General features: G+C 71.0%; 92 protein-coding genes (1 of these 92 only partly in view). 23 read left to right on the top strand and 69 right to left on the bottom strand.

The window, feature by feature from the left end:
• Positions 1-57 precede the first annotated feature (57 nt).
• The 4 genes from H4N64_RS18205 to H4N64_RS18190 all read right to left on the bottom strand — a co-directional run bounded on the left by H4N64_RS18205 (position 58) and on the right by H4N64_RS18190 (position 2,298).
• Positions 58-345 carry a TFIIB-type zinc ribbon-containing protein gene (locus H4N64_RS18205; RefSeq protein WP_186283400.1) on the bottom strand — a complete coding sequence of 96 codons (288 nt, stop codon included), beginning with the start codon at positions 343-345 and terminating at the stop codon, positions 58-60.
• Between the two features lie 80 nt (positions 346-425).
• Positions 426-1,373, bottom strand: a complete 948-nt coding sequence (locus tag H4N64_RS18200) for a phosphotransferase (RefSeq protein ID WP_186283399.1) — start codon at positions 1,371-1,373, stop codon at positions 426-428.
• A gap of 274 nt (positions 1,374-1,647) precedes the next feature.
• Positions 1,648-1,827 carry a hypothetical protein gene (locus H4N64_RS18195; RefSeq protein ID WP_015661746.1) on the bottom strand — a complete coding sequence of 60 codons (180 nt, stop codon included), beginning with the start codon at positions 1,825-1,827 and terminating at the stop codon, positions 1,648-1,650.
• A 195-nt stretch (positions 1,828-2,022) separates the two neighbouring features.
• Positions 2,023-2,298, bottom strand: a complete 276-nt coding sequence (locus tag H4N64_RS18190; RefSeq protein WP_186283398.1) for a hypothetical protein — start codon at positions 2,296-2,298, stop codon at positions 2,023-2,025.
• Positions 2,299-2,493: 195 nt separating this feature from the next.
• Between H4N64_RS18190 and H4N64_RS18185 the strand changes: the two genes are divergently transcribed.
• On the top strand, positions 2,494-3,885 hold the full coding sequence (locus H4N64_RS18185) for a serine/threonine-protein kinase (RefSeq protein ID WP_186283397.1): 1,392 nt from the start codon (positions 2,494-2,496) through the stop codon (positions 3,883-3,885).
• Here the strand turns inward: H4N64_RS18185 and H4N64_RS18180 are convergent, their stop codons facing one another.
• From H4N64_RS18180 to H4N64_RS18140, 9 genes are all read right to left on the bottom strand, one after another.
• Positions 3,886-4,704 carry a TrmH family RNA methyltransferase gene (locus H4N64_RS18180; protein WP_186283396.1) on the bottom strand — a complete coding sequence of 273 codons (819 nt, stop codon included), beginning with the start codon at positions 4,702-4,704 and terminating at the stop codon, positions 3,886-3,888.
• Positions 4,705-4,768: 64 nt separating this feature from the next.
• Positions 4,769-6,001 (bottom strand): uroporphyrinogen-III C-methyltransferase, encoded by a 1,233-nt coding sequence (cobA, locus tag H4N64_RS18175; protein WP_186283395.1) that lies wholly within the window; start codon positions 5,999-6,001, stop codon positions 4,769-4,771.
• 181 nt (positions 6,002-6,182) lie between these two features.
• Entirely contained in the window at positions 6,183-9,635 is a 3,453-nt protein-coding gene (gene cobT / locus H4N64_RS18170; protein WP_186283394.1) for a nicotinate-nucleotide--dimethylbenzimidazole phosphoribosyltransferase, read from the bottom strand.
• 366 nt (positions 9,636-10,001) lie between these two features.
• Positions 10,002-11,213, bottom strand: a complete 1,212-nt coding sequence (gene cbiE / locus H4N64_RS18165; protein ID WP_186283393.1) for a precorrin-6y C5,15-methyltransferase (decarboxylating) subunit CbiE — start codon at positions 11,211-11,213, stop codon at positions 10,002-10,004.
• 68 nt (positions 11,214-11,281) lie between these two features.
• The gene (locus H4N64_RS18160; protein ID WP_186283392.1) at positions 11,282-11,920 is read right to left on the bottom strand and encodes a GNAT family N-acetyltransferase; all 639 of its coding nucleotides are present in this window, start codon (positions 11,918-11,920) and stop codon (positions 11,282-11,284) included.
• Between the two features lie 111 nt (positions 11,921-12,031).
• Entirely contained in the window at positions 12,032-12,865 is an 834-nt protein-coding gene (locus H4N64_RS18155) for a MetQ/NlpA family ABC transporter substrate-binding protein (RefSeq protein WP_186283391.1), read from the bottom strand.
• 56 nt (positions 12,866-12,921) lie between these two features.
• The gene (locus H4N64_RS18150) at positions 12,922-13,647 is read right to left on the bottom strand and encodes a methionine ABC transporter permease MetI (protein WP_186283390.1); all 726 of its coding nucleotides are present in this window, start codon (positions 13,645-13,647) and stop codon (positions 12,922-12,924) included.
• Positions 13,644-14,687, bottom strand: coding sequence for an ATP-binding cassette domain-containing protein (locus H4N64_RS18145; protein ID WP_186283389.1), 1,044 nt, complete (start codon positions 14,685-14,687; stop codon positions 13,644-13,646). Before H4N64_RS18145 ends, H4N64_RS18150 begins: the two co-directional genes overlap by 4 nt.
• 322 nt (positions 14,688-15,009) lie before the next feature.
• On the bottom strand, positions 15,010-15,660 hold the full coding sequence (locus H4N64_RS18140; RefSeq protein ID WP_186283388.1) for an HAD family hydrolase: 651 nt from the start codon (positions 15,658-15,660) through the stop codon (positions 15,010-15,012).
• 69 nt (positions 15,661-15,729) lie between these two features.
• Between H4N64_RS18140 and H4N64_RS18135 the strand changes: the two genes are divergently transcribed.
• Together H4N64_RS18135 and H4N64_RS18130 are read left to right on the top strand one after the other, a co-directional pair.
• Positions 15,730-16,089 (top strand): hypothetical protein, encoded by a 360-nt coding sequence (locus H4N64_RS18135; RefSeq protein ID WP_186283387.1) that lies wholly within the window; start codon positions 15,730-15,732, stop codon positions 16,087-16,089.
• 1 nt (position 16,090) lies between these two features.
• The gene (locus H4N64_RS18130) at positions 16,091-16,507 is read left to right on the top strand and encodes a hypothetical protein (protein WP_260859776.1); all 417 of its coding nucleotides are present in this window, start codon (positions 16,091-16,093) and stop codon (positions 16,505-16,507) included.
• Here H4N64_RS18130 and H4N64_RS18125 read toward each other — a convergent pair.
• The 3 genes from H4N64_RS18125 to H4N64_RS18115 form a co-directional block, all read right to left on the bottom strand.
• Positions 16,497-16,994 carry a GNAT family N-acetyltransferase gene (locus tag H4N64_RS18125; RefSeq protein WP_186283407.1) on the bottom strand — a complete coding sequence of 166 codons (498 nt, stop codon included), beginning with the start codon at positions 16,992-16,994 and terminating at the stop codon, positions 16,497-16,499. The two genes, H4N64_RS18130 and H4N64_RS18125, sit on opposite strands and share 11 nt — an antisense overlap.
• Positions 16,995-17,038: 44 nt before the next feature.
• On the bottom strand, positions 17,039-17,554 hold the full coding sequence (locus H4N64_RS18120; protein WP_186283385.1) for a sigma-70 family RNA polymerase sigma factor: 516 nt from the start codon (positions 17,552-17,554) through the stop codon (positions 17,039-17,041).
• 75 nt (positions 17,555-17,629) lie between these two features.
• Positions 17,630-18,796 (bottom strand): glycerophosphodiester phosphodiesterase, encoded by a 1,167-nt coding sequence (locus H4N64_RS18115; protein WP_186283384.1) that lies wholly within the window; start codon positions 18,794-18,796, stop codon positions 17,630-17,632.
• 368 nt (positions 18,797-19,164) lie between these two features.
• Between H4N64_RS18115 and H4N64_RS18110 the strand changes: the two genes are divergently transcribed.
• Positions 19,165-19,839, top strand: a complete 675-nt coding sequence (locus H4N64_RS18110) for a 1-acyl-sn-glycerol-3-phosphate acyltransferase (RefSeq protein ID WP_186283406.1) — start codon at positions 19,165-19,167, stop codon at positions 19,837-19,839.
• Between the two features lie 82 nt (positions 19,840-19,921).
• Here the strand turns inward: H4N64_RS18110 and H4N64_RS18105 are convergent, their stop codons facing one another.
• The 5 genes from H4N64_RS18105 to H4N64_RS18085 form a co-directional block, all read right to left on the bottom strand.
• The gene (locus H4N64_RS18105) at positions 19,922-21,445 is read right to left on the bottom strand and encodes an MFS transporter (protein WP_186283383.1); all 1,524 of its coding nucleotides are present in this window, start codon (positions 21,443-21,445) and stop codon (positions 19,922-19,924) included.
• Entirely contained in the window at positions 21,442-21,993 is a 552-nt protein-coding gene (locus H4N64_RS18100; RefSeq protein ID WP_222109087.1) for a TetR/AcrR family transcriptional regulator, read from the bottom strand. Before H4N64_RS18100 ends, H4N64_RS18105 begins: the two co-directional genes overlap by 4 nt.
• Positions 21,994-22,074: 81 nt before the next feature.
• Positions 22,075-23,046 (bottom strand): aldo/keto reductase, encoded by a 972-nt coding sequence (locus H4N64_RS18095; RefSeq protein WP_186283381.1) that lies wholly within the window; start codon positions 23,044-23,046, stop codon positions 22,075-22,077.
• A gap of 57 nt (positions 23,047-23,103) precedes the next feature.
• The gene (argH, locus tag H4N64_RS18090; RefSeq protein WP_186283380.1) at positions 23,104-24,531 is read right to left on the bottom strand and encodes an argininosuccinate lyase; all 1,428 of its coding nucleotides are present in this window, start codon (positions 24,529-24,531) and stop codon (positions 23,104-23,106) included.
• Between the two features lie 100 nt (positions 24,532-24,631).
• Entirely contained in the window at positions 24,632-25,825 is a 1,194-nt protein-coding gene (locus H4N64_RS18085) for an argininosuccinate synthase (protein WP_186283379.1), read from the bottom strand.
• A gap of 183 nt (positions 25,826-26,008) precedes the next feature.
• On the opposite strand from H4N64_RS18085, the gene H4N64_RS18080 reads away from it, so the two are divergent.
• The 5 genes from H4N64_RS18080 (at position 26,009) to H4N64_RS18060 (ending at position 30,701) form a co-directional block, all read left to right on the top strand.
• Positions 26,009-26,854: a hypothetical protein gene (locus H4N64_RS18080; protein ID WP_186283378.1), complete on the top strand. Its 846-nt coding sequence runs from the start codon at positions 26,009-26,011 to the stop codon at positions 26,852-26,854.
• Between the two features lie 114 nt (positions 26,855-26,968).
• Entirely contained in the window at positions 26,969-27,556 is a 588-nt protein-coding gene (locus tag H4N64_RS18075) for a pyridoxamine 5'-phosphate oxidase family protein (RefSeq protein ID WP_186283377.1), read from the top strand.
• Between the two features lie 169 nt (positions 27,557-27,725).
• Positions 27,726-29,108: a ferric reductase-like transmembrane domain-containing protein gene (locus tag H4N64_RS18070; RefSeq protein ID WP_186283376.1), complete on the top strand. Its 1,383-nt coding sequence runs from the start codon at positions 27,726-27,728 to the stop codon at positions 29,106-29,108.
• Positions 29,109-29,137: 29 nt separating this feature from the next.
• On the top strand, positions 29,138-29,908 hold the full coding sequence (locus tag H4N64_RS18065) for an FMN-binding protein (RefSeq protein ID WP_186283375.1): 771 nt from the start codon (positions 29,138-29,140) through the stop codon (positions 29,906-29,908).
• 55 nt (positions 29,909-29,963) lie between these two features.
• Complete coding sequence (locus H4N64_RS18060) at positions 29,964-30,701, top strand: FAD:protein FMN transferase (protein WP_222109107.1); 738 nt, start codon at positions 29,964-29,966, stop codon at positions 30,699-30,701.
• Positions 30,702-30,741: 40 nt separating this feature from the next.
• Here the strand turns inward: H4N64_RS18060 and H4N64_RS18055 are convergent, their stop codons facing one another.
• The 7 genes from H4N64_RS18055 to H4N64_RS18025 form a co-directional block, all read right to left on the bottom strand.
• Entirely contained in the window at positions 30,742-31,287 is a 546-nt protein-coding gene (locus H4N64_RS18055) for an arginine repressor (RefSeq protein WP_186283374.1), read from the bottom strand.
• 19 nt (positions 31,288-31,306) lie between these two features.
• Entirely contained in the window at positions 31,307-32,506 is a 1,200-nt protein-coding gene (locus H4N64_RS18050; protein ID WP_186283373.1) for an acetylornithine transaminase, read from the bottom strand.
• Positions 32,503-33,414 (bottom strand): acetylglutamate kinase, encoded by a 912-nt coding sequence (gene argB, locus H4N64_RS18045; RefSeq protein WP_186283372.1) that lies wholly within the window; start codon positions 33,412-33,414, stop codon positions 32,503-32,505. Before argB ends, H4N64_RS18050 begins: the two co-directional genes overlap by 4 nt.
• Entirely contained in the window at positions 33,411-34,562 is a 1,152-nt protein-coding gene (gene argJ, locus H4N64_RS18040) for a bifunctional glutamate N-acetyltransferase/amino-acid acetyltransferase ArgJ (RefSeq protein WP_186283371.1), read from the bottom strand. The genes argB and argJ overlap by 4 nt, the downstream gene beginning before the upstream one ends.
• The gene (argC, locus tag H4N64_RS18035; protein WP_186283370.1) at positions 34,559-35,587 is read right to left on the bottom strand and encodes an N-acetyl-gamma-glutamyl-phosphate reductase; all 1,029 of its coding nucleotides are present in this window, start codon (positions 35,585-35,587) and stop codon (positions 34,559-34,561) included. Before argC ends, argJ begins: the two co-directional genes overlap by 4 nt.
• 55 nt (positions 35,588-35,642) lie before the next feature.
• Complete coding sequence (locus H4N64_RS18030) at positions 35,643-37,049, bottom strand: FG-GAP repeat domain-containing protein (protein ID WP_260859784.1); 1,407 nt, start codon at positions 37,047-37,049, stop codon at positions 35,643-35,645.
• A 127-nt stretch (positions 37,050-37,176) separates the two neighbouring features.
• A complete protein-coding gene (locus tag H4N64_RS18025; RefSeq protein ID WP_186283368.1) occupies positions 37,177-39,660 on the bottom strand; it encodes an alpha-L-arabinofuranosidase C-terminal domain-containing protein in 2,484 nt (827 codons plus the stop codon).
• A gap of 126 nt (positions 39,661-39,786) precedes the next feature.
• Between H4N64_RS18025 and H4N64_RS18020 the strand changes: the two genes are divergently transcribed.
• Positions 39,787-40,230, top strand: coding sequence for a DUF6314 family protein (locus H4N64_RS18020; RefSeq protein ID WP_186283367.1), 444 nt, complete (start codon positions 39,787-39,789; stop codon positions 40,228-40,230).
• On the opposite strand, the gene H4N64_RS18015 is transcribed toward H4N64_RS18020, so the two are convergent.
• The 3 genes from H4N64_RS18015 to H4N64_RS18005 form a co-directional block, all read right to left on the bottom strand.
• Positions 40,212-40,805, bottom strand: a complete 594-nt coding sequence (locus H4N64_RS18015; RefSeq protein ID WP_186283366.1) for a histidine phosphatase family protein — start codon at positions 40,803-40,805, stop codon at positions 40,212-40,214. The genes H4N64_RS18020 and H4N64_RS18015 overlap by 19 nt on opposite strands.
• A gap of 106 nt (positions 40,806-40,911) precedes the next feature.
• Positions 40,912-41,346: a GNAT family N-acetyltransferase gene (locus tag H4N64_RS18010; RefSeq protein ID WP_186283365.1), complete on the bottom strand. Its 435-nt coding sequence runs from the start codon at positions 41,344-41,346 to the stop codon at positions 40,912-40,914.
• A 43-nt stretch (positions 41,347-41,389) separates the two neighbouring features.
• The gene (locus H4N64_RS18005) at positions 41,390-42,826 is read right to left on the bottom strand and encodes an aminotransferase-like domain-containing protein (protein WP_186283364.1); all 1,437 of its coding nucleotides are present in this window, start codon (positions 42,824-42,826) and stop codon (positions 41,390-41,392) included.
• Between H4N64_RS18005 and H4N64_RS18000 the strand changes: the two genes are divergently transcribed.
• Both H4N64_RS18000 and H4N64_RS17995 read left to right on the top strand, forming a co-directional pair.
• Entirely contained in the window at positions 42,825-43,784 is a 960-nt protein-coding gene (locus H4N64_RS18000) for a DMT family transporter (RefSeq protein ID WP_186283363.1), read from the top strand. The genes H4N64_RS18005 and H4N64_RS18000 overlap by 2 nt on opposite strands.
• A gap of 92 nt (positions 43,785-43,876) precedes the next feature.
• Entirely contained in the window at positions 43,877-44,074 is a 198-nt protein-coding gene (locus H4N64_RS17995) for a DUF1918 domain-containing protein (RefSeq protein WP_186283362.1), read from the top strand.
• Position 44,075: 1 nt separating this feature from the next.
• Here the strand turns inward: H4N64_RS17995 and H4N64_RS17990 are convergent, their stop codons facing one another.
• Positions 44,076-45,296, bottom strand: coding sequence for a glycoside hydrolase family 10-like protein (locus H4N64_RS17990; protein ID WP_186283361.1), 1,221 nt, complete (start codon positions 45,294-45,296; stop codon positions 44,076-44,078).
• 171 nt (positions 45,297-45,467) lie between these two features.
• Between H4N64_RS17990 and H4N64_RS17985 the strand changes: the two genes are divergently transcribed.
• Together H4N64_RS17985 and H4N64_RS17980 are read left to right on the top strand one after the other, a co-directional pair.
• The gene (locus H4N64_RS17985; protein ID WP_186283360.1) at positions 45,468-46,343 is read left to right on the top strand and encodes a 3-hydroxybutyryl-CoA dehydrogenase; all 876 of its coding nucleotides are present in this window, start codon (positions 45,468-45,470) and stop codon (positions 46,341-46,343) included.
• A gap of 182 nt (positions 46,344-46,525) precedes the next feature.
• Entirely contained in the window at positions 46,526-46,783 is a 258-nt protein-coding gene (locus H4N64_RS17980; RefSeq protein WP_186283359.1) for a hypothetical protein, read from the top strand.
• Here the strand turns inward: H4N64_RS17980 and H4N64_RS17975 are convergent.
• The 10 genes from H4N64_RS17975 to infC all read right to left on the bottom strand — a co-directional run bounded on the left by H4N64_RS17975 (position 46,780) and on the right by infC (position 57,444).
• Positions 46,780-47,319, bottom strand: coding sequence for an NUDIX domain-containing protein (locus H4N64_RS17975; RefSeq protein WP_186283358.1), 540 nt, complete (start codon positions 47,317-47,319; stop codon positions 46,780-46,782). The two genes, H4N64_RS17980 and H4N64_RS17975, sit on opposite strands and share 4 nt — an antisense overlap.
• 75 nt (positions 47,320-47,394) lie before the next feature.
• On the bottom strand, positions 47,395-48,735 hold the full coding sequence (locus tag H4N64_RS17970; protein WP_186283357.1) for a transcriptional regulator: 1,341 nt from the start codon (positions 48,733-48,735) through the stop codon (positions 47,395-47,397).
• A gap of 230 nt (positions 48,736-48,965) precedes the next feature.
• The gene (locus tag H4N64_RS17965) at positions 48,966-49,949 is read right to left on the bottom strand and encodes a PP2C family protein-serine/threonine phosphatase (protein ID WP_186283356.1); all 984 of its coding nucleotides are present in this window, start codon (positions 49,947-49,949) and stop codon (positions 48,966-48,968) included.
• A gap of 143 nt (positions 49,950-50,092) precedes the next feature.
• Positions 50,093-52,606 carry a phenylalanine--tRNA ligase subunit beta gene (pheT, locus tag H4N64_RS17960; protein ID WP_186283355.1) on the bottom strand — a complete coding sequence of 838 codons (2,514 nt, stop codon included), beginning with the start codon at positions 52,604-52,606 and terminating at the stop codon, positions 50,093-50,095.
• Positions 52,606-53,727, bottom strand: a complete 1,122-nt coding sequence (gene pheS, locus H4N64_RS17955) for a phenylalanine--tRNA ligase subunit alpha (RefSeq protein WP_186283354.1) — start codon at positions 53,725-53,727, stop codon at positions 52,606-52,608. The genes pheT and pheS overlap by 1 nt, the downstream gene beginning before the upstream one ends.
• Before the next feature lie 127 nt (positions 53,728-53,854).
• Entirely contained in the window at positions 53,855-55,000 is a 1,146-nt protein-coding gene (locus H4N64_RS17950; protein ID WP_186283353.1) for a sensor histidine kinase, read from the bottom strand.
• Positions 55,001-55,053: 53 nt separating this feature from the next.
• On the bottom strand, positions 55,054-55,902 hold the full coding sequence (locus H4N64_RS17945; protein ID WP_186283352.1) for a TrmH family RNA methyltransferase: 849 nt from the start codon (positions 55,900-55,902) through the stop codon (positions 55,054-55,056).
• Between the two features lie 87 nt (positions 55,903-55,989).
• The gene (gene rplT, locus H4N64_RS17940; protein ID WP_003977226.1) at positions 55,990-56,373 is read right to left on the bottom strand and encodes a 50S ribosomal protein L20; all 384 of its coding nucleotides are present in this window, start codon (positions 56,371-56,373) and stop codon (positions 55,990-55,992) included.
• 94 nt (positions 56,374-56,467) lie between these two features.
• A complete protein-coding gene (rpmI, locus tag H4N64_RS17935; protein ID WP_004933563.1) occupies positions 56,468-56,662 on the bottom strand; it encodes a 50S ribosomal protein L35 in 195 nt (64 codons plus the stop codon).
• Between the two features lie 110 nt (positions 56,663-56,772).
• Positions 56,773-57,444, bottom strand: coding sequence for a translation initiation factor IF-3 (gene infC, locus H4N64_RS17930; protein WP_186283404.1), 672 nt, complete (start codon positions 57,442-57,444; stop codon positions 56,773-56,775).
• 366 nt (positions 57,445-57,810) lie between these two features.
• Here infC and H4N64_RS17925 point away from each other — a divergent pair, with 366 nt between their 5' ends.
• Entirely contained in the window at positions 57,811-58,179 is a 369-nt protein-coding gene (locus tag H4N64_RS17925) for a DUF1844 domain-containing protein (protein ID WP_186283351.1), read from the top strand.
• Positions 58,180-58,183: 4 nt separating this feature from the next.
• Here the strand turns inward: H4N64_RS17925 and H4N64_RS17920 are convergent, their stop codons facing one another.
• On the bottom strand, positions 58,184-58,912 hold the full coding sequence (locus H4N64_RS17920; RefSeq protein WP_186283350.1) for an SseB family protein: 729 nt from the start codon (positions 58,910-58,912) through the stop codon (positions 58,184-58,186).
• A 150-nt stretch (positions 58,913-59,062) separates the two neighbouring features.
• On the opposite strand from H4N64_RS17920, the gene H4N64_RS17915 reads away from it, so the two are divergent.
• A complete protein-coding gene (locus H4N64_RS17915) occupies positions 59,063-59,998 on the top strand; it encodes a serine hydrolase (protein WP_186283349.1) in 936 nt (311 codons plus the stop codon).
• Here the strand turns inward: H4N64_RS17915 and mycP are convergent.
• Both mycP and H4N64_RS17905 read right to left on the bottom strand, forming a co-directional pair.
• Positions 59,995-61,173 carry a type VII secretion-associated serine protease mycosin gene (mycP, locus tag H4N64_RS17910; protein WP_186283348.1) on the bottom strand — a complete coding sequence of 393 codons (1,179 nt, stop codon included), beginning with the start codon at positions 61,171-61,173 and terminating at the stop codon, positions 59,995-59,997. The genes H4N64_RS17915 and mycP overlap by 4 nt on opposite strands.
• On the bottom strand, positions 61,170-62,204 hold the full coding sequence (locus tag H4N64_RS17905) for a hypothetical protein (protein WP_336246722.1): 1,035 nt from the start codon (positions 62,202-62,204) through the stop codon (positions 61,170-61,172). The genes mycP and H4N64_RS17905 overlap by 4 nt, the downstream gene beginning before the upstream one ends.
• Before the next feature lie 790 nt (positions 62,205-62,994).
• Here H4N64_RS17905 and H4N64_RS17900 point away from each other — a divergent pair.
• Positions 62,995-64,197: an amino acid deaminase/aldolase gene (locus H4N64_RS17900; protein ID WP_186283347.1), complete on the top strand. Its 1,203-nt coding sequence runs from the start codon at positions 62,995-62,997 to the stop codon at positions 64,195-64,197.
• Here H4N64_RS17900 and H4N64_RS17895 read toward each other — a convergent pair.
• From H4N64_RS17895 to H4N64_RS17880, 4 genes are read right to left on the bottom strand one after another with little or no spacing between them, the layout of a single operon-like run.
• Positions 64,194-65,093 (bottom strand): DUF2510 domain-containing protein, encoded by a 900-nt coding sequence (locus tag H4N64_RS17895; RefSeq protein ID WP_186283402.1) that lies wholly within the window; start codon positions 65,091-65,093, stop codon positions 64,194-64,196. The two genes, H4N64_RS17900 and H4N64_RS17895, sit on opposite strands and share 4 nt — an antisense overlap.
• A gap of 27 nt (positions 65,094-65,120) precedes the next feature.
• A complete protein-coding gene (locus H4N64_RS17890) occupies positions 65,121-65,903 on the bottom strand; it encodes a 3-oxoacyl-ACP reductase (RefSeq protein ID WP_186283346.1) in 783 nt (260 codons plus the stop codon).
• Entirely contained in the window at positions 65,900-67,273 is a 1,374-nt protein-coding gene (locus tag H4N64_RS17885) for an aldehyde dehydrogenase family protein (protein ID WP_222109085.1), read from the bottom strand. The genes H4N64_RS17890 and H4N64_RS17885 overlap by 4 nt, the downstream gene beginning before the upstream one ends.
• An 8-nt stretch (positions 67,274-67,281) precedes the next feature.
• Positions 67,282-68,640, bottom strand: a complete 1,359-nt coding sequence (locus H4N64_RS17880; RefSeq protein WP_186283344.1) for a type I glutamate--ammonia ligase — start codon at positions 68,638-68,640, stop codon at positions 67,282-67,284.
• An 85-nt stretch (positions 68,641-68,725) separates the two neighbouring features.
• Here H4N64_RS17880 and H4N64_RS17875 point away from each other — a divergent pair, with 85 nt between their 5' ends.
• Positions 68,726-69,460 (top strand): FadR/GntR family transcriptional regulator, encoded by a 735-nt coding sequence (locus H4N64_RS17875; protein WP_186283343.1) that lies wholly within the window; start codon positions 68,726-68,728, stop codon positions 69,458-69,460.
• Between the two features lie 54 nt (positions 69,461-69,514).
• Positions 69,515-70,204, top strand: coding sequence for a gamma-glutamyl-gamma-aminobutyrate hydrolase family protein (locus H4N64_RS17870; RefSeq protein WP_186283342.1), 690 nt, complete (start codon positions 69,515-69,517; stop codon positions 70,202-70,204).
• A gap of 141 nt (positions 70,205-70,345) precedes the next feature.
• Here the strand turns inward: H4N64_RS17870 and H4N64_RS17865 are convergent, their stop codons facing one another.
• A complete protein-coding gene (locus tag H4N64_RS17865) occupies positions 70,346-71,254 on the bottom strand; it encodes a LysR family transcriptional regulator (RefSeq protein ID WP_186283341.1) in 909 nt (302 codons plus the stop codon).
• A gap of 70 nt (positions 71,255-71,324) precedes the next feature.
• On the opposite strand from H4N64_RS17865, the gene H4N64_RS17860 reads away from it, so the two are divergent.
• A complete protein-coding gene (locus tag H4N64_RS17860) occupies positions 71,325-72,470 on the top strand; it encodes a TDT family transporter (RefSeq protein ID WP_186283340.1) in 1,146 nt (381 codons plus the stop codon).
• Here H4N64_RS17860 and H4N64_RS17855 read toward each other — a convergent pair.
• The 4 genes from H4N64_RS17855 to H4N64_RS17840 form a co-directional block, all read right to left on the bottom strand.
• Positions 72,382-73,101, bottom strand: coding sequence for a helical backbone metal receptor (locus tag H4N64_RS17855; protein WP_186283339.1), 720 nt, complete (start codon positions 73,099-73,101; stop codon positions 72,382-72,384). The genes H4N64_RS17860 and H4N64_RS17855 overlap by 89 nt on opposite strands.
• Positions 73,101-73,667, bottom strand: a complete 567-nt coding sequence (locus tag H4N64_RS17850; protein WP_186283338.1) for a helix-turn-helix domain-containing protein — start codon at positions 73,665-73,667, stop codon at positions 73,101-73,103. Before H4N64_RS17850 ends, H4N64_RS17855 begins: the two co-directional genes overlap by 1 nt.
• Before the next feature lie 343 nt (positions 73,668-74,010).
• Positions 74,011-76,623, bottom strand: coding sequence for a glycine betaine ABC transporter substrate-binding protein (locus H4N64_RS17845; protein ID WP_186283337.1), 2,613 nt, complete (start codon positions 76,621-76,623; stop codon positions 74,011-74,013).
• The gene (locus H4N64_RS17840; RefSeq protein WP_186283336.1) at positions 76,616-77,704 is read right to left on the bottom strand and encodes a betaine/proline/choline family ABC transporter ATP-binding protein; all 1,089 of its coding nucleotides are present in this window, start codon (positions 77,702-77,704) and stop codon (positions 76,616-76,618) included. The genes H4N64_RS17845 and H4N64_RS17840 overlap by 8 nt, the downstream gene beginning before the upstream one ends.
• A gap of 192 nt (positions 77,705-77,896) precedes the next feature.
• On the opposite strand from H4N64_RS17840, the gene H4N64_RS17835 reads away from it, so the two are divergent.
• Both H4N64_RS17835 and H4N64_RS17830 read left to right on the top strand, forming a co-directional pair.
• Complete coding sequence (locus H4N64_RS17835) at positions 77,897-78,826, top strand: 5'-3' exonuclease (protein WP_260859781.1); 930 nt, start codon at positions 77,897-77,899, stop codon at positions 78,824-78,826.
• 144 nt (positions 78,827-78,970) lie between these two features.
• On the top strand, positions 78,971-79,813 hold the full coding sequence (locus H4N64_RS17830; RefSeq protein WP_186283334.1) for a siderophore-interacting protein: 843 nt from the start codon (positions 78,971-78,973) through the stop codon (positions 79,811-79,813).
• Between the two features lie 40 nt (positions 79,814-79,853).
• Here H4N64_RS17830 and H4N64_RS17825 read toward each other — a convergent pair whose 3' ends face one another.
• Entirely contained in the window at positions 79,854-80,201 is a 348-nt protein-coding gene (locus tag H4N64_RS17825; protein ID WP_186283333.1) for a hypothetical protein, read from the bottom strand.
• A 3-nt stretch (positions 80,202-80,204) separates the two neighbouring features.
• Positions 80,205-80,426, bottom strand: coding sequence for a hypothetical protein (locus H4N64_RS17820; RefSeq protein WP_186283332.1), 222 nt, complete (start codon positions 80,424-80,426; stop codon positions 80,205-80,207).
• 83 nt (positions 80,427-80,509) lie between these two features.
• On the opposite strand from H4N64_RS17820, the gene H4N64_RS17815 reads away from it, so the two are divergent.
• Entirely contained in the window at positions 80,510-81,457 is a 948-nt protein-coding gene (locus tag H4N64_RS17815) for an RluA family pseudouridine synthase (RefSeq protein ID WP_186283331.1), read from the top strand.
• On the opposite strand, the gene H4N64_RS17810 is transcribed toward H4N64_RS17815, so the two are convergent.
• The 13 genes from H4N64_RS17810 to H4N64_RS17750 form a co-directional block, all read right to left on the bottom strand.
• Complete coding sequence (locus H4N64_RS17810) at positions 81,451-82,920, bottom strand: cytochrome P450 family protein (RefSeq protein WP_186283330.1); 1,470 nt, start codon at positions 82,918-82,920, stop codon at positions 81,451-81,453. The genes H4N64_RS17815 and H4N64_RS17810 overlap by 7 nt on opposite strands.
• Before the next feature lie 50 nt (positions 82,921-82,970).
• On the bottom strand, positions 82,971-83,591 hold the full coding sequence (locus H4N64_RS17805; RefSeq protein ID WP_186283329.1) for a GTP-binding protein: 621 nt from the start codon (positions 83,589-83,591) through the stop codon (positions 82,971-82,973).
• On the bottom strand, positions 83,572-83,970 hold the full coding sequence (locus H4N64_RS17800; RefSeq protein WP_186283328.1) for a DUF742 domain-containing protein: 399 nt from the start codon (positions 83,968-83,970) through the stop codon (positions 83,572-83,574). The genes H4N64_RS17805 and H4N64_RS17800 overlap by 20 nt, the downstream gene beginning before the upstream one ends.
• Positions 83,967-84,374 carry a roadblock/LC7 domain-containing protein gene (locus H4N64_RS17795; protein WP_186283327.1) on the bottom strand — a complete coding sequence of 136 codons (408 nt, stop codon included), beginning with the start codon at positions 84,372-84,374 and terminating at the stop codon, positions 83,967-83,969. Before H4N64_RS17795 ends, H4N64_RS17800 begins: the two co-directional genes overlap by 4 nt.
• Positions 84,371-85,987, bottom strand: coding sequence for a sensor histidine kinase (locus H4N64_RS17790; protein ID WP_186283326.1), 1,617 nt, complete (start codon positions 85,985-85,987; stop codon positions 84,371-84,373). Before H4N64_RS17790 ends, H4N64_RS17795 begins: the two co-directional genes overlap by 4 nt.
• Positions 85,988-86,343: 356 nt before the next feature.
• Positions 86,344-89,196, bottom strand: a complete 2,853-nt coding sequence (locus tag H4N64_RS17785) for a DEAD/DEAH box helicase (protein ID WP_186283325.1) — start codon at positions 89,194-89,196, stop codon at positions 86,344-86,346.
• 40 nt (positions 89,197-89,236) lie between these two features.
• Positions 89,237-90,127 (bottom strand): diacylglycerol kinase, encoded by an 891-nt coding sequence (locus tag H4N64_RS17780; RefSeq protein WP_186283324.1) that lies wholly within the window; start codon positions 90,125-90,127, stop codon positions 89,237-89,239.
• Positions 90,128-90,158: 31 nt separating this feature from the next.
• A complete protein-coding gene (tatC, locus tag H4N64_RS17775) occupies positions 90,159-91,106 on the bottom strand; it encodes a twin-arginine translocase subunit TatC (RefSeq protein WP_186283323.1) in 948 nt (315 codons plus the stop codon).
• Between the two features lie 47 nt (positions 91,107-91,153).
• Positions 91,154-91,444, bottom strand: coding sequence for a Sec-independent protein translocase subunit TatA (gene tatA, locus H4N64_RS17770; protein ID WP_186283322.1), 291 nt, complete (start codon positions 91,442-91,444; stop codon positions 91,154-91,156).
• 262 nt (positions 91,445-91,706) lie between these two features.
• The gene (locus tag H4N64_RS17765; RefSeq protein ID WP_186283321.1) at positions 91,707-91,901 is read right to left on the bottom strand and encodes a hypothetical protein; all 195 of its coding nucleotides are present in this window, start codon (positions 91,899-91,901) and stop codon (positions 91,707-91,709) included.
• 10 nt (positions 91,902-91,911) lie between these two features.
• Positions 91,912-92,145, bottom strand: coding sequence for a CpXC domain-containing protein (locus tag H4N64_RS17760; protein ID WP_418896273.1), 234 nt, complete (start codon positions 92,143-92,145; stop codon positions 91,912-91,914).
• Between the two features lie 178 nt (positions 92,146-92,323).
• Positions 92,324-93,331, bottom strand: a complete 1,008-nt coding sequence (locus H4N64_RS17755) for a WYL domain-containing protein (protein WP_186283319.1) — start codon at positions 93,329-93,331, stop codon at positions 92,324-92,326.
• A gap of 19 nt (positions 93,332-93,350) precedes the next feature.
• Positions 93,351-94,226, bottom strand: the 3' portion of a protein-coding gene (locus tag H4N64_RS17750) for a helix-turn-helix transcriptional regulator (RefSeq protein ID WP_186283318.1). It continues 78 nt past the right edge of the window; only the last 876 of its 954 coding nucleotides appear in the window; the start codon falls outside the window, past its right edge; the stop codon is at positions 93,351-93,353.

Below are 94,226 nucleotides of genomic sequence, written 5' to 3'. Positions count from 1 at the left end.
TCCACACACCGAAGCCCCCGGCCTTGTGGTCGGGGGCTTCTTCGTGCGCGCTGCGGCTCAGCTGGAGAAGAGCATGTGGCCGAAGCTCTTGTGGCGCTTGTGGCCGTAGTGCCCGTGCTGCGGGGCGCCCCAGGCCGGAGCCGCGGGGGCGGGGGCCGCCGGGTACGCCTGTGGGGCGGGCGGGGCCGGTGGGGCCGCCGGCTGGGACCACTGGGACTCCAGGCGGGTCAGGGCCTCCAGCTCGCCGTAGTCGAGAAATATCCCGCGGCAGCCGCTGCACTGCTCGATCTGGACGCCGTTGCGGTTGTAGGTGTGCATCGGGGCACGACACTTCGGACACTGCATGGTCGGCTCAACTCCTCGCCGGTCGGTCCTGCTTCGTGTATCGCCAGGACAGACTCTGTCCGGCTGCGGTCGGTTGCACCCTACTTGGCTGATTCGTACGTCAACTCGGGCGGGGTGGACGCCATTCGGTCACAGGCGTCGATAACGGACTGCTCGATGTCGTCGAGGGGGCGACCGGCCTCCGTCGCCTTGGCGATCGCGGTGGCGGCGGTCTGTACGGTCAGGGCGCGGGCCGGGATGTCGAGGGTGTGCCAGGGGTCGCCGTGCGCGCTGATCGCGGGGCCGGCCGCCGCGCGGTAGGCGGTGAGGAAGCGGGTCCACTCGTCGGGGGCGAGGAGGCCGCAGGCGTACCAGGCCGCGGGGCGGGCGAGGTCCCAGGCGGGGGCCCCGGTGCCGAGGTCGTCCACGTCTATGAGCCGCCAGGGGCCCTGTTCGGCGGGGTGGCGGACAAGCTGGCCGAGGTGGAAGTCGCCGTGGCAGAGGGTGCGGGTGCCGTTGTCGGGCATCGGGGTCTCGGCTCGGGCCCAGGCGGGGAGGGTGTGCCAGGCGCGCAGGACGGGGGTGGCGGCGCTGGACGTGGGCGCGGTGGCTCTGAGGCGCTCGACTGCTCGCGCGGCCTTGGCGGGGCCGCGCATGGGGGGCGTGTGCGGCAGTGGTGGCCGACCGTGCAGGCGGGCGAGGAGGGTGGCGGCGGCTTCCCAGGGGGCGGTGTCGGGGTCTTGCAGGTCTACGGGGGTGCCGTACGGCCAGCAGGTCACCAGGCGGTCGTGGAGGGGGGCCGGGGATGTGGTGAGCGGGGGCAGGAGGATGTCGGGGAGGGCGGCGGCGGTGGCGAGGCGGACGGTGAGCTCGGTGGGGTCGGTGTTCGGGGGGTGGGCCTTGGCGACGATGTCGGCGTGCCGGACGACGGTGGCGTCTTCGCGGGCGGCGAGCGTCACGGCTTCCCCGCAGGGACAGGCGGAACGGCGTGCGTGGGCGGTGACGGTGGCGGCACGGGTCAGGTCCGGCACGAGGCGGATGACTGTCACGGGGCTCCCAGCGGGGGTGGGTCTGGGGTGAGAGTACGCAGGTGCGGACCGGAGGTGGGGTGTGGGTGGGGCGGGTTTCGCTCGCCCGCGCCGGCGGGGTGCCGTCTCCTTGGTTGCGGGCGCCGCCGCAGCGGCGGGTCGGCGTAAAAGGTAATGCCGGCGCAGCTCCCCAGCTGCGCCGGCATTTCTTGCCGTCCGCCGCACCCCCGTCCCCACGGGGTTTCATGGGTGGATGTCCCCGCCCGGACCGCTCTTCCGGGCCTGGGGTCGCCGCTCAGCGCCCCAGCATCACGCCCACGGACGACGCCTGTGTGGCCACTGTCTCCCAGCCGTCGAAGACGAGGAGGAGCAGGGCCGCCAGGGGAAGGGCCATCAGCGTCGCCACCAGCGGGTGGCGACGGCCGTCGCGGCGGGGGCGGAGCGCCGTGCGAGTCCGCGGTGCCGTGTAGGCCATGGTCCCTCTCCTGACCGTTCGGTTGTCGTGGCAGCGGCGGGTGTCTGACCTCGGGGGACGAGTGCTGCACCCGCCGCTTGACCTCAAATCTACGGGCACGGCCCCCGCCGTACGTCATGCCCTCGTACCGATTGCCGGGCCTCCCGGAGGATGAGCGATGACCTGCCGAGTACTCCCCTGGGTGGAGACGGAGTCCTAGGTCTCGGGGTCTTCCCGGAGGGGGCGCCCGGTGTGCCCCGCTTTCTCCGAGCTGTCCTCGCGCGGCACCGGCTGTTCGACCAGCGCCAGGACCCGGTTCGCCATGAACCGCGCCGTACGGACCACAGATCCGTTGCGGGTGACTTCGCTCACTTCCACCACACCCCGGCGTACCGCCGTCTCCACTCTGCGGCCCGCCCTGCTCGCCACCACCTCGTAGGTGCGGGTCGTGTCCCCCGCGTCCACGACTATCTCCACGCGATCACCCTTCACGGGTTCAATCCCCCTTCTGTGACGGGTGGTTGGGATCACAGGCAACGCGAAGTCGGCCTGTTCTCCAGCTCCCTGACCACCCCTCAAGTCTCCCACCCGGCACTGACAATCCATCGGGCCGAGAGGGCGCGGCCTCTGCGCGCAGGCGGCCGGGGAAACGTAAGCTGTGGCTCGTCACAGGACCGGGCAGCGGGGATGAACATGGCGATGATGCGCCTGAGGCGCGAGGACCCGCGCGTCGTCGGCTCGTTCAGGCTTCACAGGCGGCTCGGCGCGGGCGGGATGGGCGTGGTCTACCTGGGCTCCGACAAGAAGGGGCAGCGGGTCGCGCTGAAGGTGATCCGGCCCGATCTGGCGGAGGACCAGGAGTTCCGGTCGCGGTTCGCGCGTGAGGTCTCCGCCGCCCGTCGGATCCGGGGCGGGTGCACCGCCCGGCTCGTCGCGGCGGATCTGGAGGCCGACCGGCCGTGGTTCGCCACGCAGTACGTGCCCGGGCCCTCCCTGCACGACAAGGTCGCCGACGAGGGCTCGCTCGGCGCTGCGGAGGTCGCCGCGATCGGGGCCGCCCTCTCGGAGGGCCTGGTCGCGGTGCACGAGGCCGGGGTCGTCCACCGGGATCTCAAGCCGTCCAACATCCTGCTGTCCCCCAAGGGACCGCGAATCATCGACTTCGGCATCGCCTGGGCCACGGGCGCCTCGACGCTCACCCACGTCGGTACGGCGGTGGGCTCCCCCGGCTTCCTCGCCCCTGAGCAGGTGCGCGGCGCCGCCGTCACCCCGGCCACGGACGTCTTCTCGCTCGGCGCGACCCTGGCGTACGCCTCGATGGGCGACTCGCCCTTCGGGCACGGCAGTTCCGAGGTGATGCTGTACCGCGTGGTGCACGAGGAGGCGCAGCTCCATGGTGTGCCCGACGCGCTGGCCCCGCTGGTGCGGGCCTGTCTCGCCAAGGCTCCCGAGGAGCGGCCGACCACGCTCCAACTGTCGCTGCGGCTGAAGGAGATCGCGGCCCGCGAGGCGCAGGGCATCGCCGAACTGCGTCCGCCCGCCCCCCGCTCAGGGGAAGCGGACCGACCGACCGGACGGCTCACCGAGAGCTACCCGGAGCGTGCTCAGCGGCGCCCGCAGGGGACGCCCCCGCCGCGCACCACCGGTCCCTCCTCGCGCGGCCCCGCTCCGTCCCGGGGTGGCGGTGCCGCACGCGGTGGTCCGGCGCCCTCGTCGTCCGGCCGGTCCGGGGCACGGCCCACGCCCGTCTCGCGGAACACCGGAAGGACGGGCAACGGCAACCGGCCCGCACCGCGCAGCGGCACCGGCCGTCCGGCGGCGCGGAACACGGGCACCGGCCGTCGGCCCGCCAACCCGCAGCTGCTGCGCCAGCGGCTGTTCGTGTTCGTCGTGGTGACCCTGCTGGTCGCCCTCGGCATCGCCGCCGCCCAGGGCTGCCAGGGCCCGAGCCGGGGCATCGGCGACGAGCGGGACGTCGTACGGCAGGAGCGGTCGGCTCCGCCGACACCGGGCTACGAGCCGTTGGACGTACCGCTCATGTCGCAGCGGTACGAGTCGACGTTCGAGGCGTCCGACTAGTCAGGCTCCCGGGCGGCCCGTCGCCACCGCGTAGAAGGCGACCGCGGCCGCCGCGCCCACGTTGAGGGAGTCGACGCCGTGGGCCATGGGGATGCGGACCCATTCGTCCGCGGCGACCAGGGCCTGGCGGGACAGGCCGTCGCCCTCGGCGCCGAGCATCAGGGCGACCCGGTCCATCCTGTGCGGGGCGGCCTCGTCGAGGGACTTGGCCTTCTCGTCCGGGGTGAGGGCGAGCAGGGTGAAGCCGGCCTCGCGGACCGACTCCAGGCCCTTGGGCCAGGTCTCCAGACGGGCGTACGGGACAGAGAAGACCGCGCCCATCGAGACCTTCACGCTGCGGCGGTACAGCGGGTCCGCGCAGTCCGGGGACAGCAGGACCGCGTCCATGCCGAGCGCCGCCGCCGAGCGGAAGATCGCGCCGATGTTGGTGTGGTCGTTGACCGACTCCATGACCACCACCCGGCGGGCGGTCTGGAGCAGGTCGGCCGCCGTGGGCAGGGGCTTGCGCTGCATGGAGGCCAGTGCGCCTCGGTGCACGTGGTAGCCGGTGACCTGTTCGGCGAGCTCCGGGCTGACCGCGTAGACGGGGGCCGGGAGTTCGTCGATGACGTCGCGCATGACATCGACCCATTTCGCGGACAGCAGCATCGAGCGCATCTCGTAGCCGGCGTCCTTGGCCCTTCTGATGACCTTCTCGCCCTCGGCGATGAAAAGGCCCTCGGCGGGCTCGCGCTTGCGGCGCAGTTCTACGTCGGTCAGGCCCGTGTAGTCGCGCAGGCGCGGGTCGTCGGGGTCCTCGACGGTGATGAGATCGGCCACAGGGTGATACTGCCTTGTCGTGCGTGCGGTGCCAACGGCTCGGGAGAGAGTGAGTTACCTCGGGTTACGCCAAAGTCGTCGGGCCGACCTTGACGACCTCGCCGATGACGATGACCGCCGGCGGCTTGACCTCCTGCGCGACGACGGCCTCGGCGGCCGTCGCGAGGGTCGCGTCCACGCGGCGCTGGGCGGCGGTGGTGCCCTCCTGGATCAGGGCGACGGGCGTGTCCGGGGACTTGCCGTGCGCGATGAGCGTCTCGGCGACCTTTCCGATGGTGCCGACGCCCATGAGGATCACCAGCGTGCCGGTCAGCTTGGCGAGGGACGGCCAGTCGACCAGGGAGCGCGCGTCGTCGGGCGCGATGTGACCGCTGACCACCGTGAACTCGTGGGCCACGCCTCGGTGGGTGACCGGGATGCCCGCGGCGCCCGGCACCGAGATCGAGCTGGAGATGCCGGGCACGACCGTGCACGGGATGCCGGCCTCGGCCAGCGCCTGGAACTCCTCCATGCCGCGGCCGTAGACATAAGGGTCGCCGCCCTTGAGACGTACGACCGACTTGCCCTGCTTGGCGTGCTCGATCAGGGCGTTGTTGATGGCCTCCTGGGCCATGAAACGGCCGTACGGCAGCTTCGCCGCGTCGATGACCTCGACGCTGGACGGCAGTTCCGCGAGGAGGTCGCGCGGGCCCAGGTGGTCGGTGATGACCACGTCGGCCTCGGCGAGCAGACGGCGGCCGCGGACGGTGATCAGGTCCGGGTCGCCGGGGCCGCCGCCGACCAGGGCGACGCCGGGGGTGCGGGTGCGGTGGTGGGGGGCGACGAGGGTGCCGTCGCGCAGGCCCTCGACGACCGCGTCGCGGATGGCGGCGGTGTGGCGGGGGTCGCGGGACTTGGTGTCGGTGGTGAGGATCGCGACGGTGACGCCCTCGCTGGTTCCCGTGGCCGGGGTCCAGGCGGTGGCGGCTTCGGCGTCGTCGGAGCGGACGCACCAGACGCGGTGCCGCTCGGCTTCGGCGGAGGCCTGGGCGTTCGCTTCCGTGTCGCCGGTGGCGATCAGGGCGTACCAGGCGTCCGCGAGGTCGCCGTTCTGGTATCGGCGCCGCTGCCAGGTGATCTCGCCCGCGTCCGCCATGGCTTCGACGGAAGGGGTCACATTCGGGGATACGAGGTGGATGTCGGCGCCGGCCGCGATGAGGGCGGGGAGGCGGCGCTGGGCGACCTGGCCGCCGCCGAGGACGACGACACGGCGGCCGGTGAGGCGGAGGCCTACGGGGTAGGCGGGGTTTTCGGCCATGAGGGTGCGCTCCTCGGACAGGCGGCGGTGCGGCGGGCGTGCTGCGGCATTGAAGCGGCCCTGACGTGCGGATTTTACGGCGCGCGTCCAGTGGGTGGCTCGGGCGGGTGGGGTTTCCTTCCCCCAGCCCGCCCCTTCCCGAAACCGGGGCTCTGCCCCCGGCCCCCCGAACGTGCGCGGCCTACTTCTCGGTGACCCCCGCCGAGTCGAACGTCGCCACTTCGTGCATCGCTCTCGCCGTGCTCTGGACCAGGGGCAGGGCCAGGAGGGCGCCCGTGCCCTCGCCGAGGCGGAGGTCCAGGTCGACCAGGGGGCGCAGGCCGAGCTTGTTCAGGGCTGCCACGTGGCCCGGTTCCGCGCTGCGGTGGCCCGCGATGCAGGCCGCGAGGACCTCGGGGGCGATCGCGCGGGCGACCAGGGCCGCGGCGCCCGCGCTGACGCCGTCCAGGATCACCGGCGTACGCAGGGACGCGCCGCCCAGCAGCAGGCCCACCATCGCGGCGTGTTCGAAGCCGCCGATCGCGGCGAGAACGCCGATGGGGTCGGCCGGGTCCGGCTGATGGAGTTCGAGGGCGCGGCGGACGACCTCGGTCTTGCGGGCCAGGGTCTCGTCGTTGATGCCGGTGCCGCGGCCGGTCACCTCGGCCGGGTCGGCGCCGGTGAAGACCGAGATCAGGGCGGCGGACGCGGTCGTGTTCGCGATGCCCATCTCACCGGTCAGCAGGGCCTTGTTGCCGGCCGCCACCAGGTCGCGGGCCGTCTCGATGCCGACCTCGATGGCCTGCTTGCACTCCTCGCGGGTCATCGCAGCGCCGGTGGTCATGTCGGACGTGCCCGCGCGGACCTTGCGGGGCAGGAGGCCGGGGGTGGCGGGCAGGTCGGCGGCCACGCCCACGTCCACCACGCACACCTCCGCGCCCACCTGGCCGGCGAAGGCGTTGCACACCGCTCCCCCGCCGAGGAAGTTGGCGACCATCTGGGCCGTCACCTCCTGCGGCCAGGGGGTCACGCCCTGGGCGTGCACGCCGTGGTCGCCCGCGAAGATCGCGACGGCCGCGGGCTCCGGGATCGGCGGCGGGCACTGCCGGGACAGGCCGGACAGCTGGGCGGAGATGATCTCCAGCATGCCGAGCGCGCCGGCCGGCTTGGTCATCCGCTTCTGCCGCTCCCAGGCCTCACCTAGCGCCTTGGCGTCCAGCGGGCGGATCTGGGCGACGGTCTCGGCGAGCAGGTCGTGCGGGTCCTCGCCGGGCAGGGCGCGACGGCCGTACGTCTCCTCGTGGACCACCCAGGACAGCGGGCGGCGCTTGGACCAGCCCGCCTGCATCAGCTCGGGCTCATCGGGGAACTCGTCGACGTACCCGACGCACAGGTAGGCCACGACCTCCAGGTGCTCGGGCAGGCCGAGGGTGCGGACCATCTCGCGCTCGTCGAAGAAGCTGACCCAGCCGACGCCGAGGCCCTCGGCGCGGGCGGCGAGCCAGAGGTTCTCGACGGCGAGGGCGGAGGAGTACGGCGCCATCTGCGGCTGCGTGTGGCGGCCGAGGGTGTGGCGGCCGCCGCGGGTCGGGTCGGCGGTGACCACGATGTTCACCGGGGTGTCGAGGATGGCCTCGATCTTCAGTTCCTTGAACTGCTTCGCCCGGCCCTTGGGCAGCGACTTGGCGTAGGCGTCGCGCTGGCGCATCGCCAGCTCGTGCATCGTGCGCCGGGTCTCGGCGGAGCGGATGACGACGAAGTCCCAGGGCTGCGAGTGGCCGACGGACGGGGCGGTGTGAGCCGCTTCCAGGACGCGGAGCAGCACCTCGTGCGGGATGGGGTCGCTGCGGAAGCCGTTGCGGATGTCACGGCGCTCGCGCATGACCTTCAGCACGGCCTCGCGCTCGGCGTCCTCGTAGGCGGGCGCGGCCGGGCCGGTGGGCTGTCGTGCTTCTGCCACGGGGGCCGTGCTCTCCTCCTGGTCGGCGGCCCTGGTGTCCAGGTCCTCCGCGTGCTGTACGAGTTCGGGGTCGCCCGCGCGCGGTGCGGGGACCGCGGGTGCCTCCTCGGTGGGCAGGACGATCGGCTGCGGCGGGGTGGGCGCGAGGTGCGGGGTGGTCGGCACCTGGCCCTCCACCGGCACGAACTGCCCGAGCGGCTGCTCCGGCCGGGGCTCCATCGGCACACCGGCCGCCGGCGTCTGAAGCTGGGGCCCGGCCGGGTCGGCGACGTACGGCTGGGGCGCGGGGGCCTCCGGCTCGACGGCCAGGGGCACGGGCTGCGCCTCGACGGGCTCGGGCTGCGGGGCGGGCTCGGGGGTGATGGCGGGTGCCTCTGCTACGACGGGGGCGGCGGGCTCGGCCGGGGGCTCGGCGGGGGCTTCCACGTAGGCGGTGGATTCCGCGGGCGCGGGCGCCGGTTCGGTCTGCGGGGCCTCGGGCGCGGGCGCCATGGCGGCCTGCGGTTCCTCGGGCGCGGGCGGTTCCTCGGCCACGGCCGCGACCGGCTCGGGCTCGACTGCCACGGGTGCCTCGGCGGGCTCGTGCACGACGGCCTCGGGCACCTCGACGACCTGCGGCGCGTCCGGTACGGCGGGCTCGACGACCACCGCAGCCTCCGGCGCCTCGGCCTCGGGCGCGGGCGGCTCCGGGACCGCGACGGGCTCCGGGACCGTGACGGGCTCCGGCTCGGGTACGACAGCGTCGGGAACGGCGGCTTCTTGTACGACGGCCTCGGGCACCGCTGCCTCATGCACCACGGCCTCGGCAGCAGGGGCCTGAACAGCCTCGGCGGCCTGAACCTCCACAGGCGCAGCCGCCTCGGCGTCCTGCGCGACCTCGGGCACCGCCACCGGTTCGGCGACCGGCACCGCTTCAGCGACCGGCTCCACAACCGGGACGTCCCCGGAACCGACGCCCGAGGCGTCCGCGCCCCCGGACACCGGGAACTGCTGGGCAGGTACGGAAGCCTCCTCCGGCGCGGGCACCGGCGCCGTCTCGTGCCCCTGCGGTTCCTGCGCTACGGCGACCGCCTCCGTGGCGAGCCGAGCCATGGCCGCCTGGGCCGGGTCGGAAGGCTCAGGCGCCGGTGCGATCGGCGGAACAACCGTTTCGGCAGCCGCCACCTCCGCGCTCATCGGCGCGGCAGCGGCGGGAGCGGGCGACGGCATCGGGGTACCCCAGGGCGCCGCCGGCTGGGGCTGCGGGATGTCGAGGTACTCCGGACCTGCCGTGGGCGGACCCGGCTGCCGTACCGGCGGGGCGCCCACCGCGCCGCGGTCGGCCAGGGAGCGGACCGGGCTTGCGGAGGCGTCGGGGGTCGGCGGGCCGAGGTGCAGCGGGCGCCGCGGGGTCGTCGGCGGCACCGGCGCCGGACCCGGCATACGGACCGCGCTCAGGTCGACCGAGCCGCTGTCACGGCCGGACATCTCGTGCGCACCGGGTTCGTGCAGGGCCTCCACGACCGGTTCCGGCGCGGGCGGAGCGACCTCGTTGCCCCAAGCGCTCTGGGCGCCGGGCAGCAGCAACAGGTCTTCGTCCTCGGCGGTGGTCTCGGAGAGGTAGGTGTACGCACCGGGCGCGGGGACGCCCGGCTGCTCCACCATGCCTGCGTTCTCCGGCAGTCCCTCGCCCGGGACCTGGCCGGTGTCGGTCATGCGTACCCCTCGCCCATCGGTTAGTGCTTCTACGACCAGCTCACCCGGAGCGGCGCACCGACCGCTCCACAGTGAAGAACGAGCGTGTGTGCCCAGCGGCACGAACGACCCGCCCACAAAGACGACAAAGCCATTAACTGGCATTGTCGCGGCCGTTCCCCCGTCACGACAGCTTCATCCGCGACGATCCCGCTGTGGACTGCGCCACGTTGCGCGTCCTCCGGTTCTGCCGTACCACACTCCCCCCAAAACGGGCGGGTTTTCCGGACATTGACCGACGAAGCGTCGGGCGTCCGAGTGCGGTGCAACGATCGGCCAGCCTACCGCGACCGGTACGACAACAGGATCACGGGGACGGGATCGGGGTCAGCCCGTCCGGTCCGGCAACAGGCCGCTGAGCAGGAACGCGACGCTCCGTTCCCGCTCCGTCCAGGCCCGCGTGTCGAGTTCGACGGACTGGAGCAGGGCGCACTCGACCCGGTAGCCGTGTTCGGTCAGGTCGCGGCCGATGAGTTCGGCCTCGTCGCGGGTGGCCGCGTGGGTGACGATGCGCTGCGGTCGGCGGTCGGCGACCGCGGAGACGACCGCCGCTCCCCCGCCGCCGACGCGTACGACGTCGGGTTCGGGCAGGTTCTCCAGGACGTGCGGGGCGGTGCCGTGCACGACCTGGAGCTGGACGCCGAGGGCGCGGGCGTTGGACTCGGTGCGTTCGCAGGCCCGTGGGTCGCTGTCGACGGCGATGACGGCGGCCCCGGCCCGGGCGGCCTCGGTGGCGAAGGCACCGCTGCCGCAGCCGATGTCCCACACCAGGTCCCCCACGCGCGGGCCGAGCCGGGCGAGTTGGGCCGCGCGCAGTGGTTCCAGCTCGCCCTCGCCCATGAGTCCGCCGTAGGACTCGGCGGGCAGGGTCCAGCCGCGCGGGGTGGCCGACGGGTCGCGGCCCGCGATCCAGCCGCCGCCCTGCGCGACCCCGGCCGGGCCGCCGATGACGATGACGACGTTCGGGTCGCGCCAGGTGTGGTCGGCGGCCTTGTCGGAGGTGACGACGGTGACCTGTTCGCGTTCGGTGCCGAGTTCCTCGCAGATGACGAAGGTGCGGTGGACGCCCTCCAGGAGCAGTCCGAGTTCGGCGGGTCCCGCGCCGGGTGAGGTGAGGACGGCGACCTTGGTGTGGGCGCGGCACACATTCACCGCGCGTCGCAGGGTGCGACGGTGTGCGACGACCACCTGTGCGTCGTCCCAGGGCATACCGGCGCGGGCGAAGGCGGTGGCGACCGAGGAGACGGCGGGGACGACCTCGACCTCCAGGCCGAACTCGGGCGCGCGCAGGGTCCGTACGACTCCGAAGAAGCCGGGATCGCCGTCGGCGAGGACGACCGCCGTGCCGCGATGGCCGGCGATCCGGCGGGCGGCGAGGGCGACGCTGCCGAGGCGGATGCGCTCGGCCGCGGGGGGCACCTCGGGCAGTGCCAGATGGTGCGCGGCGCCGGCCACCAGCGTGGCGGCGCCGAGGGCGGCGCGTGCCGCGGCGGTCAGCGGCGAGCCGTCCCAGCCGATCACCGTGACCCGGTCGGCCATCGTCGTCAGTCTCCAGGGGGTTTACGCAGGTGGACGGGGCAGCCTGAGGGTATCCCGGTCGGCCGGGGTCAGTTCCAGTCGGAGTACGACGTGAATCCGGCGGAGTCGGCCAGCTGCTCCGCCGCGCCCTCCAGGTCCTCCGGCAGCAGGCTCCAGACGATGTAGTCGGTGCGCACGTCGGTCCAGGTGCCGTCGTCGGTGCGCACGTGCGCTATGCAGGCGTTGCGCAGGACGCCCTCGCTGATGCAGCCGATCTTCTGGGCGACCTGCTGGGATGCGGTGTTGTCGGCGGCCGTGCGCAGCTCGATGCGCTCGAACTTCTGGTCGCCGAACAGCCATTGGGCGGTGGCGAGGGCGGCCTCGGAGGCGTAGCCCTCGCCGCGGGCCCAGGGGGCGATGATGTACGACAACTCGGTTGAGCGGACATGCCAGTTGGTCTTGCCGAGCTGGACGATGCCGACCAGGCGCTGGGTGAGGAACTCGGTGACGGCGAGGTCGAGTCCGCGGCCCGCCTCCCGTTCGGCGGGCGCGTACCCGGTGATCCAACTGCGGGCGCCCGCCGCGGTGAAGGGCTGCGGGACGTCGGTCCAGGCGCCGACCTGCTCGTCGTTCATCATCTCGGTCAGGGCGGGCACGTCGTCCTCGTCGAGGGGACGCAGCACCAACCGCTCCGTGCTGATGGAGATGTTGGGGAAGGTGCTCGTCATGCGCCGCTCCGTAACCTTCGAAAACGTCAGGCCTGCTGAACTGCCCAGCATGCAGCATGAAAGCACCGAACCGCACCACGGGGTCCTCCCCGTGGTGCGGTTCGGGATCCGTCAGAAGGTGGCGATGACGGAACCGGCGTACTTGTCCTCGATGAACTTCTTGACCTCGGGGGAGGTCAGGAGCTTCGCGAGCTTCTTCACGCGCGGGTCGTCCTCGTTGCCTTCCTTCACGGCGAGGAAGTTGCCGTACGGGTTGTCCGTGGCGGACTCCAGGACCAGGGCGTCGTCGGCGGGCTTGAGGTCGGCCTCGATGGCGTAGTTGCCGTTGATGACCGCGGCGTCGACGTCGTTCAGGGAGCGCGGGGTCTGGGCCGCCTCCAGCTCCTTGAACTTGAGGTTCTTGGGGTTCTTGACGATGTCCGAGGGGGTCGCTTCGTTGCCGACGCCGTCCTTGAGGGTGATGATCCCGTTGTCGGCGAGCAGCTTCAGGGCGCGCGCCTCGTTCACGGTGTCGTTGGGGACGGCGACGGTCGCACCGCTCTTGAGGTCGTCGGCGCTCTTGACCTTGTTGGAGTAGAGGCCGAGCGGCTCCAGGTGGACCGTGACGACGGGCACGATGTGGGTGCCGTTCTTCTTGTTGAAGTCGTCGAGGTACGGCTGGTTCTGGAAGTAGTTGGCGCCGACCGATCCGTCCTCCGTCGCCGTGTTCGGCGTGACGTAGTCGGTGAACTCCTTGACCTCCAGGTCGAGTCCCGCGTCCTTCGCCAGGTTGTCCTTGACATAGGTGAGGATCTCGGCGTGCGGGACGGGGCTCGCGGCGACGACCAGCGGTCCGCTGGTGTCGGCGGAGGCGGAGTCGCTGTCGGAGGAGCCGCAGGCGGTGAGCCCGAAGGTGAGGGCTCCGGCGGCGAGGACGGCGGTGGTGATCTTTGCGGTGTTACGCACGAAAAGTGCCTTTCCTGATGGGTGGTGCGACCCCGTGATGGGTGTTACGGGGAGAACTAGACGGTCTTGCTGGTGGCTGTGGACGCCTTCAGCAGCCGAAGCTTGGGGGCTGGGCCCGAGGTGCCGCCGCGGCGGTGCAGCGAGCGGGCCGCGTAGTCGCCGGCGAACTGGATGAGGGAGATGACGACGGCGAGGATCGCCACGGTGATCCACATCAGCTCGGTCTCGAAGCGCTGGTAGCCGTAGCGGATGGCGATGTCGCCGAGGCCGCCCGCGCCGACCGTGCCGGCCATCGCGGAGTAGCCGATGAGGGCGACGATAGTGGTCGTGGTGGAGGCGATCAGCGAGGGCAGGGACTCCGGTACGAGGACCTTGCGCACGACCGTCCAGGTGTTCCCGCCCATCGACTGCACAGCCTCGACGAGCCCGCCGTCCACTTCGCGGACAGCCGTCTCGACCAGGCGCGCGAAGAACGGGATCGCGCCGATGGCGAGCGGCACGATGGCGGCCTCGCGGCCGATGGTCGTGCCGGTGATGGAGCGGGTGAAGCCCATCAGCGCGACCATCAGGATGATGAACGGCATCGAACGGGCGATGTTCACGACCTGCCCGATGACTTTGTTGGCCACGACGTTCTGGAGCAGTCCGCCCTTGTCGGTGAGGACGAGGAGGACGCCGAGCGGAAGCCCGCCGACGACGGCGATGAGCGTGGACCAGCCGACCATGTAGAGGGTGTCCCAACATGCCTGCTCCAGCAGCGGCTGCATTTCGAACCAGGTCACTTGGCACCTTCCTTCAGCAGAACGGGCTCCTGGCCCAGTACGTCGATCTGCAGGCCCTGTTCGCGCAGGAAGCCGATCGGCACGACGTTGTCCTCGTAGCGGCCGGGCAGTTCGATGCGCATCCGGCCGACCTGGAGGCCGCCGACGGTGTCGATGGCGGCGCCGAGGATCGAGATGTCGACGTTGTAGGTGCGCGCCAGCTGGGAGATGACGGGCTGGGTGGCGGCCTCGCCGTGGAAGGTGACGTCGACGATGGTGCGGTGGGCGTCGGTGGCCTCGCCGCTCACCGGGAACAGCGCGGAGGCCAGTTCGGAGCCGGGGGTGGCGAGCAGTTCGCTGACGGTGCCGGACTCGACGATGCGGCCCTTCTCCATGAGCGCGGCCGAGTCGCAGATCGACTTCACGACGTCCATCTCATGGGTGATGAGCAGGACGGTGAGCCCCAGCTGCCGGTTCAGGTCGCGCAGCAGTTGGAGGATGGAGCGGGTGGTCTCCGGGTCGAGGGCACTGGTGGCCTCGTCGGAGAGCAGCACCTTGGGGTCGCCGGCCAGGGCGCGGGCGATGCCGACGCGCTGCTTCTGGCCGCCGGAGAGCTGGGCGGGATATGCCTTGGCCTTGTCGGCGAGGCCGACCAGGTCGAGCAGTTCGAGCGCCTTGCGGGAACGCTCCTTGCCCGACTTGCCGAGGATCTCCAGCGGCAGCTCGACGTTGTCCTGCACGGTCCGCGAGGACAGCAGGTTGAAGTGCTGGAAGACCATGCCGATACGGCTGCGCGCCTGCCGCAGTTCCTTGCCGGCGCGCGGACCGCGGCCCGCGAGAGCGGTGAGGTCCTGGCCGGCGACGGTGACCGTGCCGGCGGTGGGGCGCTCCAGGAGGTTGACGCAGCGGATGAGTGAGGACTTTCCGGCGCCGGACTGGCCGATGACGCCGTACACCTCGCCTTCGCGGACGTGCAGGTCGACGCCGTCGAGGGCGGTGACCTCTCGACCGCGGGTGCGGTGAGCCCGGTAAATTTTCGTCAGGCCCGATGTGGTGATCACTGGGGTTTCCGTCACTGTCGAGTACGCGGGCGTGGGTGTGCCCTGGTACGGGAGGAGATGTGTGCGCGGGGCAGCTGGGTCACGTACGGCTGGGGGCGTACGGACATGCCGTGGCGGCTCGCTTCGGGGCGCGAGGCTCAAAAGGAAGTGGTGCGGGGGCCCTCTAGAAGGCGCACATTCGACACATACAACGAGCACCGGGCGTCATGGTCGCCTCGGTCGCAAGGATGCGGTCGCTCGTCGTGGTCATGCGATCAGTAAAGCAGACGGAGTACGCGGACCAAGAACCGCTGTCCGCAATGCGGACAGCGGTGGACAGTGGTCAGTCCCGGACGGAGATCTCGATGCCATGGGCGGTGACCAGGGCGGACAAGGCCGAGAGGTCCTTGACCACCAGGTCGGCGTCGAGCTCGTGGGCCTGGTGGGTTGTGGCCAAGGCCACGGTGGTCATCCCGGCGGCGCGGCCGGCCTGGAGACCGGCGGGGGCGTCCTCGAAGACGACACAGCGGGCCGGATCGACGCCCAGCTGACGGGCGGCGAGAAGGTAGGGCTCGGGGTCGGGCTTGCCGCGGGTGATGTCGTCGGCCGCGATCAGGGTCTTGGGCAGGATGCCGACGGCGTCGAGGCGGGCCTCGGCGAGCCGGCGGGTGGCGGAGGTGACGACGGCCCAGCGGTCGGCGGGCAGCGAGTCGAGGAAGGCCCTGGTACCGGGCAGCAGCTCCACGCCGTCGTTCGGCACGTCCTCGACCTCCAGCGTCTCGATCCGCGCCACGGCCTCCGGCACGAGGTCGGCGGGCAGCAGGTCGGCGGCTATCTCGACGGCCGGGCGCCCGTGCAGTTCGATACGTCCGAACTCTTCGGCGGTGATTGCGTACTCCCGTGCCCACCGCGTCCAGCAGCGGTCGACCGAGGCGAGCGAGGAGACGAGGGTGCCGTCGTTGTCGAACAGCAGGGCTTCGGCGTGGATGTGCATGCCCTCGACCCTACGGTGCCCGCCGGGGTCGGCCGCACCAGGCCTTTTGGCCCGTAATAGGGTCGCTGCATGCTTGATGCCCTGACGCTCGTGACCGGCGTCGCCGCGTTGCTGCTCGCCGCGTGGTGCGGCTTTGCCGCGTACCGCGATGAGCCGACGAAGGACTGGCACTTCATCGGGATGGCCGTGGTGACCCTGCTGGCGCTGGTCCAGCTGGTGGTCGGGACCGTGCAGTTGGCGCGCGGCGAGGAGCCCGAGCAGGGCACGACGATCTTCGTCGCGTATCTGCTGGGCGCGTTCGCGTGTGTGCCGGCGGCCGGGTTCATGTCGCTGGCCGAGCGGACCAGGTGGGGTTCGATCACGGTCGCGGCCGGCGGTGTGGTGCTCGCGGTGCTGGAGGTGCGGCTCTATGACATCTGGGGAGGCTGAGATGACGGCCGTGGAGGGAAAGCGCACCCGGCTCATCAGTGGGCCCGGAATGCTGCTCGTCTGGCTGTACGGCGTGATGGTCGTCGGGGCGGTGTCGCGGTCGGTGGTGCAGATCTCGACGGAGTTCGACCACGCCCCGCTCGCCTATTCGCTGTCGGCGGTGGCGGGGCTGGTGTACGGGTTCATCACGTACACGCTGGTCAGGGGTGGTGAGACGGCCCGTAAGGCGGCGCTGGTCTGCTGCGCCGCCGAACTCGCGGGCGTCCTGGTCGTCGGTACCTGGACCCTGGTGGAGCCCTCGGCGTTCCCCGACGCGACGGTGTGGTCCGACTACGGCATGGGGTATCTGTTCATCCCCGTACTGCTGCCGCTCTCGGCGATCTACTGGCTGCGCAAGGCGGGCACGGTCAAGCCGTAGCCGCGTACGTCCCCGCCGCCTTCTCCAGGACGATCATCGGTACGCCGTCCGTGCCCTCGGAAGTGCCTACCGCCGTGTAGCCGACCTTGCGGTAGAGGCGGAGGCTGGTCTCGCTGCGGTGGCCGGTGTGCAGGCGGAACCTCTTCGCGCCGCGCTCGTCGGCGAGGGCGGATTCGGCCGCTCGAAGAAGACGGGCGCCGATGCCATGGCCCTGGAGGCGGGGGTGGACGCAGAGCTTGCCGATGGCGGCGGCGCCGTCCTCGGTGACCGAGCCGCGGACCGAGCCGACCACCTCGTCGCCGAGACGGGCCACGAAGACACAGTCCTTGGCGACTTCCTCGCGCACCGAGTCCAGCGTCTGGACGAGCGGGTCGATGCGGTAGTTGCCGTACAGCGCGGCCTCGCTCTGGAAGCACAGGTACTGCAGCTTGAAGATCTGCTCCGCGTCCTGCTCGGTCGCCGCAGAGATGGTCACGCTCATGCCCATGTGCGCATGCCTCCCGCTCACCTGATCACCTGTCGTCCTCACTCCTATCCCCGCGCTCCTCGGGCCGCAACCTCCTGCGTCAGCAATCGCCGTAGACAACCCAGACATCTGGAACGTTCCGGGCCAAGACTGCCCTGTGAGATACCCAACTCCCCCGCGATTTCCCGGTATGTCATGTCCCTCGGCGAAAGCAGCGCCTCGACCAGGCTGGGGCAGCGGCCGGGCAGCCGGCGGACCGCGTCGCGCAGAGCGCGGTGGCGGGCGGCCCTGAGGGCGAGGTGTTCGGGGTCGCGCTCGGACTCGTCCGCGGGTTCGGCGTCATACGGCCGTTCGAGGCGGTGGGTACGGCGGGTGCGGCGGACCTCGGAGCGGACGGCCGAGCGTAGCCAGCGCTCGGGGTCGGGCGGCGGGCCCTGGGCGTCGAGGAGCTCCAACAGGCGCAGCCAGACCGCCTGTTCCAGGTCGCCGGGCTCGGTTCCGGAGGCGTGCGCCTCGGCGGAGGCCTCGGCGGTGAGCAGCGGGCGCAGCGCGAGAACCTCTGAAACAGAGTCGTGTCTCATATGACGCACGACGCGGCCGCCCGGGCGACGGGTTGCCCGGGCGGCCGCTTGTCACCCCAACCAGGGGCGTGGGGCTCAGCCGTTGACGAAGTCCTCGCGGGCCAGCAGCCCGGTGTCCGGCTGGTCGGTGAAGACACCGTCGATGCCGGTGGCGAAGTACGTCCTGTACGCACCGAAGACATCGCCGTAGGCGTCCGCGTCCGTGCCCTTGCGGAAGTCCGCGGGCAGGAAGGGATTCTCGTTGCGCAGCGTCCAGGGGTGCAGGACCAGGCCCACCTTGTGCGCGTCCGCGACCAGGGTGGTCGGCGTGGTGAGCTTGCCGCTCGCGTCCCTCGGGATGATCAGGTCCAGGGTCGGGCCGATGCCCTGGGCGTAGGAGGCGATCTCGCGCAGCCCGGCCGGCTTGACCAGATCGGCGACGGTACGCGGGTCACCGCTGTCCACGAAGTCGTACGGCCGGGTGCTCGCGCCGGACAGCAGCACCACCAGCGGGTTGTCGATGAGCTTGTTGAGGCGCTGGATGCTGGTCGGCTCGAACGACTGGACGATGACCGGCGAGTTCCACTTGTGCTTGCCATACTTGCGCAGCACCTTCGCGATCCGCTCTTCGAGGCCGAGGCCCAGCTTGCGGAAGTAGGTGGGGTGCTTGAGCTCGGGGTAGATCCAGACCTGCTTGCCGCGCTCCCGGGTCTGCTCCTCCTGCCACTGGAGCACCTCTTCGAAGGTGGGGATCTCCCAGCGGCCGTTGTAGAGGGTGTTGTGCGGGCGGTTGGCCGGGATGCGCTCGATCGCGCGGAGCGTCTTGAGCTCGGCGAGCGTGAAGTCCTCGGTGAACCAGCCGGTGACGGAGACCCCGTCGAGCAGCTTGGTGGTCTTCCGGGCGGCGAACTCGGGGTGGTCGGCGATGTCGGTGGTGCCGCCGATCTCCGGCTCGTGGCGGCAGACCAGATGGCCGTCCTTGGTGGGCACCAGGTCACCGGCCTCGACGATGTCGGCACCCAGGTCCAGGGCCAGCTGGTAGGCGCCCAGGGTGTGCTCGGGCCGGTAGCCGCTGGCACCGCGGTGGCCGATGATCGTGGGCTTGGGCAGGCTCTTCACACCGCCGCCTCCGTACCCGGAGCCCGCGGCCCGTGCCGTACCGGACAGTCCGAGGACCGCTCCGCCCGCGCCCAGCACCGCGGCGCCCAGCAGCGCCCGGCGCCCGGTCCCGCGCGCCTGCTCGTCCGACTCCTGCGTTCCCATGAGCGCCCTCCTGCCCTCGGCTCTTCAGTGCGGGCCGATGGTAGGTGCCCGTCCATGACCGGCGGGAGACCCCGGATCGAACACGCGGGTGACACCGGATGTCTTGTGAGGACGCAGTTCTGATGAACCGTCGACATCGGACGCATGTCTCAGGGTAGGCGTGAGGCGAACGCCCGAACCCCGGTCGGCGCGACGTCGGTCACACCGTTCCGCGCGGGTTACCGGCGGGCGACGGCACAGCACCGCAGGTAAACCTGCGTCAACAGTACGTAAGACCTCCGTGAACCCGATGTGCGCGATCCCGGGGACCGCGAGTATCGTCCTCACCTGCACAGACTTATATCGACCCCTTGACACCGGAGGGCCCGTTGTCCCGCTTCGCGCTCATCAAGGCAGTGCTCGGACCGATCATGCGCCTGATGTTCCGCCCAAGGGTGGAGGGCGCGGAGCACATCCCGGGGGACGGTCCGGTGATCCTCGCCGGCAACCACCTCACGTTCATCGACTCAATGATCATGCCGCTCTTCTGCGACCGGCAGGTCTTCTTCATCGGCAAGGACGAGTACGTCACCGGCAAGGGCCTCAAGGGGCGGCTGATGGCCTGGTTCTTCACGGGCTGCGGCATGATCCCGGTCGACCGGGACGGCGGCCGCGGCGGTGTCGCGGCGCTGATGACCGGGCGCCGGGTGCTGGAGGAGGGCAAGGTCTTCAGCATCTACCCGGAGGGCACCCGTTCCCCCGACGGCCGGCTCTACCGCGGTCGCACCGGTATCGCCCGGCTGGCCCTGATGACCGGCGCGCCCGTCGTCCCGTTCGCCATCATCGGCACGGACAAGGTCCAGCCCGGCGGCGCGGGCTTCCCGCGGCCCGCCCGCGTCACCGTCCGCTTCGGCGAGGCCATGGAGTTCTCGCGGTACGAGGGGATGGACCGGGACCGATATGTGCTGCGGGCGGTGACGGACTCCGTGATGGCCGAGGTCATGCGGCTGTCGGGGCAGGAGTACGTGGACATGTACGCCACGAAGGCGAAGCAAGCCGCGTAGTCGCTCCGCTGAGGAGGCCGGGGCACTGCGGGGCGTGCGTCAAGTGCCGGTGCGTCGGTGAAGCCCAAGGTGGGGGCGCCCCTCAAGGTCGGCTGTCCAACCGTTGGCCACGGAGCATGAACCATGCCGCCACCGCGGCTGCCAGCAAGACCGCCGCACCCGCGCCGGACGCCAGCGCCAGCCCATCCACGAAGGACTGCCTGGCCGCGTCCAGCATCGCCCCGGACGTCTGCGCCGGCATCCCCGCCGCCGCCTCCACCGCGCCGCCCAGTGACTCGTGGGCCTCGGCAGGCGTGCCCGCCGGGCCCGGGAAGTCCCGGTACACGCCCGTCACGATCGAACCCAGCACGGCGATACCCAACGCCGCGCCCAGCTCGTACGCCGTCTCCGACACCGCCGACGCCGCCCCCGCCTGCTCCTTCGGTACGGAGGACAGGATCACGTCGGACGTCACCGTGAAGGAGAAGCCCGCGCCGATGCCGACCACCAGCAGGGCCGCGCCCAGCAGGGGGTAGCCGGTCGAGCGGTCGATCACCGTGAGCACGGCCAGGGCGACACCGATCGCCGCGAGGCCGCCCGCGACCACGGCCCGCACCGAGAAGCGGCGGGCTGCCCGCCCGGCGATCAGGCCGGCTGCGACCGCGCCGATCGCGGCGGGCAGTTCGGCCAGTCCCGCCTCCAACGGGCCCCTGCCCTGCACGAGTTGCAGGAACTGGGAGAGGAAGAAGACCAGGCCGGACAGGCCGAGGATGGTCAGCAGGTCGGCCAGTACCGCACCGCTGAAGCCACGGCCGCGGAACAGCCGCATGTCCAGGAGCGGGGTCGGCAGGGTGAGCTGGCGGCGTACGAAGGCGTACAGCGCGGCCGCGCCGAGCAGACCCGCGGCAAGCGTCACCCACGTGAACCCATGTGCCGCCGCCTCCTTGACCGCGTACACGACACCGATCATGCCGACGAGCGACAGGGCGACGCTGATCATGTCCCAGGGACCGGGATTCGGGGTACGGGACTCGGGCAGCAGCTTGATGCCGACGACGACCAGGACCGCCATCACCGGCAGGTTGATCAGAAAGACCGAGCCCCACCAGAAGTGTTCGAGCAGGAAGCCACCGGCTATCGGGCCGATGGCCGTACCGGCGGACGCGGTCGCGCCCCAGATGCCGATGGCGAGGCTGCGCTCGCGCGGGTCGTGGAAGAGGTTGCGGATCAGGGCGAGGGTGGCGGGCATGAGCGTCGCACCCGCGACACCGAGCAGCGCGCGGGCGACGATCAGCAACTCCGGTGTCGTCGCATAGGCGTTGAGGACGGATATCGCCCCGAACGCCGTGGCGCCGACGAGCAGGATCCGCTTACGGCCGATGCGGTCGCCGAGGCTGCCCATGGAGACGAGCAGACCGGCGATGACGAAGGAGTAGACGTCACCGATCCACAGGAGCTGGGTGCCGGAAGGCTTGAGGTCCTCGCTGATGTAGGGGGTCGCGAGACCGAGGACGGTTGCGTCGACGGCCACCAGCAGCACGGCGAGCACCAGGACGGACAGCGCGAGCCAGCGGCCCGGACGCTTCACCGCCTCGGTCGGGTGCGCCGGCTGCAAGGTGCTGGTCATGGTTCCTCTCTCCGTAGTGCGCCGCCGAGCAGCAGCTCAGCGATCATGTGCGTGAAGTCCTTGGCCGCGACCCTGCCCTCCTGGACCGCCCAGGCACCGGAGGCCATCAGGCCGTACAGCGCCTCGGTGAGCCAGGCCGGGGTGAGGTCGATGCGGAACTCGCCGGACGCCTGGCCGCGCCGGAACAGCGCGGCGATCCGGACGTCGAGCCGGGTCCAGCCCTCGTTCTGTCCCTCGCCCTCGAAGAGCTGGTTCTCGGTGTAGAGGAAGGCGAGCAGTCCGGCCGCGGGCTCGATCTCGCGGACGAGTCGGCGTACGGCCTCGCTCGCGCTGCCCTCGTCCAGCCGGGCCGCGTCCAGGGCGGCCTCGCACTCCGCGATGCCGAGCGCCTCCAGCGCGCGGACGAGCGCGTCGCGCCCGGCGAAGTGGCGGTGCAGCGTGGCCCGGCTGATCCCGGCGGCCTTGGCGACCTCGTCCATGGTGGACGTGGATTTCCGGGTGAGCAGGGCGGCTGCGCTGCGCAGCACGTGGTCACGATCGACAGCCATGAGACAACCATAGCCCATGTGAGACATCTTTGTCTCAAACTGGGCATGCGCGTCTCACGACTGGTGGGTCGTGGTGATCTTTCAGTGCCAGGGCAACTGGCCGCGCCGCTCCCAGTACGCCCCCGGCTCCTCAACCAGCGCGGCAAGACGGTGCAACTGGTCCTCGTCCAGGTCCACGACCGCCGCGTGCAGGTTGGAGGCGAGCTGGACGGTGGTCGCGGCGCCGGAGAGGACGACGCCTGCCCAGGGCTGGCGCAGGACCAGGGCGAGGGCCACGGCGTCGGTCCCCAGGGAGGTCTCCGCCGCTACAGCCTTCAGGGCGTCCGGGGCGTGCGGCTCCGCGAGCCTTCCGTTGGCCATGCCCTCCTTGACGATCACGGTGAGCCCGGCGTCGTGGGCCTCGGCGAGGGCGGGGGCGGCGGAGGTCTCCAGGGCGTTGTACGTCGACTGGACGGTACGGAAGAGGGGCTCGCCGTCGACCGTCACGGCAAGGGCGGCGCGGATCGCGTCCGCCTGGGCGGGGCCGCTGGTGGAGAAGCCGACGGTGAGGCCCTGGGCGGCGGCCTCGGCCAGCTTGGCGTGCAGGTCCTTGTCGGTGAGGGCGGGGCTGTCGGGGGTCACCGAGTGGATCTGGTAGAGGTCGAGCCGGTCACCGAGCAGGGCGTCGGTCTCGGCGCGCTGACGCTCGTACGTCTGCAGGCTGTGGTCCTTGACCTCGTGCGTCTCGGCGTCCGCCGACCAGCCGGCGGTGTAGGTGTAGCCCCATTTGCTGCCGATGACTACGTCGTCGATGTCGGGGCGGGCGTTCAGCCAGTCGGCGAGGAACTCCTCGGAGCGGCCGTAGGAACGGGCGACGTCGAAGTAGCGGACGCCTTGGGCATAGGCGGCGTCGAGGAGTTCGTGCGTGCGGTCGCGCAGGGCGTCGACGCTCCGGCCCTCCGGCAGGTCGCGGTCCCGGCCCAGGTTGATGTAGCCGGGGCGGCCGACGGCGGCGAGACCCAGGCCGATGTGGCAGGTGGGTGTCGTGGCGGTCGCGAGACGGGCGAAGGGCATCGCGGGCTCCGTTCGGTCGACAGACTTGCGACCAACGTAACTCGCGATGCCCTCACGTCACTTCTTGGCGCTCGCCCACTCGTGCTGTGCCGCCACGTCCGCCTTCACCTCGGCCAGCTGGACGGCCACCGCGCTCGGCGCCGTACCTCCCCGCCCGTTGCGGGAGGCCAGGGCGCCCGGCACGTTCAGGACCGTGCGGACCTCGGGGGTCAGATGCTCGGAGATCTTGGCGAACTGGTCGTCCGTCAGGTCGTCCAGTTCCTTGCCCTCGGACTCGGCGACCTTGACGCAGGCGCCGGCCACCTCATGCGCGACCCGGAACGGGACGCCCTGCTTGACCAGCCACTCGGCGATGTCGGTGGCGAGGGAGAAACCGGCCGGGGCCAGCTCCTCCATGCGCTCCCGGTGGACCGTGAGCGTGGCGATCATGCCGGTGAAGGCGGGGAGCAGGACGTCCAGCTGGTCGCAGGAGTCGAAGACCGGCTCCTTGTCCTCCTGGAGGTCGCGGTTGTACGCGAGCGGAAGCGCCTTGAGGGTCGCCATCAGGCCGGTCAGGTTGCCGATCAGTCGGCCCGACTTGCCGCGCGCCAGCTCCGCGATGTCGGGGTTCTTCTTCTGCGGCATGATCGACGAGCCCGTGGAGAACGCGTCGTGCAGGGTGACGAAGGAGAACTCCTTCGTGTTCCAGATGATGATCTCCTCGGCGATCCGGGAGATGTTCACACCGATCATCGCGGTGATGAAGGTGAACTCCGCGACGAAGTCACGGGAGGCCGTGCCGTCGATGGAGTTGGCGGCGGAGCCGTGCTCGAAGCCGAGGTCCGCGGCCACCGCCTCCGGGTCGAGACCGAGGGAGGAACCGGCCAGCGCGCCCGAGCCGTACGGCGACACGGCCGTACGCACGTCCCACTGGCGCAGCCGCTCGGCGTCCCGGGACAGGGCCTGGACATGCGCGAGGACATGATGGGCGAAGAGCACCGGCTGGGCGTGCTGGAGGTGGGTGCGGCCGGGCATCGCCACGTCCGGGTGGGCCTCCGCCAGGCCGATCAGGGCGTCCTGGAGGTCGGCGATCAGACCGGCGATGCTGCGCGCCTGGTCCCGCAGGTACATCCGGAAGAGGGTCGCGACCTGGTCGTTGCGGGAGCGTCCGGCGCGGAGCTTGCCGCCGAGGTCGGGGCCGAGCCGCTCCAGCAGGCCGCGCTCCAGAGCGGTGTGCACGTCCTCGTCGGCGATGGTGCCGACGAAGGAGCCGTCGGCGACGTCCGCGGCCAGCTGGTCGAGCCCGGCGATCATCCGCGTCAGCTCGTCGTCGGTGAGCAGGCCCGCCTTGTGCAGCACGCGCGCGTGGGCACGCGAGCCGGCGATGTCGTACGGCGCGAGCCGCCAGTCGAAGTGGACCGAGGCGGAGAGCCTGGCCAGGGCCTCGGCGGGTCCGTCGGCGAAACGTGCGCCCCAGAGCCGGACGTCTCCGCTGTTGCTGCTCACTTGGTGTGCTCCTCAGAGGATCTGGATGTGGCACCGCCTCCCCGTGGCGTGAACGGGGAGGCGGCCGTCAGGGGCGGTGCCGGTTCGGCACCCGAGCCGGTCAGGCCAGGTCGCGGCGCGCCGCGATCTTCGACGACAGACTGTAGATGTCGATGAAGCCCTTCGCCGCGGCCTGGTCGAAGGCGTCGCCGGTGTCGTAGGTGGCGAGGTTGAAGTCGTACAGCGAAGACTCCGAGCGCCTGCCGGTCACCACCGCGCGGCCGCCGTGCAGGGTCATCCGGATGTCGCCGGTGACATGCCGGTTGGCCTCGCCGATGAAGCCGTCCAGGGCGCGCTTGAGCGGGGAGAACCACTGGCCGTCGTAGACGAGTTCGCCCCAGCGCTGCTCGACCTGGCGCTTGTAGCGGGCGAGTTCGCGCTCGACGGTGACGTTCTCCAGCTCCTGGTGGGCAGTGATCAGGGCGATCGCGCCCGGGGCCTCGTACACCTCGCGGGACTTGATGCCGACGAGGCGGTCCTCGACCATGTCGATCCGGCCGATGCCCTGGGCGCCGGCGCGCTCGTTGAGCTGCTGGATCGCCTGGAGGACGGTGACGGGCCTGCCGTCGATCGCGACCGGGACACCCTCCTTGAAGGAGATGATCACCTCGTCGGCGTCCCGGGCGACCGCCGGGTTCTGCGTGTATTCGTAGATGTCCTCGATCGGCGCGTTCCAGATGTCCTCCAGGAAGCCCGTCTCGACCGCACGTCCGAAGACATTCTGGTCGATGGAGTACGGGGACTTCTTGGTGGTGGCGATCGGGAGCTGCTTCTCCTCGCAGAACGCGATGGCCTTGTCCCGGGTCATCGCGTAGTCGCGGACCGGGGCGATGCACTTCAGGTCGGGGGCGAGGGCGACGATGCCGGCCTCGAAGCGGACCTGGTCGTTGCCCTTGCCGGTGCAGCCGTGGGCGACCGTGTCGGCGCCGTGCTTCTGCGCGGCGGCGACGAGGTGCTTGACGATCGTCGGCCGGGAGAGCGCGGAGACCAGCGGGTAGCGGTCCATGTAGAGGGCGTTGGCCTTGATCGCCGGGAGGCAGTACTCCTCGGCGAACTCGTCCTTCGCGTCCGCGACCTCGGCCTCGACCGCGCCGCACGCGAGGGCGCGCTTGCGGATGACGTCCAGGTCCTCGCCGCCCTGGCCGACGTCCACCGCGACGGCGATGACCTCGGCGCCGGTCTCCTCGGCGATCCAGCCGATGGCGACGGAGGTGTCCAGACCGCCCGAGTAGGCGAGTACGACGCGCTCGGTCAATGGTCTCTCCTCACATGCGCTCCCCGACTGACATGCATGAGTATGCAGAACTCTGCATGATTCGTCAATCTGGCCGGGCTTTGAACACGGGAAACCGCTTTCCCGTATCTCTCGCCGGACGCAGGCGCCGCGTTTGTACAGCGAGAACACAGCGAACACCCCCGACCCGAGTGAGGCTTCCGCATGCCCAGGGCCCTTCCGAAGTACAACAAGCGTCGTGTCGCGCTGATCGGCGGCGCCGCCGCGCTGGCGCTGTCCGGAGCGGTGATCGTCAACTCCGCGCTCGCCGGGGAGACGCCCAAGAGCAACGCCCGCACGCCGACAGGACCCGGCACCATCAGCTGCCCCGACGTCGCCTCCCGGCTCCCCGCCGTCCCGGCCACCGCCCAGGCGGAGGTCGACCGGAACCTCGCGCTGCTCCAGACCCAGATCGACGAGGCGAACAAGCGGCTGGTCGAGACGGTCGGGCAGGGCGGACCCAACTTCGTCCAGAACGCCATCCTCGGCCCGCTGGCCAGCAAGCGGACGGCGGCCATCGACCGGATCGCGATCTCCATCGGCCGTACCGCGGAGAAGCCGCAGGGTCTTGGCGCCCTGGCCACCTGCACGCTGAACGCGCAGGGGGCCGTCGACACGGGTGAAGAAGAGGCAGGTGCCGGCGAGGAAGTCGAGGCCACCCCCAGCGCGGCCGCCCCTAGCGCAGCCGCCCCGGAGGAGGAAGAGGGCAACACCGGCGTCGGCACCATCAGCTGCCCCGACGTCGCCTCCCAGCTCCCCGCCGTCCCGGCCACCGCCCAGGCGGAGGTCGACCGGAACCTCGCCCTCCTGCAGACCCAGATCGACGAGGCGAACAAGCGGCTCGTCGACACGGTCGGGCAGGGCGGGCCCAACTTCGTCCAGAACGCCATCCTGGGCCCGCTGGCCAGCAAGCGGACGGCGGCCATCGACCGGATCGCGATCTCCATCGGCCGTACCGCGGAGAAGCCTCAGGGCCTGAACGCCCTGGCCGCCTGCACGCTCGACCAGTGACGTGACAGGCAGTCATGGCCGCCCCGTCGGCACACCGACCGGGGCGGCCATGGCCGTGTGCGGAGCGAAGAATTCCTTAGACAAGCGAAATACTTGTCCGCATAATCATGAGACATGGGAAAGACCTACGAGCGCATAGACGGCAGACTCCGCGCCTTCATCGAGACACAGCCCCTCTTCTTCACCGCGACCGCGCCCCTGTCCGGCGACGGCACGGTCAACCTCTCCCCCAAGGGCCTCAAGGGCTCCTTCGCGGTACTCGACGAACAGACCGTGGCCTACCTGGACTTCGCCGGATCCAACGCGGAGACGATCGCGCATCTGCGGGAGAACGGCCGGATCACCCTGATGTGGTGCGCCTTCCAGGGCCCGCCCACTATCGTCCGGGTGCACGGCCGCGGTGAGCCGGTCTTCCGTGACGACCCGCGTTTTCCCGAGCTCCTCTCCCACTTCCCCGACATCGACCCGGGCCCGCACGGTCTGCGCGCGATCATCGTGGTGACGGCCGAACTCGTCCGGGACACCTGCGGCTACGCGGTGCCCTTCATGTCGTACGACGAGGACCGCGATCTGCACGGGAAGCGGTTCGCGCGGGAGGACGACGAGTCGCTGAACGCGTACTTCGCCAAGAAGGAGCACGTCGCCACCAGCCTGGACGGCCTACCCGGGCTGCCGTTGCCGCTGCCGCCGTCCACGGTCTGAGCCGATCACCGGGGCCGCCGCGCGGACCGGCGCCACCACGGCGTACAAATACCGCCCGGTGCACCGGGATTCGTGGTGGCGCCAGGAGTACTGAACACACCGGCCGCCCCGCACGTACCTCTGGGCCGAGGGACCACGCCACTCCCCCTTGTCCGTTCCCGGAGGAACTGTGACCACCACGCTCGCAGGCGGCCGTGCCGCCCGCCGCCAGACGATGCGCCGCATCCGTCCGCGCCGCTCCCCGGCCGTCCCGTTGGTGATCGCCCTGTGGGCCGGCGCGGCGGCGGTGCTGTGGCTGTGGTGGGACAACACACCGTCCCTCGCGGACAACACCGCCAAGATCCTCGCGGCGGGCCGGATCACCGGACTGCTCGCCGGCTATCTGATGGCACTCGTCGTGCTCCAGATGGCCCGTGTGCCCGCGCTGGAACGGCGAGTGGGCTCCGACCGGGTCGCGCGCTGGCACGCGATGAGCGGCCGCTACACGATCTGCCTGGTCATCGCGCACATCTTCCTCACCATGTGGGCGTACGCGCTCCAGGCGGGCAAGACGCTCGGCGACATCGTCCAGCAGACCATCGATTCGATCAACACACTCCCGGACATGGGCAAGGCGGCCATCGGCACCGGGCTGCTGTTCCTGATCGCGTTCCTGTCGATCGGGGGCGTGCGCCGCCGGGTCCCGTACGACACCTGGTACCACGTGCATCTGCTGACGTACGCGGCGGTGTACCTGACGTTCTGGCACCAGATCACCACCGGCAACGAGTTCGCCGTGGAACCCTCCGCGAAGACCTTCTGGTACGGGCTGTACGGTGCCGTCACCGCGCTGGTGGTCTGGTACCGGATCCTCACCCCGATCCGCCTCAACATGCGGCACCGGATGTATGTCGAGGCGGTCATCGAGGAGACCCCGGGCGTGGTGTCGGTGCTGATCGGCGGGCGCAAGCTGCACCGGATGGGCGCGGAGGCCGGGCAGTTCTTCCGGTGGCGGTTCCTGGCCCCGGGCATGCGGTTCAGCTCCCACCCCTACTCGCTGTCGGCGGCGCCCCGCCCCGACATGCTGCGGATCACCGTCAAGGCGATCGGCGACCACAGCGAACGGCTGCGCGAGCTGGCGCCCGGGACCAAGGTGTGGGCGGAGGGCCCGTACGGCGCGCTCACCGCGCAGCGGCGCAGCCGGGGCAAGGTGCTGCTGGTGGCGGGCGGGGTCGGGATCACACCGATGCGGGCGCTGTTCGAGACGCTGCCCGGCGCTTCCGGTGACATCACCCTGCTGTACCGGGCCAACAGCACCCAGGATCTGGCGCTGTGGGACGAGCTGGCCGCCATCGCCGATGAGCGGGGCGCGCGGCTGATGTACGCGGTCAACAGCCCCGACGGGGAGCGGCCGGACATCTCGGCGGAGCGGCTTCAGCAGAAGCTGCCGGACATCGACAAGCACGACGTGTTCCTGTGCGGGCCGCCCGGCTTCGCACAGTCCGTGTACGAAGCACTGCGCGGCGCGGGAGTGCCCGCCCGCCGCATCCATCACGAGTCGTTCGAGATGTGAGCGACGGGACTTCAGGAGCTGTAGGAGCGATGAGGAAGACTCACCCCATCCGGCGTGTCGTGCTGGCCGGCGCCGCCACCGTGTCCGGGATCGTGCTGCTGCTGTCGCTGAAGCCGGCGTCCGATCCGGCGTCCGCGTCGGCGGCGGGCGGCGCGGCACCGCAACAGACCGCTGCCGCACAGGAGTCGGCGCAGGGCGGCAGCTCCGGCCAGGCCGGGACCGTCACCGGGGACGCGGTGCAGACGCAGTACGGGCCCGTGCAGGTACGGCTGACCGTGAGCGGCGGCAAGGTCACCAAGGTGGAGGCCGTGCAGGCGCCCAGTGGTGGTCGCAGCACCGAGGTGACCAACACCGCGGTGCCCCGGCTGAACCAGGCGGCGCTGGCGACGCAGAGCGCGGAGATCGACGCGGTGTCCGGGGCGACGTACACCAGCAGCGGGTACAAGCAGTCGCTGCAGTCGGCGCTGGACCAGGTGGAGAAGGCGCCCGCCGACTCCGGTGGCGGAGGCGGCTCCGCCGAGGCCGCCGCTCGTACGGTCACCGGGGAGGCGGTGAAGACGCAGTACGGGCCCGTGCAGGTGCGGATCACCGTCAGCGGCGGGAAGATCACGGCGGCGGAGGCCGTGCAGGCGCCGAGCGGCGGGCAGAGCACGCAGATCAACGGGAACGCGGTGCCGAAGCTGAACGCTGCCGCTGTGGCTGCCGGGAGCGCCGACATCGACGCCGTGTCCGGGGCGACGTACACCAGCAACGGCTACAAGCAGTCGCTGCAGTCGGCGCTGGACCAGGCCGGTGGCTGAGTCGGTGGCCGAGCCGGCGGAGGCTCCCGCCGCGGTGCGTCATGTGGAGGAGGTCATGGGGACCGTCTTCTCCTTCGACGTCCGCGGCGGGGATCCTGAGGCGGTACGGGCGGCGCTGTCGGAGGCGGTGGCCGAACTGCACCGGGTCGACGAGGTGTTCAGCACATACCGGGAGAACAGCGAGATCTCCCGGCTGGGGCGGGGGGAACTGACCGTCGAGGAGTGCGACCCCGATGTGGCGGCGGTGCTGGCGCTGGGCGAGGAGGCAACGCGGGTCAGCGACGGGTGGTTCAGCACGTCGTACGAGGGCCGCCTGGACCCGACCGGGATCGTGAAGGGCTGGGCCGTGGAACAGGCGGCACGGCGTCTTGCCGCGGCGGGGGCGAGCGGTGTGAGCGTCAACGGCGGCGGCGATGTGCAGCTGTTGGGGGTGCCCGGTCCGCAGCGCCCGTGGCGGGTGGGGGTCTCGGATCCGCTACGGCCGGGTGGGCTGGCGGCGGTGATCTCGGCGGCGGGCGCGCCGGAGTTGGCGGTCGCGACGTCCGGGACGGCGGAGCGGGGGGCGCACATCGTGGACCCGCGGACGGGTCGTTCCGCGGTGACGGACCTGCTCGCGGTGACGGTGGTGGCCCCGAAAGTCACCTGGGCGGACTGCTGGGCGACGGCAGCCTTCGCGATGGGCTCCAGGGAGGGCCTGCGCTGGCTGGAGTCGCTACCGGACGTGGAGGCCCTACTGATCACGGCAGGCGACGAGGTGAGATGCACAGGAGGCCTGGCTTCTCGACTCGGGTGATTGCAGATGCCCAGGGGCGCGGAGCTGCATTGATCAGCCTTCAGTGACCGTTCTGAGCCAACCGCAGCAGATGTTCCGCCAGTGCCTGACCACCCGTCGGTTCACGGCTGATCAACAGCAGCGTGTCGTCGCCCGCGATCGTGCCCAGGATGTCGTGGAGTTCCGCCTGGTCGATCGCCGACGCCAGGAACTGCGCCGCCCCCGGAGGGGTACGCAGGACCACGAGGTTGGCCGAAGCCTCCGCGGAGATCAGCAGCTCCTGGGACAGGCGCCGCATCCGCTCTTCCTTCGCCGACTCGCCCAGCGGAGCCCGGGGGGTCCGGAAACCCCCCTCGCTCGGCACGGCGTAGATCAGGTCGCCGTCGGTGTTGCGGATCTTCACCGCGTTCAGCTCGTCCAGGTCCCGGGACAGCGTCGCCTGCGTCACCGTCAGCCCGTCGTCGGCCAGCAGTTTCGCCAACTGACTCTGCGACCGCACCGGTTGCCGGTTGAGGATGTCCACGATCCGGCGGTGGCGGGCGGTCCGGGTCTGCGGCACGGCAGGCCCGGCGCCCCCCGTGTGCTCGTGGTCCTGCGCCTGACTCATCGTCGTCTCATTCCCCGGCTCATCCAGCGTCCCCTTGGGCCTCGTCCAGAACACCGGGCAGCGCCCGGAGGAAGGCGTCCACCTCGTCGTCGCCGAGATTCAGCGGCGGCATCAGCCGTACGACATCGGGGGCGGGCGCGTTCACCAGGAGGCCGGCGTCCTGAGCCGCCTGCTGCACCCTGGGTGCGAGCGGCTCGGTGAGCACCATACCCAGCAGCAGACCCGCACCCCGGACATGGGAGACCAGCGAATGGCGCGAACTGCCGCCGGCGCCCTCGATTCCGTCCCGCAACTTCTCGCTCTGCCGCTTGACGTTCTCCAGCAATCCCTCGTTCGCGATGGTGTCCAGCACCGCGAGTCCGGCCGCGCACGCGACGGGGTTGCCGCCGAACGTCGTACCGTGATGGCCCGGCTGGAGCAGCTCCGCGGCGCGCCCGAAGGCGACCGTCGCACCCAGCGGCAGCCCGCCACCGAGACCCTTGGCCAGAGTGACCACATCCGGCAGGACACCCTCGTGGGCCTGGTACTCGAACCAGTGCCCGGTCCGCCCGATGCCGGTCTGCACCTCGTCCAGGACGAGCAGCGAACCGGTCGCGGCGGTGATCGCCCGGGCGGCCTTGAGATAGCCGGCGGGCGGCACGACCACGCCGTTCTCGCCCTGGATCGGCTCGATCACGACCATGGCCGTGTCCTCGGTGACCGCCGCCGCGAGCGCCTGGGCGTCGCCGTAGGGGACGTGCGTGACATCGCCGGGCAGCGGAAGGAACGGGTTCCGCTTGGCGGGCTGGCCGGTGATCGCCAGCGCGCCCATGGTCCGGCCGTGGAAGCCGCCCTGGGTGGCGACGATGTGCCCGCGTCCGGTCAGTCGCCCGATCTTGAAGGCGCCCTCGACGGCCTCGGCGCCCGAGTTGCAGAAGTAGACCTTGCCGTCGCGGCCGAAGTGCTGAAGGAGCCGTTCGGCGAGGGCGACGGGCGGTTCCGCGATGAACAGGTTGGAGACATGGCCGAGGGAGGCGATCTGCCGGCTCACGGCCTCGACCACCGCGGGGTGGGCGTGCCCGAGCGCGTTGACCGCGATCCCGCCGACGAAGTCGAGGTACTGCTTGCCGTCGGCGTCCCACAGCTTGGCGCCTTCCCCGCGCACGAGGGCGAGCTTGGGCGTGCCGTAGTTGTTCATGAGCGCGCCCTGCCAGCGGGCAGTCAGCTCCTGGTTGGTCAAGACTCCCCCTGATCGAGTCCGTCGGGCACGACCATCGTGCCGATGCCCGAGTCCGTGAAGATCTCCAGCAGGATCGAGTGCTGGACCCGGCCGTCGATGACGCGGGCAGTGTGCACGCCGTTGCGGACGGCGTGCAGACAGCCCTCCATCTTCGGCACCATCCCGGAGCTCAACTCCGGCAGCAGCTTCTCCAGTTGGGAAGCGGTGAGGCGGCTGATCACCTCGTCGCTGTTCGGCCAGTCCTCGTAGAGGCCCTCGACGTCGGTGAGGACCATGAGGGTCTCGGCGCCCAGTGCCGCAGCGAGTGCCGCAGCCGCCGTATCAGCATTGACGTTGTAGACATGTCCGTCGTCCTGGCTACGGGCGATCGACGAGACGACCGGGATGCGGCCGTCGGCGAGCAGGGCCTCGATCGCGCCCGTGTCGATGTCGGTGATCTCGCCCACCCGCCCGATGTCGACCAACTCGCCGTCGATCTCGGGCTGGTGCTTGGTGGCGGTGATGGTGTGCGCGTCCTCGCCGGTCAACCCGACGGCCAACGGCCCGTGTTCGTTGAGCAGGTTCACCAGCTCGCGCTGCACCTGCCCGGCCAGCACCATCCGTACGACGTCCATGGCGTCCTCGGTGGTGACGCGCAGGCCCGCCTTGAACTCGCTGACGATGCCGTGCTTGTCGAGGGCGGCGCTGATCTGGGGGCCGCCGCCGTGCACGACGACGGGCTTGAGCCCGGCGTGGTGCAGGAACACCACGTCCTGTGCGAACGCGGCCTTCAGCTCCTCGTCGATCATGGCGTTGCCGCCGAACTTGATGACGACGGTCTTGCCGTTGTGCCGGACCAGCCAGGGCAGCGCCTCGATGAGGATCTGGGCCTTGGGGAGCGCGGTGTGCTTACGCGTCGTGTTGGTCATGAGGAGTAGGCGCTGTTCTCGTGGACGTAGTCGGCGGTGAGGTCGTTGGTCCAGATGGTGGCGGTCTCGGACCCGGCGGCGAGGTCGGCGACGATGTGCACCTCGCGGTAGCGCATGTCGACCTTGTCGCGGTCCTCGCCCACGCCGCCGTTCTTGCAGACCCAGACGCCGTTGATGGCGACGTTGAGCAGGTCCGGCTCGAAGGCGGCCTTCGTGGTGCCGATCGCGGAGAGCACGCGGCCCCAGTTGGGGTCCTCTCCGTGGATGGCGCACTTGAGGAGGTTGTTGCGGGCGATGGAGCGGCCCACCTCGACGGCGTCGTCCTCGGTCGCGGCGTTGATCACCTCGACCTTGATGTCCTTGCTGGCGCCCTCGGCGTCCCGGATGAGCTGCTGCCCCAGGTCGTCGCAGACCTGCCGTACGGCCTCGGCGAACTCCTCGTACTCAGGGGTGATCCCCGAGGCCCCCGACGAGAGCAGCAGCACGGTGTCGTTGGTGGACATGCAGCCGTCGGAGTCGACGCGGTCGAAGGTCGTGCGCGTCGCCGCCCGGAGGGCCTTGTCCAGTACGTCGCTGTCCAGGGCCGCGTCGGTGGTGAGGACGACCAGCATGGTGGCGAGGCCGGGCGCGAGCATGCCCGCGCCCTTGGCCATGCCGCCGACGGTCCAGCCGTCCTTGGTCACGACGGACGTCTTGTGCACGGTGTCGGTGGTCTTGATGGCGATGGCGGCCTTCTCTCCACCGTGCTCGGAGAGCTGCGCGGCGGCGGTCTCGACGCCCGGGAGCAGTTTGTCCATGGGCAGCAGCACACCGATGAGGCCGGTCGAGCAGACGGCGACCTCGGCGGCGTTCACCTGGAGGGTGTCGGCGACCTTCTCGGCGGTGGCGTGGGTGTCCTGGAAGCCCTTGGGCCCGGTGCAGGCGTTGGCGCCACCGGAGTTCAGGACGACCGCGGAGACCTCGCCGCTCTTGAGGACCTGCTCCGACCACAGCACCGGCGCGGCCTTCACACGGTTGGAGGTGAAGACGCCCGCGGCGGCGCGGCGCGGTCCGTTGTTGACCACGAGGGCCAGGTCAGGGTTGCCGTTCTCCTTGATCCCGGCGGCGATGCCCGCCGCCGTGAATCCCTTGGCTGCCGTCACGCTCACGGCGCAACTCCGATCGTGGTCAGCCCCGTGGTCTCGTCGAGTCCCAGGGCGAGGTTCATGCTCTGGACGGCACCGCCGGCGGTGCCCTTGGTCAGGTTGTCGATGGCGCTGATCGCGATGATGCGTCCGGCGGCCTCGTCGTACGCGACCTGCACCTGAACGGCGTTGGAACCGTAGACGGACGCCGTGGCCGGCCACTGGCCCTCGGGGAGCAGATGGACGAACGGCTCGTCGGCGAAGGCCTTCTCGTAGGCGGCGCGGACGGACTCGGCGGTGACGCCGGGCTTCGCCTTCGCGGTGCAGGTGGCGAGGATGCCGCGGGGCATGGGCGCGAGGGTCGGCGTGAAGGAGACGGAGACCCGCTCCCCCGCCGCCCCGCTGAGGTTCTGGATCATCTCGGGCGTGTGCCGGTGGCCGCCGCCGACGCCGTACGGGGTCATGGAGCCCATGACCTCGCTGCCCAGCAGATGCGGCTTGGGCGCCTTGCCCGCGCCGGAGGTGCCGGACGCGGCGACGATCACGGCCTCGGCCTCGGCGAGCCCCGCGGCGTAGGCCGGGAAGAGGGCGAGGGAGACGGCGGTCGGGTAGCAACCGGGCACCGCGACGCGCTTGGACCCCTCCAGCGCGGCGCGGGCACCCGGAAGTTCGGGCATGCCGTACGGCCAGGTGCCGGCGTGCGGGGAGCCGTAGAACTTCTCCCAGTCGGCCGGGTCCTTCAGCCGGAAGTCGGCGCCCATGTCGACGACGAGCACATCCGGGCCGAGCTGCTCGGCGACGGCGGCGGACTGGCCGTGCGGCAGCGCGAGGAAGACGACGTCGTGGCCGGCGAGCACCTCGGGAGTGGTCGGCTCCAGGACGCGGTCGGCCAGCGGCAGCAGGTGCGGCTGGAGCGCGCCGAGCCGCTGACCCGCGTTGGAGTTGCCGGTCAGGGCACCGATCTCGACCTGCGGATGGGCCAGGAGCAGACGCAGCAGCTCCCCGCCCGCGTATCCGCTCGCTCCGGCCACCGCCGCACGTACCGTCATGGAAAAGCCTCCTCCTCGATGGCATGACTATACGTTTCGATGCACGTTTATGCAATCAGGATGTGCGGCCCGGCTTGGGCACGGCTACGCAGTACGAGCCGGCGCCGGTGATCCCCTTGCTCGTCCCGGGGAGGACGCAGTAACCGTCCGGGTGGGCAGACCATGGGTCGGTACCGACGACGATCTCGGCGCGCCCGTCGAAGTCGGTGTCCAGGAGCGCCAGGTGCCGTGCGTTGAAGGAGGTGCCGCGGAGAGGCACACCGGGAAGGGCGTGATGGACCGACTGGGCGCCCGGAGCGGTCAGCTTCCCCGATCCGTCGCCCTTCAGCACGACGACCCGGCTGGCGCTCTTCAGCTTGCCCACGTTCGCGTACATGTCGCCCACCGCCACGTCGAGGTCCCCGTCACCGTCAACGTCACCGACTGCGAGGGACTCGGCGAAGCCGGCGGGGGTCTCAGGACCGGGCACAGCGGGTGTCTTCTGGTCGACGGTCATGATGCGGGCCGGGTCAGGCCCGGTCTCACCGCCGTACACCACCTTGACCGAGCCTCTCCCGGTCCCGTCCGCGGAGACGATGTCGTCGTAGCCGTCCCGGTCCAGGTCGCCCGTCTCTATATCGTGTCCGATGTCCGGGCGACCTTCGCTCTCACCCTTGATCACGGTCACCGGCGCCTTCAGACCCTCCGAGCTCCCCCGGAGAAACAGCAGGAGGGCGTCGCCGGGTTCGCCGTCGTAGTCCACGGAGGCCACCGCGAGGAGGTCGGTGAAGCCGTCGCCGTCGACGTCCCCGGCCGCGATGTCGTACGTCTCCCAGTACTCCTCCTCGGCCTCGTCCACCTCGTGCTCGCCCGTGTCCAGGGTGATCCGGTCGGTGCGGGCCGCGCCGCCGGTGCGGGTGACCGGCCCGTAGGCGATCAGTCCTCTCGCGGCGACGTCCTGATGGCCGTCACCGTCGAAGTCGCCGATCACGAGCTGCCCTGTCGACCCCTGCCTCGTTCCGACGGCGAGGACGGTGCCGCCCGACAGGCCTCGTGGCCCGCCCCACAGCACGGTCGACCGGCCGGCGCCCAGGATGTCGCCGACGGTCTGACCGATCGCGTCCACCACAAGGTCCGTGTAACCGTCGTCATCGAGGTCCCACCACACGGGACTGCCGCCGAAATAGTCGTGGGAGCCGGTGCGACCGGGCACTCCGGCCGAGTTCTCGGTGATGACCTGCGTCTTCGGGGTACGGCCGGATTTCGGCCCGTAGGCCACGGCGACATATCCGGCTTGGTTGAGCCCGTCGACCGTGCCGTCGTGGTCGGGCATCACGAGATCCCCCCGCCCGTCGCCGTTGAAGTCGGGGGCCCGTTGCACGGTGCTCGTCGACCCGGTGTCCTCCCGTAGGAGGTGGGGCAGCCCCAGGAACCCTCCGACCGCCAGGGCCACCGCGGCCGTCACGACCGCCGTCCACCTCATAGGGCTCACTGACCAGCCTCCTGCACACAAGTGATCACGGAAACGGCGGGCGTTCACGGAAACGCCCGCCGTCTCGGATGTGACCATCAGGTGACGAGGATGGTTGCCCTCGGGTGAGGGGCAGGGGCTACCTCTGCTTGATCCGCAGGAAGGTCACGGAGTTCGCCGGGAAGGTGTACGTGAACTTCGCCGAGACCCCCGACACCGTGGACGTCACGGGTGTGACCGGAGTGTTCGTCTCGGTGTTCACCGAGTCCGGGTCGCCCGCCAGGGTGGTCACCCGGGCCGTGGAGGCGACCTTCGCGCCGCCCAGGTCGATGGCCGTACGGGCGTCCGCGGACTGGGCGTTGACGACCTTGACGATCAGGTCACCGGTCGCCGCGTCCTTGGTGACGACCTGACGGAACGGCTCGGCCGGCTTGTCGTCGGTGAAGCCGCCCCACTCCTGGCCGTCGAGGTAGAGGGTGACCTGACGGCCCCGCACCTTGATGTCGATGTCGTAGGCGCGTCCCGTCTCGATCGACCCGGCCTTGGAGATCAGCGTCGACTTGCCGCCGTCCGAGGCCTGTTCGACGGCGGACTGGGTGTTGTTCCAGCCGCCCAGGTTCCACCAGTAGTAGTTGCCGGTGTCCTTGACCCCGAAGGCGACCAGGAAGCCCTCCTTGCCGGACTTCTTGGTGGCCTTCACATGCAGGTCGTAGTCGTGCCAGCTCGGGTCGCCCGCCGTCACCATGGTGTTCTCGGCGGCGGCGTCGCTCTGGACGTAGGCCCCGTCCTGGACGCTCCAGCTGCCGGTGCCGTTGTGCGTCCACCGCGAGGCGTCACCGGAGAAGTCGTCGCCGAACAGGGCGGTGCCGTCGGCGGCGGTGACCTTCACATCGTCGTACGCCGCGCTCGTCGCCCAGGTCGACAGGCCCACGGCGCCGGTGATCGGGCCGCTGACGTTCGGGGTGCCGGTCGCGGTGGACGGGACGACCCGGTCGCCGACGTTGGTCATGAACAGCTTCTGGACCTCGTAGTTGGCGGAGTTCCAGGAGGCGTGGTTGTTGAACCAGATCATGTCGGGCCGCCACTGGACGTAGTCCTCGTTGGCGAGCAGCGGGGCGTACGAGGCAAGCTTGACGACGTCGGCGTTGCGCTCAAGGCCGGTCATGAACGCGGCCTCGGCGAGGGCGTTCTTGAGGGCGTTGCCCTGGGAGGCGTACTCGCCGAGGAAGACCTTGGGGCCGTTCCTGTCGTAGCTGTCGTAACGGTCGTTGTTCTGGAGGAACCACTGCGGGCTGTTGTAGTAGTGCTCGTCGACCATGTCGACGTTCGCCTCGCGGTTGAGCTTCCAGGCGGTGTCGAAGGTCGAACCGGAGTCGTCCGGGCCGGAGTTGGAGATCACCGTGATGTCCGGGTACTTCGCCTCGATCGCGGCCCGGAACTTCTGGAAGCGGGCGAAGTACTCGTTCGGGAGGTTCTCCTCGTTGCCGACGGCGAGGTGGGTCAGGCCGAAGGGCTTGGGGTGGCCCATCGCGGCGCGCTTCTTGCCCCAGGTGCTGGTGGCGGGGCCGTTGGCGAACTCGATGAGGTCGAGGGTGTCCTGGATGTGCCGCTGGAGCAGTGCCTCGTCGTCGGTGGCGCGGTTCTGTCCGCAGCCGGTGACCAGGGCGGGTACGACGGGCAGCGGCATGGCGCCGATGTCCTCGGAGAAGCGGAAGTACTCGTAGTATCCGATGCCGTAACTCTGGTTGTAGCCCCAGAAGTTGGCGTTGGTGGCGCGCTCCTCGACCGGGCCGATGGTGTCCTTCCACTGGTAGGAGCGCTTGCGCTGCCAGCCGGAGGACTCGCTGTAGTCCTGCATGGAACCGGTGTTGACCAGACAGCCGCCGGGGAAGCGGACGAACGACGGGTTCAGTGCCTCGATCTTCTCGGCGAGGTCCTTGCGCAGGCCGTTCGACTGGTTCTTGTAGGTGTCGCGCGGGAAGAGCGACACCATGTCCAGCGCGGCGGCGCCGGAGGAGGCGACGGCGAGGCGGCCGTGGGAGCTGGTGCGGCTCGCGGTGAAGGTGGCGGTGTACTTCTTCCAGCCGCCGTAGACGGCCATCTGCCGGGCGGTCGCGAGGGTGCCCGCGGCGTCCTTCAGACCGACGGTGAGGGTGGTGCCGGCCTCGGCGCGGGCCCACACCGAGAAGTCGTAGCGCTTGCCCTGCTCGACGCGGATGCCGGTGTTGTATCCGGCGTTGGTGACGGAGGAACCGGCGGCCAGGGAGAGGTAGTTGCGGTTGCGCTCGTTCAGGCGGCCGGTGTCGTTCTGGACCTGGGCCGTGCCGGAGACCACCCACGAGGTGAGCAGTGTGTACGAGCCGTTGTCGGCGGTGGAGTACTCGAAGGAGCGGTTCTGCACCAGCTCGGCGTACAGACCGCCATCGGCGGCCCGGTTGATGTCCTCGAAGAAGACGCCGTACATGGTGTCGTCGATCTTCGCGCCCTGGGCCGTCGGGTCGACGGTGATCGCGTAGTCGGTGACGTCCTCGGCGTGCGCGGGTGCCGGGACGAGTCCGGCGGTCGCCACCAGGAAGGCAGTGGCGCCAAGACCGATTCTCCAGCGGGTGCGGGTGCGTGACATGGATACTCCGCGGCTCGATGTTCGAAATATCAGACGCTGATCAGCACTTCGAACGGCAAGATAGGTAGGGGACCCCGGCGCGTCAATGGGTCGCGCGGCAACGGATGTGACGAAGGAGGCGGCGCCATGGGCGAGTTCCGGCCAGTACCCGATGCGCTGGGCTATCTCGCCGGGACCTGGCAAGTCGAGCGGTCGGTGCGGGATCTGACGAGCGGAGCGGAAGGGAAGTTCTCCGGTACGACGGTTTTCAGCCCGCTGGACGGCGGCGGCCTCCTGCACCACGAGTCCGGCACGTTCGTCTGGCAGGGCGTCCCCCGGCCGGCCGAGCGGACGCTGCGCTTCCTGCCGGGCGAGGGGCGCGGCACGGTGGACGTGCGCTTCGCCGACGGACGGCCCTTCCACGACCTGGACCTGGCCTACGGGCGGCATGTCGCCGACCATCCCTGCTCGGCCGACCTCTACCGGGGCGAGTTCACCGTCCGGGACGAGGACCACTGGCGGACGGTGTGGCGGGTGCGCGGCCCGGCGAAGGACCTCGTGCTCATCACCGACTACGCGCGCGAGGGCTGAGCCGGCGCCCCGTCGAAACGGAGGTTCCAGCGGCCCGCGCGGCCGGTGACGGTCGTCGTCGACAGGGGGCGTACGTCGATGTTCCAGTAGGTCGCGGGCGGCGCCTTCAGGGCGTACACCAACGCGGCGCGGATCACCGACGGTTCGGCCACGGCGACGATCCGGCCACCGTCGCCCACGGGCCGGGTGTCGAGCCAGCCACCGACCCGGGTGATGAACGCCAGCAGCGACTCGCCGCCATGCGGAGTGCCGCGCGGGTCCGCGAGCCAGGCGTCCACCGCCTCCGGCTCGCGGGCCATCGCCTCGCCGAGCGTCAGCCCGCGCCAGCGGCCCATGCCGCAGTCGCGCAGCGCGAGTTGCACCAACGGGGCGTAGCCCAGGGCATCGCCGGTGGCGCGGCTGCGCGGCGTGGGCGAGCAGTAGCGCAGCTCGGACGCCGACAGCGACACCAGATGGTGGGCGACCCGCTGCACCTCGTCCCAGCCGGCCTGGTCCAGCGGACGGTCGTCCTCGAAGCGCTCCGCGAGCAGGGGGGAGCTGCGCGCGGCGGCGACGAACGTGACCCGAAGTGACATGCGGCGATCGTGATTCGCGAAAGTGAGCAGGTCAAGAGGTGTTATCTCTGAGTTACCCAGGGTGCCCGAAACCTTACTTCCAGGTCAGGACCAGCCGGACAACCCGCTAGAAATGGAGCGCCATCCACTGCTCGGGCCGCTCCAGCGGGGCGAACCCGAGCTTCTCGTAGACGCCGTGCGCGTCATGGGTGGCGAGCAGGATCCGCCGGATCCCGTACGGCCGCAGCTCCTCACGGACGGCACCGACCAGCGCCGTGCCGAGGCCCTTGCCGCGGACCGACGGATCGACGTACACATCGCAGAGCCAGGCGAAGGTGGCACGATCGGTCACGACCCGGGCATACGCCACCTGATCCCCGGAAAGCACCTCGTACACCCCGAAGTTGAGCGAACCGTCGATCGCCCTGTACTGCTTCTCCCGGGGCCGTTCGAGCGCCCAGTACGCGTCGGTGGACAGCCAGCGGTGCACCCGCTCGGCGTCGATACGGGCGGGGTCGCTGGAGATCTCGTAGCCCTCGGCGAGGCTCGGCACGTCGGTCATGGGCGGAGATTCTCAGGCGACGGGAGCCGGCGTCGAGCCGATTTCACCGGTCGACCTCCTCGCAGGCGGCCCGCAACCGCCGTACGCCTTCGGCGATCTCCCCCGTCCCGGCGACCGCCGCGAAGCTCAGGCGCAGGTGTGCGGCCGGGGGTTCGGCGCTGAAGTACGGGCGGCCGGGGGTGATCGCGACCCCCGCGCGCAGGGCGGCCGCTGTGAGCGCCGCCTCGTCCGTGCCGTCGGGCAGGCGGAGCCAGAGGTGGTAGCCGCCGGACGGGATGTGCGGCAGGGCGAGTCGGGGCAGCTCGCTCAGCAGCGCGGCCGTCATCGTGTCCCGGCGCAGCCGCAACTCCGTGGAGATCGCGCGCAGATGGCGCGGCCAGGCGGGCGAACCCACGAGTTCCAGGGCCGCCTCCTGGAGCGGCCGGGGTACGAAGAAGGTGTCGACGACCTGGATGGCGCGCAGCCGCTCCAGCACCGGGCCACGGGCGGCCAGCGCGCTGACCCGGAAGCTCGGCGAGGTCGCCTTGGTCAGGGAGCCGACGTGCACCACGACCCCGTCGGGATCGTCGGCGGCCAGCGGACGCGGCAACGGCCCGGCGTCCTCGTGGACCAGCCGTCGTACGAAGTCGTCCTCGATCACGAAGGCGCCGGCGTCGCGCGCGATGCGCAGCACCTCGGCGCGGCGGTCGGGGGCGAGCACGGCGCCGGTCGGGTTCTGGAAGAGCGGCTGGCAGACGAACACCCGGGCGCCGGTGGCCCGGAACGCGTCGGCGAGGAGGGCGGGGCGCACCCCGTCCGGGTCGACCGGGACCGGCACGGGACGCAGGCCCGCCGCCCGGGCGATGGCCAGCATGCCGGGGTAGGTGGGCGACTCCACCAGCACCGGCGCGCCGGGCGGCGCCAGTGCGCGCAGGGCGGTGGTGAGCGCCGACTGGCCGCCGGAGGTGACCAGCACTTCGGCCGCGGTGACGGCGCCGCCGATGCTGCGTGCGAACCACTCCCGCAGCTCCGGCAGCCCCTCCATGGGCGGCCGGCCCCAGGCGCCGGGCCGACGCCCTGCCCGGGACAGCGCCGCCGCCATGGCACGTTCCGGCTGGAGGGAGGGGTGCAGATAGCCGCCGTTGAACTCGATCACGCCGGGCGGCGGGGCGGCGAGCGAGACAAGGACACCGGAGGCGTCCACCGAGCGCGGTACGAGTTCGGCGGCGCCGTCCGCGCTGAGGGAGACCTCCTGCCAGGAGGTGTCCCCGGCGGGCGCCGCCTCCGCGCGCGGCCGGGCACGGAAGGCGCCGGCGCCGGGCCGGGTCACCACAAGACCCTCAGCCGCCAACTGCGCCAGGGCCCGCGAGACGGTCACCGGGCTCACCCGGAACTGCTCGACGAGGGCCCGGCTCGACGGGAGCTTTCCACCATAGGAGTAGCGGTCGAGTTCCCGTCGCAGCCGATCCGCCAGTTCACCGACACTGCTACGCTCTTGCATGAGAGCACAGAGTAGCGCTATCGCACCGAACCGGATAGCGGTCGACACCCCGGCCGAAAGCCCGGTCGAAACCCGACCCGACGCTCCGGCCGGCACCTCGACCGCCGCCACCGGCACCCTCCTCGCCGCCCTCGGCGTCACCGCCTTCTCCCTCACCTTCCCCGCGACCGCCTGGGGCCTGGAAGGCTTCGGGCCCTGGTCGCTGGTGGCCGTGCGCAGTGTCCTCGCCGCCCTCCTCGCCGGCGGCTGTCTGCTGGCACTGCGGGTGCCGCTGCCGGACCGCAAGCACTGGGCCGGACTCGCGGTCGTGGCGGCCGGAGTGGTCGTCGGCTTCCCCCTGCTGACCACGCTCGCGCTCCAGACGTCCACCACCGCGCACGCGGCCGTCGTCGTCGGTCTGCTCCCCCTCACCACGGCGCTGCTCTCCGCCCTGCGCATGGGCACCCGCCCCTCGCGCACCTTCTGGACGGCCGCCCTCGCCGGCGCCGCCGCGGTGGTCGGCTTCACCGTGCAGCAGAGCGGCGGCGCCCTCACCACCGCCGATCTGTATCTCTTCGCGGCCCTGTTGGTCTGCGCCGCCGGCTACACCGAGGGCGGCCGCCTTGCCCGGGTCATGCCGGGCTGGCAGGTCGTCGGCTGGGCCCTGTTGCTCTGCCTGCCGGTGTCCGTGCCCGCAACCGCGCTCGCCCTGGCGATGGAGCCCGTCCGGCTCACCGCGCACAGCGTGACCGGGCTGCTGTGGGTCGCGGCCGGCTCCCAGTTCCTCGGCCTGGTCGTCTGGTACCGGGGCATGGCGGTCATCGGCATCCCGAAGGCCAGCCAGTTGCAGTTGGCCCAGCCGCTGCTCACACTGGTGTGGTCGGTGCTGCTGCTGGGCGAGCATCTGACAGTGGCCGCCCCGTTGACGGCCGCGGCGGTGCTCGTCTGCATCGCCGTCACCCAACGGGCACGCGGTTGAGTGGGCCGTACGACCCACTTCCCACCGCCGCCCCGGGCCGTAGACTCAAGGCCACGGACCGCTGCTCCCGCACTTGCTGAGGAGGCCTTCAGATGCGTGCAACCGTGGGCGACCAGCTTGTCCAGCACGGCAGGGTGGTCGGACAGCACGACAAGGTCGGCGAGATCGTCGAAGTACTCGGCGAGAAGGGCAACCCTCCGTACCGCGTCCGCTTCGAGGACGGGCACGAGGGCGTGTGCTCACCCGGCCCCGACACCGAGATCCGCCACAAGGACACCACCCCCGGGTAGGTCAGCGCGGGGGCATCGCCGGCTGCCGGTAGTGGTCGGCGACCACCCTCGCCATGGCCCGGATCGGATCCGCCGCCACCTCCCGGGCGGCGAAGAAGACATGCCCACGCGCCTCCGGATGGTCCTTGGCCAGCGTGAGGTGCCGGGACAGCTCGGCCGGGTTCTGCCAGGCGTCGCCCTGCGCCGGGTCGCCGGCCCGGTACAGCGCCTCACCGACGTACAGCTGCGTCGCGGTGCCCCGGACCGTCTCGGCCCACCAGGGCAGCAGTACGGCGTAGTCGGCGGCGGCGAAGCCGATGTGCCAGTACAGCTGCGGGCAGATGTAGTCGATCCAGTTCGCCCTGACCCATTTCCGGGTGTCCGCGTACAGGTCGTCGTACGCCTGAAGCTCCCGGGTGTCGCTGCCGCGCGAGTCGGTGGACGCGTTGCGCCACACCCCGAAGGGGCTGATCCCGAACCGTGTGCCCGGCCGGACCTCCTGGATGCGGGCCGATGTCTCGGCCACCAGCCGGTCGATGTTGTGGCGCCGCCAGGCGGCCCGGCTCGGGAAGCCGCCCCCGTGGCGGTCGAAGGCGGCGTCGTCGTCGAAGGTCTGGCCCGCCAGCGGATACGGATAGAAGTAGTCGTCGAAGTGCACGGCGTCCACGGGGTACTTGTCCACCGCGTCCAGGATCGCGTCCTGCACGAAGGCGCGGACCTCGGGCAGCCCGGGGTTGTAGTAGAGCCTCCCGCCGTGGCGCACCACCCAGTCGGGGTGCCGCCGGGCCGGGTGCGAGGCGACAAGCCTGGTCGGGTCCGCGTGGTTGGCGATCCGGTACGGGTTGAACCAGGCGTGCAGCTCCAGACCGCGGGCGTGGGCCTCACGGACGGCCGTGCCGAGCGGATCCCAGCCGGGGGCCTTGCCCTGTGTCCCGGTCAGCACGGCAGACCAGGGTTCGTACGGCGAGGGCCACAGCGCGTCGGCCGTGGGCCGCACCTGGAAGATCACCGTGTTCAGCCGGCGCCGTACCGCCGTGTCGAGGTGGGCGGTCAGCTCGGCGCGCTGGGCCGCCGCGCTCAGGCCCGGCTCGGAGGGCCAGTCCCGATTGGCGACCGTCGCCAGCCACATGCCCCGCATCTCGCCCGGCAGATGCCGCCGCTCCGGCACGGCCGACGCTCCCGACGCCGTCGAGAAGGCCGCCAAAGCGGACAGGGCGAAGGCCCGTCGTGTGACTCGGCCCATCTTGCGCACCCCAATCGCACTGCGGATCCGCATGGTCACGGACCGTCTCCGCGCCCAGGATGCACCACCCCGACGATCGATCATCGATACTTGGGAGTAACGTGCACGAACGGAGCAGGCACCGGGACCCGGCGGACCTGCCACGGCCTGGAAGACAGCGAAAGGGACGATGTGACGTACACCCCAGCGGGAGACATCGCGCGCGTCGGAGTGGTGGGCTGCGGCCAGATGGGAGCCGGCATCGCCGAGGTGTGCGCCCGCGCCGGACTGGATGTGAAGGTCGCCGAGACCACGGGCGAGGCCCTGGAGATCGGCCGCACCCGGCTGTTCAACTCCCTGACCAAGGCCGCCGAACGCGGCAAGATCAGCGAGGACGAGCTGGCGGCCACGCAGGCGCGGCTCAGCTTCACCACCGACCTCGGCGAGTTCGCGGACCGCGATCTGGTGATCGAGGCCGTCGTGGAGAACGAGCAGGTCAAGACCGAGATCTTCCAGGTGCTCGATCAGGTCGTGACCCGGCCGGACGCCATCTTGGCCTCCAACACCTCCTCCATCCCGCTGGTGAAGCTCGCGGTCGCCACCTCGCGGCCCGACCAGGTCATCGGCATCCACTTCTTCAACCCGGCCCCGGTGCAGAAGCTGGTCGAGCTGATCCCGGCGCTCACCACCTCCGAGGGCACGATCAGCCGCGCCCAGGTCTTCACCGAGAAGGTGCTCGGCAAGCACGGCATCCGTGCCCAGGACCGCTCCGGCTTCGTGGTGAACGCGCTGCTGATCCCCTATCTGCTCTCCGCGATCCGGATGTTCGAGTCGGGCATCGCCAGCCGTGAGGACATCGACAACGGCATGGAGCTCGGCTGCGCCCACCCGATGGGCCCGCTGAAGCTGTCCGACCTGATCGGCCTGGACACCGTGGCCTCGGTCGCGTACTCGATGTACGAGGAGTACAAGGAGCCGCTGTACGCCGCTCCCCCGCTGCTCCAGCGCATGGTCGACGCGGGCCGGCTCGGCCGGAAGTCCGGCTCGGGCTTCTACACCTACGGCTGATTACGCAACGTGGCTTGAAAGGGCCCGGCACCCGCGCGAGTGCCGGGCCCGCGGCATTCACACACCGTGTGCACGCCGGGCTCGCATATGCCGTCCGCACACGCTCCCCATGCACCCACCAGGGGAGTTGACTCCTGATGCGCTTGCAAGGGATGTGAGACGACTACGGAAAGGAGCGGTTCGTGACCGCCGATCCCGAGCATTCCGTCGTCCAAGGAGAACTCGCAGAGTTACGACGCCGGCTCGACGTGGCTTACGCCCGCGTCGAGGGCGGACTGACACTGCTCACCCATCGCACCGAGGAGACCGCCAAGGAACTGGACGAGCTGAACACACGGATGGTCACCCTGGAACACGCTCGCTGGCCGCTGCCGTCGATCGCGGCCGTCACGGCCGTGGGCGCCCTGATCGTGGCGATCTGGCAGGCGCTGGGGCGTTAGCCGTCCTGGCCGAGCCTGAGGTGGTGCAGCAGGAGTAACGCGGCCGCCATGTTGGCGGCCGGGACCTCCCCACGGGCGACCATGTCGGGGACGAGCTTGAGGGGGACCCATTCCCTGCGGTCCGACTCGAAGTCGTCCACGGGATGTCCGACGTACTCACCCGCGTCGGCCCAGTAGATGTGGTGCCGGGCGTCGGTGAGTCCGTTGGACGGCTCCACGCTCATGAGGTGGTGCAGGGGCCCCGGCCGCCAGCCGGTCTCCTCCTCCAGCTCCCTGGCGGCCGCTTGGGCGATGTCCTCGCCGTCCTCGACCACTCCGGCCGCGAGTTCCCACCCCCAGCTGTCGGTGATGAACCGGTGGCGCCACAGCAGGAGGACCTCGCCTGCCTCGTTGACCACCGTGGCCACGGCGACCGGCCGCAGCCGTATCAGGAAGTGGTCGAGGTGCCGGCCGTCCGGCAGCTCGACATCCGCGAGGTTGACGCTGAACCAGCGATTTGAGTACACAGTTCGTTCGTCCTGTTTCGTCCACTGCACGGTTCTGCCACCTTCCGTCGAGTAAGTGGCAATATCGCAGCAGGGACTATGAGCTGTCGGTGTTCGAGCACCGGCCTACAGCGGTACGCGTAGTGCGCCGTCGATGAGTTCCGCGGCCTCGGAGGTACCCGCACAGCCGCTGCGCACCAGATACTCGCGTACCGCCCGGAGTCTGTCGCGCAGCCGCTGGGACTCCATTCCCCTGGCCTGTTCGGCCATCTGCACGGCGGTGGCCACCGCCTTGTCGGCGTGGCCCTGACGCAGCTCGATCGTGCTGAGCATGGCGAGCCGGTGCACCCGGCCCCGGTCATGGGCGGGGTTGTCGACGGCCGCGGCCGCGTGCTCCCCGGCCGCCGCCAGTTCGCCCAGGCTCAGCAGCGCCTCCGCCACCTGGACGTTGACGAGTCCCGGCTGGACATAGCCCGTTTCGTCGGGTTCGTATCCGCGCCGGATGCGTTCGGCGGCCTGCTCGGCCCGCCGGATGCAGGACAGGGCGCTCGTGCCGTCACCGAGGTGCGCGTACGCCTTCGCCTGCATCGCGTACAGGTCGGAGGCGAGCGCCGGGGTGATGTGCCGGCCCGCGGCCCGCAGCGCGGCCTCCGCGAAGGCGACGGCCTGGCGGAACTCGCGCATGAACAGCGCCTGGTTGACCAGCAGGGCGATCACATAGGCGCCGAGCCCCCGGTCGCCGCTGGCCTTGGCGAGCCGCAGCGCCTGGTGGAAGTAGCGCTGGGCCAGGCCGTGCGCGTCGGAGTCGTAGGCGCAGATCCCGGCGATGGCCACCAACCCGCCGGTCGCGCGGTGGAGTTGGCGCCCGGTGGCGTCGGTGTAGCTGCCGCGCAGCAGCGGGGCGGCCTCGGCGTTGAGGAAGCCGACGATCCGGGTGCGGGTCGCGATGCCGCCGGCCTTGCGGTACATCTGCTCGTAGTGGGTGCGGGCGGCCCGCAGCATCTCGATGTCGGCGGGGGTCACCCGGTGCCGGCCGCCACGCGAGACGTCCACGTCCTCGGGCGGGTTCTCCCACTCCCACACCGGCATCACGGCGGGCGTACCGGTCACGGCGGGTGCGCCGAGTATGTGCGGGCGCTGCTGTTCATCGGAGCGCCACAGGGCGGTGGCCCGCTCGACGAACCCGGACAGTGTGGTGCCGTGCGGGGCGGAGGGTTCGCCGGGTACGCCGAGCCCGATGTCGTCGAGGGTGACGGGGCGTTGGAGCCGTCCTGCCAGCACCTCGCAGATCAGGTCGGGGACTTGACCGCGGGGCCGCTGCCCCTTCAACCACCGTGCCACGGCGGTGTGTTCGTACCTGAGCGCGAGCCCTCGCGCCCGTCCGGCCTGGTTCACGTGTGCTGCCAGCCCCGCGTGCGAGATCCCGGCCTCGTCCAGAATCGCGTCGAGCAGAGTGTTGGGCTGCATATGGGCCCCCCGGGTGGCTCGGTGCCGTCAGAGTAGTGGTTCCGCGTTCACACGGGGTGTGAACGGAGTGCTCGAATCCGGGCTGTGCGCGCACTGTTGCGGAGAGTTTCCAGCCGGTTGACTGAATTGCCTCGCAAGAGGCCGGCCGGGCCGTCGGCTCCCCCTCGTACAGTGCGACGGCCCGCGCCTTGCGTTGCGTCGGCTGGGCCGGGTGGCCAATGGTCGTTGCGCTAAAGGTGCGTTGTCGGCTGCGGGTTTGACGTGGCTGGTCGCGCCCCGGCGGCGGAGCCGCCTATGTCATGGCCTCGCGCCCCTGAAAGGTGGGTTCGATCGTTCCGCAGGATCAGCAATGCGACATCGTCTGCCGGTGTGTCTCCCGCGTGGCGCATCAGCGCTCTGAGCACGGTGCGCAGAATCAGCTGTGGCGAGCACGGCTGGGTGTGAGCCGCGCCTACCAGAGCCGCCTGCAGGGAGAAGAACCGGCCATGCGCGTCTCGCGCGTCTTCCGCACCGTCCGTGTACAGGGCGAGGGCTTCGCCCGGGAGCAAGCGGCCTGCGAGAGCGGCTGACAGCTCTTGTGGGAGGGGGAACGGGCCCAGTGGAGGCAGTGGATCCGCCCGGGCCAGCGGCTCGACCCTCGTACCGCTGATCAAGTACGGCCATGGATGGCCGCAGTTGAGGACCCACACCTCGCCGTCCTCGCGGATCTCCAGCAGCAGAACCGTGGCGAACTCCTCGGCCGCGGGGTGTTCGTCCCGACAGCGCTCGCGCAGGTGCCGGGCGAGAGCCCGCTCCAGGCGGCGTAGCACCCGACCCAGGTCCGGTTCGTCGTGCACCGCCTCGCGGAAGCTGCCGAGCAGGGCCGCGGCCGTACCGACGGCGGCGATTCCATGCCCCCGGACGTCCCCCATCACCACACGGACACCGTGCTCAGTGGCGATGACCTCGTACAGGTCCCCGCCGACACAGGCGCCAGGGTCGGCGGAGAGCTGGGCGGCGGCGATGTTCAGTCCGTCGATACACGGTGGCAGCGGCCTGAGCAGCACGCTCTGCGCGACTCCCGCGACCCGGCGGATCTGCCGCAGCTCCCGCAGCAGCGCCTGGCGGACATGGAGTATCAGCCCGGTGCCGACCGCGAAGAACACGGCACTGGTGACCCCGCGCGCTCCCATGCCGAGCAGCCGGCGGGGAAACACAGCCTTGATGCGGATCATGCCGATGGCCCCCCATGTGGCCGTGTCGCAGAATCGGACCGACCCCGAAAGGCCGGTCCGATTCTGTCGACCGCATGGCCAAGAAGACCACTTCACCAGCAGTTCTCACTCAAACGAGTGAGGTGACCCTTGAGGGGGGCGCACTAACCCCGAAGCACCGCCCCGGTCCGCTCACCCGCGAGAGCCACGGCCGCATCCCGAGCAGCGGACGCCTCGTCCACCGTCAGCGTCCGATCCCCCGCGCGGAACCGCAGCGCGTACGCCAGCGACTTCTTCCCGTCGCCCAACTGCTCGGCGTTCTCGTACACGTCGAACAGCCGAATGGCCTCCAGCAGGGAACCGGCACCTTCGCGCAGCGCGGCCTCCACGTCGGCGTGCGGCACGAACTTGTCGACGACGAGGGCGACATCCTGCGTGGCGACCGGGAACGAGGAGATGCTCGGCGCCTGCGGCACACCGTCGCCCACCTGCTCCAGCGCGTCCAGGTCCAGCTCCATCGCACAAGTGCGCGCGGGCAGACCCAGCGCCTTGAGCACGCGCGGGTGCAGCTCACCGGCATGGCCGACGACCTTCTCCGCACCGTCGACGGTGATCGCCAGCTCGGCGCACCGACCCGGGTGCCACGGCCCGTACTGCCCGGGCCGCACGATCAGCTCGGCACCGGCCTCCGCGGCGACGGTCCGCGCGGCCTGCACCGCGTCGGCCCACCCGCCCGGACGGCCGCCGCCCCACCAGCCGGCCTGCTCGCGGGCGCCCGCGAGGACGACGGCGACATGGCGCGGCTGCTCGGGCAGTACGGCGTTGAGCGCGGCGATCTCCTCGTCGGTGGGACGCCGGTCCACGGGCAGATGGGCGGCGACCCGCTGCTCCTCACGCGGGAGGAAGACCAGACCGGTCTCGAACAGGGCGAGATCGTGCGAGCCCCGTCCGTCGTTGCGCCGCAGCGCGCCGAGCAGGCCCGGCAGCAGCGACGTACGGAGCGCGGGCTCCTCGTCGTTGAGCGGGTTGGTCAGCTTCACGACCCGGCGGGCCGGGTCGTCGGCGTCGAGGCCGAGCTGGTCGAAGACCTGCTCGCCGATGAACGGGTAGTTCGGCGCCTCGACATAACCGGCACCGGCCAGGGCACGGCCGACGCGGCGGTGCAGCCGCTGGCGGTGGGTCAGGCCACGGCCGGACGGCGGCTTGGGCAGCGTGGAGGGCAGGTTCTCGTACCCCTCCAGGCGGATGACCTCCTCGGCGAGGTCGTTCTGCTCCAGCAGGTCGGGCCGCCAGGACGGGACGGTGACGATCAGCTCGTCCTGCCCGTAGACGTCGCAGCCGACCTGCTGCAGGCGGCGTACGACGGTCTCGCGGCCGTAGTCGACGCCCGCGACCTTGTCGGGGTGGTTCGCCGGGACCGTGATGGTGTGCGGCGCGGTCGGGGCGATGACCTCGGTGACGCCGGCCTCGGCGGTGCCGCCCGCGAGCAGCACCAGCAGGTCGACGGTGCGCTGGGCGGCAGCGGCGGCCGCCGCGGGGTCGACACCGCGCTCGAAGCGGCGGGACGCCTCGGAGGACAGCTTGTGACGGCGGGCCGTCCGCGCGATCGACACGGCGTCGAAGTGCGCGGCCTCGATGACCACGTCGGTGCTGGCGTTCTCAAGGTTGTCGTGGTCGGCGATCTCGGTGTTGGCGCCGCCCATGACGCCCGCGAGGCCGATGGGGCCGCGGTCGTCGGTGATGACCAGGTCCTCGGCGTGCAGCTTCCGCTCGGTGCCGTCGAGGGTGACGATCTTCTCGCCCTCGGCCGCGCGGCGGACACCGATCGTGCCCTGGACCAGGTTCCGGTCGTAGGCGTGCAGCGGCTGGCCGAGCTCCATCATCACGTAGTTGGTGACGTCGACGGCGAGCGAGATCGGCCGCATGCCGACCTTCTGGAGCCTGCGCTTCAGCCAGATCGGGGAGCGCGCCTCGGCGCTCAGACCGGTGACCGTACGAGCGGTGAAGCGGTCGCAGCCCATCGGCTCGGAGACCTGTACCGGGTAGCCGAACGCGTTCGGGGCCGGGACGTCGAGCAGCGCCGGGTCGCGCAGCGGCAGACCGTAGGCGATGGCGGTCTCGCGGGCGACACCGCGGATGGACAGGCAGTCGCCGCGGTTGGCGGTGACGGCGATGTCCAGGACCTCGTCGACCAGTTCCAGGAGCTCGATGGCGTCCTTGCCGACCTCGGTCTCCGGCGGCAGCACGATGATGCCCTTGGCGCCGTCGTCGCCCATGCCGAGCTCGTCGCTGGAGCAGATCATGCCGTGCGAGTTACGGCCGTAGGTCTTGCGCGCGGAGATCGCGAAGCCGCCGGGCAGCTCGGCGCCGGGAAGTACGACCACGACCTTGTCGCCGACCTGGAAGTTCCGGGCACCGCAGACGATCTCCTGCGGTTCGCCAGTGCCGTTGGCGGTGCCGACGTCGACGGTGCAGAAGCGGATCGGCTTCTTGAAGCCCTCCAGTTCCTCGATGGTCAGCACCTGGCCGACGACGAGGGGGCCCTTGAGGCCGTCGCCGAGCTGCTCGACGGTCTCGACCTCAAGCCCGGCCGAAATGAGCTTGGCCTGCACATCGCGGCCGGTCTCGGTGGCCGGCAGGTCGACGTACTCCCGCAGCCAAGAAAGCGGGACCCGCATCAGATCTCCATCCCGAACGGCCGGGTGAACCGGACGTCACCCTCGACCATGTCTCGCATGTCCTCGACGTTGTGGCGGAACATCAGCATCCGCTCGATGCCGAACCCGAAGGCGAAGCCGCTGTACTTCTCCGGGTCGACGCCGCAGGCGGTGAGCACCCGCGGGTTGACCATGCCGCAGCCGCCGAGCTCGATCCAGCCCTCGCTGGAGCAGGTGCGGCAGGGCCGGTCGGGGTTGCCGACGGACTCGCCGCGGCAGACGTAGCACACCATGTCCATCTCGGCGGACGGCTCGGTGAACGGGAAGAAGTTCGGCCGCAGCCGGGTCTTCATGCCCTCGCCGAACAGGGACTGGACCATGTGGTCCAAGGTGCCCTTCAGGTCCGCCATGGTGAGGCCCTCGTCGACGGCGAGCAGCTCGACCTGGTGGAAGACCGGGGTGTGGGTGGCGTCCAGCTCGTCGGTGCGGTACACGCGGCCCGGGCAGATCACGTAGACCGGCAGCTCACGGTCGAGCAGCGAGCGGATCTGCACCGGCGAGGTGTGGGTGCGCAGCACGACACCGGACTCGGTGCCGCCCTGCGGGCCCTCGACGAAGAAGGTGTCCGCCTCACCGCGCGCCGGGTGGTCCGGGCCGATGTTGAGGGCGTCGAAGTTGAACCACTCGGCCTCGACCTGGGGGCCCTCGGCGACCTCGTAGCCCATGGCCACGAAGATGTCCTCGATGCGCTCCGAGAGCGTGGTGAGCGGGTGGCGGGCGCCGGCCGGTACCCGGTCATAGGGCAGCGTGACATCCACCGCCTCCTCGACCAGCACCCGGGCGTCGCGCTCGGCCTCGAGCTCGGTCTGGCGGCCGGCGAGCGCCTTGTTCACGGCGCCTCGGGCCTGGCCGACGAGCTTGCCGGCGGCGGCCTTGGCGTGCGGGGGCAGGGCGCCGATCTCGCGGTTGGCGAGGGCCAGCGGGGAGGTGCCGCCGGTGTGGGCGACCTTGGCCTCCTGGAGCGCGTCGAGCGAGTCCGCGGCGGCGAAGGCGGCGAGCGCCTCGTCCCGCATGCGCTCGATCTCTTCCGGTTTCAAGGCCTCGACCTCTACAGGGTCGTACGACTTATTCGGTGCCGACATCTCTTCCCGTGCTTCCGATTGGCTGGCTGAAGGTCCCCGTCACCGACTCAGTGGGCCGTCTCCGGGACACAAAGGTGCCAAAGGCCGAGTCTAACGGGGTGAGGGTCCCCGAATGCGCCCGTGGCCGTCAGGCGAGATACGCCGGAGCCGCCACGGGCAACGTAAATCGGAACTCGGCGCCGCCGCCTTGGGCGCGGCCGACCGTGATGGTGCCGCCGTGGGCCTCGACGATGCCCTTGACGATGTAGAGCCCGAGGCCGGTGCCACCGCGCTTGCTGCCCCGCCAGAAGCGGGTGAAGACGCGGTTCATGGACTCCTCCGGGATGCCGGACCCCTCGTCGCTCACCGTGACCGACGTGGCTGCGTTTTCATGGCCGCCGCCCTCTCGGGGCGACGCCGTGGGCGTGACGTCAATCGTGACGGTTCCCTCGCCGTGCCGCACCGCATTTTCCAGCAGGTTGCTGAGTACCTGGTCGATCTTGTCGGGGTCGGCCCACAGGTCGGGCAGCGGCTGCTGAAGGCGCAGCAGGAAGCGGTCGGCGGGCTGTCCGGCGGCGACGTAGGCCTGGATGTGCCGTCCCACGGCGGCGCCGATGTCGACGGGCTGGCGCCTGACCTCAAGGCGCCCGGAGTCGATGCGGGAGATGTCCAGCAGCTCGGCGATGAGCCGGGTGACGCGGTCGGCGTCGGCGTCGACGGTCTCCAGCATCAGCCGCTTCTGGTCGTCGGTGAACCTCTCCCACTTGGCGAGCAGGGTCGCGGTGAAGCCCTTGACGGAGGTGAGCGGCGAGCGCAGCTCGTGGGCGACCGTGGCGATCAGCTCGGCGTGGCTGCGCTCGGTGCGACGGCGGGCCTCGGTGTCACGCAGCGAGACGACGACACGGCGGACGGGGCCGGTGGGCTCGGCGCGGACGTAGCGCGCGGAGACGAGCACTTCCCGCCCGCCGGGCAGAAGGAGGTTGCGCTCGGGCTGCCTGCGCCTGATGGCCAGCCCGCCGTACGGGTCGGTCAGCTGCCACCAGCGCCGCCCGTCCAGGTCCTCTAACGGCAGGGCCTTCTCCAGGCGCTGCCCAAGGGCGTCGGCGGCGCGGACGGCGGTGATGCGCTCGGCGGCGGCGTTGAAGCAGACGACGTGCCCGTGCTCGTCGGCGACGACGAGGCCGTCGGGCAGGTCGTCGGGGTCGAATCCGAGTTCTGCGGGATCACCGGCCCGGGACGCGGACGGCCGCGGCACCTGACGTGCTCCCGGTGCGCTGCTCGTGCCGACACTCATCCCCGTACCCCACCTCTCACCACGGCTGAGGGGCCCCCGAGCTGGTCACCCTACTAGCCCTCGGTAACGCTGCGGCACCCTCCGAGGGCACGCTGTGCACGGGCCGACGCGTAGAGACATACGGCCGCGGCGGTGGCGAGGTTCAGGCTCTCGGCCTTCCCGTGGATCGGTACGCGCACGACGGCGTCCGCCAGCGCGCGGGTCTCCTCCGGGAGCCCCCAGGCCTCGTTGCCGAACACCCAGGCAGTCGGCCCGCCCATGGTCCCCTTGTCGAGCTCGTCGTCGAGATCGTCGTCCCCGGCGCCGTCGGCGGCGAGGATCCGCACCCCGGCGTCCTTGAGCCCGGCGACGGCCCGCTCGACCGGCACTCCCACGGCCACGGGCAGATGGAACAGGGACCCGACGGAGGCGCGCACGGCCTTGGGGTTGTAGAGATCGACGGAAGCGTCGGTCAGTACGACGGCCTCGGCCCCGGCGGCATCGGCGCACCGCAGGACGGTGCCGGCGTTCCCGGGGTCCCGCACATGCGCGAGCACGGCGACGAGCTTGGGCCGGGCGGCGAGGATCTCCTCGAAGGGCGTGTCGAGGAACCGGCAGATCCCGACGAGGCCCTGGGGGGTGACGGTGGTCGAGATGTCGGCGATGACGTCGTCGGAGGCGAGATGGATGCGGGCTCCGGCGGCCCGGGCCTCACCGATGATGTCGGCGTACCGCTCCGCGGCGTCGACGGTGGCGAACAGCTCGACCAGCGTGTCCGCATGCTCCGCGGCCTCCCGCACGGCCTGCGGCCCCTCCGCGAGAAACAGCCGCTCCTTCCCCCGGAAGTTCCGCTTGGCCAGCCGCCGGGCGGCGGAGACACGGGGGGAACGGGGGGAGATCAGCTCAGGGCTGGCAGAGGGCATGAGGCTCACTTTCGGAAACTACACAGCGGGACCCGCAAGCCCGAAAGCCTGCGGGTCCCTCATGTCACGTCGGCTCTGAGCCAGGCGTCAGGCCGCCTTGGGGGCGTTGACGTCGCTCGGCAGGGCCTTCTGCGCGACCTCGACGAGCGCGGCGAACGCGTTCGGGTCGTTGACGGCCAGCTCGGCGAGGATCTTGCGGTCGACCTCGACGTTGGCGGCCTTCAGACCCTGGATGAAGCGGTTGTACGTGATGCCGTTGGCGCGGGCAGCGGCGTTGATGCGCTGGATCCACAGCTGGCGGAAGTCACCCTTGCGCTTCTTGCGGTCGTTGTAGTTGTAGACCAGCGAGTGGGTGACCTGCTCCTTGGCCTTGCGGTACAGGCGCGAACGCTGACCGCGGTAGCCGGAGGCCTGCTCCAGGATCGCCCGGCGCTTCTTGTGGGCGTTGACTGCCCGCTTGACGCGTGCCACTTTTTAACTCCTTGTAGCGGGGCCGTGGTTGGACTCACACGGCCCGGGTTCGAATGGGTCCCGGTCAGAGGTCAGGCGCGATACGCACCCGACGTCACTTGCCGAGAAGCTTCTTGATCTTCGCGGCGTCGCCCGGGGCCATCTCGGCGTTGCCGGTGAGGCGACGCGTCACACGGGACGACTTGTGCTCGAGCAGGTGGCGCTTGCCGGCGCGCTCGCGGAGCACCTTGCCGGAGCCGGTGACCTTGAAGCGCTTGCTGGCACCGCTGTGCGACTTGTTCTTCGGCATAGCGCCGTTCTCTCCTCGTCGGTGGCGCTCCGGTGCCCGGTCGTGAAACCGGGCACGGTGGAGCGTCGTTCTGTATGGGTTACATCCTCGGGGACTCTCGTCCCCCGGGATCACGCCTCGGCGGAAGCCTCAGCAGGGGCCTCGGCGCTCTCGGAGTCCGCGGCGTTCTGCGACTTGCCGGGGTTGGCCTTCGCTTCTGCCTTGCGGGCTTCCTGCGCCTGGCGGGCCTCGGCCATCGCCTCGGTCTTCTTCTTGTGCGGACCGAGAACCATGATCATGTTCCGGCCGTCCTGCTTCGGGTTCGACTCCACGAAACCGAGGTCCTGGACATCCTCCGCGAGACGCTGCAGCAGTCGGTAGCCGAGTTCCGGCCGGGACTGCTCGCGACCACGGAACATGATCGTGATCTTGACCTTGTCGCCCTGCTTGAGGAACCGGACGACGTGACCCTTCTTGGTGTCATAGTCGTGCGGGTCGATCTTCGGCCGGAGCTTCATCTCCTTGATGACCGTGTGCGCCTGGTTCTTGCGCGCCTCACGGGCCTTCATGGCCGACTCGTACTTGAACTTCCCGTAGTCCATGAGCTTGCACACGGGCGGACGGGCGTTCGCCGCGACCTCGACCAGGTCCAGGTCGTACTCCTGCGCAAGCTCCAGTGCCTTGGCCAGCGGGACAATGCCCACCTGCTCGCCACTGGGACCGACAAGTCGCACCTCGGGAACGCGAATCCGGTCGTTGATGCGGGGCTCGGCGCTGATGGATCCTCCTCGGTAGCACCACACGGCGGTCTGGCGGACAGCCGCGTATGTCTGTTTGACATAGGGACCAACCATCACGGCGCATGAAAAATGCCCCGGACGGGACACATGCGGGGCTCCATCACTGCCGGAACACCGCCGCGTCGACCGCGGGGCGCAATCTCGGGCGACTCCACCGTCCGTACGGAACGGTGGTGGCCGCCTGACCGGTGACCCGCCGTCCCGGAGGACGGTCAGGTGGGAGTTCGGAGCCTCCACTTGTGGGCCGGACACGCTGATCTTTCTTGGGCGCGTTCGGCCGGTCGTCACCCAAGGTTAGCAGCTCTGCTCGGTCAGGGCTAACCGAGGCAGTGTCGGGCCGGGCCTGCCCGTGCACCTATCGTGGGCGTCATGAGTGACACCTCCCCCTCGGACAGCCCCGAGACGCCCGACTTCGACGAGATGACCCGCGACATCGCCGAGGTCCCCGCCGTCGAGGTGATCGTGACGGTCGCCGTGAACCTGATGAGCGCCGCCGCCGTAAAGCTCGGTCTGACCGAGGAGGGCGACAAGTACAAGGACCTGGACGAGGCCCGCAAGCTGGTCAGCGCCCTTGCCGGGCTGCTCGACGCCAGCACCACCGAGATCAGCTCCTTCCACGCGGCCCCGCTCAAGGACGGCCTGAAGTCGCTCCAGCTGGCGTTCCGCGAGGCCTCGCTCGTCCCGGACGAGCCGGGCCAGGGCCCGGGCGAGAAGTACACGGGCCCGGTCTACGGCTAGCCCGTCACCTGACGTACAGGGGCTCGCCCGGCGGCGTCGCCTCGGCCGGCAGCAGTGCCAGGTCGAGGCCGCGCACCAGGCGGGCCCTCAGTGTTTCGTCGGCGGCGATGCGCTCCGCGACCGCGCGGGCGGCTTCGGCCGGGGCGACGGCCGGATCCAGTACGAGGGCCAGGGTGCCGTCGGCCTGCCCGGGTCCGAGGTGGGCGCGGACCACGGCCGGCTCGGCGGCCACCGCCGCCCGTACCGCCTCCACCACCGCCGGATCGTCGAGCGGATCGGCCGTCGTACGGCCCTCGGCGAGCGCAAGCAGCGCCGGTCCCATCAGCTCGAACGGCACCGGTCCCGCCAGGTCCAGCACGACCGTGTCCGCCTTCTCGTGCGCGGCGGCCTCCAGGGCCTGGTGCAGGTGTACGGCGACGGGGCGGGCCGTCGCCTCCCAGCGGGCGAGGGAGTCGGTGGACGTGAAGGCGGGCAGGGCCTTGCGGTCGCCGGCCCGCAGGGTCGGTACGGCCATGTCGCTGGTCTTCTCGCGGCGCAGCCCGTTCTCGTCCTCCTCGACCTCGCCGAGTACGGCCACGACCGGGACGAGCAGCCGGGCGCCCTTGAGCGCCTGGAGCACCGGTGCCACGGCGGTGCGGTCCTCGGCCCAGGCCACGAGCGCCGCGCTCAGCCGGGGGTCGGCGGAGCCGTCGTCGTCGGGGAAGGGGGAGTCGGGAATGTTCTTGTTCGCCACGGTCACCGACCCTATAGGGGGGATGCTGCTGCGCTTGTGCGGGGCCGGAAACGCGCCCGTGACGCGGCTCACGGAAATCTCAGATTTCCCTGACACAGATCTAACGTCCGTCTAACGGCAGCCACAGTCACCGGCCCGACCATCGCGGGCATGGAGTCCTCCAGAGCGCGCCGACGCCGTGTTCCCCTGCTGTATGTCGCCCTCGCCTCCGTGGCCGTGGTGGGCGGTACGGCCGCCGGGACGGTGTACGTGAAGGCTCACGCGCACTCTCCTTCGGGCGCGCGGAGCGCCGTATCGTCGTCGGCGACGCCCTCAGTGGTCGCGGCGAGCGGGGAGGCATCCGTGGAACCGGTGGCGCAGCCGACGGTGGATCCGGACGGGCTGCTGGCGGACGCCATGGAGTCCGTCACCGTCGCGAAGGGCGCGGAGGTGTCGGTGGCGGTGCTGGACGTGGACTCCGGTGAGAGCGCCACGTACGGGGACGGCTCCTTCGATACGGCGAGCATCGTGAAGGTCGACATCCTGGCGACGCTGCTGCTTCGGGCGCAGGACGAGGGGCGGGCGCTGACGTCGACGGAGAAGGCGTACGCCACCGCGATGATCGAGAACAGCGACAACGCCTCCACCTCGGCGCTGTGGGAGACGATCGGCAGGGCGGAGGGGCTGGCCGCCGCGAACGAGCGGTTCGGGCTGAGATCCACCGAGGGCGGCGACGGGATGCTGTGGGGGCTGACGCAGACCACGGCGGAGGATCAACTCACCCTGCTTCAGCAGGTGTTCGGGGACGATTCGGCGCTGAGTAAGGCTTCGCGGACGTATCTCCAAGGGCTGATGGCGCGGATAGCCGTGGATCAGCGGTGGGGTGTCTCGGCCGCGGCGGACGGCTCGAAGTGGGCTCTCAAGAACGGGTGGCTGCCGCGGAGCACGACCGGGTTGTGGGACATCAACAGCATCGGGCGGGTGACGGTGGACGGGCGCGACTACCTGGTGGCCGCGCTGTCGAACGGCAACGCGACGAAGGCTGAGGGGGTGTCGCTGGTCGAGGCGGCGGCCAAGGTCGCGGTGTCGGTGTTCGCGACGGCCTAGATCTCGTCCTGGCGTTCACGACGGCCTCGCCACAGAACCACCGCCGCCACCAGCAGGACGCCTCCTGCGCTGCCCGCCAGCGGGGCCGCCCAGCCCGTCGCGTCGCCTTCGGTCTTCGTGGTGTCGGGGCCCGGGCCGAAGTACTCGTTGCCGTAGCCCTTGGCCCGCAGGCCCTCCGGCTTGAGGCTCGCTGCCTTCTCGATGGCGGCGGCGGGGTCCACGAAGCCGTAGCCCCGGGAGTCGTCGCGGCCGTCGGCGGGGGCGTTGCGGGCCGTGTCCTCCAGGAGCTTCTTGATCTGGGCCGGGGTCAGGCCCGGGTAGGCCGCCTTGACCAGGGCCACCGCACCGGAGACGAAGGCCGCGGCGGCGCTCGTGCCCCAGCCCTCGTAGTACTTGCGGTCGGGGTCGGCGATCACGACGTCGACGCCGGGGGCGCTGACCGTGGCGTACCAGCGGCGGGTGGAGAAGGAGGCGCGGGTGCCGAACTTGTCGACGGCGGTGGCGGCGATGACGCCCGGGTAGGCGGCCGGGTAGGAGATGTGGTCGCCCTTCTCGCCGCCGTTGCCGGCCGAGGCGACGACGACGGCGCCCTTGCGCAGGGCGTACTGGACGGCCTCGTCCTCGGCGGGTTCGGGGTGGGCGGACTTGGAGTCGTCGCCCAAGGAGAGGTTGATGACGTCGGCGCCGTGGTCGGCGGCCCAGCGGATGCCTTCGGCGAGGGCGTTGCCGCGGGTGGTGCGTGCCTTGGCACGGGCGGAGTCGCCGTCCTCCAGGATCACCCGGACGGGGAGGATCTTGGCCTCCGGGGCGATGCCCATCACGCCGTCGCCATTGCCGTAGCCGTGTCCGTGGCCCGCGATGATGCCGGCCATGGCGGTGCCGTGGCGGGCCCAGGCGCGGTCGCCCCGCTCCGCTCCGAAGCCGACCATGTCCTTGCCGGTCAGGACGTTCCCGGCGAGGTCGGGGTGCTGGTCGTCGACGCCGGTGTCGAGGACGGCGACCGTGATGCCCTTGCCCTTGGTGGTCTGCCAGGCCTCCTGGGTGTGCATGGCCTCCAGGGCCCACTGCTGGCCGCGGATGCCGTCGGCGTGCGCGGCGGTGGACGGGACGAGGGCGAGTGAGGCGGCGAGCAGGACGCTGAGCAGGGCCGTGCGGCGGACGCGGGCGACGGTCATGACGCCTGCTCCGTGGCGTACGGGCCGACGTGCTTGCGCAGGGAGCGTTCGACGCGGTCGGCGAGGCCCTTCGCCTCGTGGCCGAGGCCGGCCTGGGCGATGGCTGTGGTGGCGCCGGACTCCATGGCGTCCTCGGCGGGCTGCGGCTCGTCGACGCCCCGGCCGTCGGCCCAGCCGGAGACGGCGTAGACGACGACCGGGGCGTCGGTGAGCACGGACACGGTCCAGGAGGCGCGCTGGTCGCTCTCGAAGCCGGGGCCGTACGGGCGGGGCATGAGGTCGGTACGGCGGTCCAGTCCCTCGTCGGTGAACCGCTTGGCGAGGGAGACCATGGCGGTGGCGTCGGCCTTGGTGAAGAGCAGGCCGACGGTGGTGACGTAGGTCTGGGTGGCGTCGGTGTAGGTGGCGCGCAGGAGCCGTTGGCAGCCGACGGGGGCGAGGGCCTTGCGCAGGAGGGGGTCGAAGGCGTTCTTGCAGCCGCTGTCCGGGGCGACGGCGATCCGCGTCCAGGTCCGGTCGGCGCCGCCAGGACCGGCACCCTGCCCCTTCACGCTGAGCGGGAAGAGCTGATCGACGGGGATGCTGTGCCAAAGGCTCCGGGCCGCGACGAAGTCGTCCCGGGCCCCGGCGGCCTCGGAGTCCCCGACGAGCCAACTCCCGGTGACGGCACCCCCGACGAGCCCGAGCCCCAGCACGAGACAAGCGGCAACGGCGACGACCCGCGACCCACCCCGCCCCAGAAGCGCCCTCCCCCGAGCGTCCCCGTCGTACCCCTCGGGCTCCCCGAACGACACAACGGGCCGCCCGGAAGCGGGGGCCATGGGGGCGCTCCAGGAGAGCGCGGGATCGGGGGCCGCGGGGACCTCACGGGGCGCGGGCTCGGGGGCGGGCTCGGCGGGGATGGGCCGCAGCCGCCGGGTGGTCTCCGAGGAGGTCTCGGCGGGGGCGCCGGGACGATCAAGCGGCGGGAGGGGCGGGCGGGCCGGGGGCGCGGCAGGGGTGGCGGGGGTGCTGCGGCGCGGGGGTGTCACGCCGGACGTGGCCGGGCGCGGCGGGGTGGCGGGCGGGGGTGTCGCCGGGCGTGAAGGAGCGGCGGACGGCGTCGTCGCCGGGCGCGGCGGGGCGCCCGTGGAGGCAGACGGGCGGGGTGGAACCGTGGGCGACGAGCTCGGACGCTGCACCGCACCACTGGCGGCAGCGCCCGGGCTCGACGTCGGGCGCGGGGGCGTGCCGCCGGAGGCAGCCGGGCGCGGCGGAACCGAGGCCGAGGCCGGGCGCTGGACCGCACTACCAGCAGATCCCGCGCGCGGGGGCGTGCCGTCGGAAGTCGTCGGCGGGGCCGTGTTCTCGCGCCGCGGTTCGGACGACGTCGTCGGTGCTGTGTCCGGGAAGCGGGCGGAGGCCTTGGGCGGGGGTGGGGCCTCGGCCTGGGTGGGAGGAGTGCGGAGGCTCGGGAAGCGGGGCGGAGTCGCGGGGGGCTTCGGCTCGGTGGCGGAGTCCGACGCGGGCGTCGGGTCCTGTTCCGGCTTCGGAGGGTGGGGCGGGCGTGGAGGGATGGAGGCGCGTCGCGCTTCCGTGTTCATGCGCCCCCCGTTTCCTCTTGCCCGGGCCTGTTGTCGTACGCGGGCCCCGTTCCGTTCGCCCGGGCCCGGTGTCCGGGCAACATCTACCCGCACGGGTGGGCCGGCATCCCGGCCCTCACGTGCGTGCGCGTCACTCTACGGGTTGATCCCGGCGCCGCGGGAACCAGTCCACGAGCCCGGGGCTTTAGCCCGGAACGTCCCCCTACCCTGCGGTAATCCTGTCTGGCAGGCTTCGTTCATGACTGCGCGCGCCGCCGACCGGGCCCGTTACGACCGGGCCACCGCCCATCTCGACGCCCCACTCGCGATCGTGGACCTGGAGGCCTTCGACGCCAACGCGGACGACCTCGTCCGCCGCGCGGGCGGCAAGCCCATCCGCGTCGCCAGCAAGTCCGTACGTTGCCGGGCCCTGCTCGAACGCGTCCTCGCCCGCGACGGATTCGCGGGGATCATGTCCTTCACCCTGGCCGAGTCCCTGTGGCTGGCCCGCTCCGGCTTCGACGACATCCTGCTCGCCTACCCGTCCGCCGACCGCGCCGGATTCGCCGAGCTGACCAGCGACCCCAAGCTCGCCTCCGCCGTCACCGTGATGATCGACGACCCGGCCCAGCTCCGGCTCATCGACGACGCCCGGGACGGGGGGCGTGAAGTGGTCCGGGTCTGCCTGGAGTTGGACACCTCGCTGAAGCTGCTCGGCGGCCGTGTCCGCGTCGGCGCCCGCCGTTCCCCGCTGCACTCCCCCGCCCAGGTCGCCGACATGGCTCGTCTCGTCGCCCGCAGGCCGGGGTTCGAGGTCGTCGGGATCATGGCGTACGAAGGACACATCGCCGGCGTCGGTGACTCCATCGCCGGGCGCCCCCTGCGCTCGCGTGCCGTGCGGCTGATGCAGGCCACCGCCCGGCGGGAACTCGCCCAGCGTCGCGCCGAGGTGGTGCGGGCGCTGCGGGCCGTGGCACCGGGGCCGACATTCGTGAACGGCGGCGGCACCGGCAGTGTCCAGTACACCGCCGCCGAGGACTGCGTCACCGAGATCGGCGCCGGGTCGGGACTCTACGTACCGCGGCTGTTCGACAACTACACGTCCTTCAGCGGGCGTCCGGCCGCGCTGTTCGCCCAGCCCGTCGTCCGGCGGCCCGGCGTGGGCGTGGTGACCTGCCTCGGCGGCGGCTACCCGGCCTCCGGCGCCGCAGGACCCGACCGGCTCCCCGTGCCGTACCTGCCGGAGGGACTGCGCTACGACCCCCAGGAGGGTCCGGGCGAGGTCCAGACCCCGCTGCTCGGCTCCCCCGCCGACGATCTGCTGATCGGGGACAAGGTGTGGTTCCGCCACGCCAAGGCGGGAGAACTGTGCGAGCGCTTCGAGCAACTGCACCTGATCGAGGGCGACATGGTGACGGCGGCCGTCCCGACGTACCGCGGCGAGGGCCACACGTTCCTCTAGCCCTCGCCCGGCCCCACGCTGCTGCCCACTCCCCCGCCCCCGTCCGGGTCGTCGACGGACCGGATGCCCTTGGTGATCCGGTCCATGTCGGCCAGGGGCGGGCCGTCCGCGCCCGCGTCGAAGACGTAGCGGACGCAGACCGGTGACTCGGTGCCGACGCGGGACGGGAAGACCGTCGACTGGACGTAGCCGCCGGGCCCCTCGGCCGTGGTGACCCGCCAGCGCACGAACCAGCCGGCGCGGCCCGCCACCGCGACCGGGCCCGACTTGACGACCTCGTGGGACTCCATGCCGCCGTAGGGGCGCCTGCCGATCGTGTCGCGGTCGTACGCGGACTCGGCCGCCTCCTTGATGTCCTCCTTGGCCAGCGCCTCGGGGGACCGCTCGTCGTTCGAGGTGACCGTCCTCGACATGACGAGGCCGTGGCGGCAGACGCCTCCGTCCGCGGGGCAGTCGTAGGTGCCGTCCGTGGTCATGACGACGTCGTCCTCGGCGACGTACTTCGGCCGGACCCAGCCGTCGAGCAACGGCAGCGTGATGCCGTTGAGTTCGTCGGTCACGACGGCCGGGTCGTCGGCGGACGGCTCGCTCTGTGTGGGAGTGGGAGAGGGCGGCTCGGTCGTCGGGGCCTGTGTGTAGTACGTGGGCGCGGTCTCGATCTCCGCGCCCTCCTCGTCGCCCTGACCCAGCACCACCGCGCCCGTGACGATCGCCGCCACGAGCACGACCGCCGCCGTGGTGACGGCGACGGCCTTGGCCCGTCCGGAGGCCCCCGCGACCGGCACCGGCGCGGTCACCTCGGGGGTGCGCCGGTGCTCGGTCCACGCTGTGCCGTCCCACCAGCGCTCCAGATGCGGGGCCTTGGGATCGCGGTACCAACCGGGCGGGGGCGTCATGCTCATGCGGGCACTGTAGGGCGCGTCCTACAGCGGAGTGACGTACGCCCCCGAGATTCCCCCGTCCACCAGGAAGTCGGTGGCGTTGACGAACGAGGAGTCGTCGCTGGCCAGGAAGGCGACGGCGGCGGCGATCTCCTCGGCCTCGGCGAACCGGCCGAGCGGGATGTGGACCAGGCGACGGGCGGCGCGCTCCGGGTCCTTGGCGAACAGCTCCTGGAGCAGCGGGGTGTTCACCGGTCCGGGGCACAGCGCGTTCACGCGGATGCCCTCGCGCGCGAACTGCACGCCCAGCTCACGGGACATCGCGAGGACCCCGCCCTTGGACGCCGTGTACGAGATCTGGGAGGTGGCCGCGCCCATCCGCGCCACGAAGGACGCGGTGTTGATGATCGAGCCCTTGCCCTGGCGCCGCATGTAGGGGATCGCGGTCTTGCAGCACAGATAGACGGAGGTGAGGTTGACCTCCTGGACGCGCTTCCAGGCCTCAAGGCCCGTCTCCAGGATGGAGTCGTCGTCGGGCGGCGAGATCCCGGCGTTGTTGAAGGCGATGTCGACGCTGCCGTAGGTGTCGTAGGCCGTCCTGAACAGCGCTTCCACCTGCTCGGCGTCGGTGACGTCGACCTTGACGAAGGTGCCGCCCACCTCGTCCGCCGCCGCCTTGCCGCGCTGCTCGTCCACGTCGCCGCAGACGACATGGGCGCCCTCGGAGGCGAGCCGGCGGGCGGTGGCGAGGCCGATGCCGCTGCCGGCTCCGGTGATGACGGCGGTACGGCCGACCAGTCGGCGGCACACGATCTCTTCGGTCACTGTGCGGGGCCCTCCGTGCTGATGAAGACGTTCTTGGTCTCGGTGAAGGCGGTCAGCGCGTCCGGGCCGAGCTCACGGCCGATGCCGGACTGCTTGAAGCCGCCGAAGGGGGTCCAGTAGCGGACGCTGGAGTGGGAGTTGACGGACAGGTTGCCCGCGCGGACGGCCCCCGAGACGCGCAGGGCGCGGCCCACGTCCCGGGTCCAGATGGAGCCGGACAGGCCGTAGGCGGTGCCGTTGGCGAGCGCCACGGCCTCGGCCTCGTCCTCGAAGGGGAGGACGACCGCGACCGGTCCGAAGACCTCCTCGACGGCGACGCGCGCGTGCGGGTCGACGCCGGTGAGGACGGTGGGCGGGAACCAGAAGCCGGGGCCCTCGGGCGCCTTGCCGCGGATGCCGGCCGCTGCCGGGTCGACGTACGAACTGACGCGTTCCAGCTGGGCCATGGAGATCAGCGGGCCCATGTCCGTGGTCTCGTCCGACGGGTCGCCGACGCGTACCGCTTCGATCGCCGGGCTCAGCAGCTCCAGGAAGCGGTCGTACGCCGTGCGCTGGACGAGGATGCGGGTGCGGGCGCAGCAGTCCTGTCCCGAGTTGTCGAGGAAGGACATGGGGGCGGCCCGGGCGGCGGCTTCCAGGTCGGCGTCGGCGAAGACGATGTTGGGGCTCTTGCCGCCGAGTTCGAGGGTGACGCGCTTGAGGAGCGCCGAGCCCTTCGCCAACACCTGTTTGCCCACGGTTGTGGACCCCGTGAAGACGATCTTCGCCACGCCCGGGTGCTCGACGAGGGCGTTGCCGGCGACCGGCCCGTGTCCGGGCAGTACCTGGAACAGGCCCTCCGGCAGGCCTGCCTCCAGGGCGAGTTCGGCCAGGCGGAGTGCCGTGAGCGGGGTCGTCTCGGCGGGCTTGAGGATCACGGCGTTGCCCGCGGCGAGCGCGGGTGCCGTGCCCCAGGCGGCGATCGGCATCGGGAAGTTCCAGGGCGCGATGACGCCCACGACGCCGAGCGGTTCGAGGATGGTGATGTCGAGGCCGCCGGGGACCGGGATCTGGCGTCCGGTGAGCCGCTCCACGCCGCCCGCCGCGTAGTCGAGCAGATCACGGACGTTGCCCGCCTCCCAGCGGGCATTGCCGACGGTGTGGCCGGCCTCGCGGACCTCCAACCGGGCGAGTTCTTCGAGGTGTTCGTCCACGGCGACGGCGAACCGGCGCAGCAGTCGTGCCCGGTCGCCGGGGGCCAGGGACGCCCACTGGGCCTGTGCTCGGGCGGCCCGTACGACCGCCGCGTCCACCTCGGCCGCGGTGGCGGCCGGGACGGTCGCGACGACCTCTTCGGTGGCCGGGTTCAGTACCTGGAGCTGGTCGGACAAGAAGGGCCTCACATGCGTTCGAAGGAGCGGCGCAGCTCCCAGTCGGTGACCGCGGCGTCGTAGGCGTCGGTCTCGACGCGCGCCATGTTCCGGTAGTGCGCGACGACCTCGTCGCCGAAGGCCGCCTTGGCGATCGGGCTGTTCTCCCAGAGTTCGGCGGCCTCGCGCAGCGTGGTCGGGACGTGCTCGTACTCGGCGGTGTAGGCGTTGCCGGGGCAGGCCTCGGGCAGCTCCAGCTTCTGCTCGATGCCGTACAGGCCCGCGGCCACCATGCCCGCCACGGCGAGATGCGGGTTGACGTCGCCGCCGGGGAGGCGGTTCTCGAAGCGCAGGGAGCGGCCGTGGCCGACCACGCGCAGGGCGCAGGTGCGGTTGTCGTGGCCCCAGGCGACGGCGGTCGGCGCGAAGGAGCCGGGCTGGAACCGCTTGTAGGAGTTGATGTTGGGGGCGTACAGCAGCGAGAAGTCGCGCAGCGCCGCGAGCTGCCCGGCGAGGAAGTACCGCATGACGTCGGACATTCCGTCGGGCCCGGCCATGGCGTTGTTGCCGGCCGCGTCCGCGAGCGAGAGATGGATGTGGCAGGAGTTGCCCTCGCGCTCGTTGTACTTGGCCATGAAGGTCAGGGACATGCCCTCCTGCGCGGCGATCTCCTTGGCGCCGGTCTTGTAGACGGCGTGCTGGTCGCAGGTGACCAGGGCCTCGTCGTAGCGGAAGGCGATCTCGTGCTGGCCGGGGTTGCACTCGCCCTTGGCGGACTCGACGGTGAGTCCGGCGCCCGCCATTTCATTGCGGATACGGCGCAGCAGCGGCTCGATCCGCCCGGTCCCGAGCACCGAGTAGTCGATGTTGTACTGGTTCGCCGGCGTGAGACCTCGGTAGGCGGCGTCCCAGGCCTGTTCATAGGTGTCCCTGAAGACGATGAACTCCAGCTCGGTGCCGACCTGGGCGGTGAGCCCGAGTTCGGCGAGCCGCTCCAGTTGGCGGCGCAGGATCTGGCGGGGGGCTGCGACGACCGGGGAGCCGTCCTCCCAGGCGAGGTCGGCGAGGACCATGGCCGTGCCGTCGTTCCAGGGGACGCGGCGCAGGGTGGACAGGTCCGCGTGCATCGCGAAGTCGCCGTAGCCGCGGTCCCAGGACGACATGGCGTAGCCGTCCACGGTGTTCATCTCGGTGTCGACGGCGAGCAGGTAGTTGCAGCCCTCGGTGCCGTGGTGCAGTACCTCGTCGAGGAAGAAGCGCGCGGCGAACCGCTTGCCCTGGAGCCGCCCTTGCATGTCCGGGAAGGCCAGGACGACAGTGTCGATCTCACCGCCCGCGACGAGGGCGTGCAGCTCCTCGACGCCGAGCGGCGGTGTGCGGTCTGCCACGGGAAAGCCTCCTCAGGCCTCTTCGGTCAGCCGGAAGCCATAAGGTATTGCCGAGAACCATTGCTTGGGAAGGGGGCGCGGCCGGATGTCGGTGGACACTGACCCGGGCCCGGAGGACCGGCTCACCCCGGTACTGCGGCCGGTGCGGGCGGGCAACGGCTTCGAGGAGGCGCTGGAGCAGATCCTCCAGGTGGTCCGGCTGGGCCTGGTGCCGGGCGGTGAGCGGCTGCCCGCGGAACGGGAGCTGGCGGAGCGGCTCGGGATCAGCCGGGTGACGCTGCGCGAGGTGCTGAAGGTGCTCCAGGACCAGGGGCTGGTGGAGTCCCGGCGCGGGCGCTACGGCGGGACGTTCGTACTCCCCCGCACGAACGCCCGCGGCGAGGACGAGCTGCGCCGCCGGATCGCCGAGGTGGACATCGAGGACGTGCTGCGCTTCCGGGAGGTGCTGGAGGTGGGCGCGGTGGGGCTGTGCGCGGCGCACGGTCTGACGCGCGAGCAGGAGCAGCGGCTGCGGGAGGCGCTGGCCCGCACCCAGGACGCGCCGCTCGGCGACTACCGGCGCCGGGACACGCTGCTGCACCTCACCCTCGCCGAGCTGTGCGGCTCGCCGACTCTGACCGCGCAGTACGCGGCGGTGCGGGCAACGGTGAACGAACTGCTGGACTGCATCCCGATCCTGGTCCGCAATCTGGAGCACTCGCAGCGGCAGCACACGGCGCTGGTGGAGGCGGTGCTGGACGCGAACGCGGACGCAGCGCGGGAGATCATGCGGGAGCACTGCGCGGGGACGGCGGCGCTGCTCAGGGGGTTCCTGGCGTGACGCAAAGGGTACGTGAGCCAAAGGTATGAGGACGTTCCATTGAAGGGGCACGGTATGCCGGGCAGGCCGTTGATCGGGGTCAGTACGTATCTGGAGGCCGGGGCGCGCTGGGGCGTGTGGGAGCTGGACGCGGCGCTGCTGCCCGCCGGGTATCCGCGGCTGGTGCAGCGGGCGGGCGGGCTCGCCGCGATGCTGCCGCCGGACGCGCCGGAGCACGCGGCGGCGACGGTGGCCCGCCTCGACGGGCTGGTGATCGCGGGCGGGCCGGACGTGGAGCCGGTGCGGTACGGCGCCGAGCGCGAGCCCCGGACCGGGCCCCCGGCGCGGGAGCGGGACGCGTGGGAACTGGCCCTGATCGAGGCCGCGCTGGCCGCACGGCTCCCCCTGCTGGGGATCTGCCGGGGCATGCAGCTGCTGAACGTCGCCCTCGGCGGCACGCTGGTCCAGCATCTGGAGGGCCACGCCGAGGTGGTCGGCGTCTTCGGCCGCCACCCGGTCAAGCCGGTCCCGGGCACGCTCTACGCCGGTATCGCCCCGGAGGAGACCTCGGTACCGACGTACCACCACCAGTCGGTGGACCGCCTCGGCGGGGGCCTCGTCCCCTCGGCCCACGCGACGGACGGCACGGTGGAGGCGGTCGAACTGCCCTCCACCGAGGGCTGGGTGCTGGGGGTGCAGTGGCATCCGGAGATGGGCGAGGACGTACGGGTGATGGCGGCACTCGTGGAGGCGAGTGCCCGCTGAGCGCTCCGCTGGAATTGCCGCGATGTGCCGTCGGTCGTCTGCGGCGCCATCGTGACTGGTCGCGTCCACGCGCCGCATATCGGCACAGCCCCGCGCCCCTTCAGGGCGCTGCCGAACCGCAGTGGACTTCGCCCGGCCTGCTCAGACCCGCGTCAGATGGAGCAGATCCCGCGCCGGCCCCACCGGCCGATGCCCCGTCGGCCAGACCGCTCTGAGGTCGCGGGCCAGGGACACGTCCGCCACCGGGATGCTCACCAGGCGGCGCATCGACAGTTCCTCGCGGACCGCCAGTTCGCTCAGGACCGCCGGGCCCGCGCCGCTCACCGCCGCCGCCTTCACCGCCGTGGTGGAGGAGAGTTCGATCAGGGGGCGTGCCAGGCCGCCCAGGGCCGTGTCCAGGACCTGGCGGGTGCCTGAGCCCTTCTCGCGGAGGATCAGGGGGGTCACCGCCAACTCCTCGGCGGCGAGCGGGCGTCGGCGGCGGGACCAGGGGTGTCCGGGGGCCGTGACGACGATCAGGCGGTCGTGGGCGATGACCACCGAGTCCAGGCCCGTGGGGACCGTGAGGCCCTCCACGAAGCCGAGGTCCGCCTCGTCGGCCAGCAGCCGCTCGGCCACCGCCGCCGAGTTGCCCGCGTGCAGCGACACCGCCGTGTCCGGGCGGCCCGCGCGCAGCGCCAGGAGCCAGCCCGGCAGCAGATACTCGGCGATCGTCATGCTCGCGGCCACCCGCAGCCGGGAATCCCGACGGTCCCGCAGGGCCTGCGCGCCCACGTCGAAGGCCTCCGCCGCCTCCACGATCCGCCGCGCCCAGTCCGTCACCAGCGCACCGGCGTCCGTCAGCCGTGAGCCGCGCGGTGAGCGGTCCACCAGCGCCACCCCGAGCTGCCGTTCCATCGACCGGATCCGGCTGCTGGCCGCGGGCTGGGTGATGCCCAGCTCACGGGCCGCTCCGCCCAGACTGCCCAGCCGCGCCACCGCCAGCAGCAGTTCCAGCGCGCCGAGGTCCGGGACTCGATGGGCCAGGGATGTCGTCACCGCACTACTCATAAAGCCAGCTTATGCCCTCATAGAGACATGCTCCCTGGTGGTGGACGTCCGAGGGCGGGACCGTGGGGCAATGGTCACCGCCGCCCAGCCCCTCCGCCGTGCCATGGCCGTCCGTCACCTCGGACCGAACTGGTACGCCTCCGTCATGGGAACCGCCATCGTCGCCACCGCCGGCGCCGCGCTCCCCGTGCCCGTCCCCCGAGCCGCCTGCACCGCCGTCTGGACCCTGTCCCTGACCCTGCTCGTCGCACTCCTCGCCGCCCGCGCCCTGCACTGGACCCACCACCGCGACCAGGCCCGCGCCCACCTCATGGACCCGGCGACGGCCCCCTTCTACGGCTGCCTCTCCATGGCCCTGCTGGCCGTCGGCGGCGGCGCCCTCACCGTCGGCCGGGACTGGATCGGCACCGAGGCGGCGGTCGCGCTGGACGTCGTGCTGTTCACCGTCGGCACGGCCGTAGGACTGGCCGCCGCGGTCGCCGTTCCGTACCTCATGGCCGTACGGCATCGGGTGGAGCCCGGGCAGGCCACGCCCGTGTGGCTGCTGCCGCTCGTCGCGCCGATGGTGTCCGCCGCGCTCGGGCCGCTGCTGGTGCCGTATCTGCCCGCCGGGCAGGCCCGGGAGACGCTGCTGTTCGCCTGTTTCGCGATGTTCGGGCTGAGTCTGCTCGCGACCCTGCTGATGCTGCCGCTCGTCTTCGCACGGCTGGTCACCGCCGGTCCGCTGCCGCTCGCGCTGACCCCGACCCTGTTCCTGGTGCTGGGTCCGCTCGGCCAGTCGACCACCGCCGTCGGCAACTTCGCGGAGTACGCGCCGGGCGTCGTACCGGCCCCGTACAGCCAGGGCTTCGACGTGCTGACCGTGCTGTACGGGGTGCCGGTCATGGGGTTCGCGCTGCTGTGGCTGGGGTTCGCCACCGCCCATGTGGTCCGCGCCCGGCGCCAGGGGATGCGGTTCGCGATGACCTGGTGGGCGTTCACCTTCCCGGTCGGCACCTGTGTCACCGGCGCCGAGGCGCTCGCCCGGCACACCGGGCTCGTGGTCTACGAGGGGCTCGCGGTCGCCCTGTACGCCGTGCTCGTCGCCGCCTGGCTCGTCGCCGCCGCGCAGACCGCGCGCGGGGTGGTCAGCGGCGCGCTGCTCGCAGGGCCGCGCCCAGCACTCCCGGCGCCTCGGCCAGTGACGGTCCGTACCACGTCAGGTGCCGTCCGCTGACCAGCGCGCAGGGAAGTCCGGGGAAGGCCTCCGGGCCGTCGTCGGCCGTGAACCGGTAGGGCTCGTCGGGGAGCACGACCACGTCCGGCGCCGCTGCCCGCAGCTCCTCCAGGGGAATGCGCGGGTAGCGGTCCTCGTGCGTCGCGTGGACGTGGTCCACACCGAGGCGGGCCAGGACGTCACCGGCGAAGGTGTCGCGGCCCAGCACCATCCAGGGGCGCCGCCAGATCGGCACCACGGCGGTCGTACGGCGGTCAGGGGCGGGCAGCGCCGACCAGGTCCGCTCGGCCTCGTCCAGCCAGCGCGGCCGTGTCCCGGCCCCGCACGCGGTCAGCACCCGCTCCAGTTCCCGGAAGGCTTCCGGGACGTCGCGGATCTCGGTGACCAGCACCTCGATGCCCGCCGTTCTGAGGGCCGCGAGGTCGGGGGCGCGGTTCTCCTCCTCGTTGGCGATCACCAAGTCGGGGGCGAGGTCCACGATCCGCTCGATCTTCGGGTTCTTGGTGCCGCCCACCCGGGCCACGCCGAGGTCCGCCGGGTGCGTGCACCAGTCCGTGACACCGACCAGGACGCCGGGGGCCGAGACCGCCACGGCCTCCGTCAGGGACGGCACCAGGGAGACGACGCGCATCAGCGCGGACGGTCCTGGACCGCCTCGATGTGTTCGGCCACCGCGACGACCACGATCCGGGTCTCTGGCACCGTGGCCCGCCAGCGGTGGCGGACCCCGCCGGTGAGGTACAGGGTGTCGCCGCGGCCGAGCCGGTAGGCGCGTCCCTCGGCCTCGATCTCGACGGCGCCGTCGGCGACGTACATCAACTGGTCGTTGCGGTACTGGAACTCGCGTCCCGCGTCATGGTCCCCGGTGAACTCCGAGGCGTGCATCTGATGGTGGCCGCGCACCAGGGAACGCGTCCGTGGCTCGGGGGTCACCTCCGCGCACTCCGCGCGTACGACGTCCACGCTGCACGCCGGGTCGGCCGCGGCGAGGAGTTCCACGGCCGTGGTGCGCAGGGCGTCGGCGAGCTTCTCCAGGGAGCTTCTGCTGGGGCGGGCCCTGTCGTTCTCCACCTGGCTCAGGAAGGGCACCGACAGGCCGCTGCGCTCGGCCACGACGGCAAGGGTGAGCTCCAGCGCGCGACGACGCCGCCGTACGGCCGCGCCCACCCGCAAGGGCTGTTCTTTGTGGTCGCCCATCGCTCCGGCTCCCTCCTTCGCTCGTCGCCCGGTGCCGAGTCCTCTGATGAGTTCTCTGCACCCTACGCATGTTCGGCAAACCGTTTCATGCGCCCGTCACATCGACGACACACGGCGGGAGGCGCGACCCCACAGTTCGCGCCACCGCCGGACCCCGGCCGGCGCACGGCCGCAGGCGATTCCCCTCCTCACCGGTGCCGCGATCGTGGGCGAACTGCCTGGTCGGGCCGGTGAGCACTGCCCCACCACCCTAGTTGGCCGGAATTCGTACGCAAAGAGAAGGCGGGCGTCCGGCACGGTCAGGTGTGCCGGACGCCCGCCGGAATCGGGGCTCACACGGTTCTCAGGCCGCCGGGGTCATGCGCTCCACCATGTCCGGGTGCTCCTTGAGCCACGCGGCGACGGCCTCCTCCTCGTGGCCCTGGCCGCGGTCCTTGATCTCCTGCTCAAGGGTGCCGAGCTCGTCCTCGCTCATCCTGAAGTTCTTGATCCACTTCGTGAGCTGGGGGTACTGCTCGGGGAAGTCCTTGTTGGAGATCGTCCGGATGGTGTTGCCCTCGCCGAAGTACTTCTGCGGGTCCTTCAGCTTGGTCAGCTCGTACTCGCTGTACGCCCAGTGCGGGGACCACAGCACGACGGCGATGGGCTCCTTGTTGGCGTAGGCGCGCTTGAGCTCGGCGAGCATCGCGGGCGTGGAGCCGTCGACGACCTCGTACTCGTCGTCGAGGCCGTATCCGGGGAGCACCTTGGTCTTGAGGAGGTTCATCTCCCCGGTGCCGGGCTCGATGCCGACGATCTTCCCGTCGAAGGTGTCGGCCTTGCCCTTGAGATCCGCCAGGGAGTCGACGCCCTTCACATAGGAGGGGACGGCCACTTCCAGCGAGGTCGGCTCGTACCAAGTGCCCAGGTCATGGAGCTTGTCCTTGCTCTTGTCCCAGTAGTTCTTCTGGGCGTACGGCAGCCAGGCGTCGAAGTTGAGATCGAGGTCACCGGAGGCCAGGCCGGTGTAGACCGGGCCGACGTCCATCTGCTTGAGGTTCAGCCTGTAGCCGCGTCGCTCCAGGACGTTCTTCCACAGGTAGGTGACGGCGATGTCCTCGTCCCACGGGAACCAGGCCACGTCCAGCGGGCGCTTCGCCTCGGCCGGAGTCTCGGTGTCCTGCACCGGGGCGAGCTTGTCGACGAGACCCGGGTTGCCCTTCAGCCAGGTCTGCACCGCGTCCTGCTGCCTGCCCTTGCCGGCCTTGTTGATCTCCGACTCCAGGCTCGTGAGCTGCTCCTCGGTGAGCTCGAAGTTCTTCAGCCACTCACCGACGACCGGGTTCTCCTCGGCGAAGCCCTTGCGGGACAGGGTGTGCACCCCGTCGCCCTCGCCCCAGGCGCCCTTCGGGTCCTTGAGCTTCTTCAGCTTGTAGTCGCTGTACGCCCAGTGCGGCGACCAGAGCGTGACGACGATCGGTTCCTTCTTGTCGTACGCCCGCTTGAGCTCGGCCAGCATGGCCGGGGTGGAGCTGTCGACGACCTTGAACTCCTTGTCCAGGCCGTACTCCTTGAGGACCTTGCTCTTGAGCAGGCTCATCATGCCGGCGCTCGACTCGATGCCGGTGATCTTGCCGTCGAACTGCCCGGCCTTGCCCTTGAGGTCCTCCAGCGAGTCGATGCCCTTCATGTAGGCGGGCACGCTCAGTTCGAGGGAGGTCGGCCCGTACCAGGAGCCCAGGTCGTCGAGTCGGGAGCCGTACTTCTTCCAGTACTGCTCGTGGGTGGTGGGCAGCCAGGAGTCGGTCTGGAAGTCGATGTCGCCCTGGGCGAGGGAGGTGTAGAGGGGGCCGGCGTCGAACTGCTTGGCCTCGACCTCGTAGCCGCGCTGCTCCAGGATCTCCTTCCAGAGGAAGGTGGAGGCGACGCCCTCGTCCCAGGGGATGTAGCCGATGCTGAGCTTCTTGCCCTGGCCGACATTGCCGTCGCCCGCGACCGGGTCGGTCTTGTCGGCGCCGCCGAAGACGCCCATGCCGCCCGCGACGAGCGCGAGCACGACGACGCCGACCACGGCGACGGAGGCGCGGGGGCGGTACGACCAGATCTTCAGGCCCTGGGCGGCGCGCACCCGGGCGGCGGCGCGGCGGCCGAGCGGGGAGACCTGGGTGCCGAGGGCACTGGTCATCCGGTCCAGGTAGATCGCCAGGATGACGATGGCGATGCCCGCCTCGGCGCCGAGGCCGATGTTGAGCTGGCCGATGGCCTCGTTGACGTCGCCGCCTAGGCCGCCGGTGCCGACCATGCCGGCGATGGCCGCCATGGACAGGCCGAGCATGATGACCTGGTTGACGCCGGCCATCACGGTGGGCAGGGCGAGCGGGAGCTGGACGCGCAGCAGGGTGTCGCGCGGGGTGGTGCCGAACGCCTCGGCGGCCTCGACCAGTTCCTTGTCGACCTGGCGGATGCCCAGCTCGGTCATGCGCACACCCGGGGCGAGCGCGAAGACGAGGGTGGCGACGATGCCCGCGGCGGCTCCGCTGCCGAAGAAGAGGATCGCCGGGATCAGGTAGACCATCGCCGGCAGCGTCTGCATCAGGTCGAGGCCGGGCCGCACGATCGCGCTGACCCGGTTGGAGCGCGCCGCCCAGATGCCGACCGGCACCGAGATCACCAGCGCGATGACCGTGGCGACGAGGACCAGCGACAGGGTCACCATCGCGTCCTCCCACAGATCGAGGGAGACCACGAAGGCGAAGCCCGCGAAGGTGAGGACTCCGGCGAGTGTGCCGCGCAGCCAGAACGCGATCAGCGCGAAGATGCCCGCGAGCAGCAGCGGCTCGGGGGCCTGGAGGACGGCGTCGACACCGTCGTAGGCGCCGCGGAAGACCTTCTCGAAGAAGTCGAACAGCCAGCCCATGTGGGTGGTGAGCCACTCGACCGCGTCGTTGACCCATGAACCGAACTCGATCCTAGGCACGGGCGGTCACCTTCTCTCCGCCCTTGTCGCGCGGGGCCGGGCACGGCTCCGGTTCGGCGCTCTCGTCGCCGAGGAAGCCGACGAGCCGCTGCCGCGGGACGACGCCGACCAGCTTCTTCTTGCCGTCCAGCACCGCGACCGGGTGGGAGAGGCGGGCGCTGAGGGCGCACAGGTCGTGGAAGGAGGTGTCGGGCGTCGCGGTCGTGCAGGCGCAGTCGGCCTCGTCGCCGCGGACCTCGCGGTCCATGACGGAAGAGGCGGTGAGCACCCGGGAGCGGTCGACGTCCTGGGTGAAGGAGGCGACGTAGTCGTCGGCGGGGCGCACCAGGATGTCCTCGGCCGTGCCGGTCTGGACGATGCGGCCGTCGCGCATGACGGCGATGCGGTCGCCGAGGCGCATGGCCTCGTTGAGGTCGTGGGTGATGAAGACGATGGTCTTCTTCAGCTTCGTCTGGAGCTGGAGCAGCTGGTCCTGCATGTCGCGGCGGATCAGCGGGTCCAGCGCGCTGAAGGACTCGTCCATCAGCAGCAGGTCGGCGTCGGTGGCGAGCGCGCGGGCGAGGCCGACGCGCTGCTGCATACCGCCGGAGAGCTCGTCGGGCCAGGACTTCTCCCAGCCCTTGAGGCCGCACAGCTCAAGGGACTCGGTGGCCCGGGCGAGACGCTCGGCCTTGGGGACGCCCTGGACCTCCAGGCCGTAGGCCGCGTTCTCGACGACGCTGCGGTGCGGGAAGAGCGCGAAGTGCTGGAAGACCATGCTGATCTTCCTGGCCCTGACCTCGCGCAGGTCGCGGGGGCTGAGCGCGGTCAGGTCCTGGCCGTCGAAGCGGACCTGTCCGGCGGTCGGCTCCAGGAGGCCGTTGAGCATGCGCAGCAGCGTGGACTTGCCGGATCCTGACAGGCCCATGACGACGAAGATCTGGCCCGGTTCCACGGTGAAGGAGGCGTCGATGACGGCCGCGGTGGTGCCGTCGGAGCGCAGTTCCTCCCGGTCGGCTCCGGCGCGGAGCCGTTCCACTGCCTTGTCCTGTCGTCTGCCGAACACCTTGTAGAGATGCTCGGCTTCCAGCCTGGCTGACACGCGTACCTTCTCGTCCTCGACGGCAAAGAATCTCAATGAAGAGGGAGCGACCCGGCGCAAGAGGCGGCATCGCTCCGAGGCGGCGCCTGCCCTCGTTCTCTGGGCACAAACGCACAAGTGGTCCAGCCCACAGCGAAGGCGCGTGACACAACCTGTTGCGCCGGGAAGTCGCTGTCAGTGGGGTACGGCATGATGCGTGGCGTGACCGGACGACTGATGCTCCTCGACACCGCCTCGCTCTACTTCCGCGCCTACTTCGGTGTGCCGGACTCCGTGAAGGCCCCGGACGGCACTCCGGTGAACGCCGTGCGCGGGCTGCTGGACTTCATCGACCGTCTGGTGAAGGACCACCGTCCGGACGCCCTGGTGGCCTGTATGGACGCCGACTGGCGGCCGCAGTGGCGGGTGGACCTGATTCCCTCGTACAAGGCGCACCGCGTCGCCGAGGAGCACGAGGTCGGTCCTGACGAGGAGGAGGTGCCCGACACGCTCTCGCCGCAGGTGCCGGTCATCGAGGCGGTCCTGGACGCGATCGGCATCGCGCGCGTGGGGGTCGAGGGGTACGAGGCGGACGATGTGATCGGCACCTTCACCGCGCGGGCGAAGGGCCCGGTGGACATCGTCACCGGCGACCGCGACCTGTACCAGCTGGTGGACGACGCGCGCGGGATCCGGGTGCTGTACCCGCTCAAGGGCGTGGGCACGCTCCAGCTCACCGACGAGGCGTGGCTGCGCGAGAAGTACGGCGTGGACGGCCGGGGGTACGCGGATCTGGCGCTGCTGCGCGGTGACCCGAGCGACGGTCTGCCGGGTGTGCCGGGCATCGGGGAGAAGACGGCGGCCAAGCTGCTCACCGAGTTCGGGGATCTGGCCGGGATCATGGCGGCGGTGGACGATCCGAAGGCGAAGCTCACGCCGGCGCAGCGCAGGCGGCTGGACGAGTCGCGGCCGTATGTCGCGGTGGCGCCGACGGTCGTGCGCGTAGCCGACGACGTACCGCTGCCGGACGTCAACACCGCACTGCCGCGCACCCCGCATGATCAGGCTGCACTCCAGGGGCTGGCGGAGCGCTGGGGGCTCGGCGGATCATTGCAGCGACTGGTGTCGACGCTGGCCGTGTGAACGACGTTCCCCATCGAGTGAATGAGGTTCGGCGGAAAGGGAATTCGCCCCTTAAATTCTCCTTCACGCGCTTTGACGCAGGAGCCGTTCGGCGGGCAAAGGTGCTAACTTAGGCAAACCTAAGCTTATCCGAGGGAGGCCGTCATGGCAGAACGCCCTGCCCGCAAGCCGCGCAGGCCCCACTCCGCGCAGGTCGTCCGTACCGAACGGCTGACCCCGCATATGCAGCGCGTGGTGCTCGGCGGGGAGGGCCTGGCCGACTTCTCGGCCGACACCTGCACGGACCACTATGTGAAGCTGCTTTTCGGCCCCGAGGGCGTCACCTACCCGGAGCCCTTCGACCTGGAGCGGATCCGCGAGGAGTTCCCGCGCGAGCAGTGGCCGGTGACCCGCACCTACACGGTGCGCGCCTGGGACCCCGAGCACCGCGAGCTGACGCTGGACTTCGTGATCCACGGCGACGAGGGCCTCGCGGGACCCTGGGCCCTGCGCGCCCGGCCCGGCGAGACAGTGCGGTTCATGGGCCCGGGCGGCGCCTACGCCCCCGACGCCACCGCCGACTGGCATCTCCTCGTCGGTGACGAGAGCGCCCTGCCCGCCATCGCCTGCTCCCTGGAGGCGCTGCCGGCCGGTGCCACGGCGTACGCCTTCGTGGAGGTCGCGGGCCCGGAGGAGCAGCAGAAGATCGACTGCGACGTGAACGTGATCTGGCTGCACCGCGGTGACCGCCCGGTGGGCGAGGCCCTGACCGAGGCGGTCCGCGCGCTGCCCTTCCCCGAGGGCCGGCTGCACGCCTTCGTGCACGGCGAGGCGGCCTTTGTGAAGGACCTCCGTCGCCTGCTGCGCGTCGAGCGGCAGATCCCCCGTGAGGACCTCTCGATCTCCGGCTACTGGCGCCTCGGCCACAACGAGGACGGCTGGCAGGCGTCGAAGCGGGAGTGGAACGCGCGCATCGAGGCGGAGCAGGAAGGCACGCCCGCGGCGTGAGACGCAGGGCCCGTGCCAGGCTCGGAACGGGCCTCTTTCGTCACTTGGCGCCGGGGCACTTCTCGTCGTTGGGCACGACCTCGAACTCCACGCTCTCCTCGATGATCTCGCCGACCGCGGGGGTGCTGCCGCAGACCCGCCAGTCGTTCTCGTTGTCGGTACCGCGCCCCTTGCCCGTGGCGTCCCTCGCGGTCACCTCGCCGGTCAGGGCCGCCATCTGATCCATGGCGTCCATCAGATTGCGCCCGACATAGCTCGGCATCTCATCGCCCGGCATGGCCAGATACCCCTCGGTGGACGCGGGGCAGGATTCCCCCTCCTTCACGACCGAGAAGACCACCAGGGTCTCGGGATCCGCCTCACCGGCCTTCGGCTCCTGCGAACACACCCGCTAGTTGCGGTCCCACACCTGCGCCCGCCCCTGCCCGGTCGCGTCCTCGGAGCTCAGGTTCCCGAACCCGGCGCTCTGCGCCCGGTCCTGCGCCGACTGAAGTTGCGCACCGGTGAAATCGGGCAGCTCCTCACTCGACGAACACCCCCCGACGGCCGCCACGACGAAGACCGCCGTCACCCCGCGCACCGCGAGTCCCCGGGCACGCCGACTCCTGCTCATGGTCCCCCCATGATCGTTCTCTGCTGGAGAGCGCGATCTTAACCGCCCGGTGGCCGTACTCCGGCGCCGTACCCTTGATCGTGATGAGACGCAGGACCCCTCCCCCGCCCTCCCCTCTGCCGCAGCGCGACGGGGTCGATCCGGTGCGGGTGCGGTTGCCGGGCGAGGGCGCCTGGGCCACCGTGCGGGAGCATCTGGTGGAGCGGCTCGCGGCCGGGGACGGGGTCGTCGACCGCATGTTCGCGGCCGGGCTGTTCGTCGGGGCTGACGGACGGGCCGTCGCGGGCGACGCGGCCTATGTGCCGGGGATGTTCGTGTGGTTCCACCGGGAGCTGCCGGACGAGGTGCCGGTGCCGTTTCCGCTGGAGGTCGTCCACCGCGACGAGCACATCGTCGTCGTCGACAAACCGCACTTCCTCGCCACCACCCCGCGCGGCAGCCACATCAAGGAGACCGCGCTGGCCCGGCTCAGGCGGGAGCTGGGGCTGCCGACGCTCGGGGCCGCGCACCGGCTGGACCGGCTCACCGCCGGGCTCGTGCTGTTCACCGTACGGCCCGAGGAGCGGGGGGCGTATCAGACGCTGTTCCGCGACAAGCGGGTGCGCAAGGAGTACGAGGCTGTCGCGCCGTACGACGCCTCGCTCGCCCTGCCCACGACCGTGCGCAGCCGGATCCTCAAGGAGCGCGGGGAGCTGGCCGCTCGGGAGGTGGCGGGTGAGGTCAACGCCGTGAGCCGGGTCCAGCTCGTCGAGCATCGGGGCGACGGGCTCGGGCGGTACCGGCTCACGCCCGCCACCGGGCAGACCCATCAGCTGCGGGTCCATATGAACTCGCTCGGTGTGCCCATCCTCGGCGATCCGCTCTATCCGGTGGTGGCCGACCCCGTGCCGGCCGGTGACTTCCGGCGGCCGCTGCAACTGCTCGCGCGGGCGCTGGAGTTCACCGATCCGGTCACGGGCGCGGAGCACCGGTTCCGGAGCGGGCGGGTGCTCGGGGCCTGGGCGTCGTACGACACCTGGGCCGGTCAGTAACCCTTCCACCAGCGCACGAGGCGACGCCATGCTCCCGGCTTGCGGGGCGGTTCGGGTGCCGGTGCGGGCTGCGGGGCCGCGGGCGGGGGCGCGGGCTGCGGCAGGGGGCGCGGGGCCGTGCTGACCTGCCAGGCCGGGCGCGGTGCCGGTACCTGGTTCAGGCTCGGTGCCATCGTCACGTCCTGCTGCGGCTTCGGCTCGAAGCGGACCGGGAGATCCACCAGGTGCCGGGAGGCGATGGACTGACGCCAGCTCAGCTCCTCCTCGTCACAGTCGAGCCGGACGTCCGGCAGCCGCATCAGCAGCGCGTCGACGCCTACGTCGGCGATGCCACGGGCGATGTCCTGGCCGGGACATTCGTGCGGACCGCCACCGAAGGCGAGGTGCGAGCGGTTGCCCTGCATATTGGCGGCGAGGTCGGGCCGGACCCGTGGGTCGACGTTGCCCGGCGCGATACCGAAGAGCAGGCCGTCGCCTTTGCGGATGCGCCGGCCGCCCAGCTCCGTGTCCTGCTTGGCGTAGTAGGCGAAGACGGTGCTGAACGGCGGCTCGTCCCACAGGGACTGCTCGACCGCCTCCGGCACCGTCATCTGGCCGCCTTTGAGCTGGGCGCGGAACCGCGGGTCGGTGAGGACCATGCGCAGGACGTTGGCGATGAGGTTGGCGGTGGCCTCGTAGGCCGCCATGAGGACGACCCAGAGGTGCTTGGTGACCTCGTCGTCGGTGAGCCGGGCCGGGTGGCTCATCAGCTGGCTGGCGAAGTCCGCGGCGGGCTCGGCGCGTCGGCGCTCGGTGAGCCGCTGGAGGGCGCCCATGACGTAACCGTGGCTGGCGATGGCGGTCTCGGTGCCGCGCAGCATGTCGCGGGTGGCCTGCACCATCCGGTCGTTGTACTCCTCGGGCATGCCGAGGATCTCGCACATCACCGCCATCGGCAGATGCTCCGCGAACTGGCCGACCAGATCGGCCCTGCCCTGCTCGCAGAACTCGTTCACCAGGCGCTGCGTGGAGCGGTTGATGTACCGCCGGATGCCGCGGTGGTCGATGGTGGACATGGCGCCGGTGACCGCGCCGCGCAGCCTCAGGTGCTCGTCGCCCTCGGCGTAGGAGCAGATCGGCTCCCAGGCGATGTGCGGCATCAGCGGATGGTCGGGCTTGACCATGCCCTCCAGCAGCGGGTTCCAGATACGGCTGTCCCGGCAGAACTGCGAGGGGCTGCGGAGCATGTGCAGGTTCTCGGCGTGGCCGAGGACCACCCACATCGGCACGTCGTCGTGCAGCAACGCCGGCGCCACCGGCCCGTGCTCGTCGCGCAGTTCCTCGTACAGCTCGTCCAGGTTCTCCGCGTCCGGACCGTAGAGCCGGCGCAGTCCCCCTGGCCCGAGGCCGTGGGCGGGGCAGCCGGGCGGCGGGCCGGACCGCGGGTCGTCCGTGCCGGTCAGGGAGTGGGATTCAGGCGTCACGTGGTCGCTCCGAAGTGGATCCGGTGTCAGGGGAGTTCGGGATACGTCGGTCAGGTGAGCGCGCCCGTCATGGCGAGCGAGTGCAGGAAGCGCATCAGGGTCATGAGGGTGTCCCGGCTGGAGGCGCGGCGGCGGGCGTCGCACTCCACGATGGGGATCTCCGGCGGCAGGTCGAGCGCCTGGCGCAGCTCCTCGATCGGGTAACGGGGCGCGTCCGGGAAGGAGTTGACGGCGACCACGAAGGGCACCCCGCGCTCCTCAAGTCGCCCTATGACATCGAAGCTGACTTCGAGCCGACGGGTGTCGATCAGCACGACCGCGCCCAGCGCGCCCTCGAACAGGCCGTTCCACAGGAACCAGAAGCGTTCCTGGCCGGGCGTTCCGAAGAGGTAGAGGACCAGCTTCTCGGTGATGCTGATGCGGCCGAAGTCCATGGCGACGGTGGTGGCCGTCTTGGTGTCGGAGCCGAAGTTGTCGTCGACGCCGATCCCGGCCTGCGTCATGGTCTCCTCGGTGGTCAGCGGTCTGATCTCGCTGACCGAGCCGACCATGGTCGTCTTGCCGACGCCGAAACCACCCACGATGACGATCTTCACGGCGGCCTGGGCGGTCTGCGGCAGCCGGTCCTCGGTGCGTGGTCCGGGGATGGTGTCAGAGTCTTTGAAGTCCATGCATCACCGCTTCGAGGAGGGAACGGTCGGCGACCGACTGCCGCACCAGCGGCTTGTGCGCCTCGACCAGTTCGTCCGCCAGCATCTCGGTGAGCACGACGGTCACCACGCTGAACGGGAGGTTGAGATAGGCGGACAGCTCGGCCACCGAGAGCGGGGCCGTGCAGAGCCGGAGCAGCGCCGTCTGCTCGGGCGTCGCGGAGGGCGGTGGATCGGCGCTCGCCACGATTAAGGTGACCAGGTCGAGATCGGCCCGCGCCCCGCCGTCGCCGCCGACCACGAACATCCGCTCGGGGTTCCTGCGCTCGCCCTCTTTGAGCGGCTGCCGTGGGGCGGGCGGTGGCTTGGGGTAGCGCCTCTGGCGTTGCGGAGGAGTCATACGGTCTGCCCATTGCGCCGGGGCGGGCTGGTCAGATGCGGCCCGATCCGGTCCACCAGGTCCCGCATACGGTTGCTCATCAGGCCGGGTTCGGCGAACGTGTCGGAGAGCACCGCGAGATAGGCGTTGGGACCGGCGGCCATCAGATAGAAGTAGCCGCGGTTGATCTCGATGATGACCAGCTTCATCTTGCCGTCGCTGTCCGGAATCTCGTGCGCGACGGCGCTCGCCAGGCTCTGCAGGCCCGCGCAGGCCGCGGCGACCCGGTCGGCGGCGTCGGGGTCGCCGCCGTGCCGGGCGATGCGCAGACCGTCTGCGGAGAGCACGACGATCATCTCGATGCCGGGGACGCCGTCGGCAAGATCCTTGAGCATCCAGTCGAAGTTGGCTCGCTGCTGGATCACTTGAGGTCCCCCTCGTCGTCGGCCGGGGCATGGGCCGGTTCGTTGGTCGGCTGGCGGAATGCGTTGGGATCGGGGTCACGCTTGAGGCCCTCCCAGAAGGCCTCCACCCACAGGCCGGGCGGGGTGTCGTCCTCGGGCTCCGGCTCGGGGTCGGGCTTGATGGCGGAGCCCCACAGGGGCTTCTCACCGCGGGCGATACGCTCCTGGTCCTCGCGCTCGATCTTGGCCTGCTGCGCGATCCGCTCGCTCAGCGGCGTCGTGACCCGGCTGCGGCGCTGCGGCAGGCCGTTGGCGGTCCACTCGGTGACGACCGGGACGTCGTCCTCCAGGGAGAGCCCCTCGGGGATGCGCGGGTTGGTGGGGCGGCGCGTCTTGGGCTTGCGCTTGGGGCCTTCGAGGGCGCCGAGTTCGGGCAGCGGGGCGGCGGCGGCGCCGATGCCGTGGGCATAACCGGCCGCGGGCTCGCTGGTGATCATCTCGCGCGGCACGATGAGGACGGCGCGGACTCCGCCGTAGGCCGAACTGCGCAGCGAGACCTGCATGTCGAAGGCGGTGCACAGGCGGCCGACGACGGCGAGGCCGAGGCGGGGGGTGTCGCCGAGTTCCTGGAGGTCGATGCCGGCCTTGGCGGCCTCCAGCATGCCCTCGACCTTGGCGCGGGCCTCCTCACTGAGGCTGACGCCGGCGTCCTCGATCTCGATGGCGACGCCGGTCTGCACCTCGGTGGCGGTGACGTGCACCTTGGTCTGCGGCGGCGAGTAGCGGGTGGCGTTGTCGAGAAGTTCGGCGGCCGCGTGGATGACCGGCTCGACGGAGATACCGCGGATGTTGACCTTGGCGATGTTGTCCAGCGAGATGCGCCGGTACTCCAGGATGCGCGACATGGCACCGCGCAACACGCTGTAGAGCGCGACGGGTTCGGGCCACTGGCGGCCGGGGCGGCCGCCGCCGAGGACGGAGATGGAGTCGGCGAGGCGGCCGATCAGCGCGGTGCCGTGGTCGATGCGCAGCAGGTCGTCGAAGACCTCGGGGTTGCGGCCGTGGTCCTCCTCCATTTCGAGGAGTTCCTTGTTCTGCTGGTGCACGATCGCCTGGACCCGGCGGGCGATATTGACGAAGGAGCGCTGGGCGGAGTCCCTCAGCTGTTCCTCGCGGTCGATGATGTCGAGCACACGCTCGATCAGCATCAGTTGCGGGACGGTGAGTTCGCGGTAGGAGGGGTCGAGCTCGCCGAGGTGGCGAATCACCTCCGCGGGGGAATTGCCGCGGTGCATGTAGTCGATCGCGACGGGCACGATCTCCCGGGCGAGCCGCTCCATCTCGTGATGGTGGGCGGCGACCCGCCGCTCCAGATACGCGGTGTTGCGGGCGTGCTCCTCGTGCGCGCCGCGCAGGGCGCGCCCGCGGCGCACGACTTGGGCCGCCGTGGCGATCACCAGAACCGTGGCGACGGCGCCGCACCAGCCGACGGCCGCCCGGGCCGGCCCCGTCACCAGGGCGGCGGCGGCGCCGGTCGCCGCGGCCATCAGTATGGCGGGCGGCAACAGCACGCGCGCGTACGGCAGTTCACGGCGCCGGGGCTGGGAGGCGGGAGGGGGTTGAACACTCACCATGTGGGCCCTCTGAAAGGAATCGGCTAGGAGTCGGGGGACTTGCAGGGGGGTACGTCATGGAACGTTCTGCATCTTCGGGAGGTTTTTGAACAAACGCACGAATACGCCTCAACTCGGTGCGCTGCGGGCGAGCTTAGTCCGACCGGATCATCGCCGTGTCATATTCAGCAAGCACCTGAAATCACCCCCGAGGCAGGAGTACCCTCAACTCCATTTGCACGCTGGGGCATCACTCGCACACGGCCTGTCACGGCGTACGCGAGTGCGAAAACACTCACCGTGACGAGTGAAGAAACGGGTGCGGGGTCCCGCGTGAGCAACCACGCAGAACCCCGCACCCGCGATCGATCGAGGAATCAGCCCACCGACGAGTAGGCGACAACCCCCCGCAGCAGCCCGTCAACGGCCTTACGCGCGGCCTTCGCCACGGTCGACCCCTCGCCAGGAGCCGCGGCCGAGATCTGCCCCAGCACATCGATCACCTGCTTGCACCACCGCACGAAGTCACCCGCGGGCATCTCGGCCTCGCGCAGCACCTCGTCCAGCCCCTTGCCGCTGGCCCACATGTACGCGGCCCAGGCGAACCCGAGATCGGGCTCCCGCTGCCCGACACCCTCGGTCTGGCTGATCCGGAAGTCCTCCTCCAGGGCGTCCAGCCGCCCCCAGATCCTGACCATCTCACCGAGAGCGGCCTTGGCCTTGCCGGACGGCAGCTTCGGCGCCATCGCGTCGTCGCCGACCCGGGCCTCGTACACCAAAGCCGAGACGCACGCGGCGAGTTCGGCGGGGCCGAGCCCCTCCCAGACACCCGCCCGCAGGCACTCGCTGGCCAGCAGGTCGAGTTCGCCGTACAGCCGCGCGAGCCGCCTGCCGTGCTCGGTGACCTCGTCGCCGCGCAGATAGTCCAGCTCGGTCAGCAGCGCGACGATCCGGTCGAAGGTCCGCGCGATGGTGTTGGTGCGTCCCTCGATGCGCCGCTCCAACTGCGAGGTGTCCCGCAGCAGCCGGTGATAGCGCTCGGCCCAACGGGCGTGGTCCTCACGGTCGTTGCAGCCATGGCAGGGATGCGCGCGGATCGCGGTGCGCAGCCGGGCGATCTCCCGGTCGTCGGCGGCCTGCGACCGCTTCTTCCGGGCCCGCTCCGACGGAATGTGTCCGGCCTTGGTGCGCAGCGCGGAAGCGAGGTCACGGCGGGACTGCGGGGAGCGCGGGTTGAAGGACTTCGGGATCCGCATCCGCTCCAGCGCCTCGACCGGCACCGGGAAGTCCATCGACGCCAGCCGCTTGACCTGCCGCTCGGCGGTGAGCACCAGCGGCCGGGGCCCGTCGTGGTGCTCGAAGCCCCGGTGGCCGTTGGACCGTCCGGCGGGCAGCCCCGGATCCAGCACCAGCGCGAGGCCGGCGTACTTGCCGGTCGGGACATGGATGACATCGCCCGGCTTGAGCTTCTCCAGCGCGACCGCGGCCTCGGCACGCCTCTGGGCCGCGCCCTGCCGGGCCAGCTCGGTCTCCCGGTCCTTCAGCTCCCGCCGCAGCTGCGCGTACTCGTCGAAGTCGCCGAGGTGGCAGGTCATGGAGGCCTTGTAGCCTTCCAGGCCCTCTTCGTTGCGCTGCACCTGCCGGGAGATCCCGACGACCGACTTGTCGGCCTGGAACTGCGCGAACGACGTCTCCAGCAGCTCACGCGAGCGATGCCGCCCGAACTGCTCGACGAGGTTGACCGCCATGTTGTACGACGGCTTGAAGCTGGAGCGCAGCGGATACGTACGCGTGCCGGCGAGACCCGCGAGATGCTCGGGGCTCATCCCCCGCTGCCACAGCACGACCGCGTGACCCTCGACGTCGATGCCGCGCCGCCCCGCGCGCCCGGTGAGCTGGGTGTACTCGCCCGGCGTGATGTCGGCGTGCTGCTCGCCGTTCCACTTGACGAGCTTCTCCAGCACCACCGAGCGGGCGGGCATGTTGATGCCGAGCGCGAGTGTCTCGGTGGCGAAGACGGCCTTCACCAGACCGCGCACGAACAGCTCCTCCACGACCTCCTTGAAGGTCGGCAGCATGCCCGCGTGGTGGGCGGCGATACCGCGCTCCAGGCCCTCCAGCCACTCGTAGTAGCCGAGTACATGCAGATCCTCGGTCGGGATGGACGCCGTGCGCTCCTCGACGAGGGCACGCACCTTCTCCCGCGCCTCCTCGTCGTTGAGTCGGAGTCCGGCATACAGGCACTGCTGTACGGCGGCCTCACAGGCGGCGCGGCTGAAGATGAAGGTGATGGCGGGCAGCAGGCCCTCGGCGTCGAGGCGTTCGATGACCTCGGGCCGGCCCGGTGTCCACACGCGCGAGCGCTGTCTGCGCTCCCGCTCCCGGTCGGCCTCCCGCATGGCGCGCCCGCGTCTGCGGTCCTGGTACGGCGGCCGGGTCGCCTCCATGCGCGCCAGCCGCGTCAGATCGGGGTTGACGGCCTTCTTGTGGCCCTCGCCCTCCTCGAACAGGTCGTACATCCGCCGTCCGGCCAGCACATGCTGGAACAGCGGGACGGGGCGGTGCTCGGAGACGATCACCTCGGTGTCACCGCGGACGGTGTCCAGCCAGTCGCCGAACTCCTCGGCGTTGGACACGGTCGCCGACAGGGACACCAGGGTCACCGACTCGGGGAGGTGGATGATCACCTCTTCCCATACGGCACCCCGGAAGCGGTCGGAGAGGTAGTGCACCTCGTCCATGACCACATGGCCGAGGCCGATGAGGGTCTGCGAGCCCGCGTACAGCATGTTCCTCAGCACCTCGGTGGTCATCACGACCACGGGGGCGCCGGAGTTGACGCTGTTGTCGCCGGTGAGCAGGCCGACCTTGTCCGCGCCGTAGCGACGGCACAGGTCGGCGTACTTCTGGTTCGACAGCGCCTTGATGGGTGTCGTGTAGAAGCACTTCTTGCCCTGTTGCAGGGCGAGGTGGACGGCGAACTCGCCCACGATCGTCTTGCCGGAACCGGTGGGGGCGGCCACCAGCACGCCCTTCCCCGCTTCGAGTGCCTGGCAGGCCTCGATCTGGAAGGGGTCGAGGCCGAAGTCGTACATCTCGCGGAAGGAGGCGAGCGCGGTGGCCTGCTCGGCAGCCCGCACACGGGCAGCCGCATACCGCTCGGCCGGTGAGAGGTCCTCTGTCATCGTGCTTTCGAGCGTACCGGGCCGCACTGACAACAGGACGATCATTATCCGGATCCGGGTTCCGTAAACCCGGGATCCGCGCAGCTCACGGCCCTACGACCCGCACGGCGCCGGGTATGCAGCGCGCGGTCAGCGGCAGCGGGCCGAGCGGCTCGCCGTCGGCGTACCCGGTGATGTTCTCGGCGGCGATCTCGACCCGCGCGGCCCGGACGACGGTGACCTTGGGGTGGTCGACGTGGCCGCCCCGGTAGACGCTCGGGAACACCCTCAGCAGGGTGGCGCGGGAGCAGTCCCCGACGATCGTGATGTCGAACAGCCCGTCGGTGAGGTCGGCGCCGGGACAGATCCGCATCCCGCCGCCGTACGACGATCCGTTCCCGACGGCGATCAGCGTGGCCTCGATCTCGCGGACCTCGCCTCCGTCGAGCGTGATCCGGTACGGGAAGGGCCGGAAGGAGGCCAGCTCGGCGAGCATGGCGAGGTCGTACTTCAGGCGGCCGGTGGGCAGGCGCATCCGGTTGCCGCGGTCGTTGACGCGGGAGTCGAAGCCGGAGGCGAGGACGGTGCCGAACCAGCGGTCGCCGACCTGTCCGAGGTCGATGTCGCGCAGCCGGGCGCCCTTGAGCGCCTCGGCGATCAGCCGGCCCGCTGCGGCCGGGTCCCGTACGGGCAGGCCGAGGGCGCGGGCGAAGTCGTTGCCGGTGCCGACCGCGACCAGACCGAGCGGGATGCGGGTCCCGGCGACGGCCTGGAGCGCGAGGTTCGCCATGCCGTCACCGCCGACCGCGACCAGCGCCCCGGTCCCGTCCGCGACGGCGGCACGCGCGCGTGCGAGGGCGTCTTCGGCGTGCTCCCCGATGACCGTCCGCACGGTGAATCCGGCCGCCCGAAACGCGGAAGCGGCCGGCTGCGCAGCGGATGCGCCCCGGCCGCGGCCCGCGGTGGGATTGACGAGGAGAGTGATCTCGCTGCTCACGGGTCAGACCCTATGAGCTGCCCCGCGATCTTCAGGTCACGTCGTCATAACCGTTGACCCGGTCCGGGCCCGCCTGCTCGGGCAGCGCCCGGCTGGCGGAGACGGTCTCGACCTCGCCGATCTCCTCGGGGGTGAGGTCGAGGTCGGAGGCCTCGTCGTCGGCGGGGCCCAGCGCGTCGCGGCGGCGCCTGCGGCGGTCGTTGAGGAGCGAGACGAAGGTCGCGGCGAAGTACAGGATCCAGATGGGTCCGGCGAGCGCCAGCATGGTCAGCGGGTCGGTGCTCGGGGTCGCGAGGGCCGCGAACACGGTGATGCCCATGATCATGCCGCGCCACCAGCCGAGCATGCGCTTGCCGGTGATCGCGCCGCTGAAGTTGAGCATGACCAGCAGCAGCGGCAGTTCGAAGGAGAGACCGAAGACGATCACCATGCGGGTGACGAGGTCGAGCAGATCGTCCAGGGGCAGGAGGTTGTCGACGCCGAACGGCGTGAACTCGATCAGCACCTTCGCGGTGGTGGGCAGCACCTTGTACGCGAAGAGGGCGCCCAGGAGGAAGAGCGGAAAGCCCGTGGCGACGAACGCGTAGGCGTACTTCTTCTCGTGCCTGTGCAGGCCCGGGGCGACGAAGGCCCACAGCTGATACAGCCAGATCGGCGAGGCGAGGACGACACCGGCCATCAGCGACACCTTCAGCGCCAGCGTGAAGGGGGTGAGCAGACCGTTGATGGTGATCTGCGCACACGTCTTCTCGGTGGTGGTGTTCGCCAGTTGCTCGAAGCTCTCCTTGCAGCCGACCGACTTGAGGATCGGCTCTGTGAAGAAGCTGATGATGTCCATGTAGAAGAAGGCGGCGACGATCGTCACGGCGACGATGGCCAGCAGCGCCTTCGCGAGCCGGTTGCGGAGCTCACGAAGGTGTTCCGCGAGGGGCATCCGCCCCTCGGGATCCTTCTCCTTGTTGCGGGCAGGCTTCAGCAACCCACGTTCCCATCTCGTGCGGCGGGCCGGAGGTCACCGGCCCTGCGTCAGCGCTTGGTCGTGTCCGTCGGCTCGTTCACCGGGCGCGAGCTCGTCACGTCGCCGGGGGCCGCCTGGATGGTGCGCTGAGCCGGGGGCTGCTGGTCGTCGTGCGGCGGGGCGGACGCAGCGGACGCGTTGTCCTGGCCGTCGGACTTCATCGCCTTCGCTTCGCTCTTGAGGATGCGGGCGGACTTGCCGAGCGACCGAGCCATGTCCGGAAGCTTCTTCGCGCCGAACAGCAGGATGATGACGACGAGGATGAGAATGATCTCGGGGGCTCCGAGCCTTCCGAACATAAGTCTTTACCTTCTCACCGAGGCGGCTTTGGGTGGGGTGCTGTCCGACCGGTCGGACACATGTCCGAACGATCGTGTTGGCAGCGATCGTAACGCTCAGGGGTGAACGTGAGGCAATCCCCGTGCGTACTCCCGGTCCGCGGTCCGGGCCTCGTTCTCCGGGCCGCGACCAGCAGCGTACCTGGCACCGGCGGCAAGTTGACAGGGCGAAGTGGCCCAAAACGCATGCGGCGCGGGACTCACACCTGGTTCTCAGCCGGACTCACAGGGAGTCCACAGCCCGGGCCGTGCTCACGGCCGCCCGTTCCAGGTCCTCCGCCGCCCTGTTGATGCGCCGCGCCGAGTCCGAGACCTGCCTGCCGAGGCGCTGCGCCTCCAGGAAGACCCGCACCGCGAGCACACCGAGAACGGCGAGACCCAGGAAACCCACAGCGATCGCGAACATCGGCCAGAACATGACGCCGAGCCTAGAGGGTGGAGTGCAGCCGCAGGGTACGGACCCCGCCACCGGTGAGCAGCTCGACGATCCGCTCACCGGCCGGCTTGCGCACGGACGCGCCGCACTCCGGGCAGGTGAAGGAGTAGAAGGTGGTACGGCTCGTGGCGCCGATGGCCAGCCGCAGAGCGCTCGCGGCGAGCTCGAACCGCCCCCGGCAGTCCGGACAGCCCGCCTTGAACACCACGGGGGCCACGCTCCTCATCCCGGCGAACGCGGACGCCACGGACACACCGGACAACACGGAATCACTCAAGCCGTCCTCCCCTTCTTATTGGTCGCTCGCCTCCGGGGCGCTCCGTGCCGGTGTCGAGAGCGCGACCGGGCTCAGCCCTTCGGGCCTGCGCGCACTCACGCTCTCGACACCGGCGCGCCCCTCCGGCTCACTCCCGGATGCCGTTTCCCTGCGCGTCCTGCGCTTCGATCCCGTCGTAGGCCGCCAGCGCCTCCCGGGCCGCCTGGCGGGCGCTCTCGGCCAGCTCGGGCGGCGCGACGATGCGGCCGTCGCGGCCGAGCCGGAGCGCGAGGCGTCTGAGCGACGTCGGGTCGGGCGTGCGCAGAGAGATACGCAGCCCGCCGTCCGGCAGCTCATCCGCACTGTCGTGCGGGTAGTACTCGGCGACCCAGCGCCCGCCCGGGCCGACCTCGACGACGACCTCCGGGTCCTCGGCGGCGGGCTGCACGAGCCCCTCCGAGAGGTCCCGCAGCTCGATCTCGGGCGGCGCGGACGGCTCGTCGAGGATCTTGATCTCGGCGACCCGGTCGAGCCGGAAGGTGCGGCGCGCCTCGGAGCGGCGGCACCAGGCCTCCACATAGGTGTGTCCGACGCTGACCAGGCGGATCGGGTCGATCTCGCGCTCGGTGACCTCGTCGCGGGCCGGGGAGTAGTAGCGGATCCACAGCCGGCGGCGCTCGGAGATCGCCCGGTCGACGTCGGCGAAGACACCGCCCTCGGACTCGAAGGTCACCGAAAGACGGGCGCTGGCCCCCGCCGCCTCACCGGCCGCGGCCTCCACCTTGGCGGTGGCCCGCAGCAGCGCCTGCCGGTCGCCCTCGCGCAGACCGGGCAGCGTGGACACCGCGCGGGCGGCGACCAGCAGGGCCGTCGCCTCGTCGGAGGCGAGCCGCAGCGGCTCGGCGACATCATCGGGGTTGTGCCACCAGATGCGCTCACCGTCGGTGTCGATGTCCAGCAGATCGCCGCCGCGGAAGCTGGTGCCGCACATGGGCAGCACATCGAGGTCCGAGACCAGCTCGTCCTCGGTGATGCCGAAGGCGCGCGCGACGTCCTCGACCCGGGCGCCGGGGCGCTCCCTGAGATAGGTCACCAGGGAGAGCATCCGCCGGGTCTGGTCGATGGCGTTCACGGGCCTGACCGGTTTGCCTGCCACTGTCTTCGTCCGCTCCCCCTCAGCCCTTGGCCACGGCACGCAGCCGGTCCATCACATCGGCCCGCAGCTCGGCGGGCTCCAGCACGACCACGTCCGGCCCGAACTCCACCAGCCAGGCGTCCAGGCCGTGCCCGTACGGAATCTCCAACTCGTCCCAGCCGTCCCCGAGTTCCCGTACCCAGGTGGCTTTCGCCCGCAAGGGGTACCCGGCGCCGGAGCGCAGCCGGATCAGCGCGGATCGGTCGGCGGTCTCCCCCGCCCAACCGGCGACGGTCTCCCGCACGGTGACGACATCCGGCACAGGAGCGGTGAACTTGCCGCCGCGCGAGCGCACTTTGCCGGTGATCCGGGAGAGCCGGAAGACCCGCTCGGCGCCCCGGTCGCGGTCCCAGCCCGCCAGGTACCAGTGGCCGCGCCAGCACTCCAGCGCCCAGGGCTCCACATGCCGGGGCTCGGGGCGGGCGGCGGTGGCCTTGCGGTAGTCGAAGGCGACCGGGCGGCGGTCACGGCAGGCCAGCATCAGCGGCTCGAAGGCGGCCTCGTGCACGGGGATCCGCGGCTCCAGCGCGCCATGGGCCTCGTAGGGATCGACGTCCTCGGGCATACCCGCCGCGCGCAGCTTCTGCAGGGCGCCGCTGGCCGCGCCCGCGAGGCGGGCCTGCTGCCACACCTTGGCGGCGAGACCGAGGGCGGCGGCCTCTTCGGCATCGAGGGTGACGGGCGGCAGCCGGTTGCTGTCCCGGCGGGCCAGATAGCCGACCTCGCCGTCCAGGCTCTCCACGGTCTCGATGACCAGACCGAGCTCACGCAGATCGTCCTTGTCCCGCTCGAACATGCGGTTGAAGGAGTCGTCGCTCCCGGCTTCCAGATAGGCCTCGATGGACTCACGCAGCTC

Origin of the sequence: Streptomyces cupreus (assembly GCF_014257025.1) — a bacterium.
Classification (GTDB): domain Bacteria; phylum Actinomycetota; class Actinomycetes; order Streptomycetales; family Streptomycetaceae; genus Streptomyces; species Streptomyces cupreus.
This window is presented reverse-complemented; position numbering and strand designations above follow the sequence as displayed.

Coding starts and splice junctions, on each gene's coding strand:
- H4N64_RS18205 (WP_186283400.1), bottom strand. CDS start 345: ATGCAGTGTCCGAAGTGTCGTGCCCCGATGCACACCTACAACCGCAAC.
- H4N64_RS18195 (WP_015661746.1), bottom strand. CDS start 1,827: ATGGCCTACACGGCACCGCGGACTCGCACGGCGCTCCGCCCCCGCCGC.
- H4N64_RS18185 (WP_186283397.1), top strand. CDS start 2,494: ATGAACATGGCGATGATGCGCCTGAGGCGCGAGGACCCGCGCGTCGTC.
- cobA (WP_186283395.1), bottom strand. CDS start 6,001: ATGGCCGAAAACCCCGCCTACCCCGTAGGCCTCCGCCTCACCGGCCGC.
- cobT (WP_186283394.1), bottom strand. CDS start 9,635: ATGACCGACACCGGCCAGGTCCCGGGCGAGGGACTGCCGGAGAACGCA.
- cbiE (WP_186283393.1), bottom strand. CDS start 11,213: ATGGCCGACCGGGTCACGGTGATCGGCTGGGACGGCTCGCCGCTGACC.
- H4N64_RS18160 (WP_186283392.1), bottom strand. CDS start 11,920: ATGACGAGCACCTTCCCCAACATCTCCATCAGCACGGAGCGGTTGGTG.
- H4N64_RS18140 (WP_186283388.1), bottom strand. CDS start 15,660: ATGCACATCCACGCCGAAGCCCTGCTGTTCGACAACGACGGCACCCTC.
- H4N64_RS18135 (WP_186283387.1), top strand. CDS start 15,730: ATGCTTGATGCCCTGACGCTCGTGACCGGCGTCGCCGCGTTGCTGCTC.
- H4N64_RS18130 (WP_260859776.1), top strand. CDS start 16,091: ATGACGGCCGTGGAGGGAAAGCGCACCCGGCTCATCAGTGGGCCCGGA.
- H4N64_RS18125 (WP_186283407.1), bottom strand. CDS start 16,994: ATGGGCATGAGCGTGACCATCTCTGCGGCGACCGAGCAGGACGCGGAG.
- H4N64_RS18120 (WP_186283385.1), bottom strand. CDS start 17,554: ATGAGACACGACTCTGTTTCAGAGGTTCTCGCGCTGCGCCCGCTGCTC.
- H4N64_RS18115 (WP_186283384.1), bottom strand. CDS start 18,796: ATGGGAACGCAGGAGTCGGACGAGCAGGCGCGCGGGACCGGGCGCCGG.
- H4N64_RS18105 (WP_186283383.1), bottom strand. CDS start 21,445: ATGACCAGCACCTTGCAGCCGGCGCACCCGACCGAGGCGGTGAAGCGT.
- H4N64_RS18100 (WP_222109087.1), bottom strand. CDS start 21,993: ATGGCTGTCGATCGTGACCACGTGCTGCGCAGCGCAGCCGCCCTGCTC.
- H4N64_RS18095 (WP_186283381.1), bottom strand. CDS start 23,046: ATGCCCTTCGCCCGTCTCGCGACCGCCACGACACCCACCTGCCACATC.
- H4N64_RS18080 (WP_186283378.1), top strand. CDS start 26,009: ATGCCCAGGGCCCTTCCGAAGTACAACAAGCGTCGTGTCGCGCTGATC.
- H4N64_RS18075 (WP_186283377.1), top strand. CDS start 26,969: ATGGGAAAGACCTACGAGCGCATAGACGGCAGACTCCGCGCCTTCATC.
- H4N64_RS18065 (WP_186283375.1), top strand. CDS start 29,138: ATGAGGAAGACTCACCCCATCCGGCGTGTCGTGCTGGCCGGCGCCGCC.
- H4N64_RS18060 (WP_222109107.1), top strand. CDS start 29,964: ATGGGGACCGTCTTCTCCTTCGACGTCCGCGGCGGGGATCCTGAGGCG.
- H4N64_RS18055 (WP_186283374.1), bottom strand. CDS start 31,287: ATGAGTCAGGCGCAGGACCACGAGCACACGGGGGGCGCCGGGCCTGCC.
- argB (WP_186283372.1), bottom strand. CDS start 33,414: ATGACCAACACGACGCGTAAGCACACCGCGCTCCCCAAGGCCCAGATC.
- argC (WP_186283370.1), bottom strand. CDS start 35,587: ATGACGGTACGTGCGGCGGTGGCCGGAGCGAGCGGATACGCGGGCGGG.
- H4N64_RS18030 (WP_260859784.1), bottom strand. CDS start 37,049: ATGAGGTGGACGGCGGTCGTGACGGCCGCGGTGGCCCTGGCGGTCGGA.
- H4N64_RS18025 (WP_186283368.1), bottom strand. CDS start 39,660: ATGTCACGCACCCGCACCCGCTGGAGAATCGGTCTTGGCGCCACTGCC.
- H4N64_RS18020 (WP_186283367.1), top strand. CDS start 39,787: ATGGGCGAGTTCCGGCCAGTACCCGATGCGCTGGGCTATCTCGCCGGG.
- H4N64_RS18015 (WP_186283366.1), bottom strand. CDS start 40,805: ATGTCACTTCGGGTCACGTTCGTCGCCGCCGCGCGCAGCTCCCCCCTG.
- H4N64_RS18010 (WP_186283365.1), bottom strand. CDS start 41,346: ATGACCGACGTGCCGAGCCTCGCCGAGGGCTACGAGATCTCCAGCGAC.
- H4N64_RS18000 (WP_186283363.1), top strand. CDS start 42,825: ATGAGAGCACAGAGTAGCGCTATCGCACCGAACCGGATAGCGGTCGAC.
- H4N64_RS18005 (WP_186283364.1), bottom strand. CDS start 42,826: ATGCAAGAGCGTAGCAGTGTCGGTGAACTGGCGGATCGGCTGCGACGG.
- H4N64_RS17995 (WP_186283362.1), top strand. CDS start 43,877: ATGCGTGCAACCGTGGGCGACCAGCTTGTCCAGCACGGCAGGGTGGTC.
- H4N64_RS17990 (WP_186283361.1), bottom strand. CDS start 45,296: ATGGGCCGAGTCACACGACGGGCCTTCGCCCTGTCCGCTTTGGCGGCC.
- H4N64_RS17970 (WP_186283357.1), bottom strand. CDS start 48,735: ATGCAGCCCAACACTCTGCTCGACGCGATTCTGGACGAGGCCGGGATC.
- H4N64_RS17965 (WP_186283356.1), bottom strand. CDS start 49,949: ATGATCCGCATCAAGGCTGTGTTTCCCCGCCGGCTGCTCGGCATGGGA.
- pheT (WP_186283355.1), bottom strand. CDS start 52,606: ATGCGGGTCCCGCTTTCTTGGCTGCGGGAGTACGTCGACCTGCCGGCC.
- pheS (WP_186283354.1), bottom strand. CDS start 53,727: ATGTCGGCACCGAATAAGTCGTACGACCCTGTAGAGGTCGAGGCCTTG.
- H4N64_RS17950 (WP_186283353.1), bottom strand. CDS start 55,000: ATGAGTGTCGGCACGAGCAGCGCACCGGGAGCACGTCAGGTGCCGCGG.
- H4N64_RS17945 (WP_186283352.1), bottom strand. CDS start 55,902: ATGCCCTCTGCCAGCCCTGAGCTGATCTCCCCCCGTTCCCCCCGTGTC.
- rpmI (WP_004933563.1), bottom strand. CDS start 56,662: ATGCCGAAGAACAAGTCGCACAGCGGTGCCAGCAAGCGCTTCAAGGTC.
- H4N64_RS17925 (WP_186283351.1), top strand. CDS start 57,811: ATGAGTGACACCTCCCCCTCGGACAGCCCCGAGACGCCCGACTTCGAC.
- H4N64_RS17915 (WP_186283349.1), top strand. CDS start 59,063: ATGGAGTCCTCCAGAGCGCGCCGACGCCGTGTTCCCCTGCTGTATGTC.
- mycP (WP_186283348.1), bottom strand. CDS start 61,173: ATGACCGTCGCCCGCGTCCGCCGCACGGCCCTGCTCAGCGTCCTGCTC.
- H4N64_RS17900 (WP_186283347.1), top strand. CDS start 62,995: ATGACTGCGCGCGCCGCCGACCGGGCCCGTTACGACCGGGCCACCGCC.
- H4N64_RS17895 (WP_186283402.1), bottom strand. CDS start 65,093: ATGACGCCCCCGCCCGGTTGGTACCGCGATCCCAAGGCCCCGCATCTG.
- H4N64_RS17875 (WP_186283343.1), top strand. CDS start 68,726: ATGTCGGTGGACACTGACCCGGGCCCGGAGGACCGGCTCACCCCGGTA.
- H4N64_RS17870 (WP_186283342.1), top strand. CDS start 69,515: ATGCCGGGCAGGCCGTTGATCGGGGTCAGTACGTATCTGGAGGCCGGG.
- H4N64_RS17865 (WP_186283341.1), bottom strand. CDS start 71,254: ATGAGTAGTGCGGTGACGACATCCCTGGCCCATCGAGTCCCGGACCTC.
- H4N64_RS17860 (WP_186283340.1), top strand. CDS start 71,325: ATGGTCACCGCCGCCCAGCCCCTCCGCCGTGCCATGGCCGTCCGTCAC.
- H4N64_RS17855 (WP_186283339.1), bottom strand. CDS start 73,101: ATGCGCGTCGTCTCCCTGGTGCCGTCCCTGACGGAGGCCGTGGCGGTC.
- H4N64_RS17850 (WP_186283338.1), bottom strand. CDS start 73,667: ATGGGCGACCACAAAGAACAGCCCTTGCGGGTGGGCGCGGCCGTACGG.
- H4N64_RS17835 (WP_260859781.1), top strand. CDS start 77,897: ATGCGTGGCGTGACCGGACGACTGATGCTCCTCGACACCGCCTCGCTC.
- H4N64_RS17830 (WP_186283334.1), top strand. CDS start 78,971: ATGGCAGAACGCCCTGCCCGCAAGCCGCGCAGGCCCCACTCCGCGCAG.
- H4N64_RS17820 (WP_186283332.1), bottom strand. CDS start 80,426: ATGAGCAGGAGTCGGCGTGCCCGGGGACTCGCGGTGCGCGGGGTGACG.
- H4N64_RS17815 (WP_186283331.1), top strand. CDS start 80,510: ATGAGACGCAGGACCCCTCCCCCGCCCTCCCCTCTGCCGCAGCGCGAC.
- H4N64_RS17805 (WP_186283329.1), bottom strand. CDS start 83,591: ATGGACTTCAAAGACTCTGACACCATCCCCGGACCACGCACCGAGGAC.
- H4N64_RS17800 (WP_186283328.1), bottom strand. CDS start 83,970: ATGACTCCTCCGCAACGCCAGAGGCGCTACCCCAAGCCACCGCCCGCC.
- H4N64_RS17790 (WP_186283326.1), bottom strand. CDS start 85,987: ATGGTGAGTGTTCAACCCCCTCCCGCCTCCCAGCCCCGGCGCCGTGAA.
- H4N64_RS17785 (WP_186283325.1), bottom strand. CDS start 89,196: ATGATCGTCCTGTTGTCAGTGCGGCCCGGTACGCTCGAAAGCACGATG.
- tatA (WP_186283322.1), bottom strand. CDS start 91,444: ATGTTCGGAAGGCTCGGAGCCCCCGAGATCATTCTCATCCTCGTCGTC.
- H4N64_RS17765 (WP_186283321.1), bottom strand. CDS start 91,901: ATGTTCTGGCCGATGTTCGCGATCGCTGTGGGTTTCCTGGGTCTCGCC.
- H4N64_RS17760 (WP_418896273.1), bottom strand. CDS start 92,145: ATGAGGAGCGTGGCCCCCGTGGTGTTCAAGGCGGGCTGTCCGGACTGC.